101 protein-coding genes, 1 tRNA gene and 3 pseudogenes (1 of these 105 cut by a window edge) are annotated in these 113749 nt (G+C 65.2%); 63 read left to right on the top strand and 42 right to left on the bottom strand.

The genetic code is table 11. The annotated features are described in order from the left end of the window. Window positions 1-932: pseudogene (locus C8J36_RS24945) on the top strand (hypothetical protein); the annotation flags it as partial. A gap of 162 nt (window positions 933-1094) precedes the next feature. Here the strand turns inward: C8J36_RS24945 and C8J36_RS14665 are convergent. From C8J36_RS14665 to nhaA, 3 genes are all read right to left on the bottom strand, one after another. Continuing rightward, window positions 1095-2297 carry an RkpR, polysaccharide export protein gene (locus C8J36_RS14665; protein ID WP_165915055.1) on the bottom strand — a complete coding sequence of 401 codons (1203 nt, stop codon included), beginning with the start codon at window positions 2295-2297 and terminating at the stop codon, window positions 1095-1097. 110 nt (window positions 2298-2407) lie between these two features. After that, window positions 2408-3073: an ABC transporter ATP-binding protein gene (locus tag C8J36_RS14660; protein WP_132535907.1), complete on the bottom strand. Its 666-nt coding sequence runs from the start codon at window positions 3071-3073 to the stop codon at window positions 2408-2410. 226 nt (window positions 3074-3299) lie between these two features. Then, window positions 3300-4517: a Na+/H+ antiporter NhaA gene (gene nhaA, locus C8J36_RS14655; RefSeq protein ID WP_132535905.1), complete on the bottom strand. Its 1218-nt coding sequence runs from the start codon at window positions 4515-4517 to the stop codon at window positions 3300-3302. 379 nt (window positions 4518-4896) lie between these two features. Here nhaA and C8J36_RS14650 point away from each other — a divergent pair, with 379 nt between their 5' ends. The 8 genes from C8J36_RS14650 (at window position 4897) to C8J36_RS14615 (ending at window position 13551) form a co-directional block, all read left to right on the top strand. After that, window positions 4897-6048 (top strand): transporter substrate-binding protein, encoded by a 1152-nt coding sequence (locus tag C8J36_RS14650; protein ID WP_132535903.1) that lies wholly within the window; start codon window positions 4897-4899, stop codon window positions 6046-6048. Then, window positions 6045-6635, top strand: coding sequence for an ANTAR domain-containing protein (locus C8J36_RS14645; protein ID WP_132535901.1), 591 nt, complete (start codon window positions 6045-6047; stop codon window positions 6633-6635). Before C8J36_RS14650 ends, C8J36_RS14645 begins: the two co-directional genes overlap by 4 nt. 21 nt (window positions 6636-6656) lie before the next feature. Further along, complete coding sequence (locus tag C8J36_RS14640) at window positions 6657-7550, top strand: proline iminopeptidase-family hydrolase (RefSeq protein WP_132535899.1); 894 nt, start codon at window positions 6657-6659, stop codon at window positions 7548-7550. 64 nt (window positions 7551-7614) lie between these two features. Beyond that, window positions 7615-9312 carry an ABC transporter substrate-binding protein gene (locus C8J36_RS14635; protein WP_245506567.1) on the top strand — a complete coding sequence of 566 codons (1698 nt, stop codon included), beginning with the start codon at window positions 7615-7617 and terminating at the stop codon, window positions 9310-9312. Window positions 9313-9427: 115 nt separating this feature from the next. Then, window positions 9428-10504 carry an ABC transporter permease gene (locus tag C8J36_RS14630; RefSeq protein WP_132535897.1) on the top strand — a complete coding sequence of 359 codons (1077 nt, stop codon included), beginning with the start codon at window positions 9428-9430 and terminating at the stop codon, window positions 10502-10504. A gap of 11 nt (window positions 10505-10515) precedes the next feature. After that, entirely contained in the window at window positions 10516-11487 is a 972-nt protein-coding gene (locus C8J36_RS14625; RefSeq protein WP_062595540.1) for an ABC transporter permease, read from the top strand. A 4-nt stretch (window positions 11488-11491) separates the two neighbouring features. Continuing rightward, a complete protein-coding gene (locus tag C8J36_RS14620; RefSeq protein WP_132535895.1) occupies window positions 11492-12517 on the top strand; it encodes an ABC transporter ATP-binding protein in 1026 nt (341 codons plus the stop codon). Next, window positions 12517-13551 carry an oligopeptide/dipeptide ABC transporter ATP-binding protein gene (locus C8J36_RS14615; RefSeq protein ID WP_207897511.1) on the top strand — a complete coding sequence of 345 codons (1035 nt, stop codon included), beginning with the start codon at window positions 12517-12519 and terminating at the stop codon, window positions 13549-13551. The genes C8J36_RS14620 and C8J36_RS14615 overlap by 1 nt, the downstream gene beginning before the upstream one ends. A gap of 79 nt (window positions 13552-13630) precedes the next feature. Here C8J36_RS14615 and C8J36_RS14610 read toward each other — a convergent pair whose 3' ends face one another. The 3 genes from C8J36_RS14610 to C8J36_RS14600 form a co-directional block, all read right to left on the bottom strand. Continuing rightward, window positions 13631-14452 (bottom strand): bifunctional allantoicase/(S)-ureidoglycine aminohydrolase, encoded by an 822-nt coding sequence (locus C8J36_RS14610; RefSeq protein ID WP_132535891.1) that lies wholly within the window; start codon window positions 14450-14452, stop codon window positions 13631-13633. A 94-nt stretch (window positions 14453-14546) separates the two neighbouring features. Next, complete coding sequence (locus tag C8J36_RS14605) at window positions 14547-15512, bottom strand: HD-GYP domain-containing protein (protein WP_132535889.1); 966 nt, start codon at window positions 15510-15512, stop codon at window positions 14547-14549. A gap of 289 nt (window positions 15513-15801) precedes the next feature. Then, complete coding sequence (locus C8J36_RS14600; protein ID WP_132535887.1) at window positions 15802-16563, bottom strand: sulfate transporter family protein; 762 nt, start codon at window positions 16561-16563, stop codon at window positions 15802-15804. A gap of 198 nt (window positions 16564-16761) precedes the next feature. Between C8J36_RS14600 and C8J36_RS14595 the strand changes: the two genes are divergently transcribed. The 3 genes from C8J36_RS14595 to C8J36_RS14585 are packed head-to-tail and all read left to right on the top strand — an operon-like array spanning window position 16762 to window position 19744. Continuing rightward, complete coding sequence (locus C8J36_RS14595) at window positions 16762-18126, top strand: amidase (protein ID WP_132535885.1); 1365 nt, start codon at window positions 16762-16764, stop codon at window positions 18124-18126. Next, the gene (locus tag C8J36_RS14590) at window positions 18123-19034 is read left to right on the top strand and encodes an ROK family protein (RefSeq protein WP_132535883.1); all 912 of its coding nucleotides are present in this window, start codon (window positions 18123-18125) and stop codon (window positions 19032-19034) included. The genes C8J36_RS14595 and C8J36_RS14590 overlap by 4 nt, the downstream gene beginning before the upstream one ends. After that, a complete protein-coding gene (locus tag C8J36_RS14585; RefSeq protein WP_132535881.1) occupies window positions 19031-19744 on the top strand; it encodes a copper homeostasis protein CutC in 714 nt (237 codons plus the stop codon). Before C8J36_RS14590 ends, C8J36_RS14585 begins: the two co-directional genes overlap by 4 nt. Window positions 19745-19759: 15 nt before the next feature. Here the strand turns inward: C8J36_RS14585 and nagA are convergent, their stop codons facing one another. From nagA to C8J36_RS14565, 4 genes are read right to left on the bottom strand one after another with little or no spacing between them, the layout of a single operon-like run. Then, window positions 19760-20935, bottom strand: coding sequence for an N-acetylglucosamine-6-phosphate deacetylase (nagA, locus tag C8J36_RS14580; protein ID WP_132535879.1), 1176 nt, complete (start codon window positions 20933-20935; stop codon window positions 19760-19762). Further along, window positions 20932-21963 (bottom strand): SIS domain-containing protein, encoded by a 1032-nt coding sequence (locus C8J36_RS14575; protein ID WP_062595531.1) that lies wholly within the window; start codon window positions 21961-21963, stop codon window positions 20932-20934. The genes nagA and C8J36_RS14575 overlap by 4 nt, the downstream gene beginning before the upstream one ends. Before the next feature lie 41 nt (window positions 21964-22004). Then, complete coding sequence (locus C8J36_RS14570; RefSeq protein ID WP_062595530.1) at window positions 22005-22769, bottom strand: GntR family transcriptional regulator; 765 nt, start codon at window positions 22767-22769, stop codon at window positions 22005-22007. Further along, a complete protein-coding gene (locus C8J36_RS14565; RefSeq protein WP_132535877.1) occupies window positions 22766-23665 on the bottom strand; it encodes a BadF/BadG/BcrA/BcrD ATPase family protein in 900 nt (299 codons plus the stop codon). The genes C8J36_RS14570 and C8J36_RS14565 overlap by 4 nt, the downstream gene beginning before the upstream one ends. Before the next feature lie 201 nt (window positions 23666-23866). On the opposite strand from C8J36_RS14565, the gene C8J36_RS14560 reads away from it, so the two are divergent. Together C8J36_RS14560 and C8J36_RS14555 are read left to right on the top strand one after the other, a co-directional pair. Next, the gene (locus C8J36_RS14560) at window positions 23867-24772 is read left to right on the top strand and encodes an N-acetylmuramic acid 6-phosphate etherase (RefSeq protein ID WP_132535875.1); all 906 of its coding nucleotides are present in this window, start codon (window positions 23867-23869) and stop codon (window positions 24770-24772) included. 162 nt (window positions 24773-24934) lie between these two features. Further along, window positions 24935-25555 carry a LysE family translocator gene (locus C8J36_RS14555; protein WP_132535873.1) on the top strand — a complete coding sequence of 207 codons (621 nt, stop codon included), beginning with the start codon at window positions 24935-24937 and terminating at the stop codon, window positions 25553-25555. Window positions 25556-25616: 61 nt separating this feature from the next. Here C8J36_RS14555 and C8J36_RS14550 read toward each other — a convergent pair whose 3' ends face one another. The 7 genes from C8J36_RS14550 to C8J36_RS14520 form a co-directional block, all read right to left on the bottom strand. Continuing rightward, window positions 25617-27035: an FGGY family carbohydrate kinase gene (locus C8J36_RS14550; RefSeq protein ID WP_132535871.1), complete on the bottom strand. Its 1419-nt coding sequence runs from the start codon at window positions 27033-27035 to the stop codon at window positions 25617-25619. Further along, window positions 27032-27373: an L-rhamnose mutarotase gene (rhaM, locus tag C8J36_RS14545; RefSeq protein ID WP_132535869.1), complete on the bottom strand. Its 342-nt coding sequence runs from the start codon at window positions 27371-27373 to the stop codon at window positions 27032-27034. The genes C8J36_RS14550 and rhaM overlap by 4 nt, the downstream gene beginning before the upstream one ends. After that, entirely contained in the window at window positions 27373-28401 is a 1029-nt protein-coding gene (locus tag C8J36_RS14540) for an ABC transporter permease (RefSeq protein ID WP_132535867.1), read from the bottom strand. The genes rhaM and C8J36_RS14540 overlap by 1 nt, the downstream gene beginning before the upstream one ends. Then, window positions 28398-29411 (bottom strand): ABC transporter permease, encoded by a 1014-nt coding sequence (locus C8J36_RS14535; RefSeq protein WP_132535865.1) that lies wholly within the window; start codon window positions 29409-29411, stop codon window positions 28398-28400. The genes C8J36_RS14540 and C8J36_RS14535 overlap by 4 nt, the downstream gene beginning before the upstream one ends. Window positions 29412-29421: 10 nt before the next feature. After that, entirely contained in the window at window positions 29422-30951 is a 1530-nt protein-coding gene (locus C8J36_RS14530; RefSeq protein ID WP_245506566.1) for a sugar ABC transporter ATP-binding protein, read from the bottom strand. Between the two features lie 101 nt (window positions 30952-31052). Further along, a complete protein-coding gene (gene rhaS / locus C8J36_RS14525; protein WP_132535861.1) occupies window positions 31053-32048 on the bottom strand; it encodes a rhamnose ABC transporter substrate-binding protein in 996 nt (331 codons plus the stop codon). Window positions 32049-32084: 36 nt separating this feature from the next. Beyond that, window positions 32085-32897 carry a DeoR/GlpR family DNA-binding transcription regulator gene (locus tag C8J36_RS14520; RefSeq protein ID WP_062595520.1) on the bottom strand — a complete coding sequence of 271 codons (813 nt, stop codon included), beginning with the start codon at window positions 32895-32897 and terminating at the stop codon, window positions 32085-32087. Window positions 32898-33097: 200 nt separating this feature from the next. On the opposite strand from C8J36_RS14520, the gene C8J36_RS14515 reads away from it, so the two are divergent. Beyond that, window positions 33098-35197 (top strand): bifunctional rhamnulose-1-phosphate aldolase/short-chain dehydrogenase, encoded by a 2100-nt coding sequence (locus C8J36_RS14515; RefSeq protein WP_132535859.1) that lies wholly within the window; start codon window positions 33098-33100, stop codon window positions 35195-35197. A 33-nt stretch (window positions 35198-35230) separates the two neighbouring features. Next, on the top strand, window positions 35231-36523 hold the full coding sequence (rhaI, locus tag C8J36_RS14510) for an L-rhamnose catabolism isomerase (protein ID WP_132535857.1): 1293 nt from the start codon (window positions 35231-35233) through the stop codon (window positions 36521-36523). A 14-nt stretch (window positions 36524-36537) separates the two neighbouring features. Here rhaI and C8J36_RS24940 read toward each other — a convergent pair whose 3' ends face one another. Continuing rightward, on the bottom strand, window positions 36538-36696 hold the full coding sequence (locus tag C8J36_RS24940) for a hypothetical protein (RefSeq protein WP_165915054.1): 159 nt from the start codon (window positions 36694-36696) through the stop codon (window positions 36538-36540). Between the two features lie 195 nt (window positions 36697-36891). Between C8J36_RS24940 and C8J36_RS14505 the strand changes: the two genes are divergently transcribed. Further along, window positions 36892-37683: an EAL domain-containing protein gene (locus C8J36_RS14505; RefSeq protein WP_132535855.1), complete on the top strand. Its 792-nt coding sequence runs from the start codon at window positions 36892-36894 to the stop codon at window positions 37681-37683. Between the two features lie 19 nt (window positions 37684-37702). On the opposite strand, the gene C8J36_RS14500 is transcribed toward C8J36_RS14505, so the two are convergent. After that, window positions 37703-38386, bottom strand: a complete 684-nt coding sequence (locus C8J36_RS14500) for a Crp/Fnr family transcriptional regulator (RefSeq protein WP_132535853.1) — start codon at window positions 38384-38386, stop codon at window positions 37703-37705. A 171-nt stretch (window positions 38387-38557) separates the two neighbouring features. Continuing rightward, the gene (locus tag C8J36_RS14495; protein ID WP_132535851.1) at window positions 38558-38800 is read right to left on the bottom strand and encodes a hypothetical protein; all 243 of its coding nucleotides are present in this window, start codon (window positions 38798-38800) and stop codon (window positions 38558-38560) included. Between the two features lie 277 nt (window positions 38801-39077). Here C8J36_RS14495 and C8J36_RS14490 point away from each other — a divergent pair, with 277 nt between their 5' ends. After that, a complete protein-coding gene (locus tag C8J36_RS14490; protein ID WP_132535959.1) occupies window positions 39078-40013 on the top strand; it encodes a GGDEF domain-containing protein in 936 nt (311 codons plus the stop codon). A gap of 71 nt (window positions 40014-40084) precedes the next feature. On the opposite strand, the gene C8J36_RS14485 is transcribed toward C8J36_RS14490, so the two are convergent. Next, entirely contained in the window at window positions 40085-41089 is a 1005-nt protein-coding gene (locus tag C8J36_RS14485; RefSeq protein WP_132535849.1) for an inorganic phosphate transporter, read from the bottom strand. After that, on the bottom strand, window positions 41089-41733 hold the full coding sequence (locus tag C8J36_RS14480; protein ID WP_062595512.1) for a DUF47 domain-containing protein: 645 nt from the start codon (window positions 41731-41733) through the stop codon (window positions 41089-41091). The genes C8J36_RS14485 and C8J36_RS14480 overlap by 1 nt, the downstream gene beginning before the upstream one ends. Before the next feature lie 92 nt (window positions 41734-41825). Between C8J36_RS14480 and C8J36_RS14475 the strand changes: the two are divergent. After that, window positions 41826-42382 (top strand): annotated as a pseudogene (locus C8J36_RS14475) (NUDIX hydrolase). 73 nt (window positions 42383-42455) lie between these two features. Here C8J36_RS14475 and C8J36_RS14470 read toward each other — a convergent pair. Together C8J36_RS14470 and C8J36_RS14465 are read right to left on the bottom strand one after the other, a co-directional pair. Continuing rightward, on the bottom strand, window positions 42456-42686 hold the full coding sequence (locus C8J36_RS14470; RefSeq protein ID WP_062595510.1) for a hypothetical protein: 231 nt from the start codon (window positions 42684-42686) through the stop codon (window positions 42456-42458). Window positions 42687-42806: 120 nt separating this feature from the next. Further along, a tRNA-Ser gene (locus C8J36_RS14465) sits at window positions 42807-42896 on the bottom strand. A 367-nt stretch (window positions 42897-43263) separates the two neighbouring features. Between C8J36_RS14465 and C8J36_RS14460 the strand changes: the two genes are divergently transcribed. The 5 genes from C8J36_RS14460 (at window position 43264) to C8J36_RS14440 (ending at window position 49246) form a co-directional block, all read left to right on the top strand. Beyond that, entirely contained in the window at window positions 43264-43575 is a 312-nt protein-coding gene (locus C8J36_RS14460) for a hypothetical protein (protein ID WP_132535847.1), read from the top strand. A gap of 202 nt (window positions 43576-43777) precedes the next feature. Further along, complete coding sequence (gene msrA / locus C8J36_RS14455; RefSeq protein ID WP_132535845.1) at window positions 43778-44434, top strand: peptide-methionine (S)-S-oxide reductase MsrA; 657 nt, start codon at window positions 43778-43780, stop codon at window positions 44432-44434. 165 nt (window positions 44435-44599) lie between these two features. Then, window positions 44600-45499 (top strand): AraC family transcriptional regulator, encoded by a 900-nt coding sequence (locus C8J36_RS14450; RefSeq protein WP_132535843.1) that lies wholly within the window; start codon window positions 44600-44602, stop codon window positions 45497-45499. Window positions 45500-45759: 260 nt separating this feature from the next. Further along, complete coding sequence (locus C8J36_RS14445; protein ID WP_132535841.1) at window positions 45760-47973, top strand: TonB-dependent siderophore receptor; 2214 nt, start codon at window positions 45760-45762, stop codon at window positions 47971-47973. Window positions 47974-48253: 280 nt separating this feature from the next. Next, window positions 48254-49246, top strand: a complete 993-nt coding sequence (locus C8J36_RS14440; RefSeq protein ID WP_062595505.1) for a BMP family ABC transporter substrate-binding protein — start codon at window positions 48254-48256, stop codon at window positions 49244-49246. Window positions 49247-49315: 69 nt separating this feature from the next. On the opposite strand, the gene C8J36_RS14435 is transcribed toward C8J36_RS14440, so the two are convergent. Continuing rightward, window positions 49316-49525: a SlyX family protein gene (locus C8J36_RS14435; RefSeq protein WP_062595626.1), complete on the bottom strand. Its 210-nt coding sequence runs from the start codon at window positions 49523-49525 to the stop codon at window positions 49316-49318. Between the two features lie 232 nt (window positions 49526-49757). On the opposite strand from C8J36_RS14435, the gene C8J36_RS14430 reads away from it, so the two are divergent. The 6 genes from C8J36_RS14430 to deoA all read left to right on the top strand — a co-directional run bounded on the left by C8J36_RS14430 (window position 49758) and on the right by deoA (window position 55988). Beyond that, complete coding sequence (locus C8J36_RS14430; RefSeq protein WP_132535839.1) at window positions 49758-51305, top strand: ABC transporter ATP-binding protein; 1548 nt, start codon at window positions 49758-49760, stop codon at window positions 51303-51305. After that, a complete protein-coding gene (locus C8J36_RS14425; RefSeq protein WP_132535837.1) occupies window positions 51302-52435 on the top strand; it encodes an ABC transporter permease in 1134 nt (377 codons plus the stop codon). The genes C8J36_RS14430 and C8J36_RS14425 overlap by 4 nt, the downstream gene beginning before the upstream one ends. Window positions 52436-52438: 3 nt before the next feature. Next, window positions 52439-53410 carry an ABC transporter permease gene (locus tag C8J36_RS14420; RefSeq protein WP_062595502.1) on the top strand — a complete coding sequence of 324 codons (972 nt, stop codon included), beginning with the start codon at window positions 52439-52441 and terminating at the stop codon, window positions 53408-53410. Between the two features lie 4 nt (window positions 53411-53414). Beyond that, the gene (locus C8J36_RS14415; RefSeq protein WP_082477234.1) at window positions 53415-53807 is read left to right on the top strand and encodes a cytidine deaminase; all 393 of its coding nucleotides are present in this window, start codon (window positions 53415-53417) and stop codon (window positions 53805-53807) included. A gap of 86 nt (window positions 53808-53893) precedes the next feature. Continuing rightward, window positions 53894-54670 (top strand): deoxyribose-phosphate aldolase, encoded by a 777-nt coding sequence (gene deoC, locus C8J36_RS14410; protein WP_132535835.1) that lies wholly within the window; start codon window positions 53894-53896, stop codon window positions 54668-54670. 4 nt (window positions 54671-54674) lie between these two features. Continuing rightward, window positions 54675-55988 carry a thymidine phosphorylase gene (gene deoA, locus C8J36_RS14405; protein ID WP_132535957.1) on the top strand — a complete coding sequence of 438 codons (1314 nt, stop codon included), beginning with the start codon at window positions 54675-54677 and terminating at the stop codon, window positions 55986-55988. A 2-nt stretch (window positions 55989-55990) separates the two neighbouring features. On the opposite strand, the gene C8J36_RS14400 is transcribed toward deoA, so the two are convergent. The 7 genes from C8J36_RS14400 to C8J36_RS14370 form a co-directional block, all read right to left on the bottom strand. Next, window positions 55991-56524 (bottom strand): TIGR02281 family clan AA aspartic protease, encoded by a 534-nt coding sequence (locus C8J36_RS14400; protein ID WP_132535833.1) that lies wholly within the window; start codon window positions 56522-56524, stop codon window positions 55991-55993. Window positions 56525-56638: 114 nt separating this feature from the next. Next, on the bottom strand, window positions 56639-57268 hold the full coding sequence (upp, locus tag C8J36_RS14395; protein ID WP_062595497.1) for a uracil phosphoribosyltransferase: 630 nt from the start codon (window positions 57266-57268) through the stop codon (window positions 56639-56641). Window positions 57269-57391: 123 nt separating this feature from the next. Continuing rightward, complete coding sequence (locus C8J36_RS14390) at window positions 57392-58360, bottom strand: adenosine deaminase (protein ID WP_132535831.1); 969 nt, start codon at window positions 58358-58360, stop codon at window positions 57392-57394. Then, window positions 58357-59574 (bottom strand): phosphopentomutase, encoded by a 1218-nt coding sequence (locus tag C8J36_RS14385; protein ID WP_245506565.1) that lies wholly within the window; start codon window positions 59572-59574, stop codon window positions 58357-58359. Before C8J36_RS14385 ends, C8J36_RS14390 begins: the two co-directional genes overlap by 4 nt. Window positions 59575-59734: 160 nt before the next feature. Then, window positions 59735-60337, bottom strand: a complete 603-nt coding sequence (locus C8J36_RS14380) for a TadE/TadG family type IV pilus assembly protein (protein WP_132535827.1) — start codon at window positions 60335-60337, stop codon at window positions 59735-59737. A gap of 1 nt (window position 60338) precedes the next feature. Further along, entirely contained in the window at window positions 60339-60941 is a 603-nt protein-coding gene (locus tag C8J36_RS14375) for a TadE/TadG family type IV pilus assembly protein (RefSeq protein ID WP_132535825.1), read from the bottom strand. 120 nt (window positions 60942-61061) lie between these two features. Further along, window positions 61062-61499, bottom strand: a complete 438-nt coding sequence (locus C8J36_RS14370) for a pilus assembly protein N-terminal domain-containing protein (RefSeq protein ID WP_245506564.1) — start codon at window positions 61497-61499, stop codon at window positions 61062-61064. Window positions 61500-61746: 247 nt separating this feature from the next. Here C8J36_RS14370 and C8J36_RS14365 point away from each other — a divergent pair, with 247 nt between their 5' ends. The 9 genes from C8J36_RS14365 (at window position 61747) to C8J36_RS14325 (ending at window position 70668) form a co-directional block, all read left to right on the top strand. Next, window positions 61747-61923 carry a Flp family type IVb pilin gene (locus C8J36_RS14365; RefSeq protein ID WP_062595492.1) on the top strand — a complete coding sequence of 59 codons (177 nt, stop codon included), beginning with the start codon at window positions 61747-61749 and terminating at the stop codon, window positions 61921-61923. 139 nt (window positions 61924-62062) lie between these two features. After that, the gene (locus C8J36_RS14360; RefSeq protein WP_062595491.1) at window positions 62063-62575 is read left to right on the top strand and encodes a prepilin peptidase; all 513 of its coding nucleotides are present in this window, start codon (window positions 62063-62065) and stop codon (window positions 62573-62575) included. 142 nt (window positions 62576-62717) lie between these two features. Then, window positions 62718-63530: a Flp pilus assembly protein CpaB gene (cpaB, locus tag C8J36_RS14355; RefSeq protein ID WP_132535822.1), complete on the top strand. Its 813-nt coding sequence runs from the start codon at window positions 62718-62720 to the stop codon at window positions 63528-63530. Between the two features lie 71 nt (window positions 63531-63601). After that, entirely contained in the window at window positions 63602-65101 is a 1500-nt protein-coding gene (locus tag C8J36_RS14350) for a type II and III secretion system protein family protein (RefSeq protein WP_132535953.1), read from the top strand. A gap of 57 nt (window positions 65102-65158) precedes the next feature. Beyond that, window positions 65159-65845: a CpaD family pilus assembly protein gene (locus C8J36_RS14345; protein WP_245506563.1), complete on the top strand. Its 687-nt coding sequence runs from the start codon at window positions 65159-65161 to the stop codon at window positions 65843-65845. Between the two features lie 27 nt (window positions 65846-65872). Further along, on the top strand, window positions 65873-67162 hold the full coding sequence (locus C8J36_RS14340; protein WP_062595487.1) for a CpaE family protein: 1290 nt from the start codon (window positions 65873-65875) through the stop codon (window positions 67160-67162). 46 nt (window positions 67163-67208) lie between these two features. Further along, a complete protein-coding gene (locus C8J36_RS14335; protein ID WP_062595486.1) occupies window positions 67209-68669 on the top strand; it encodes a CpaF family protein in 1461 nt (486 codons plus the stop codon). Between the two features lie 4 nt (window positions 68670-68673). After that, window positions 68674-69684 (top strand): type II secretion system F family protein, encoded by a 1011-nt coding sequence (locus tag C8J36_RS14330; RefSeq protein WP_062595485.1) that lies wholly within the window; start codon window positions 68674-68676, stop codon window positions 69682-69684. 12 nt (window positions 69685-69696) lie between these two features. Then, a complete protein-coding gene (locus C8J36_RS14325) occupies window positions 69697-70668 on the top strand; it encodes a type II secretion system F family protein (protein ID WP_132535818.1) in 972 nt (323 codons plus the stop codon). Window positions 70669-70737: 69 nt separating this feature from the next. Here C8J36_RS14325 and C8J36_RS14320 read toward each other — a convergent pair whose 3' ends face one another. Continuing rightward, window positions 70738-71565 carry a tetratricopeptide repeat protein gene (locus C8J36_RS14320; RefSeq protein WP_062595624.1) on the bottom strand — a complete coding sequence of 276 codons (828 nt, stop codon included), beginning with the start codon at window positions 71563-71565 and terminating at the stop codon, window positions 70738-70740. Window positions 71566-71835: 270 nt separating this feature from the next. Between C8J36_RS14320 and C8J36_RS14315 the strand changes: the two genes are divergently transcribed. Further along, entirely contained in the window at window positions 71836-73284 is a 1449-nt protein-coding gene (locus tag C8J36_RS14315) for a leucyl aminopeptidase family protein (protein WP_132535816.1), read from the top strand. Window positions 73285-73354: 70 nt separating this feature from the next. Here C8J36_RS14315 and dnaA read toward each other — a convergent pair whose 3' ends face one another. From dnaA to mutM, 3 genes are all read right to left on the bottom strand, one after another. Next, the gene (dnaA, locus tag C8J36_RS14310; RefSeq protein ID WP_245506562.1) at window positions 73355-74806 is read right to left on the bottom strand and encodes a chromosomal replication initiator protein DnaA; all 1452 of its coding nucleotides are present in this window, start codon (window positions 74804-74806) and stop codon (window positions 73355-73357) included. A gap of 1097 nt (window positions 74807-75903) precedes the next feature. Next, window positions 75904-76170, bottom strand: a complete 267-nt coding sequence (gene rpsT / locus C8J36_RS14305; protein ID WP_062471541.1) for a 30S ribosomal protein S20 — start codon at window positions 76168-76170, stop codon at window positions 75904-75906. A 213-nt stretch (window positions 76171-76383) separates the two neighbouring features. Further along, complete coding sequence (gene mutM / locus C8J36_RS14300; protein ID WP_132535814.1) at window positions 76384-77280, bottom strand: bifunctional DNA-formamidopyrimidine glycosylase/DNA-(apurinic or apyrimidinic site) lyase; 897 nt, start codon at window positions 77278-77280, stop codon at window positions 76384-76386. A 229-nt stretch (window positions 77281-77509) separates the two neighbouring features. Between mutM and ubiE the strand changes: the two genes are divergently transcribed. The 8 genes from ubiE to coaBC all read left to right on the top strand — a co-directional run bounded on the left by ubiE (window position 77510) and on the right by coaBC (window position 88321). Next, entirely contained in the window at window positions 77510-78286 is a 777-nt protein-coding gene (gene ubiE / locus C8J36_RS14295) for a bifunctional demethylmenaquinone methyltransferase/2-methoxy-6-polyprenyl-1,4-benzoquinol methylase UbiE (RefSeq protein WP_132535949.1), read from the top strand. A gap of 55 nt (window positions 78287-78341) precedes the next feature. After that, window positions 78342-79916, top strand: coding sequence for a 2-polyprenylphenol 6-hydroxylase (gene ubiB / locus C8J36_RS14290; RefSeq protein ID WP_132535812.1), 1575 nt, complete (start codon window positions 78342-78344; stop codon window positions 79914-79916). A gap of 1 nt (window position 79917) precedes the next feature. Further along, window positions 79918-80277 carry a hypothetical protein gene (locus C8J36_RS14285; RefSeq protein WP_132535810.1) on the top strand — a complete coding sequence of 120 codons (360 nt, stop codon included), beginning with the start codon at window positions 79918-79920 and terminating at the stop codon, window positions 80275-80277. Window positions 80278-80406: 129 nt separating this feature from the next. Further along, on the top strand, window positions 80407-81705 hold the full coding sequence (locus C8J36_RS14280; protein ID WP_132535808.1) for an efflux RND transporter periplasmic adaptor subunit: 1299 nt from the start codon (window positions 80407-80409) through the stop codon (window positions 81703-81705). Window positions 81706-81717: 12 nt separating this feature from the next. Further along, complete coding sequence (locus C8J36_RS14275; protein ID WP_062595481.1) at window positions 81718-83664, top strand: MacB family efflux pump subunit; 1947 nt, start codon at window positions 81718-81720, stop codon at window positions 83662-83664. A gap of 102 nt (window positions 83665-83766) precedes the next feature. Next, window positions 83767-84327, top strand: a complete 561-nt coding sequence (locus C8J36_RS14270; RefSeq protein ID WP_132535806.1) for a biliverdin-producing heme oxygenase — start codon at window positions 83767-83769, stop codon at window positions 84325-84327. A gap of 40 nt (window positions 84328-84367) precedes the next feature. Beyond that, window positions 84368-86908 carry an HWE histidine kinase domain-containing protein gene (locus tag C8J36_RS14265; RefSeq protein WP_132535947.1) on the top strand — a complete coding sequence of 847 codons (2541 nt, stop codon included), beginning with the start codon at window positions 84368-84370 and terminating at the stop codon, window positions 86906-86908. Window positions 86909-87031: 123 nt separating this feature from the next. Beyond that, window positions 87032-88321 carry a bifunctional phosphopantothenoylcysteine decarboxylase/phosphopantothenate--cysteine ligase CoaBC gene (coaBC, locus tag C8J36_RS14260; protein ID WP_132535804.1) on the top strand — a complete coding sequence of 430 codons (1290 nt, stop codon included), beginning with the start codon at window positions 87032-87034 and terminating at the stop codon, window positions 88319-88321. On the opposite strand, the gene C8J36_RS14255 is transcribed toward coaBC, so the two are convergent. Continuing rightward, entirely contained in the window at window positions 88307-89119 is an 813-nt protein-coding gene (locus tag C8J36_RS14255; RefSeq protein WP_062595478.1) for a class II glutamine amidotransferase, read from the bottom strand. The genes coaBC and C8J36_RS14255 overlap by 15 nt on opposite strands. Before the next feature lie 217 nt (window positions 89120-89336). On the opposite strand from C8J36_RS14255, the gene C8J36_RS14250 reads away from it, so the two are divergent. The 11 genes from C8J36_RS14250 (at window position 89337) to otsA (ending at window position 102021) form a co-directional block, all read left to right on the top strand. Beyond that, window positions 89337-90269, top strand: coding sequence for a MurR/RpiR family transcriptional regulator (locus tag C8J36_RS14250; protein WP_245506561.1), 933 nt, complete (start codon window positions 89337-89339; stop codon window positions 90267-90269). 105 nt (window positions 90270-90374) lie between these two features. After that, on the top strand, window positions 90375-92303 hold the full coding sequence (iolC, locus tag C8J36_RS14245; RefSeq protein ID WP_245506574.1) for a 5-dehydro-2-deoxygluconokinase: 1929 nt from the start codon (window positions 90375-90377) through the stop codon (window positions 92301-92303). 87 nt (window positions 92304-92390) lie between these two features. After that, window positions 92391-94277, top strand: a complete 1887-nt coding sequence (gene iolD / locus C8J36_RS14240; protein ID WP_132535800.1) for a 3D-(3,5/4)-trihydroxycyclohexane-1,2-dione acylhydrolase (decyclizing) — start codon at window positions 92391-92393, stop codon at window positions 94275-94277. Between the two features lie 33 nt (window positions 94278-94310). After that, window positions 94311-95213 (top strand): myo-inosose-2 dehydratase, encoded by a 903-nt coding sequence (gene iolE, locus C8J36_RS14235; protein WP_062595476.1) that lies wholly within the window; start codon window positions 94311-94313, stop codon window positions 95211-95213. Between the two features lie 68 nt (window positions 95214-95281). Further along, on the top strand, window positions 95282-96082 hold the full coding sequence (gene iolB / locus C8J36_RS14230) for a 5-deoxy-glucuronate isomerase (RefSeq protein ID WP_132535798.1): 801 nt from the start codon (window positions 95282-95284) through the stop codon (window positions 96080-96082). A 623-nt stretch (window positions 96083-96705) separates the two neighbouring features. Then, the gene (locus tag C8J36_RS14225) at window positions 96706-97110 is read left to right on the top strand and encodes a GFA family protein (RefSeq protein ID WP_132535796.1); all 405 of its coding nucleotides are present in this window, start codon (window positions 96706-96708) and stop codon (window positions 97108-97110) included. Further along, entirely contained in the window at window positions 97107-97970 is an 864-nt protein-coding gene (locus C8J36_RS14220; RefSeq protein ID WP_132535794.1) for an AraC family transcriptional regulator, read from the top strand. The genes C8J36_RS14225 and C8J36_RS14220 overlap by 4 nt, the downstream gene beginning before the upstream one ends. 36 nt (window positions 97971-98006) lie before the next feature. Continuing rightward, window positions 98007-98621: a LysE family translocator gene (locus tag C8J36_RS14215; protein ID WP_132535792.1), complete on the top strand. Its 615-nt coding sequence runs from the start codon at window positions 98007-98009 to the stop codon at window positions 98619-98621. Between the two features lie 200 nt (window positions 98622-98821). After that, complete coding sequence (locus tag C8J36_RS14210; RefSeq protein WP_132535790.1) at window positions 98822-99559, top strand: HAD family hydrolase; 738 nt, start codon at window positions 98822-98824, stop codon at window positions 99557-99559. Between the two features lie 136 nt (window positions 99560-99695). After that, complete coding sequence (gene otsB, locus C8J36_RS14205) at window positions 99696-100529, top strand: trehalose-phosphatase (protein ID WP_132535788.1); 834 nt, start codon at window positions 99696-99698, stop codon at window positions 100527-100529. Between the two features lie 118 nt (window positions 100530-100647). Then, entirely contained in the window at window positions 100648-102021 is a 1374-nt protein-coding gene (gene otsA, locus C8J36_RS14200; protein ID WP_062595470.1) for an alpha,alpha-trehalose-phosphate synthase (UDP-forming), read from the top strand. Window positions 102022-102070: 49 nt separating this feature from the next. On the opposite strand, the gene C8J36_RS14195 is transcribed toward otsA, so the two are convergent. Beyond that, window positions 102071-103654 carry a peptide chain release factor 3 gene (locus C8J36_RS14195; protein WP_132535786.1) on the bottom strand — a complete coding sequence of 528 codons (1584 nt, stop codon included), beginning with the start codon at window positions 103652-103654 and terminating at the stop codon, window positions 102071-102073. Window positions 103655-103751: 97 nt separating this feature from the next. Here C8J36_RS14195 and dut point away from each other — a divergent pair, with 97 nt between their 5' ends. The 4 genes and pseudogenes from dut (at window position 103752) to C8J36_RS14175 (ending at window position 109736) form a co-directional block, all read left to right on the top strand. Next, window positions 103752-104216, top strand: a complete 465-nt coding sequence (gene dut / locus C8J36_RS14190) for a dUTP diphosphatase (protein WP_132535784.1) — start codon at window positions 103752-103754, stop codon at window positions 104214-104216. A 240-nt stretch (window positions 104217-104456) separates the two neighbouring features. Beyond that, a pseudogene (locus tag C8J36_RS14185) lies at window positions 104457-105638 on the top strand (efflux RND transporter periplasmic adaptor subunit); the annotation flags it as partial. 225 nt (window positions 105639-105863) lie between these two features. Beyond that, window positions 105864-109040 (top strand): efflux RND transporter permease subunit, encoded by a 3177-nt coding sequence (locus C8J36_RS14180; protein ID WP_132535780.1) that lies wholly within the window; start codon window positions 105864-105866, stop codon window positions 109038-109040. A gap of 69 nt (window positions 109041-109109) precedes the next feature. Then, a complete protein-coding gene (locus C8J36_RS14175; RefSeq protein WP_132535778.1) occupies window positions 109110-109736 on the top strand; it encodes a TetR family transcriptional regulator in 627 nt (208 codons plus the stop codon). A 28-nt stretch (window positions 109737-109764) separates the two neighbouring features. Here the strand turns inward: C8J36_RS14175 and C8J36_RS14170 are convergent, their stop codons facing one another. From C8J36_RS14170 to polA, 4 genes are all read right to left on the bottom strand, one after another. Continuing rightward, window positions 109765-110058: a type II toxin-antitoxin system RelE/ParE family toxin gene (locus C8J36_RS14170; RefSeq protein WP_132535776.1), complete on the bottom strand. Its 294-nt coding sequence runs from the start codon at window positions 110056-110058 to the stop codon at window positions 109765-109767. Further along, a complete protein-coding gene (locus C8J36_RS14165; protein WP_165915056.1) occupies window positions 110055-110303 on the bottom strand; it encodes a CopG family ribbon-helix-helix protein in 249 nt (82 codons plus the stop codon). The genes C8J36_RS14170 and C8J36_RS14165 overlap by 4 nt, the downstream gene beginning before the upstream one ends. Window positions 110304-110426: 123 nt before the next feature. Next, a complete protein-coding gene (locus tag C8J36_RS14160; protein ID WP_132535774.1) occupies window positions 110427-111410 on the bottom strand; it encodes a 2-oxoglutarate and iron-dependent oxygenase domain-containing protein in 984 nt (327 codons plus the stop codon). Window positions 111411-111437: 27 nt separating this feature from the next. Then, window positions 111438-113749: the 3' portion of a DNA polymerase I gene (polA, locus tag C8J36_RS14155; protein ID WP_132535772.1), read on the bottom strand. It continues 700 nt past the right edge of the window; 2312 of the gene's 3012 nt are visible here — the last part of the coding sequence; its start codon lies off the right edge, out of view; its stop codon occupies window positions 111438-111440.

Genomic DNA, 113749 nt, shown 5'->3' with positions numbered 1-113749 from the left:
GGAAGAGGCCGTGGGGGTGGTGGCGATATGGAGTTCATGGGCTTCCCACCCTGACGATCGTGCTGCTCCTCGTTCTCGAGCGGGAGGCGATCGATCTGGCTCTGATCGCGATCTTCGTCGGCTATGCCCTTGCCATTCTCCGTCTCATGCGGCCCGGCACGGATGCCTTGCGATTGGCGCCGTTCGAGGGCGCGGCGCCGGCCTATCGCGCCAGTCTGTTCTCAGCACTTTGCCTTCTTCTCTCGGCAGCCGTCGATCTGTTCGTCGTTCTGGATCTTGCCTGGGCGCAAGGTGCCTATGTCCGGCCGGTGATCGCAATCGCCAATCTCTGCCTGCTCGTGATCCTGGCGATCGCCGCCGCATCGACCGGCGCGCCGCCGGAACGGGTCCCGGTCATGCCGTCCGCTCCCGACGTTCCGGCGTTTGAAGCGCCGGCTTCCGAGGGGCCGGCCCCCGAGGCGGCAACGGCCGAAGAGGCCGGGACGATGGACGCCATCGAACGCCTGATGCAGACAAAGCGCGTCTATCGCGACGTCGATCTCAACCTCGACCGCCTGGCGCGCAAGGCCGGAATACCCGCCCGCCAGATCTCCGCCGCCATCAACCGGGCAACCGGAAAGAACGTCTCGCAAACGCCCGATCGCGACAACCGGTATCGCGCGATGATCGGGCGATTCTTCTGCCTGACAGCAGGCAGCACCAGAAACGGGGGCCAAGGATCGGGCGCTGGAGCGTTTCTGAGGCCATCTGACCGGCCCCAGGATCCACACTCGCCGAGGCAATGGGTCGCTTGCTGCGGTTCATCGTCACGGCGAGCCGGATGGGCGACATCACCCGGGCTCCAGCGCTTCTGCAAGCACAGAAAGGCGGAGGCGTTCCGGCGGCGAACGCTTACGATCGCAATGCAGTACGTCAAGCGATTGCCGACATGAGAGCCGAGGGGAAATCCCGTAACACCGCGCGCGAAAAATCAGGACTCCCCACGACGAAATCGCCCAATTCGATTGCAATCGCATCGGGAGATGCGTGGACCGAATGAACACGTCATCCGGTTCGCCCTCGCAAAGCCCTCGCTGCGACGATACCGGTCCGGCCTAGTTCCGATCCCGGATGTTGTAGAACACCATGACGCCAACGCCCCACATCATCAGTCCGATGGCGAAGACGAGCAGCGTGTTGAGCAGGCGGCTCGGATAGAGGGCGAGTTGCGGCAATGTCGGCTTGATCACGACGGCCATGTATCGATCGCGCGATGACGCTTCGATCTTTGCCTTTTCGAGACCTGCGAGAGCTGCCGTGTAGGCTTTCTCGGAAAAGCCGCGTTCGGTTTCGAGCTTCTCGTAGTGGTCGAGCCGGCCGGCAACATCCGTCGCGTCGTCCGCATACACGCGGCCCTTCTTGCCCGAATGCCCGTCGCCGAAGCGGTCACGCTCCTGCAGCAGCTGCTGCTCGATGCTGGCGATCTGAGAATTCAGAACTTTCACGCGTGGGGAGTCTTCCGACATCTGCGACCGTGCGACGCTGAGTTCGGTCTTGGCGACCGAAAGTTGCTGTTCGAGCGTCGCGACGATCTGCGCGGCCAGCTTGGCACCTTCCGTCGGATCGGCTTCCTGCATGACGTTTCGGAATTTCCGGACCTCGATTTGCGCATTTCCAAGACGGGTTTCCGTCTTCATAACCGCATTCTCGGCATCGCGCAGAACCTCGGATTTGGCGGCGTCGGAAACGCTGTTCACCAGGTTTTCGCTCTGGGTAACGATGAAGCGCGACAGCGCCTGAGACGACGACGGATCGAACGCCTTGACGCTGAGGTTCAAGACGCCGGAAGACTGGTCGAAATTGACGGAAACCATACGCTTCCAATACTGAATTTTTTCCTCGATCGTCAGGTCATGATCCAGACCATAGAAAAAATCGAGCCCGCGCGGGGCGAAGACCTTGTCCAGATCGAACGCCTCGTCGGCCGCCTGCACCATTTCGGGTCCCAGGATGTAGTCGAGGAGCATATAGGAATCGCTCACGGTGCTGCCGCCCGAAGCCTGGGTGAAGATACCCATCAGGTCCGCGGGCTGCGAGGACTCCAGACTGCGGACCGAGAACGCGGTCGTGCTGTGATACTGGTCGGCAGCGACGAACATCATGTAGGCGCCGGCGATGATCGTCGGGATGAGCACGGCGCAGAAGAATGTGGCGATGATCACCATATGGCGAAGTTTCAGCCGGGCATTGGGCCGGCTGAGAACGGTGTCGCCTTCCGGCGCTTCCGGCTCGACCTCGACCGCCGGTCGTTCGACCACCGGAGGCCTCATTTCGAGCAGACCCTTCAGCAGCATCAGGTGCCGTGGCTTGGCCTGCGCGGAAGAATTTGCCGCAGCGGTCGCGGAAGCATCGCTTGCCTTTGCCGTAATCACCGATAGGACCTCGCCATGTTTTCCTCGTGCACGCGAACCGCGTCAGCCAGATTTTCAAAATAGATCAGCTTGCCATCTTCCAGAACCACGCCGGAGTGGCAATAATCCTTCAGGGTCGAGGTGCTGTGAGACACCATGATGACATCCGAACCCTTTAAACGCTCTTTAAAGACCTGGTGCGACTTTCGCTTGAAATTGGTGTCGCCGACGGCAGTAACCTCATCGACGAGATAGTAATCGAATTTCACGCCCATGCTAATCCCGAAAGCCAGACGGGCTTTCATCCCGGATGAATATGTCTGCACGGGAGCTCTGAAGAACTCACCCAGTTCGGCAAAGTCCCGCACATATTCGACAAGGCTTTCCGTATCGACGCCGTAGATCCGGGCGACGAACCGGACATTCTGCTCGCCGCTCAGACTTCCCTGAAAGCTGCCGGCAAAGCCGAGTGGCCAGGACACCTTCGCGTCCCGCCGAACCGTCCCCTTATCGAGATGCAGGGTCCCGGCGATGATCTGCAGCAGGGTGGATTTACCCGCGCCGTTTCGCCCCAACAGCGCAAGACTCCTGCCGCGCGGGATCGTGAAACTGACATCGTTCAGGATTGTTTTGGTAACGCCCTTGGCTTTGGCGAATTTGGTTGCGCGTTCGAGCTGGATCATCGGCGTCCCGGAAACTGCCGCATCGACGCACTGCTGCAACGGTTCAGCGCGTGTGCAGCGCGCGCCGCCTCGTCTCTGTCCTGTGCGTTTTTGTCAATCAACGAGCGAGCCCTTCCGACACCGTCGCTTATGTCACCCGGCTTCAGAGTCGATATAGCGGTTAAATCTCGGCAAAATCAAGGTGCAGGCGTCCTTACCGGAAAGCCTGCACCGACGTTCGCCGCAATCAGGCGCTCTGGACGGCTGCCGTCGTTGCGCGTCGGTTGGTGACGCGCAGGATCGTGTAGCCGAGCAGGCCGGCGATCAGCGAGCCGATGAGGATGCCCACTTTGACACGATCCTGCATTTCGGGATCGGAAAAGGCGAGGAGACCGATGAAGAGGCTCATGGTGAAGCCGATGCCGCAGACCAGGGAAACGCCGAGGGTCTGACCCCAGCTCGCCTTGGCCGGCAGGTCCGCGAGGTTCATCTTCACCAGCAGGAAGACGGTTCCGAACACCCCGATGCACTTTCCGAGCACGAGACCCATGGCGACGCCGAGCGTGACGGGCTCGACCAGGGCGGGGAGGGTGATATGGGCAAAGGACACGCCGGCATTCGCAAAACCGAAGATCGGCACGATGATGAAGGCGACGGGCTTGTGGAGGGCATGCTCCAGCCGGTGCAGGGGCGAGGTGTCGGGCGTGGCTTCCGGCGTACCCGGCGTGCGGCGGATCGGGATCGTCAGCGCGAGAATGACGCCGGCAAGTGTCGCATGGACGCCGGAGGCGAACACGAGAACCCAGAGTGCCGCGCCCAGGACCAGATAGGGCAACAGACGCTGCACGCCGGCTCGGTTGAGGGCCACCAGTGCGCCGATGACCACGGCCGCCCCGCCGAGCGCCATCAGGTTCATGTCCGACGTGTAGAACAGGGCGATGATGACCACGGCGCCGAGATCGTCGATGATCGCGAGGGCAGCGAGAAAAATCTTCAGCGATGCCGGCACGCGCGGCCCCAGCAGCGAGAGGACACCGAGCGCAAAGGCGATATCGGTTGCGGACGGAACGGCCCAGCCATGCACCGCGACCGGATCCTGATAGTTGAAGGCGATGTAGATCAGTGCCGGGACCGCCATGCCGCCCGCAGCGGCGGCACCCGGAAGAATGCGCCGGCTCCAGGTGGAGAGCTGCCCGTCGAGAAGTTCGCGCTTGATCTCGAGGCCGACAACCAGAAAGAACGCTGCCATCAGCAGATCGTTGATCCAGTGCTGCAGGCTCAACGGGCCGACATAGATATGCAGCGCGCCGAAATAGGCTTCCGCGAAGGGCGAGTTCGCCGTGAGAATGGCGAGCAGCGCGACGCCCATCAACAGCAGGCCGCTCGATGTTTCATTGTCGAGAAACGCGCGGACGGTCGATTGGATGCGGCCTTTGGAGAGAGGGGAAGCGTGGTGTTTGGTCATGGCTTTGGCACCTCGAAAAAGGTTGGACACAATCTCCGTAGGTTTTCGGGAAGCCGAGGGCGCACGCAGCACACGCCCGCACCTCTTATACCGGCCGCCCCGGCGGAGAACCAGTCTTTTCGGGCTGCGTCAGGTTCGATGATCAAAAAACAAGCAGCGGTCGGGATTGACTGCAATCCGCCCTCGGCGTAACCTCAGGTCAACAGATGGCGGAAGACGCCGACGGCAATCGAGCCCCGAAGATCGCGTTGAGCGACTCGGGGCTTTTTTTGTTTGTCGACGTGACGTTACCCGTCATCATGGCTTGGAAGCCGACAAGGGGATGGACGGTCGTGAAGCACAGTGGCGGGCATGACGGACAGAGAAGGGCGCAGCATCGATGAGCCGCACCGCCATTCCCGTTTCCATCCTCTATTCGACCACCGGCCCCTATGCGGCTCTCGGCCGGGATGCGGTGGACGGGGCCATGGCGGCGATTGCCGAGGTCAATACCGATCCGGCGTCGCGCTTTTCGATCGTCGCCACGATCGACGATCCCTGCGGTCGCGCCGAAGACTATGCCATCCTTGCGGAAGCCGCGATCCGCGAGCGCAAATGTCGCCACATCATCGGCACGATCACCTCCTGGAGCCGCAAGGATGTTCTGCCCGTTGCCGAACGGCACGGCGCGCTTCTCTGGTATGCCTTTCCCTATGAAGGCTTCGAGGCAAGCGACAGCGCCATCTATCTCGGCGCCTGTCCGAACCAGCATCTGCTGCCCTTGTTCGATCATGTCCTGCCGCGCTTCGGGCGGCGCGCCTTCATCGTCGGCTCCAACTATATCTGGGGCTGGGAAATCAGCCGCATCGCCCGCGAGCGCATGGAAGCCTCCGGAGGGCAGGTCGTCTCGGACCGCTACGTGCCGCTCGGCTCGATCGAGGTCGATCACCTGATCACCGAGATCCGCCAGAAGAAGCCGGATTTCATCCTGAGCAATCTCGTCGGCCAGTCTGCCGCCGCCTTCATCGCCGCCTATGGCGACGATCGCGAGAATGCGACGGACGCGCCGCCGATCATCGCCTGCAACATGTCGGAAAGCGATCTCGAAGGCCTCGCACCCTCCGCCCGTCGTGGTCATCTGTCCACGTCGATCTATTTCGATCGGCTGGAAACGCCGGAAAACCGGGCGTTCAAAGCGCGCATGGCGGAGCGCCACGGTTCCGGCCGGCGCATCACCACGCCTTTCTTTTCGGCCTACATGGCGATGTCGATCCTGACGCGCGCCATCTCGGACGCCGGCACGGACGCGCCGGATGCGATCCGCAAGGTCGTCACGGCCCGAAGTTTCGACACGCCGGCCGGGCCGATCCGCATCGATCGGAAGACTCATCACGCCGCGCTGCGGCCGCACCTGGGCCTGTCCGATGAGACGGGCGGCTTCGCGCTGGTTGAGAGCGCCGAGGATGCCATCGTCGCCGACCCCTTTCTCGTGCGCGTCGGGATCAGGGCCGATCCGCCCGTCGTCCCCGCTGCCTTGAAGGTGGTCAAATGACGCGTCGCACCCGGCCGCCCCTCGCGCAATGGCATGCCGTGATCCTGCACCGGGAGCATCCTCTGGTGGATGCGCTGCGACGCCAGCTCGAACTTCTGCAGATCCGGGTGACGGTCTCCTGGCCGCATCTCGACGAGGCGCAGGCGTCCGCCGACGTCGTCTTCTTCGATGCCGACATGGGGCATGACGGGCAGTTTCCCTGGCCGCGGGGGTTTGCCCCCATGCCCATCATCGCGCTGATCGGCTCGGAAGCGCCAGGACGGATCGAATGGGCGCTGGACCAGGGCTCCAACGCCCATCTGCTGAAACCCATCGGCTCGACCGGTGCCTACAGCGCTCTGCTCATCGCGGCCCATGCCTATCAGCAGGTTCGCGCCCAGGCCGACGATATCCGCGTGCTGGAAGACCGGCTGCGCCAGCGACCGATCGTCGTGCGTGCCATTTTGCACCTGCTCCAGAACGAAGGCGGCGGCGAAGCGGCGGCCTGGAAGCGGCTGCGCTCCGTCGCCATGGATTGGGGCATGACCATCGAAGACGCGGCCGAGGCCATCTGCCGCAACGACAAACGCACCCGCAGCGGTGCCTGAAAAATAGAGGAGAGGGATAAAATGGAGATCATCGAAGGCTTTGCGCCCTATGGCGAGTATCATACCTGGTATCGGGTCACCGGCGACCTGTCCTCGCCGAAGCCGCCTCTCATCGTCGCGCATGGCGGCCCGGGCTGCACGCATGATTATGTCGATAGCTTCAAGGACATCGCCGCCACCGGCCGTGCCGTCATCCATTACGACCAGGTGGGCAACGGGCAGTCGACCCATCTTCCGGAAAAAGGCGGCGACTTCTGGACCGTTCCCTTCTTCAAGGCGGAGCTTCACAACCTCATCGACCATCTCGGCATCCGCCAGGCCTATTGCCTGCTCGGCCAGTCCTGGGGCGGCATGCTCGGCGCGGAATTCGCCGTCGACCGGCCGGAAGGCCTGAAGGCGCTGATCATCGCCAATTCGCCGGCCTCCATGCACACCTGGATTTCGGAGGCCAACCGCCTGCGCCGAGAGCTGCCGGAGGACGTGCAGGCGACGCTGCTGGAGCATGAGCAGGCGGAAACGACCGACAGTGCCGCGTACATGGCGGCGACCGACGTCTTCAATCAGCGCCATGTCTGCCGCGTCGTGCCGATGCCGCCGGAGGTCCAACGCACCTTCGATGCGATCGCGGCGGATCCAACCGTCTACCACACGATGAACGGCCCCAACGAATTCTACGTCATCGGCACCATGAAGGACTGGTCGATCGTCGGCCGGCTGTCCACCATCGCCGTCCCGACGCTCCTGATTTCCGGCCGCTTTGACGAGGCGACGGAAGCCTGCGTTCAGCCCTATGCCGACGAGATCCCCGACGTGCGCTGGACCATCTTCGAACAGTCCAGCCACATGCCGCATGTCGAGGAGCGGCAGGAAACGATGGCCGTCGTGGGCGCCTTTCTCGCGGAAAAGGCATCTTAAGACCCGGCAGGACCATCGACACGCAGGATAACGCCAAAGCCATAATAACAAGGGAACGACGATCATGACCATGCATCTGAAACAGCTTACCCGACACGCAGGCGCGATGCTCGCGACCTGCCTCCTCGCCCAGACGGCGCTGGGCGGTGTCGCCCTGGCGCAGGATCGCGCGGCCCTCATGAGCGAGCATCGCGGCGGGACGATCACGCTCGCCGCCGTCTCGGCTGCCGGCACGGTCGATCCGATGATCAACTACACGGCCCAGTTCTGGCAGGTCTTCCAGATGACCTATGACGGTCTGGTCAAGTTCAAGCAGGCGGGCGGCAGCGATGGCTTCGAGATCGTACCCTCGATCGCCGAGGAGGTGCCGAAGCCGACCAATGACGGCAAGACCTACGTCTTCAAGATCCGCAAGGGCATCAAGTTCTCGAACGGCAAGGAGGTTACGCCGTCCGATGTCGTCGCCTCGTTCCAGCGCATCTTCAAGATCAAGGGACCAACCACGGGCAGCTTCTACAACGGCATCGTCGGCGCCGACAAATGCATCGCGGATGCCGCATCCTGCACGCTCGAAGGCGGCGTGACCGGCGACGACGCGGCGGGCACGGTGACGATCAACCTCGTCGCGCCGGACGCCGAAATCTTCTCGAAGCTCGCCGTACCCCACGCCTCAATCGTGCCGGCCGATGCGCCGCTGACGGACGCCGGCACCACGCCGATCCCGGGCACCGGCGCCTATATGATCGCGAGCTACGATCCGAATTCGGAAATGGTGCTGAAGCGCAACCCGTCCTTCAAGGAATGGAGCGTCGATGCGCAGCCGGACGGCTATCCCGACGAGGTCGTCTACAAGTTCGGCCTGACCGAGGAAGCGGCGATCAACGCCATTATCAACGGCCAGATCGACTGGATGTTCGACACGCCGCCCTCCGACCGTCTGCCGGAAATCGGCGCGAAATATGCCAGCCAGGTGCATATCGATCCGCTGGCGGCCTTCTGGTACGCGCCGATGAACACCAACCTTGCGCCTTTCGACAATGTGAAGGTGCGCCAGGCGGTCAACTATGCACTGGATCGCGATGCGCTCGTCGGCCTCTTCGGCGGCGACGTGCTCGGGCAGCCGGTCTGCCAGATCCTGCCGCCGGACTTCCCCGGCCATGTCGACAGCTGTCTCTATACGAAGTCGCCCGGCGAAACCTGGTCCGAACCGGACATGGAGAAGGCGCAGGCGCTGGTGGACGAAAGCGGCACCAAGGGCCAGAAGGTCACCGTCATCGCCGAGGACAATGCGGTCGCCCGCGGCATCGGCACCTATATCGCCAGCGTCCTCACCGAGCTTGGCTACGACGCCTCGATGAAGGCGATCTCGCCCAATATCCAGTTCACCTATATCCAGAACACCAACAACAACGTCCAGATCAGCGTCAGCCAGTGGTACCAGGACTATCCTGCGGCCTCGAACTTCCTGAACGTGCTCCTGTCCTGCAGTTCGTTCAACAAGGGCTCCGACGCCTCCATCAACATTGCCGGCTACTGCAACAAGGAGCTGGACGCCAAGATGAAGCAGGCGATGACCACGGCGCTGACCGATCAGGATGCCGCCAATGCCATCTGGGCCGAGATCGACAAGGGCTTCATGGAGCAGGCGCCGCTCGCCCCGCTCCTCACGCCGAAAAGCGTCAACTTCACCTCTGCCCGCCTCGGGAACTACGTGTTCAACAAGCAGAACCGCTGGTTCATCTCCCAGTCGTGGGTGAAGTAACCCTCCGGTGATGTAACGACAATCCGGCGGCGCAGGCCCATGAAGGCTCGGCGCCGCCGAACGTTCCCGCCAAGACCGCGCGGCTCTCGACCGCCAGACGCCTGCAGGAAATGACATGAGCATTCCGTCCGACATCGCGTCCACAGAGGCCTTCGTTCCCGAAGTGCCGCCCCTTGGTCTGCCGTCCCTTGGTCTGGAGGAAGACACCGGCCGGCGGGCGGGTGCGGGCCCCTGGCGTCGGGCCTGGCTGCTGATGCGGCGCGACAAGCCGACGATCCTCGCCGCCATCGTGCTCGTCCTCATCGTCCTCTCCAGCCTGTCGGCCCCGCTCTATGCCGGCTATGTCGCCGCCAGCGACCCGTTCCGCTCCAACCTGTCGGCGCGCATCACGGTCGATGGCAAGCGGGTCAAGGTCATGCAGGCCTCGACGGAGGGGCTCGGTCTCGGCGTCACGCCGATCGGCCCGACCTATGGCGCGCAATATTTTCTCGGTGCGGATACGCAGGGACGCGACGTTGCCGCCCGCCTTCTCTATGGCGGGCGGAATTCGCTGCTGATCGCGACGTCCGCGACCGTCATCTGTCTCGTGCTGGCCGCGATCATCGGCATCACCGCCGGCTTCTTCGGCGGCGTCACCGACCAGATCCTCTCACGCATCCTCGACATCCTCTGGGCGTTTCCGGTCTATCTTCTCGCCATCTCGCTTTCCATCGTGCTCCTGTCGCACGGCATCGTCATCGGGCCGATCGAGATCACCGGCGACAGCCTCCTGCTGCCCATCGTCATCATCGGCATCATCTATGTGCCCTATGTCGCGCGGCCCGTGCGCGGCCGGGTGATGGCGCTGAAGCGGAGCGAGTTCGTGCTGGCGGCCACCGGCCTTGGCATTCCCGCCTGGCGCATCCTCGTCAACGACATCCTGCCCAACGTCTCCACCATGCTGATCGTCTTCGTACCGCTGATGATGGCGCTGAACATCATCACGGAATCCTCGCTCTCCTTCCTGTCGATCGGCGTGCAGGCACCGGATGCGAGCTGGGGTACGATCATCCAGGACGGGCAGACATTGCTCTACACCCGCCCCGCGGTGGCGCTTGCGCCGGGCATCGCCATCGCGCTGACCGTCCTGTCGCTGAACGTGCTCGGCGACAGCATCCGCGATGCGCTCGATCCGCGCACGAAACTGGTCTGAGGAGAACGCCGATGGTCTTTGCCGTTCTCCAGCGCCTCGGTCAGATGCTCTTCGTCATGGTCGGCATTTCCGCGCTCGTCTTCCTCATCTTCTTCGCCACGCCGGGATCCGATCCGGCAGCACGGCTGGCCGGACGCAATGCCTCGCCCGAGACGGTGGAGGCGATCCGCAAGGATTTCGGCTTCGACCGGCCGCTGCCCGTCCAGTACGTCATCATGATGAACCGGCTGTTCGTCACGCAGGACCTGACCTCTTTCGTCAACCGCGGCCTGCGCATCGTGCCGGCCGTCGCCCAGGCCGCGCCCGTCACCCTGTCGCTGGTGGCCGGTGCCGCCGTGCTCTGGGTCATCGGCGGCATTCTCGTCGGCGTGGTGGCGGCGCTCGCGCGCGATACGCTGCTCGATCGCGGGCTGATGGTGCTGGCCCTGATCGGCGTGTCGATGCCGGTCTACTGGCTGGGCGAGGTCATGAACCTCATCACCCAGAGCCGCTTTCACGACACGATCTTCTTCTCCTGGGTTCCCTCGCTCGGCTACAAGCCGCTGCTCACCGACCCCTGGGGCTGGTTCAAGACGCTGATCATCCCCTGGTTCACGCTGGCTGCTCTCTATATCGGCATCTACGGCCGGGTTCTGCGCGCCAATCTGGTGGAGGCCTATCAGGAGGACTTCATCCGCACCGCCCGCGCCAAGGGCCTCAGCCCTGCGCGCGTGATGGTCCGCCACGCGCTGCGCACCTCGCTCATCCCCTTCGTCACGATGTTCGGTCTCGATTTCGGCGTGCTCGTCGGCGGCTCGGCGCTGCTCACAGAGGTCGTGTTCGGGCTGAACGGCGTCGGACGGCTGACCTATCAGGCGCTGCTCAACCTCGACCTGCCCATGGTCCTCGGCACCGTCATGTATGCTTCGTTCTTCGTGGTGGTGGCCAACGCACTGGTCGATGTCGTCTACGTCCTCATCGATCCGCGCGTGCGGGAAAGCTGAAGCCATGACCTCTGCGGAAAAACCCATCCTCCTCGACGTCAACGGCCTCACGGTCTCCTTCGCCACCGACCGGGGAATGGTCAGGGCGGTCCGCGATGTCTCCTTCTCCGTACGCGAGGGCGAAATCCTTTCGATCGTCGGCGAATCCGGCTCCGGCAAGTCCGTGACGCTGCTCTCGCTGCTCGGCCTCCACGATCGCAAGACGACGCGCGTCGAGGGCATGGTCTCCTTCCGCGGCCGCGGAATCCTCGATCTCAGCCCCGGCGAGCTGCGCAGCATCCGCGGCCGGGAAATCGGCCTGATCTCGCAGGACCCCATGACGGCGCTCAATCCCGTCTACACGATCGGCTGGCAGATCGCCGAGCAGATCCGCGCCCATGAAAAGATCTCCGCCCGCGCCGCCAGAAAACGCGCCGTCGAGCTTCTGGGCGAGGTCGGTCTCTCCAATCCGCAGGAAGCGGTGGACCGCTATCCCCATCAGCTTTCCGGCGGCATGCGCCAGCGCGCCGTCATCGCCATGGCGCTTTCCTGCAATCCCGCCCTCCTCGTAGCGGACGAGCCGACCACGGCGCTCGATGTGACCGTACAGGCGCAGGTGCTCGATCTGCTGCTGCGTCTGCGCAAGGATTTCGGCTCCGCCATCATCCTGATCACGCATGACATGGGCGTCGTCTCCGAGGTCGCCGACCGCGTTGCCGTGATGTATGCGGGCCGTATCGTCGAGCGCGGCGAAACGGAAGCGATGTTCGCAAGCCCGCTCCATCCCTATAGCTGGGGCTTGATGGGCTCCATCCCGCCCCTGACCGGCCCGCGTCTCGCCCGGCTGAAATCCATTCCCGGCATGCCGCCGACACCCGACAGGATCGGCGAGGGGTGTGGTTTCGCGCCGCGTTGCGCCTTTGCGCGATCCGCCTGTCTGGAGCGGCCGCCGCTGCGCAAGATCGGCACGCAGGCCGCTCTGTGCATTCTGGAGGAGTCGGAGCGCGCCGCACTCCGCCGCACCGTCCTGTCTGCGGAGGAGTTCGCATGATGCCGTCCGACCGTTCGAACCCGGTATCCGCAGCGCCGGAAGCTTCCGGGCTTTCCCCTTCGTCCCCGGCTCCGCTGATGTCGGCCCGGTCGCTCGTCAAGACCTTCACCGTCGGGCGGACAATGAAGCCCGGCTCGGGGCGCACGCTGCACGCGGTCGACAATATCAGCCTCGATGTCTTTCCGGCGGAAACGCTCGGTCTCGTCGGCGAATCCGGCAGCGGAAAATCCACGCTCGGCCGCTGCCTGACGCGCCTTTACGATATCAATGGCGGCACGCTGAGCTTCGAGGGCACCGATATCACCAAGGCGGATGCACGCGCGCTGAAACCGGTGCGCCGCAAGGTCCAGATGATCTTCCAGGACCCGTCCGCCTCGCTCAACCCGCGCCGCCGGGTGCGCGACGTGCTGGCCGAAGTGCTGAAGGTTCACCGCATCCGCGAAGGTGCCGGCATCGAGGATCGCCTCGGCGAACTCATGGACCTCGTCGGCCTGCGCCGGGAATATCTCGATCGCTACCCGCACGAGTTCTCGGGCGGCCAGCGCCAGCGCATCGGCATCGCCCGTGCGCTGGCAGTGGAGCCGAAGCTGATCGTGGCCGACGAGCCTGTCTCCGCGCTCGACGTCTCGGTGCAGGCGCAGATCGTCAACCTCTTCAGCGATCTGCGTGAAAGGCTCGACCTCACCTACGTCTTCATCGCGCATGATCTCGCCGTCGTCCGGCAGGTCTCGAGCCGCGTGGCCGTCATGTATCTCGGCTCCATCGTCGAGACCGGGGAGACCGATGCGCTCTACGCGCGTCCGAGCCACCCCTACACACAGGCCCTGCTGTCGGCGATTCCGCAGCCGCACAATCGCGGCCGCCGCGACCGCATCCTGCTTTCCGGCGAAATTCCGAGCCCCCTAGACCCGCCGGCCGGCTGCAAGTTCTCGACCCGCTGTCCGCAGGCGCAGGACATCTGCCGCCAGGTTCGCCCAGCGCTTTCGGCGATCTCCGCCGAGCGCCAGGTCGCCTGCCACTTTCCCCTGGGGTAGCCCATGACATCGAGGCGATGGGCGTGAATGTCGTTCGCCAGGCAGACGGGCGCCCGGCAGATGGGGTGGCCGCTGGCCGCTACCAGAGCTTGGTGTGCCGGTTGACATCCTTGTACAGCAGGTAGCGGAAGCGCCCGGGGCCGCCGGCATAGCAGGCCTGCGGGCAGAAGGCGCGCAGCCACATATAATCGCCTGCCTCCACCTCCACCCAGTCCTCGTTCAGTCGGTAGACCGCCCGGCCCTCCAGCACGTAGAGCCCGTGTTCCATCACATGCGTTTCGAGGAAAGGAATGACCGCGCCCGGCTCGAAGGTGACGATGTTCAGATGCATGTCGTAGCGCACGTCGTTCGGATCGAGGAACCGTGTCGTCGCCCAGCGACCGTCGGTATCCGGCATGGCGCTGATCTCGCAGTCGTCTTCATGGGTAAAGACGGCAGGCGGCGCTTCGAGCCCGTCGACCACCTCGAAGGCCTTGCGCACCCAGTGGAATTTCGCCGGCACGTCGCCCGTGTTTTTCAGCGTCCAGGCCCGTCCGGCGGGCAGATAGGCAAAGGAGCCGGTCCGAAGGGCCTTCTCCTCGCCTTCGAAGGTGATGACCATATTCCCGTCCACCACGAAGATGGCGGCGGAGGCGCGCGCATCCGGCTCGGGTCTTTCGCTGCCCCCGCCCGGTGCGACCTCCATGATGTATTGCGAAAAGGTCTCGGAAAAGCCGGTCAGCGGGCGCGAGAGGATCCAGGCGCGTGTTCCCGTCCAGTGCGGCAGCACGCTTGTGACGATGTCGCGCATGACGCTGCCGGGAATGACCGCATAGGCCGTGGTAAACACCGCCTTGCTGGAGAGGAGTTCGCTCTGGCCCGGCAGGCCACCCATGTTGGAAAAGAGACGCGTATTCTTCATCGGCTTGAGGGTATCCGTCCTGATTGTGACAGGGACACCTTAAAGCGGTCGGATGGGGAATGTGAGGATTTTCTTCACCGGCCTCGGCCGGTTTTCAGGCCACGCCGCGGGTCAGTTCCGAGTCCAGGCTGAGGATGAACTTCCAGAGCAGCTGAAGATCGAAATGATCGCCATGCTGCAGCATCCAGGAGAGGGCCATGGCGGACGACCAAGGCTTCTTGTAGGGCCGAACCGAAGTCACGGCCTCGTAGACGTCGCAGATCGTGCTCATCCGGACATAGATCGAAAGATCGGCCGCGGGGATGCCGTCCGGATATCCCTTGCCGTTCATGCGCTCGTGATGATGGCGACAGATGTCGAGCACGACGCCCGGCAGGTTGCCCTGCCGCTTGAGGATATCGTGTCCGACGGCCGGGTGCTGCATGATGACATCGCGTTCCTCCGCAGTGAGGGCGGCGGTTTTGTTGAGAATCTCGGTGGGAATCGCCAGCTTGCCGATATCATGCACGAGGCCTGCAAAACCGAGCACCCGCACGAGCGGCTCCTCGAATTGCAGATGCCGCGCGAAATGCACGAGCAGCGCCGACACGGCGACGGAATGCACGAAGGTCACCTTGTCCTTCGATTTCAGGCGGGTGATGTCGAGCAGGATGGCCGGGCTGTCGCCGATCTGGGTCGAGATGTCGCCGACGATCTCGGACACGCTCTCGATATCGATCGGCTCGCCGCTTCGGCTCCGATCGAAGGCACCTTCGAGTCGCTTGACCGAGGCCTGAACGATCTTGGCGGTGGCCTTGCGCTCCTCCGCAAGCGACCGCTTTCGTGGGGAAGGGCTCGGCGAGGGCACACTGGCAAGGCCACGGCTGGAGCCATCGACATCGACACCCTTGGCAAGGTTGATGTAGATGCCGGTGATCCGGCTGTTCTTGATGAGATCGACATGGGTATCCGATGTCAGAAGGAAGCGGCGCTGGCCGATCGGGTTGTCCTGCCAGGATCCCTCGAGCGACTCGATGAACATGCCGATCCGAGCCTCGTGCCTCTCGATACGTTTCACCATGCCGCTTTTTCCTCACCGCCTCCCTGCACACGCGCCTCCACGACAGCGCATCAGCAAGGAAGCGAACGCTGTCTGTCCGCCCGCGTGTTTCGGGGACCAAACGATCTTATACGCTAAGATTTTTAAGACATTACTAAGTCGAGAATGGAACGCGACGTTCTATTCTGTTTTTTGTTGTCGTAAGACAAAACGAGCAAATAAAGACAGACGAGTTGGAAGACACCCCTTTGGGTTGATCTTCGGATGCCATCCATCCCTATAGATTGCACCATGTCCCAGCCGGGCTGGCTTAGAGAGACGTGCTTTGCAGAGGCGGGCGTACCGAGGGGCGGATGCGGGGATAGCCGAATTCGGGATCGCGCGCCGAGAGCGCCTTGTGCAGATGCACCATGAGCCCGGCCGCAAAGAGCGGGGTGAGCAGGTTGACGATCGGAACAGCGAGAAAGGCGGCGAGAAGCAGCCCCGCGAGGAAGATCGTCGTGCGGTGCTTGGAGCGGAAAGCGCGGGCTTCTTCGGGCGGTCGGAACCGCATCGCGGCAAACTCGAAGAATTCCCGCCCGAGCAGGTAGCCGTTGACGAGAAAGAAGGCGACGAGGTTGATGCCCGGCACCAGCAGCAGAAAGAGCGCGATCAGATTGCCGACGATCACGACGCTGAGAAATTTCAGAGTGCCGCGGATCGCCTCGCCGATCGGCAGGGACCGGCCGGCGGGCTCGTTCGGATAATCCCGGGTCTCGATCACCTCCGCGACGTCATCGAGGAATAGCCCGGCGATCAGCGCCGTGACCGGCGCGAGCAGCAGGGCCAGCACGAGCGCCAGCCCGATGCTGGCGAAGATGATGAGGATGAAGGTGAACCAGCCGGCCCATTCCGGCGTGCCCGGCAGCATCTCGGTGACGAGCGGGGCGACGAAATAGACGAAGCTTTCGCGAAGACCGAGCCAGAGCAGCACGAGTGCAAGGATCGTCAGGCCCAGCGTCTTCCAGAACGCGGCGCGCGTTTCCGGTGCGAAGAGATTGGCCAATGACAGTCGGGCGGCGTGAAAGATCATCCGGCGGCTCCAGGATCGACGCGCATGCTGCAGCGCAACAGGTGATGTAGAGCGCCTTGGCCGTCCTCGCAAGAAGCCTGTCGATACCATGCTCTTCCCGGCGCTCCCCCGCGCGCAGCCCCGCAGAAATCACCACGGCCGATTTTGGTTTTCGTGAGAATGCAGTAGGAGAGAGAAGCAACCTCGTCGGAGCACCCCATGAACGATATCCGGACGGATCTCTCCGTCGCCAGCCTTGCCGTGCTCCTCCAGAACGGTGCGCTCGACCCGGTCGCGCTGACGGAAGCGGTGCTCGACCGGATCGCCGCGGCCGACCCGGCGATCTTCACAGAGGTTCTCGGGCCACGTGCGTTGCGGGAGGCCGAGGCCGCGCGTCTGCGCTTGGGAGCCGGCCGTTCGCGCGGTCTTCTCGATGGCATCCCCGTCGCCTGGAAGGACCTGTTCGACACGGAAGGTGCCGTCACCCGGGCAGGCTCGGTCGTGCTCGACGACGGGCCGGCGACGAAGGACGCGGCCGTCGTCGCCGCACTCGCCGCTGCCGGCATGGTGGCCGTCGGGCGGACCAATATGAGCGAATTCGCCTTTTCCGGCCTCGGCATCAACCCGCATTACGGCACGCCCGCCAATGCGGCCTCCACCGACGTTCCGCGCATTCCCGGCGGCTCTTCCTCCGGCTCGGCCGTGGCCGTGGCATCCGGCCTCGTGCCGGTCGCGATCGGCACCGACACGGGTGGCTCCATCCGCATTCCCGCAGCCCTCAACGGCATCGTTGGCTATAAGGCAACGCGCGGCCGTTACGCCATGGACGGCGTCTTTCCCTTGGCCGCAAGCCTTGATTCGCTCGGGCCTCTCTGTCGGACGGTGCAGGATGCCGTCTGGGTCGATGCCGCCCTGCGCGGCGTGAGCGTGCCAGAGGCCGGCCGCGGCGAGGTGGATGGACTGACGCTCGTCGTGCCGCAGACCGTGATGTTCGATGGCGCGGAGCCCGGCGTCGTCGCGGCTTTCGAGGCAGCGCTCGCGCGTCTTGCCGCTGCCGGGGCCCGTATCGAGCATCGGGCGGTGCCGCTCTTTACCGAGGTCTTCGAGCTCTTTGCCCGTCATGGCGCTCTCGTGACCGCCGAAGCCTTCGCGCTTCATCGCGAGCGGCTCGCCGGGACGGATGCGGAAAGGATGGACCCACGCGTCGTGGTCCGCTCGCGCATGGGCGAGAAGACGGCCATGGCCGACTACATCGCCCTGACCGCCGCTCGCCGAAGGATGATCGCCGCCTTTTCCGGCATGCTCGGCCCGCGCGACCTGCTCGCCCACCCGACGCTGCCCCATGTCGCCCCGCCGATCGCGCCGCTCCTGGCAGACGACGCGCTGTTCGTGGAGACGAATTTCCGGACGCTGCGCAACACGCTGGTCGGCAACTTCCTCGATGGCTGCGGCATCTCCATCCCCTGCGGAACGGGCGAGGCCGGAATGCCGGCCGGTTTTCTCCTCTCGGCGCCGCAGGGCGAGGACCGCCGCCTTCTGTCGGCCGCGCTCGCGGCCGAACATATCATAAGGGGTGAGGCATGATCGTCTGTTTCGACATCGGCGGTTCCGCCATCAAGGGGGCCGTCGCCACCTCGCCGGCCGACATTCGTCCGCTGACGCGCCGGCCGACGCCGCTGCACGATTTCGATGCCTTCGTCGCCGCGCTGGAGGATGCCTTCGCCGAGGCCGGCATCCGGCCGGAGCGCATCGCCCTGTCGATTGCCGGCGTGGTCGATCCGGAGACGCAGGCCATCACGGTCGCGAATATTCCCTGCCTCGACCAGCGACCTCTGGCCCGCGATCTGGGCAATCGACTTCAGATGCCGGTCCTGATCGCCAATGATGCGGATTGCTTCGCGCTCGCCGAAGCCGGGCTCGGTGCCGGACGCGGACACCGCATCGTCTTCGGCGTCATTCTCGGCACGGGCGTCGGCGGGGGTCTTGTCGCCAATGGACGGCTGATCAACGGCCATGGCGGCTTTGCCGGCGAATGGGGCCATGGCCCGGCCGTCGCCGCCACGGCCGGAAACCCGCCGGTCGCCATTCCCGCCTTTGCCTGCGGCTGCGGTCAGAGCGGCTGCGTCGACACGATCGGTGCCGCGCGCGGCATGGAGCGGCTTCACCAGGTGCTCCACAAGGAGACGCTGCCGAGCCACGACATCACCGCGCGCTGGCAGGCCGGCGATCCGGACGCCGCCCGCACCATCGAGGTTCTGGTCGATCTTGTTTCCTCGCCTTTGGCGCTCGCGATCAACATCACCGGTGCGACCATCGTGCCCGTCGGCGGCGGCCTGTCGGGCGTCACATCGCTGATCGAGGCGATCGACCGGACCGTCCGCACCCGCATTCTGCGCAAGTTCGATCGTCCGCTGGTCGTGCCGGGAGAATGCCGGATCGAACCCGGCCTGATCGGTGCTGCCCTGCTCGCACTCACGGGAGATGACCGATGAGCCCCGTTCTGCTCGAAGTCTGCGTCGATGACGCCTCGGGTCTCGTGGCCGCGGTGGACGGTGGCGCCGACCGGATCGAGCTCTGCTCCGCTTTGGCGCTCGGCGGCCTGACGCCGTCGGCCGGTCTGATGCAGCTCGCCGGCCGCATGTCCGTGCCGGTCTATGCGATGATCCGTCCGCGTGCCGGCGATTTCGTCTTTGACGAGACCGAGATCGCCATGATGGAAGCGGAGATCGATGCCGCACGGCAGGCCGGTCTGGCCGGCGTGGTCCTTGGCGCAAGTCTTGGCGACCGCACCCTCGATGCCGCCGGGCTCGCCCGTCTCCTGCAGCGCGCGAATGGGTTGGGACGCACCCTCCACCGCGCCTTCGATCTCGTGCCGGATCAGGCGGCCGCGCTGGAGACGGCGATCGATCTCGGCTTCGAGCGCATTCTCACCTCGGGCGGCGAAACGACGGCCGCAAACGGCATCGCGGCCATTGCGGATCTTGTCCGCAGGGCAGATGGGCGCCTGTCGATCATGCCGGGCTCCGGCGTCACGCTCTCGACCGTCGGGCCTGTGCTCGCCACCGGCGTCCGCGAGGTTCACGCCTCCTGCTCGGTCTCGGTTCCCACAGCCGATCGCCGCCTCGTGGACCTCGGCTTTGCGCCTGAGGCCGCGCGGCGGACCGATGCCGCTGTCGTGCGGGCACTGAAGGCCGCGCTCTGACCGAAAATCGCTGCCTCAGGCCGAGAACACGGCATGGCCGCCGATATAGGTCGCGACCATATCGAGATCGTCCGTCAGCAGAACGAAGTCCGCATCGAGTCCCGGCAGAAGCCGGCCCTTGACGGCAGAAAGGCCGATCGCGTCGGCGGGATAGGCGGATGCCATCCGGATCGCCTCGCCGAGCGGCAGGTCGAGCGTCCGGTGCACGAAGCGGACGGAGGACAGCATGTCGATGTCGGCGCCGGCCAACGTCCCGTCGGCCAGCGTCAGCCGGCCCTCGCGGCGAAAGATCTCGCGCCCGTTGAGCAGAAATCCGGTCTGGTCCGAGCCGATGATCGACATGGCGTCGGTGACCAGAAAGATGCGGCCTGGCCCGACCTTTGCCCGCAACGCGATGCCCATCGACACCGGATCGACGTGAAACCCGTCGGCGATGATCCCGGCATGCAGCGTGCCCAGATCGAGCGCCGCGCCGACGCAGCCGGGCTCGCGATGTCCGAGCGGGCTCATGGCGTTGAAGAGATGGGTCACGGTGCGCGCGCCGGCCAGCGCATAGGTCGCCACCGTCTCGTAGTCGGCAGCCGTGTGGCCGAGACTGACGGTGATGCCGGCCTTGCTCATGGCCGCCACCTGTTCCAGCGTCGCATTCTCGGGCGCCACGGTGACCATGACGGCATCGAACAGCGAAGCGCAGGCGAGGATGACGTCGAGATCGTCGGCCTCCATCGGCCGGATCAGATCGGGGTCATGGACGCCCTTGCGCGCGACCGACAGATGCGGGCCTTCGAGGTGCAAGCCGATGAAACCGGGAACGCCTGCAGCCCGCGCCTCGCGCGCGGCCGATATCGCAAGGCTGCGCACATCCGGCGTATCGGTGATGAGCGTCGGCAGAAGAGCCGTCGTGCCGAAGCGCGCATGCGCGGCGCAGATCGTGCGGATCACATCGACGCTCGGCGCATCGTTGAGCAGCGCCCCGCCGCCGCCATTGACCTGCAGGTCGATGAAGCCGGGCACCAGGATCTGCCCCTTGGCGGAAACCGTTTCGATTCCCTGCGGCAGCGCCTCCAGCGCGACGATGCCGGTCACGACGCCGGCGCCGACGAGGAGCGCCTGTCCGGCATGCCAGTCCTGCCCGTCGAAGATCCGGGCACCGGTGACGGCGAAGGCCGTGTCGTCGCGCTGTGCGTTCATCGCGTTTCCGTCACTTTCTTCAGCGCTGCCGGCTGATCGGGGTTGAAGCCCTTGGCGCGCGACCATGCCTCCACGAAGCCGTAGAAGGGGAGGATGAGGCAGAGCGCGTCGGTCAGCGGATGTCCGGTCGCAACGAAGGGCAGGGGTGCTGCGCGGCCATGGGCGTCCGCGGTCAGGAAGGCCCGCGCGCCCTTGCCGGCGAGATCGTCGAGAATGCCGGTGACGGAGGCCTCGGCTGCGTCACGCGCGGCGAGACCCAGAACCGGAAAGCGTTTCTCCACGAGCGCCACCGGCCCGTGCAGCACCTCGGCTGCGGAATAGGCCTCGGCGTGCAGGCCGGACGTTTCCTTGAACTTCAGGGCGGCTTCGCTGGCGATGGCGAGCGCCGGTCCGCGGCCGAGCACATAGAGCGAATCCGACGTTCCGATCCCGTCGAACAGCGCGCTCCAGTCGAGCGTCACGGCGCGGGCAAGATGGGTGGGCAGCTCGCGCACCGCGCGGTCGAGGGCTGCATCCTTCGTCCAGGCCGCGAGCACGGCAAGACCGGCGATGATCGAGTTCACATACGATTTGGTCGCGGCGACGGCGATCTCCGGGCCGGCCATGATATGCACTGGATGGGTGCTCGCTTCGGCGATCGGCGAGGGCAGCGTGTTGGTGAGCGCAATGGTAACGGCGCCGGCCTTGGTTGCGGCCTCGGCCATGGCAACGATGTCCGGGCTCTTGCCGGATTGCGAAATGGCGATCGAGCCGGCGCCGGAAAGCGCCATCTTCGCGCCGTAGATCGAGGCGAGCGACGGCCCGAGCGAGGCGACGGGGCGCCCCGTGGTCAGCTCGATCGCATATTTCAGGAACAGGGCGGCATGGTCGGACGAACCGCGGGCAATGGTCACCAGGAAAGCCGGATCGTGCGCGGCGAGTGCCGCACCCGCGGCATCGAGCGCATTGCGGGACCCTTCGAGAAGACGGGCGGCAGCTTCCGGGATCTCGTTGATCTCGCGGCGCATATGGGTCTGGTCGGTCGTCATGTCGTGCATGTCCTTAAAGGCCGTCTTCGCGTGGAGCCGCTTCAGGTGTCGGAAAGGCTGAGTTCAGCCACGAAATCATAGGCATCGCCGCGATAGAGCGAACGGGTGAACTCCACCACGCGGCCGGACGCCAGATAGGAGATGCGCTCGATCGACAGGCTGGCCGACCCGCTGGCAACGCCCAGCATCGCGGCGTCCGGATCCTTCAGCCCGCAGGCCGAGATCCGCTGCACCGCGCGCACCGGGCGGGCGTGCGACGTGTCGAGTTCGGCATAGAGCGAGGTCGTGACCCGCATCGGATCGGGCAGAAATTCCGCCGAGATGCTGGCCCGCTCGATGGCAAGCGGCATGTCGTCGGCGATCCGCAGCCGCCCGAGCCGCGCGACGAGCGCGTCGGCCGGCAGGCCGAGCGTCATCATTTCGTCCGGCGAGGCGGCAAAAAGCCCCCGCTCGATCCATTGGGCCCGCGTGGTCAGTCCGCGCCGCGCCATGTCCTCGGTGAAGGAGGTGAGGCGCGAAAGGGATTGCTGCACGCGCGCCAGCGGCTTGACGACGAAGGTGCCGGAGCCGTGACGGCGCACGAGAAGCCCGTCGCGCACGAGATCGTCCACTGCTTTCCGCACGGTGACCCGGCTGATCTGGGCATATTCGGCAAGGTCGCGCTCCGGCGGCAGCGCGTCGCCATGGTTGAGCTTCCCCGACTGGATCGCCTCTTCGAGAGACTGGCGCAGCTTGAGGTACAGGGGCCCGGCCCCCGCACCCTGCAGGCCTTCGAGCGGCAGGAGATGCGCCAGGTGATCGCTCATTGCGCCGCCTCCACCTGTTTCGAAGACGTGTCCGCGGGCAAGCCCTGGACCGCCAGTGCCACGGCTCCCGTCAGCGCGTCTGCGCGCGGTTCGGCAAACGCGATGCCGGGCCGCTCGGCCAGCCAGGGCCTGTAGAGCGGCGCGAGCCCGCCGACGAGGCAGAGCGTTTCGACGCCGCGGGCGACGATGGCGTCGAGCGTCTGGTCGATCCGCTGCGCAGCCGCCCGCACGAGGTCGATCGCGACGGGATCGCCTGCGTCGGCGGCCGAAAAAATGCTCGGCGCGTAGCGGCCGTAATCGGCCGGATGCGCGGTATGGGCAAACGCGATGATGGCCGCCGTCGAGTGGCCGAACGCCGCAAGCACCGTCTCGGTCAGGGAAGAGGACGGGCGTATGCCGTCATGGGCGAGCAGCGCTTCCTGCAGAAGGCCTTGCCCCAGCCGCGCGCCGCTGCCAAGATCGCCCACCTTGAAGCCGTGACCGCCGAGCATGGAGATCCCGCCCTTTTGCCGAATGCTGTAGACGGTGCCCGTTCCGAGACTTGCCACCGCGCCATCCCGGTCGCCGAGCGCGCCCTGCAGCGCGATCAGGACGTCGGACACGATCTGCGCGCGCGCAAACGGGAGACGCACGGCGATGAACGACACGGCTTCGGCCACATTGTTGCCGGCGAGACCGAGGACGGCGTCCGCCGAGGCGATCGCCGACACGGGAAGCCCCGCCTCCTGGAAAGCCGCTTCCGTCGCCAGCCGGATATGGGCCAGCGCTGTTTCCTGATCGGTCAGGATATTGGCAGCACCGCTGATGCCGCGCCCGAGAAGACGGCCGTCCGCACCGGCCACCGCTGCCCGGCACCGCGTCCCGCCACCATCGATTCCGACACGATAAAGACCCATGGAAAACCTCCGGTCCGATAATACCAAAAAAGGACCATTTACCAAGACGAAAATCAACAAAATGTGGAAAGCCACTTTTATCGGGTAAATTCATCAGGCTAGCTGCTTAGAATTCCGCATTGCGCTTTCAATTGACGCGATGCTCTTGATTTCCGGCGGCCTATTGGTATTCATTTGGACTTGTGGTGCAGGGAGGGTCGCGTGGCGAACAGGACGGAAGAGGGCCATGCGCAAGCACCGGATCTCGACAAGCGGGAGCCAGTTGCGATCCTGAAGCTTCTGGCGGAAGGCCAGCAGGCTGCGGCGCGCGCGGTCGATGCGGCCATCGAGCCGCTGGCGCTGGCGGCGTCTCTCGCCACCGAGGCGCTGCGAAGCGGTGGCCGCCTCGTCTATGCCGGTGCCGGCAGTTCCGGGTTGATGGCCATGGTCGATGCGCTCGAACTGCCGGGCACATATGGTCTCGCACAGCCTTCGGTCGTCGTTCTCCTCGCCGGCGGCACGGCGAGCCTTGCCGATCTCGCGGGCGGCTATGAGGATGATCGCGACCTTGGCGTGCGCGACACCGAGCAGGCGGGCGTCGGTGCCGGGGATTGCATCCTCATCGTCTCCGCCAGCGGCGGGACACCCTATGCGCTCGGTTGCGCGCAGGCGGCGCGGGCGGGTGGCGCCACCATCGTGGCCATTGCCAACAATCCCGGCGCGCGGCTGTTCGAGATGGCCGATGTCGCCGTGCTGCTGGAAACGCCGCCCGAGGTGATATCCGGCTCGACGCGCATGGGCGCGGGCACCGCCCAGAAGATCGCGCTCAACATGATTTCCACCCTTGTCGGCATCGGGCTCGGCCATGTCTATGATGGCCATATGGTCAATCTTCGGCCCGACAATGCAAAGCTGCGCCAGCGCGCCGCCCGCATGGTGGCCGCTATCGCCTCCGTCGATCCGCTCGAGGCCGAGCGCCATCTCGAAGCGGCCGGCGGCTCCGTTAAGCTCGCCGTCCTCCTCGCCTCGGGCGTCCCGGATCGCGCCACCGCGCAGCAGCGTCTCGATCGGGCGGGCCAAAGCCTGCGGCGGGCGCTGGCTCTTGGCGACACGGAGGAAAGGCGTTAGAGTCTTAACGGCAAAGGGCGAAGCGTTTTTCTACAAAGACAACGGAAAACAGCGAAGACGAGCGCTTTCTGGTTCTGAACGAACCAAACAGATGCGTGTGCGCCGAAAAGACTCCGGAAATTCACCGGGCCATCAGCGGCCATCAGCGGAAAGGCTCTCTCCTTGACCCTCGCCAGTCTTCTTGCCTATGCCGCGGCCCTCTTCGTTGCGGCGGCCATTCCCGGTCCCGGCATGACGGCGATCGTCGCGCGGGCGCTCGGCTCCGGCTTTCGCGATACGTTCCTGATGGGCCTTGGCCTCGTGCTGGGAGATCTCGTCTATCTCACGGGCGTCGTCCTCGGTCTCGCTTATGTGGCGCAGACCTTCACCACGGCCTTCCTCGTCATCAAGATCCTCGGCGCACTCTATCTCGGCTTCATCGCCTGGAAACTCTGGACGTCGGGCCTGATGGCGCAGGATGTGGAGGAAAACCGGGTGCGCACGTCTCCGGGCCTCGCCTTCCTCTCGGGGCTTCTGGTGACGCTCGGCAATCCGAAGACGATGCTGTTCTATGTCGCGCTGGTACCGACGCTGATCGATCTCGGTGCCATCGGACCGCGCGACTACATCTTTCTCGTGCTGACCACCTTCGTGGTGCTGCTTTCGGTGCTCATTCCCTATATCGTGCTCGCGTCCCGGGCACGCCAGTTCCTGCGCCGGCCGAAGGCGCTGATGATCCTCAACCGGGGCGCGGCGAGCATGCTGGGCGCGACGGCCGCCTATATCGCGCTGCGCACCGCATGAACTCTCTGCTCAGGCCGAAGCCGAGCGCTTAGATGGAGCGCTGCGCAAACCCAGTGGTGATTTATCGGGCCGCGATCCGCGCGGACCAGAGTTTCCGGTAGGTCTCGATTTCGTCCCACGGACCAAGCGGCGTCACGGCCTCGGCGGATGCGGATGCGGATGCGACAGGCGCCGCCTTTCCCGCAAGCAGGGCAGCACCGAGGCTCGTTCCCGTCGAGCCCTCCAGCGCCAGCACCTGCCGGCCGGAAAAGGCGGAGAGTGTGCTGAGATAGAGGCCGTTCTTCGCAAACGGTCCTTCGACCAGGATCGGCCCGCCGGCATCGAGAAGCCGCAGGCTCTCCTGCGTCATCAGCGCGAGATAAAGGCAGATCGCCGCCTGGCGCTCGTCATCCGCTGCGCCCTCCGCCGAGACCCATTTCGCCGTCATCGCCGGGAAGGGGCCGCAGCCGGTCACCACCGATGGCAGAAGCATCATGCCGCGCGTCATCACCGCCAAGGGTAACGATGCATCGCCGGTTCCGGCCTGCAGGGTCTCCCGTCCGGCCGTCAGCATTTCGTATTCCCGCCCGCCCATGAACCGTGCCGATGGAACCGCGCGGCCGAAGGCATCGACATTGGCAAGCGTGTCGCGTGCGGGATCGAGTTGTCCGAGATCGCCGCCGACGCCGAAGGAGACGACCCATGTACCGGTGGAGACGACCGAGAAGGGCGCCTCGCGCACCATCAGATGCGGCAGCAGCGAGGCGTTGCTGTCGTGGATACCGCAATGGACCGGGACCTCGCGGTCCGCGTCGAGCCCGATGTCCATAGCAAGCTGTGGAAGAAGCGGCCCCAGCACGTCGAAGGCGGATCGTACCGGCGCCATGAGCCCGGAGAGGTCGAGCGTCTCGACCAAGCTCGAAAACTGCGAAAGAGCCGGGTTCCAGAGATCCGTATGGCATCCGAGCGACGTCACCTCCGTCGCAAAGCAACCGCTGAGCCGGCCGGACCAGTATTGCGCATAGGTGACGATGGTGCGGACCCGCGCGAATTCCGCGGGAAACGCGGTCCTCTGATAATGCAGCTGGGCGCCGAGGTTGAGCCCCATGGCCAGTCTCGGAGAAAAGGTTTCGATGAAGCCCGGGCGGAGGTCTTCATAGGCGGCCTGGATCTCCGGCGGATAATCATGCTCGTAGTCGAGCACGGGCATGGCCAGCGCGCCCTGCGCATCGAGAAGGGCGGCGGCTGCCCCATGGGTCGTGACCGAGATCGCATCGAACCCCGGCGTCTCCGCCACCGCCTTGAGCGATGCGAGGAGGAACGCCCAGAGCGCGTCCGTATCGTAATGGGGATAAGGCCCCGTCCCGATCACGCGGTTTGCCATCCGGTGGGATACGAGTTCGCGACCGCTGGACGTATCGTAGACGACGAGCTTGGCATTGGTCTTGCCGACGTCGAAGACGGCGACCCGGCCCGGCGCCCGATCGGTCCTGCGGGTCATGGCTGTTCCGGCAGATGAAAGACGGGGATCAGGTCGCGCGACACCGGCGCATTGTCGGGATGTGTCTGCATGATATCGGCCATATGCGCCCACCAGCGCTTCATCACCGGGTGCTCGGGCAGGGCGGCCATCTGGTGGTCGCGGGCGCGCGAGAGCACGCCGAACAGCGTCAGAGTCTCCGGGTCGAGAAAGATCGAATAGTCGCGAACCCCGGCCTGCGCGAGCAGCGCGCTCAGTTCAGGCCAGATCGCGTCGTGGCGGCGGCGATATTCCGCCTCCTGGCCCGCATGCAGCTTCATGACGAAGGCGTGGCGTTCGAGGGGGCTGTCGGGCGTCATCAGGACCTCGCCTTGATGCGGCGCGCCAGGATCGGCAGCGCGATGGTGATGATGAGGAGCAGGCCGATAAAGATCGACATGACGATGCCCGGCACGTTGAGCAGCCCGAGCCCGAAGGTGACAAGGCCCATGACGAAGGCGGCGATGACGACGCCGCCGATCGTGCCGGAGCCGCCGAGAATGGAGACGCCGCCGAGCACCACCATGGTCACGACCTCCAGCTCCCATCCCTGCGCGATCGACGGCCGGGTGGAACCGAGGCGGGAGGTGAGGCAGACGGCGGCGATGCCGCTCATCAGGCCGGTGAGCAGAAACAGGATGAACTTGATCCGCTCGACGGGAATGCCGGAAAAGCGCGCGGCAAACTCGTTGTTGCCGATCACCTTGACCTGCCGCCCGAAATTCGTCGCATGCAGGAGCACGGCGAAGATGCCGGCCAGCACGAGGAACAGCACGAACTCGAACGAAAACACCCAGACGACATAGCCCTGCCCGAAGAAGGCGAAGTCGGCGGGGTAGCCGCCATAGGCCTTGTCGCCGAGCACGATATAGGAGAGGCCGCGAAACAGGCTCATCGTGCCGATGGTGACGACGATGGAGGGCAGCTTCATGCCGGAAACGAGCACGCCGTTGACGGTGCCGCAGGCAAGGCCGACACAGACGCCGATGGCGACCAGCCCTGCCGCGCCGACGCCCGCTTGGGCTGCCGCGCCCATGGCGGTCGAGGCGAGCGCGATGATGGCGGCGACCGAAAGGTCGATCTCGCCGGCGATCACCAGCAGCGCCATGGCAAAGGCGATCATTGCCTTTTCGGTGAAGTTGAAGGTGGCGTCCGAGAGGTTCCAGGCATCGAGAAAATAGGGTGAGGCCAGCGAATTGAACACAAAGATCGCGACCGCCACGCCGAGAAGCAGCACTTCCCAGCTGGCCAGCAGCCGGCGGAGCGGCGTGCCCAGCCGGTCGGGAATGGCGCGGCGTGCGGGCTGCGACGGTTCGGGCTGGGGAGATGTCGAGGGGATCGCGCTCATGCCAGGGCCGCCTTGTTGATCGTGTCGGGGCCGCCGTCTTCCGCTGCCCGGTTGCGCAGGATGATCCGCCCGCGGTTGCGCTCGCGCCGGGCGTTGAACACGACGGCGAGAATGATGACCGAGCCGGAGATCGCCATCTGGGTGAAGGGAGAGATGCCGATGACCGGAAGCGCGTTCTTGATGACGCCGAGGAACAGGGCGCCGAGCACGGTGCCGATGACGCTGCCGACGCCGCCCGCGATCGAGATTCCGCCGATGACGCAGGCCGCGACGCTGTCGAGCTCGAAGCCGATGGCGATGTCGACATAGGCGACCGCATAGCGCGACACCCAGAGATAGCCGCTGAGACCGGCAAGCGCGCCCGACAGCGTGAAGGCGAGAAAGCGCGTGTAGCCCACATCGATCCCGGCATAGACCGCAGCCACGGGATTGCCGCCCGCCGCATAGGCCGAGCGGCCGAAGGGCGTGTAGCGCGCCATCAGATAGACCAGCACGACGACGAGCACCGCGACCCAGGAGAGGACCGGAAGCCCGGCGACCGCCAGCCGGGGCACGTTGAGAAACTCCGGCGTCATCTGGTGCGCATTCACCCAGGCGCCGCCCGAGAGAACGAAGGCCATGCCGCGATAGATCGTGAGCGTGCCCAGCGTCACCACGATCGGCGGCATTTCGAGCCGCCAGACGAGAAAGCCGTTGATGGCGCCGAGGGCGGCCCCGATGCCGATGGCCAGCAGGATCAGAAGAACGAGCGGCAGGCCGGGCACCGCCGCATTCAGCATCGCCACCGCCATGCCGCTGAAGGCAAGGTTGGCGGCAACCGAAAGGTCGATCGACTTCGTCAGGATGACCGTCATCTGCGCCAGCGCCAGGATGATCAGGATGGCGGTATCGTTGAAGATGACGGCGAGGTTGCGGGGGTTCCCGAAGCCGGGGGCGCGCGTGGAAAAGGCGATCACCATCAGGGCGATGATGAGGAAGAGCAAAGTTTCGCGTTTCTTCAGAAGGGTCATGGGTTCGTCCTCACGCGTTGCCGGTGGCGGCGCGCACCAGAATTTCCGGCGTCAGCCCGGCACGCGCATGGATGCCGGCCGACAGGCCTTCCTTCATCACCATCACCCGGTCCGACATGCCGAGGATCTCCGGCAGTTCCGACGAGATCATCACGATCGACAGGCCTTCGGCCGCAAGCTCGCTGATGAAGGCGTGAACGGCGGCCTTGGAGCCGATGTCGATGCCCTTGGTCGGCTCGTCGAGAATGATCACTTTCGGCTGCGTCGCGAGCCATTTGCCGATGACCACCTTCTGCTGGTTGCCGCCCGAAAGCGTACCGACCGGCACGGAAAGAGCGGCGGCGCGCAGGTCCAGCCGCTCCGCATATTTGCGGGCGAGCGCGAACTCGTCGGCCAGCCGCAGGAAGCCGGCGCGCGACGTGCGGCCGAGCGAGGGCAGCGTCATGTTCTGGAAGATCGGCATGGGCAGCGCCAGCCCGTGGCGGCCGCGCTCCTCCGGCACATAGACGATGCCGGCCCGGATCGCGTCGCGCGGCGAGCGGATCGTCACCGGCCGGCCCTCGATCTGCACCGTGCCGCTGGCCGGCGCCGTGATGCCGAACAGCGACTGGCAGAGTTCCGAGCGCCCGGCGCCGATGAGCCCGTAGATGCCGAGGATCTCGCCGCGGTGAAGCGTGAAGGAGATATCGTGGAACTCGGTCGGATGGCAGTAGCCAGAGACCTCGAGCACCGGCGCGCCGGGTGCCACCGCGATCTTCGGAAAGGCGTCGGCCACGGTGCGGCCGACCATCAGGCGGACGATGTCGTCCTGCGGCGTCGCTGCCAGCGCGCCATGTCCCACCGCCTTGCCGTCGCGGAAGACCACGTAGTTCTCGGCAATCTCATAGACCTCGTCGAACTTGTGGCTGATGAAGAGGATGGCTTTGCCCTGGCGTTTCAGGTCGCGCACGATCCGGAAGAGATCGTCGATCTCCTTGCGGGAGAGTGCTGCCGTCGGCTCGTCCATGATGACGATGCGCGCCTCGATCGACAGCGCGCGCGAGATTGCGACCAGATGGCGCTGCGCGATCGACAGGTCCTTCAGCCGGATCGTCGGCTCGATCGTGCTTTCGAGCGAGCGCAGGAGATCGCGGGCCCGCGCGTTCATGCGCGTCCAGTCGATGGTTCCGAACCGCGTGCGCGGCGCATGGCCGAGAAAGATGTTTTCGGCCACCGTCAGCTCGTCGAAGAGCACGGTTTCCTGGTGGATGGCGGTCACGCCGGCGTCGATGGCGGCCTGCGCGTCGGAAAAGGTGACGGGCGCGCCGTCGATCCGGATCTCGCCCTCGCTCGGGCGGTAGATGCCGGTCAGGATCTTCACCAGCGTCGATTTGCCGGCGCCGTTCTCGCCGATGAGAGCGGTCACCGTTCCCGGATAAAGCGCGATATCGACGCCGTCGAGCGCCTTGACGCCCGGAAAGATCTGCGAAATGCCGCGCATTTCCAGAATGGCGGGCACGGCCAAGCGATCCTCGGCGACGGGGTGTTGAAGGGCCATCATGTCCATGTCCGGTCGGAAAGAGAGGACCGGCGGCACCCTTGGGCGCCGCCGGATTGTCTGGTCACGTCATCCTGGCATCCTTGCGGGCCAGAAGGCCTCGCTCAGAATACCTTGGAGAACTGGTCGATGTTTCCGGCATTGTAGACGAAGGGGTCGGCCATGGCGGCTTCGCCGTTCTCGCCGACCTTGATCTTGCCCATGCGGCCTGCTTCGATTTCCGAGCCCGGCGCACCGTCCGTGTCGCCCTTGACGAGGTGATAGGCGATCTGGGCGGCGGAGTAGCCGAGATCGATCGGGTTCCAGATCGCGAACTCCTTCGTCGCGCCGGACTTGATGGCGCCGGCCATTTCGGAGGGAAGGCCGAGACCGGTCACATAGACCTGGCCGATCTTGCCCGCATCCTTGACGGCTTGCGAGGCCGCGAGAACGCCGACCGTGGTCGGGGCGACGATGACCTTGACGTTCGGATTGGAGGTCATCAGGCCTTGCGCTTCGCGGTAGCTCTTGTCCGAAAGGTCGTCGCCATAGACGGTGGTGACGAGGTTGAGGCCGGGGAAGTCCTTCAGCTGCTTCTTCATTTCCTCGATCCAGATGTTCTGGTTCGTGGATGTTGTCGTGGCCGAGAGGATGGCGAAGTCGCCCTTGCCGCCGTCCAGATGGTCCTTGGCGAGCTGCAGGCACATCTTGCCGATCAGCGCGTTGGAGGACGGGTTGAGCTGCAGGATGCGGCCTTCGGGTGCGACGCCCGAATCCCAGGAAATGACCTTGATGCCGCGCTGTGCGGCCTTCTTCAGCGCCGGGACGACGGCGTCGGGGTCGTTTGCGGAAATGGCGATGGCGTTGACGCCCTGGGCGATCAGCGCATTGATCACCTCGATCTGGCCTTCTGCCGTGGTGCTGGTCGGGCCGGTATAGATGATCTCGACATCGCCGAGTTCCTTGGCCGCTTCCTGCGCGCCCTTGTTGGCGGCCTCGAAGAAGCCGTTGCCGAGCGATTTCACGACGAGGCCGATCTTGACCTCGGCGGCATGTGCGGCAGAGCCGAATGCGGCCATGGCGAACACCACCCCGATGGCAAGCTTTCGTGCGAGTTTCATGCTGTCTTCCTCCCAGTTGACGATAAGCCCGGCCGCTCATGCGACCGATGCGGTATGATCCTTCGTATCCGACGCTGTCACGGGAACCGTGACGAGCTTCACCCCCGCGGCCTCCACCATGCGCACGGCCTCCTCAGACACGGCGCTGTCGGTAATGATGGTGGAAACGTTTTCGAGCGGGCAGAGAATGAGGCTGGAGCGTCGCGCGAACTTGCCCGAGTCGATCATTACGACCAGCTCGTCGGCCTGTCGCATCAGTCGCTGCTCGCTCTGGATCACCAGAGCGTCGGACTCCATGATGCCGAGTGCGCTGGCCCCTTGCGCGCCCACGAACATGCGGCGCGCCGAGAAATTCCGGATGGCATCGTTTTCGAACGGCGACAGGATCAGGCTCTGGTCGCGATAGATCGTGCCGCCCGGCACCGTCACCGTGCATTTGGAATGCTTGACGAGATGTTCGGCGATCGCAAACGAGTTGGTCATGACCTGCAGCCGGCGGGCCGCCATGAAATGCACCATCTGGAAGGTCGTCGTGCCCCCGTTGATGATCACGGCGTCGCCCTCTTCGCAGAGATCGACGGCCATGCGGGCGATTGCGCGCTTTTTATCGGAATTGATCGATTCGGAAACCCTGAAGGGTCGTGCTGCGAGATTGCCGATCTGCGGCGGATGCACGGCTTCCGCACCGCCGCGAACCCGGCGCAGCTTTCCCTGCACATGCAGCGAGGCGATGTCGCGACGGATCGTCGCCTCCGACGCGTCCGTCAATTCCGCAATATCCTGCACCGTCACCACAGGTTTTTCCTGGACGGCGCTCAAGATGATGCGATGGCGTTCGCGTTCGTGCATGGATGTCTCCTCGACAGCGAGTTATGCGAATTCCGCAGAGGCTGTCAATCAATAACGATCAGAATTTTCTATATTGCGCTGCACAATGAACATTTATGATCGAATATGATTGACATGACAGCGTCTCCTGCGCGATATCGTCGGCAACACGGGGCCGACCTGCGTCCAACGCAGGGGTTCCGATCACATGGGAGGATGACATGTCGGAACAGAGCCACCGTCTCGAAAGCCGTTGGGATGACGCCGTTGCCAAGGATCTCGATGAGCCGGGCAAGCTTCTCTATCGCTCGAACCTTTTGGGCGCCGACAAGCGCGTCACCAATTACGGCGGCGGCAACACGTCGGCCAAGGTGACCGAAGCCGATCCGCTGACGGGGGAGCCGGTGCGCGTCCTCTGGGTCAAGGGTTCGGGCGGCGATGTCGGCACGATCAAGCTCGACGGCTTCGCGACGCTCTATCTCGACAAGCTGGAAGCGCTGAAAAGCCTTTATACCGGCATTGCCGATGAAGACCGCATGGTCGGCTTCCTGCCGCACTGCACCTTTGCGCTCAACCCGCGCGCGGCCTCCATCGATACGCCGCTGCACGGCTTCGTGCCCTTCGCCCATGTCGATCATATGCACCCCGACGCGATCATCGCCATCGCGGCGTCGAAAAACTCGCGCGACCTGACGAAGGACGTCTTCGGCGACGAAATCGGCTGGCTTCCCTGGCGTCGTCCGGGCTTCCAACTCGGGCTCGATCTCGCGGCCTTCGTTGCCGAAAACCCGAATGCCAAGGGCGTCGTGCTCGAAAGCCACGGCCTCTTCACCTGGGCCGACGACGCGAAAGCCTGCTACGAGCTGACGCTCGACATTATTAACCGCGCGATCGACTGGTTCGCAACCAAGACCGAAGGCAAGACCGTCTTCGGCGGCGCGGTCGCGACCAGCCTCGATGAGACCCGCCGCCGTGCCATTGCTGCGCGGCTTATGCCGGAGATCCGCGGTCGCATCGGCCGGGAGGAAAGGAAGCTCGGTCATTTCGACGATCAGACGGCCGTGCTGGAATTCGTCAATTCGGCCGATCTCAAGCGTCTCGGCGCGCTCGGCACCTCCTGCCCGGATCATTTCCTGCGCACCAAGATCCGCCCGCTGATTCTCGATTTCGATGCGAAAGCCGAAGGTGGTATCGATGCGGTGGTTGCCCATCTCGATGCGGCGCTCGAGGCCTATCGGGCCGATTACGCCCGCTATTACGAGACCTGCCGCCACGACAATTCGCCGGCCATGCGCGATCCGAACCCGGTGATCTTCCTCATTCCCGGCGTCGGCATGCTGTCCTTTGCCCGCGACAAGGCAACGGCCCGGATCGCGGCCGAATTCTACGTCAATGCCATCAATGTCATGCGCGGCGCCTCCACCGTGTCGGACTATCAGGGCCTGCCGGAACAGGAAGCCTTCGACATCGAATACTGGCTGCTCGAGGAGGCCAAGCTCCAGCGCATGCCGAAGCCGAAAAGCCTGGCCGGCCGCGTCGCCTTCGTCACCGGCGGTGCCGGCGGCATCGGTCGCGCCACGGCCACCCGCCTGATCGCGGAAGGCGCCTGCGTCGTGCTCGCCGATATCGACCAGACCGCGCTCGACGGCGCGCAGGCCGATTTCGCCAAGCGCTACGGTGCCGACGCCGTGCGCAGCGTCAAGCTCGACGTCACCGACGAACATCAGGTGGCCGAAGCGTTCACGCGGGGTCTCGTGGAGTTCGGCGGCATCGATATCCTCGTCTCCAATGCCGGCATCGCGTCCTCCGCCCCGGTCGAAGAGACCGATCTCGCCATGTGGAACCGCAATATCGACATTCTCGCGACCGGTTACTTCCTCGTCTCGCGCGAGGCCTTCCGCCTGTTCCGTCGCCAGAAGCTCGGCGGCAACGTCGTCTTCGTCGCCTCCAAGAACGGTCTCGCCTCCTCGCCGAATGCTTCGGCCTATTGCACGGCGAAGGCCGCCGAGATCCATCTCGCGCGGTGCCTCGCGCTCGAAGGGGCCGAAGGCGGCATTCGCGTCAACACGGTCAATCCGGATGCGGTGCTGCGCGGTTCCAAGATCTGGGACGGCGAGTGGCGCGAGCAGCGCGCGGCCTCGTCCAAGATCGAGGTCAGCGATCTCGAGGAGCATTATCGCAAGCGCTCCATGCTGAAGGTCAACATCCTGCCCGAGGACGTCGCCGAAGCTATCTACTTCCTCGCCTCCGACCTGTCGGCCAAATCGACCGGCAACATCATTAATGTCGATGGCGGCAACGCGCAGAGCTTTCCGCGCTAGAGCGTGTCAGGACCAAGGGAGGAGGAGACCATCATGACCGATCACCGTATCGCGCCCGACCTGATCGCCGGGCATAACGAAAGCCGTGCCGCGGCGCAGGCTGCGGATTATCAGGCGCTCGGCGAGCATCTGTCGCGCCGGGGCATCGACATCGAGGCCGTGACGCAGAAGGTGTCGGCCTTTCATGTCGCCGTCCCCTCCTGGGGCGTGGGCACCGGCGGCACGCGCTTTGCCCGGTTTCCGGGCATCGGCGAGCCACGCGGCATCTTCGACAAGCTGGCCGATTGCGCCGTCATCAACGAATTGACGCGCGCGACCCCCGGCGTTTCCCTGCATATCCCCTGGGACAAGGCCGATCCGTCCGACCTGCTCGCGGCAGCGAAGGGCTACGGACTGCATTTCGATGCCATGAACTCCAACACCTTCTCCGACGCGGAAGGCCAGGCGCTGTCCTACAAGTTCGGCTCGCTCAGCCATGCCGATGCGGGAACGCGGTCGCAGGCGGTCGAGCACAATCTCGAATGCATCGAGATCGGCCGCGCCATCGGCTCGAAGGCGTTGACGGTCTGGGTCGGCGATGGCTCGAACTTCCCCGGCCAGAGCCATTTCACCCGCAGCTTCGAGCGATACCTCGCCTCGATGGGCGATATCTATGCGGCTCTGCCGGACGACTGGCGCCTGTTCTCCGAACACAAGATGTACGAGCCGGCCTTCTATTCGACGGTCGTGCAGGACTGGGGCACGAGCTACCTCATCGCCTCCACGCTCGGCCCGAAGGCCCAGTGCCTGGTCGATCTCGGGCATCACGCGCCGAACGTCAATATCGAGATGATCGTTGCCCGGCTCACCCAGTTCGGCAAGCTCGGTGGCTTCCATTTCAACGATTCGAAATATGGCGACGACGATCTGGACGCAGGCTCGGTCGATCCCTATCGCCTCTTTCTGGTGTTCAACGAACTCGTGGACGCCGAGCATCATGGCATCCGCGACTTCAACCCGGCGCACATGATCGACCAGTCGCACAATGTCACCGATCCGATCGAGAGCCTGATCTCCAGTGCCAACGAGATCCGCCGCGCCTATGCGCAGGCCCTCCTCGTCGACCGCGCGGCCCTGGACGGATATCAGGACGAAAACGACGCCTTGATGGCGTCGGACACGCTGAAGCGCGCGTTTCGCACGGATGTGGAGGCGATCCTCGCCGAAGCGCGCCGTCGTCAAGGCGGGGCAATCGACCCGATCGCCGCCTACCGCAAGAGCGGCTATCGCCAGAGGATCGGCGCTGAACGGCCGGCGGCGCGCGCCGGAGGTGGCGGTATCGTCTGAACAGCGAAAGCCGGTCAGGGCGTCTGTTGGCTGGTCCCCGCCGGAGACGGATCGCGCACCTCGCCGGGGCTCGACACGAACAGGTAGACGCCGGCGAGCACGGCGCCGGCGAGGAGGAGCGTGATGACGAAGGTCATCATCCTTCTGAAAGCCGGTGCCCGATGGTCTGCCATTGCGTTTTCCTTTATCGATTCTGAAGCGTCAACACGCCAGAGGCGGATGCTGTTCCCGCACATCCGTCGATTCCGTGCCGACCCTTGGTCTGCAACCGTACGGAGAGCGTGATCGGCACACTCAAGACGCGCACCTTAAGACGGCGTTCACATCGATAGCGTTTTATCGGGCCCAACGAGAGTTGGGAAAGATCAATGCCATCAACCTGCCAGGGATGTCGCGACGGCGCGGATTTCCACATACCGTTTTCCATGGCGTTCCAGCCGATCGTCGATGTCGCGACGAAGACAACGTTCGCCCACGAAGCGCTGGTCCGCGGTCTCGCCGGTGAGGGCGCCTTCACCGTTCTCTCCGCCGTCGATACCCAGAACCGATATGCCTTCGACCAGCAGTGCCGGGTCAAGGCGATCGAGCTCGCCTCCCGGCTTTACGGCACGCAGAGCGATGTCGGCCTGTCGATCAACTTTCTGCCCAATGCCGTCTACGAGCCGCGCGCCTGCATTCGCCTGACGCTGGCGGCCGCTGCGCGAACGAAATTCTCGCCGAAGAACATCATTTTCGAATTCACCGAAAGCGAGATCCTGGACACGGGGCATATCCTCAACATCCTGAACACCTATCGCGAGATGGGCTTTCGCACGGCGATCGACGATTTCGGCGCGGGACATGCGGGTCTGGCGCTGCTGGCGAAATTTCAGCCCGATATCGCCAAGCTCGACATGGACCTGATCCGCAATATCGACACCGACGCGGTCCGCCGGACCATCGTTCGCCACACCGTGGCCATGCTGCACGATCTGGGCGTCACCCCGCTTTGCGAGGGCATCGAGACGGCAGGCGAGGCGCGCGCGCTCGAAGATCTCGGCGTGCGGCTGATGCAGGGCTATTTCTTCGCGCGTCCAAGCTTCGAGGCGCTCGCCCAGCCCGCGCCGGGATCGATGGCGCTCGGGCAGCCGGCATTCGCGCCCATGGCGACCGCGCACTGAGGCATGGACGGGCGCTTCGTCATCCGATGACGCGCTTGTATTCGGCCTCCGCAAAGCCGTAGGAGCCGCCCGCGAGCCGTTCCAGACCCTGGCGGTCGCGCACGGTCACGGTGCCGCGGCTGGAGCGGATCAGATTGTCCCCCTCCAGGATATGCAGCGCCGTGGTTACACTCGGGCGGCGCACGCCGAGCATCAGCGCCAGAAAATCATGTGTGAGCGACAGGTCGTCGTCGCCGGCGCGGTCATGGGCCATGAGAATCCAGCGCGCCAGCCGCGCGTTGATCGTGTAGCGGGCATCCGCCAGCGCCGTGGAAGCAACCTGCATCATGAAGATATGCACGAACTTCATCAGCATGCTGCGGATCGAGGGATGATCCCTGAGCACGCGGTCGAGCCCCTCCGCGCTGATGCGCAGCGCCGGCCCGCCGATCTGCATGAAGGCCTGGTGGGGTGCCTCGCCGATGCCGAGCAGAAGCGGCAGGCCCGAAAGCCCCTCCCGCCCGACGCAGCCGATTTCCACCCGCTGTCCGCTGGAATCCCGGATTACCTCGGAGGAGAGGCCACCGAGAAAGAAGTAGGCATACGAGATCTTTTCGAAAGGCTGATAGAGGACTTGCCCCTGCGCCAGATCGATCTCTTCGAGTTGGCCGAGCATGATGTCGAGATCGGGCGGAGACAGGGAAGCGAGAAGGCCGTTCTTCATGGAGATGGTCGGGTCTCTGAAAAAATGAAAGATGTCAGCGCGTTATGCGAGATCGGCATTGTCCAAGAGTGCCTGCCGGTTTGCAAAGGCATGCGGCAATTGGTCAAGTACCGTACGGAAGCTGCGCGCTTGGCGGGAACAATCCGTTTTGCCGGCCGAGGTTCCCTTGGGCTACGGCAAAATATCGTCCATGGCCTCGTCATAGGTAACGGAGGCGACGACGTCCCCGGCCTCGTCCCGGATCTGGATCGATGTCAGTTCGAGCTTGCGTTCGATCTTCAGGTGTTCCGCCGCGATCTCCCGGATCGCACGCTCCGCTTCGCGCCGCGCATCCGCGAGCGAGGCGACGTCCGCACCGTCGAGATCGTCCAGCACGGCGTTCCGCTCGACGATCTGAAAGTAATATCTTGGCATGCGCACACGGGCTCCCCGATCTGCTTCGGCCGCTCGCCGATCCTCCGCAACCGGGCATGCTGTGGATAGTTCCAGCGGCAAGCAAGGTTGCTTAAGGCCAGCCTGTCGGCGTCGCGAAAACCCGGGCCTGCAGGCACACCCTGTTCTGCGCACCGTGATGTGAACGACAATCTCCGTTCGGATTGCACATTCGTGCTTGATCCTTTGTTCATGCGCGCGCTGTAATCAGAGGGTTACCCCTCGGTGAGGAACGGAAGCCTTGGTCGATAATGAAGCAATGCTGCATCTGGCGCATCTCATGGATGGCACCGACGTCATGGTCGCGGTCTATGATCAGGACGATCGGCTGCGCTTTGCCAATGCCGCCTTTCGGGCCGCCTGGCATATAGCGGACGAGGAGCACCCGCTCTGGCCCGATCTGATGCGACGGAATTTTGCGGCGCGCCGCGGCACCGTCATCGCGGCGGAGGATTTCGAGGCCTGGCTGCGCTCGGTGACGGGGCGACGCGGCAAGACCGGCTTCCGCGCCTTCGAGACCGATCTTCACGACGGTCGCTGGCTCTGGATGACGGAGACCATGCATGCCGACGGGTGGATGCTCTGCGTCGCATCCGACATCACGTCGCTCAGGCCGGACGAGCGCGAGTTGCGCCAGGCCCGTGACATGGCGATCAAGGCGTCGGAAACCGATGACCTGACCGGCATCGCCAGCCGGCGCTTCGTGATGTCGAAGCTCGATGCGCTCGTGAAGACGACGTCGGCCGCGCCTCCGGCGCCCACCGGACAGATCGCGTCGGTCGGCTGTATCGCCGTCCTCGATATCGACAATTTCAAATATATCAACGATCGATTCGGCCACAGCATCGGCGACGCCGTGCTGAAGAATTTTGCCGAGACGATCCAGCGGCTCGTGCGCAAGACGGACGTGCTCGGCCGCGTCGGAGGTGAGGAATTCGTGCTGGTTCTGCCGAACACGACGACCTGGGAAGCGGAGGCCATCCTGTCCCGCATGTTGACGGAGGTGCGCCAGTCCCGCCCGGTGCGCGAACAGGCGAGTTTTCGCTACACCTTCTCGGCCGGACTTGCCGGCGCACGGGCAGGCGACGATCCGGCCGACCTCTACAGGCGTGCCGATCTGGCGCTTTATGCCGCCAAGATGCGGGGCCGCGACCAGATCGGCATCGATGCTGAGGGGCCCCGGGCGACGGGGTAGCTCGTTGACCGACGTTTCCTGCCGCGCGGCCGATCGTCCAGGCTTTCAGGCCAGGCTTTTAGGCCAGGCTTTCAGGAAAGCAGAACGCCCAGCCCGTAGAACGCCGCCGAGATGAGCGCTGCCGCCGGCATGGTGACGACCCAGGCGATGACGATGTTGCCCGCCAGGCCCCAGCGGACGGCCGAGACGCGCCGCGCGGCGCCGACACCGATGATCGCGCCGGTGATGGTGTGGGTGGTGGAGACGGGAATGCCGAGCCAGGTTGCGCCGAACAGCGTCAGCGCGCCGCCCGTTTCCGCGCAGAAACCCTGCATCGGGTTCAGCCGCGTGATTTTCGAGCCCATGGTATGGACGATGCGCCAGCCGCCGAGCAGCGTGCCGAGCGCCATGGCCGACTGGCAGGTGATGACCACCCAGAACGGCACGTAGAAGCTCGATCCGAGATAGCCCTGGCTGAACAGCAGCACGGCGATGATGCCCATCGTCTTCTGCGCATCGTTGCCGCCATGGCCGAGCGAATAGAGCGAGGCGGAGATGAACTGCATGATGCGAAACGTGCGATCGACGGCAAAGGGCGTCTGGCGCACGAAAACCCAGGACACGGCGAGAACCAGCACCAGGGCGAGAAAGAACCCGATGGCCGGCGACAGGAAGATGGCGCCCACCGTCTTGCCGAGACCGCTCCAGACGATCGACGAGAAGCCGACCTTGCTCAACCCGGCGCCGACCAGCCCGCCGACCAGCGCATGCGAGGAGCTGGAGGGAATGCCGAAAATCCAGGTGACGATGTTCCAGACGATGGCGCCCATCAGCGCGGCGAAGATGATGAGCGGCGAGACGATGCCGGGATCGATGATGCCGGTGCCGAGCGTTTCCGCAACATGCAGGCCGAAGAACAGGAAGGCGATGAAATTGAAGAACGCGGCCCAGAGGACGGCATATTGCGGCCGCAGCACGCGCGTCGATACGATGGTGGCGATCGAGTTGGCCGCATCGTGAAGCCCGTTGAGGAAATCGAAGAACAGGGCGATCGCGATGAGGCCGACCAGCAGCGGAAAAGCCAGCGAAGCGTCCATCAGACGTTCTCGATCACGATGCCGCTGATTTCATTGGCAACGTCCTCGAACCGGTCGACCACCTTCTCCAGCTCGCCATAGATCTCGGCGCCGATCATGTAGGCCATCGCATTGCCCGAAGCGCCATGACGGCGGAACAGATCCTTGAGCCCCTGTTCGTGCAGTTCGTCGGAGCGGCCCTCGACCCGGGTGACATCCTCGGCGATGACGCTCAGACGCTGCGCATTGGCGCCGACCTTGTCGAGCAGCGGAATGGCCTGGGCGATCAGGTTTGCCGCCTTGACGATCTCGCCGCCCATCTCCCGCATCACGGGATCGAATTCCGTCTGCTCGAACAGGCGGATGGTTTTCACCGTCTTGTGCATCATGTCGATGGCGTCGTCCATCGACTGGATCAGATCCTGGATGTCGCTGCGATCGAACGGCGTGATGAAGCTGCGGCGCACGGCAAGCAGCACGTCGCGCGTGATCGCATCCGCCTTGTCCTCCAGCGCGACGATGCGCGCGCAGTTCTCGTCCAGCGCGATGCCGTTGAGCAGGTCGCCGAGCGCGCCGGCCGCCTCCACCACCAGCCGCGAATGTTCGGCGAACAGATCGAAGAACCTGTCTTCGCGGGGCATCAGCTTTCGGAATATGCTCATCATGTCGGTCGGGCCTGCAGCATTATGTCAGTGTCACAAAACTGTCATAAATGGTATCTGCACCCTCAGGCAACGCAGAGCGTCGATTTGACGGCATGAAACTTCCAAAAAAGGTTACGAAGAAGCAGACGAACCAGGCCGGTCATCTGCTGCAGCAGCTGGCCACCATGCCGGCGAAGCTGTTTCAGGGCAGCTTTCGCCAGCAATATGGCGCCGTCTGCTTTCGCTATGTCGGAAGTGGCGACGGGATCGAGATCCTCGTGATCACGACGCGGGAGAGCCGGCGCTGGGCCATTCCCAAGGGCTGGCCGATGAAGAAGAAGAAGCCGTATCGCGCGGCGGCGATCGAGGCCCGGCAGGAAGCCGGCGTCCGCGGCCGCACGCGCAAGAAGCCGATCGGCCGCTACACCTATCTGAAATGGCTCATGACGGCGACGTCGCGCCCTGCATCGTCGATCTCTTTCAGATCGAGGTGAAAAGCATCAGCGACGACTTCAAGGAGCGCGGCGAACGCGTGCTTGCCTGGGTCTCTCCCGACGAAGCCGCCCGGCGCGTGCGCGAGATCGAGCTGAAGTCGATCCTCGTGGAGTTCAAGCCGCAGGGAGCGCGCGAGACAGCGCCCGCACGTCCGGGCAGAAGCAAGAATCCCTGAGACGCGTATGCCGCCTGCGTGACGGTAGAGAGCGGACAAGGCGTCTGCGTCGCCCGCTCCTGTTCGAGGTCCGTCAGGACGAAAAGCTCACCCGGACCCCACGCTGCCGGAAATATGCCTGCATCATCTTGCGACCGGAGCGATTGTTCTGTGCGAGCTTGGCGGAGTCGAACACAGCTTCCGTCGCGCCCTCCCGCGCAAGCGCTGCCTTGAGGCTCGCAATATGCACGTCAATATCGGCATTGTCCGACTGGAGCGACGCATAAATCTTCTCGGTTACCTCGGCTACGGTCTGTTCGCTCACACTCTCTGTCCCTTGCTTCACGAAAACGGTCCGATATCACGATTTCCGAAATCGCCATACCGCAGACTGCCGATCCACAGGCATTGCGCCGCGGAGATGAACGAAGAGGAGAAAAAAGACTGGCGGACAGGGCGGGATTCGAACCCGCGGTACGCTCTCACGCACACACACTTTCCAGGCGTGCGCCTTAAACCACTCGGCCACCTGTCCGTGATATCCGTCATCGCTGGTTTAGACGATGAGCGTGTTGCGCGGATGGCGAGAGATCGCGACCGGGTGCAACGGTTCACTGAAAACCCTGTAACGGGAAAATCCTGCGAACGGCGCGATATATACCGATGATCTCACCGCGATCAACCGAAATCTGACAGATTTTTCCGATGGGGCCCGAGCACTTCTCACGCTGCGGGAAGGCGGCCCGAGGCCGGTTGCTCCGGCTTGCCATTGCGCTTGCGCGGCGGCAACCTATCTTTAACGGGAAATGCGCTGCCAGACGGAAGAGACGCCGCGCGGGCATTCCGGCGGACGAGGTCGATTCGGCCGGGACGGGCGGCAGGCAGGATAGCGGAAACGGGTGATGGCAATTCTCTTCAGGCTGCTGAGCGGTCTCGCCTTGATCGCCGCGATCGTTGCGGGAACCGTGGATGCGATCCGCTCGGTCGCGGAGACGGCCGTGGTCGTGACGCCGCTCGGGATCGCGGTGGCATCCGTCAGCGCGTCCTGGCTGGAGGCGGTGGAGGCACTGGAGCGGCCGGGCGGCGATTTCGCCATGCTGCAGCCGGTCATCCGCTGGTGTCTGCAGCAGCCGGCCTTTGCGAGCTTCCTGAGTCTGGCGCTGCTGTTCTGGATGGCCGGGTATCGCAGGACGCGCAAGCCCAGACTGGCCTGAAGTGGCTGGCCTGAACGGGCCAACCTGACCTGGCTGGCCTAACGCGGCTTGCGAAAGACGGTCTCGCGCAGGTCCGGATGCCGGCAGGCGACAAGCGGCCGATCGACGCGCGTGCCCGAAACGGACGCGCCTGCCCGACACGTCTGAGACCTGACATGATTTAAACCTTCGAACGATCATCTTGAAAGGGAGACGAATCTCAATGTTTCTGACCGAGCTTTTCAGCAAGAAGACCACCATGCCCGAGCCGCAGAATGCGCTGCCCGGACGCGAGACACCCTTGCCCACCTCCACGCACCACGCCGTCAACGGGCAGCCGCTCCAGGGCCCCTATCCCGAAGGCATGAAGACCGTTCTGCTCGGCATGGGCTGCTTCTGGGGCGCCGAGCGCCTGATGTGGCAGCTGCCGGGCGTCCATGTCACCGCCGTCGGCTATGCCGGCGGCTTCACCAAGAACCCGACCTATCAGGAAACGACGACGGGGCTGACGGGCCACACCGAGGTGGTTCTCGTCGTCTACGACCCCAAGCTCGTCGCCTTCGGCGAAATCCTGAAGGTGTTCTTCGAAGAACATGACCCGACACAGGGCATGCGCCAGGGCAACGATGTCGGCACCACCTACCGGTCCGCCATCTATGTCGGGGACGAGGCGCAGCTCGCCGAGGCGAAGACCGCGCGCGACGCCTATCAGGCGCAGTTGAAGAAAGCGGGCCACCGGGAGGCGATCACCACCGAGATCGCGATGGCCGGCACCTTCTATTTTGCCGAGCCCGAGCATCAGCAATATCTGGCCAAGAACCCCAACGGCTATTGCGGCCTGCGGGGAACCGGCGTGAGCTGCCCGGTGCCTGCCCTCTGATGTCCGGGATGTGATCCGTCCATGAAGAAGCCGCCCGCGCGCGCCGTCGCGGGCGGTAGCATCGGGTTCGCCGTCACTGTCGTCCGGCATTGCGTCCGTGGACGCTTCCGCCTATAAACATGACAATCTCTTTCATGTTTAACTTCGGATGCCGCGACAGCGCTGATGACCTTCCAGCCCAGGATGAACAACAGGATTTCCGGTTTCGACCAGATCGGAACCTGGAACCGGCGCGTCTTCAATGGCGCCGTCGCCGACCTCTGGGACGTGCAGTGCGCCCGGCTGGCCGGCGGTTCCTATGTTGCCGACGCGCCGCGCCTTTTCGCGGTGCTCGAAACCACCGGCGACCCCACCCGCAGCCTTGCCATGGCATCGATCGGCGCGGGCACCGCACGAAGAGGGGAAAGCGACCGGCCGGGTTCGCCCTGCCGCCGCCTCTCCTACATTCCCGCCGGCATGGAACTCCAAGCCGAGCTTGAGGGCATCCGGGCGATCCGGCACCTCGATCTTCATTTCGACATTTCCGCGCTCGGCCAGCGCATGGGCAGCCAACTCGATCCTTTCATGATCGAGCAACCCCGGCTGATGTTCGCCGATCCGCGGCTTCTGGCCCTTGCCGATCTGCTTGCGGCCGAATGCGCCGATCCCGATCCGCTGCACGATCTCTATGGCGACGGGCTGGCGCTCGGACTGTTCATCGCACTGATGCGCGTTCCGCCATCCGGGCGACGGCTGCGCGGGGCGCTCGCGCCCTGGCAGCTTCGCCGGGCGACAGACTTCATCGAGACCCATTGCCTGCGCGGCATCCGGCTGGAGGAGCTCGCCGACCTCACCGGCCTGTCCCAGTCGCATTTCAGCCAGGCGTTCAAGGCCTCGACCGGCATGCCGCCGCACCAGTGGCAGATGAAGGCGCGGATCGAGCGGGCCAAGACCCTGCTCGTGGCCCGCACCGCGAGCCTCAGCGAGGTCGCGGCCATCACCGGCTTTGCCGATCAGGCGCATTTCACCCGCGCCTTCCGCAAGATGTCGGGTACGACGCCCGGCCGGTGGCTGCGCGGCCGTTAGAGCGTCGGACACAGCGATAGAAACAGGATTGAGAGCCTGTGTCAGGGCAGGTCGCGCCCGCGTGGCGGATTTACCGCAGTTCCCGTCCCGTTTCCGCTCCGCACGACATCGCCTCGGAATCGTTCAAAATCCGCAAAACGGATCAATCCGGCGGCGGGTATTTGCGCTATCCGAAACATGAGAGATTGCCTCATCTTCATGAGGCGATCGTTTTAGGGGAACAGGGGCGTTCCCAAGGTCGGCGAGACGAGGGGACAGAGATGACGGGGACGATCGATACGCTTCAAAAGCAGCGCCGGCACTTGAGGGCGCGCCTGCTGGCCGGAACCGCAGCCTGGGCCTTGATGCTCGGCGCCGCGGCGGCGTCGGCGCAGGAGCAGCCGGCCGGCACGGCGCAGGGGTCAGGCCAGCAGCCGACGCAGCTCGATGCCATCGTCGTTCGCGGCGGGCAGGCAACCACCCAATCGGCAACCGGCCCCGTCGATGGTTATGTCGCCCGCGACACGACGGCGGGATCGAAGTCTGCGGCGCCGCTCAAGGCCGTTCCGCAGTCCGTCTCCGTCATCGGCCGCCAGGAGTTCGACGATCGCGGGGTCGTGACCAAGATCGACGAAGCCCTGCGTTACACGCCCGGCGTCACCACCGAACCCTTTGGCTCCGATCCCGATACGGACTGGTTCTACATCCGCGGCTTCGATGCCACGCAGACCGGCGTCTTCCTGGATGGCCTCAATCTGTTTTCCTATGGCTTCGGCGGTTTCCAGACGGATGCCTACATGCTGGAGCGCGTCGATGTCTTGAAGGGCCCGGCATCCGTTCTCTATGGCGGCGCAAACCCCGGCGGCATCGTCGATCTCATCCGCAAGCGGCCGCAGGACGAGGCGCTGACCGAGGTCGAGATCGGCATCAACAATTTCGGCAATGCCTTCTTCGGCTTCGACGTCAACCGGAAGGCCAACGACGCCGTGACCTATCGCGTCACCGGCAAGGTGGCCGGCGGCGACAATTATTCGGATTATTCCGAGGATCTGCGCGGTTTCCTGATGCCGCAGATCACCTATGCCCCGGATGACGCGACATCGCTGACGGTCTATGCCGTCGCGTCGTCGCTCGATCAGACCCATGTCGGCAACGGCTTCCTGCCCTATGCCGGAACCGTCGTGGATGGCCCGTTCGGCGGCAAAATCGATCGCGATTTCTTCTTCGGCGAGCCGGATCGCGATTCCGGGCGCTACGACCAGCAGATGATCGGCTACGCGTTCGCCCACGAGTTCGACAACGGCTGGAAGCTGTCGCAGAACCTGCGCTTTGCCCATCTCGACAAGGTCGAGGAGCTTGTCTACCCCTATGCCTATAATCCGGTGACCAACGATCTCACCCGGCTCGGCTTCAGGCACGACACCAGCGTCGACAGCTTCAATGTCGATACGCGGCTGGAAACCACCGTCTCGACGGGGCCGCTCGATCATGCGCTGATGATCGGCGTCGATTACAAGAACGTCAAGATCGATCAGGCGCAGGCCTCCGCCTTTCCGGCCTCGGATCTCGATCCGCTCGATCCGGTCTATGGCGAGCCGCTCCCGGCCTATTTCACCTATCTCGACGGCGTGACGCGGCTGGAGCAGGCGGGCCTCTACGCGCAGGATCAGATCCGCTTTGGCGGTGGCTGGCTCCTGACGCTCAACGGTCGCTACGACTATGTCGATATCGAGAACCGCTCGCGGCTGGCGACAGGATCCTATTCCACCCGTGACGGTGCGCTTAGCGGACGGGCAGGCCTCGCCTATGCGTTCGACAATGGTCTGACGCCCTATGTTTCCGTTGCGACCTTCTTCAATCCGCAGATCGGCACGCTCGCCGGCAGCGGCGGTGCGCTCGAACCGGAGGACGGTTATCAGGTCGAGGGCGGGGTCAAGTACGAGCCGACCTTCTTCGACGGCTCGCTCACCGCGTCGGTCTACCAGATCGTCAAGCAGAACGTGACGACGACCTATGCCGGCCCACCCTCCTTCCAGCGGCAGCTCGGCGAAGTCACGTCCACCGGCTTCGAGCTCGAGGGCAAGGCCAATCTGAGCCAGAACTGGCGGATGCTCGCCAGCTACACCTACAACGATCTGGAAATCACCGAGGACGGCGACGCGTCGCTCATCGGCAACCGGCCGTTCCTCGTGCCCGAGCAGCAGGCGTCGCTCTGGATCGAGTATCTGGTCACCGAAAGCGCGCTCGAAGGCATCAGCATCGGTGGCGGCCTGCGGTATCAGGGCCAGTCCTTCGCGAACATGACGAATACGCTGAAGGTCCCCGATGCCGTGGTGGCCGACGCCGCCATTCGCTACGAGAAGAATGGCTGGCGCGCCGCGCTCAATGTCGCCAACCTGTTCGACAAGGACTATGTGAAGAGCTGCCAGGGCGAGTTTACCTGCGGCTATGGCGAGCAGCGCACGATCACGCTGAAGCTCAGCAAATCGTTCTGAGATCCTGCCTCACCAAAGATCGAAGGCCGTCGCTGAGGATCACGTGACGGCCTTTTCGCGATTCCGACCGACTGCCCCATCCGGGACCGTCATCGATTTCTATGCTCTGTCTATTTTTTACCAGTTGAAAAATTTCGGGTGTATTTTCTAAAAGCCCGTGCAAGGATACACCTCAACCAAGCCCGCCCTCAAGCGCGGCCGGTTCCGCAGACATGCTTCCGATATAAGAGAAGCGTGCGGGAGGACCCAGAAAACACATGGTAACAAACAGGGCTGCACAATGAAGAAAACCCTCCTCGGTCTCCTTGCTTTCTCGATGATGTCGGCCACGGCGCTGGCTGCCGACATCAAGCCGGCGGTCATCTACGACCTCGGCGGCAAGTTCGATAAGTCCTTCAACGAATCCGCCTTCAACGGCGCCGAGAAGTTCAAGGCCGAAACCGGCATTGCCTATCGCGAATTCGAAATCGCCAACGACGCGCAGCGCGAACAGGCGCTCCGCCGCTTCGCCGGCGACGGCAACAACCCGATCGTCATGGCCGGCTTCTCCTGGGCGGCGGCGCTCGAAAAGGTGGCTGCCGAATATCCCGACACCAAGTTCGCCATCATCGACATGGTCGTGGACAAGCCGAACGTGAAGTCGGTCGTCTTCAAGGAGCAGGAAGGGTCCTACCTCGTCGGCGTTCTCGCCGGCCTCGCCTCCAAGTCGAAGACCGTCTCCTTCATCGGCGGCATGGATATCCCCCTGATCCACAAGTTCGCCTGTGGCTATATCGGCGGTGCCAAGTCCACCGGCGCCGACGTCAAGGTTCTCGAAGCCTATACCGGCACGACGCCGGAAGCCTGGAACGACCCGGTCAAGGGCGGTGAAATCGCCAAGTCGCAGTTCGACCAGGGCTCGGACGTCGTCTACCACGCCGCCGGCGGCACCGGTGTCGGCGTGCTCCAGGCGGCGGCCGATGCCGGCAAGCTCGGCATCGGCGTCGACTCGAACCAGAACGGCATGCAGCCCGGCAAGGTCCTGACCTCCATGCTGAAGCGTGTCGACGTGGCCGTCTATGACAGCTTCACGAGCGCCAAGAACGACGCGTTCAAGCCTGGCATCTCCAATCTCGGCCTGAAGGAAGACGGCGTCGGTTATGCCGTCGACGACAACAACAAGGCGCTGATCACCCCGGAGATGCAGACGGCCGTTGATAAGGCCAAGGCCGATATCATCGCGGGCACGATCCAGGTTCACGACTACATGACGGATGAAGCCTGCGCCTATTGAGATCTGTCACGATGCGGGAAGCGCGCTGTCGGCCCTTGGCCGGCGGTGCCTTTCCCGTGGCGCGGCATCTCAGTAATGCGGTGGTCGGGTGATGGCGGGGGCCTCCAGCGAGGTCTCTTCCAGCGTCAGGAACCGCTCGGTCAGGCGGTCGAGTTTCGTGCGGACCTGTTCCATGATCTTCCATTGATCGGCAAGCTGCTGCGACAGGTCCTCGATCGTGCGGGCCTGATGCGCGATCGTTTCCTCGATGGTCGTCATCCGTGTCTCTTCGCTCGTCATGATCGTCATCCTCTCTTTGTCACTGGCGGATTGTCTGCCGTCGTTATAGAGGGTCCGCCCGGCGGAACGTCAAACGCGAAACGGTCGATCCGCCGATTTAGCGCTTTCGATCGTCACGATCGATGTTAGCCTCGACCACCCGCTTTCCTCAAGCGGACGGTCGGACAATCAAGCAAGCACCCGGCGGCATGGCCTGCCGACAACGGGTGCCGGGAACGGGGATGCGGCTGCCATGAGCGATATCGCGATTGAGCTTCGGGGCATCGACAAGAGCTTCGGCCCTGTCCACGCCAACAAACATATCGATCTCGTCGTCCGCAAGGGCACGATCCACGGGATCATCGGCGAAAACGGCGCCGGCAAATCGACCCTGATGTCGATCCTCTACGGCTTCTACCAGGCCGATCACGGCGAGATCCTCGTCGATGGCAAGGTGCTGACGATCAAGGACCCGAACGCGGCGATCGCCAGCGGCATCGGCATGGTGCACCAGCATTTCATGCTGGTCGAAAACTTCACCGTGCTCGAAAACGTCATGCTCGGTGCCGAGGACAGCCAGGTGCTGAACGCCTCGATCTCCAAGGCCCGCATCGAGCTGAAGCGCCTGGAGAAGGAATACGCGCTGGAGGTCAATCCCGATGCCGTCATCGAGGAACTTCCCGTCGGCCTGCAGCAGCGCGTGGAAATCCTCAAGGCCCTCTATCGCAAGGCCGACATCCTGATCCTCGACGAACCGACCGGCGTTCTGACGCCGCCGGAAGCCGATCACCTGTTCCGCATCCTCGAACAGCTGAAGAACCAGGGCAAGACGATCATCCTGATCACCCACAAGCTGCGCGAGATCATGGCCGTCACCGATGCGGTCTCCGTCATGCGGCGCGGCGAAATGGTCGCGACGCGCGAGACGGACAAGACCTCCGTCGAGGAGCTTGCCGAGCTGATGGTCGGGCGGCGCGTCCTGCTGCGGGTCGAAAAGGGCGAGGCGCGTCCCGGCGACGTCAAGCTTTCGGTGCGCAACCTCACGGTTCGCGACGGTCGCGGCGTCACCATGGTCGATAACGTGTCCTTCGATCTGCGCGCCGGTGAGATCGTCGGCATCGCCGGCGTCGCGGGCAATGGCCAGTCCGAGCTGCTCGAAGCCATTGCCGGCATCCGCCGCGCCACCGGCGGCACGGTCGAGCTCAACGGCTCCACTGTCGATGTCACCGGTCTTGCGGACCCGGCGGAGCTGCGCACCCGCGGCCTCGCCCATGTGCCGGAAGACCGCCATCACGTCGGGCTGGTGCTCAAGTTCGAGGAAAGCGAAAACGCCATCCTCGGCTACCATCGCGATCCCGCCTACAAGAAGGGCGCCCTGCTCGATATCGCCGCCATGCGCGCGGATGCCGAGGACAAGATCGCCCAATATGACATTCGCCCGCCGAACCCCCGCCTGAAAACGGCCAACTTCTCGGGCGGCAACCAGCAGAAGATCGTGCTGGCCCGCGAGATGGAGCGCAATCCGGACGTGCTGATCATCGGCCAGCCCACCCGCGGCGTCGATGTCGGCGCCATCGAGTTCATTCACAAGCGGATCATCGAGATGCGCGATCAGGGCAAGGCGGTTCTTCTCGTCTCGGTGGAGCTGGACGAGATCCGCGCTCTGTCGGACCGTATCCTCGTCATGTTCGCCGGACGCGTGGTCGGCGAGCGGACGTCGGATGCCGGGGAAGGCGATCTCGGCCTGTTGATGGCCGGCGTCGAAAACCGCGCCAAAACGGGCATGGAGGCCGCGAAGTGAGCAATCCTTACGCCAAATTGCCCGGCTGGGCCGAATACGGGCTCATCCCGCTCATCAATCTCGTCGTCGCCTTTCTCGTCGCCGGCCTCGTCGTGCTGCTCGTCGGCGAGAACCCGCTGGAGGCCGCCTATCACCTGATCAACGGCGCTTTCGGACGCGGCGAATATATCGGCTTCACGCTTTACTACGCCACGACCTTCATCTTCACGGGCCTGGCCGTCGCGGTCGCCTCCCATGCCGGCCTCTTCAACATCGGTGGCGAAGGCCAGGCCTATGTCGGCGGCATCGGCGTGGCGCTCGTCTGCCTCTGGCTCGATCGCCTCATGCCTTGGTATGTCGTCTTCCCGCTGGCAATCCTCGGCTCCGCCGCCTTCGGGGCCATGTGGGCCTTCCTGCCCGGCTGGCTGCAGGCCAAGCGCGGCAGCCACATCGTCATCACCACGATCATGTTCAATTTCATCGCCTCGAGCCTGATGGTCTACCTCCTGACCCGGGTCCTGAAGCCGCTCGGCTCCATGGCGCCGCAGACGCGCACCTTCGAGGCCGGCGGGCAGTTGCCGAAGCTTGACTGGCTGCTCGGCATTTTCGGTCTCGACATCGGCAACGCGCCGTTCAACATCTCCTTCCTCCTGGCGTTGCTGGCCGCTTTCGGCTGCTGGCTGCTGATCTGGCGCACGCGGCTCGGCTACGAGATGCGCGTGATGGGCCACAGCCCGTCGGCCGCCCGCTATGCCGGCATCAAGGATGCGCGCATCACGGTCATCGCCATGATGATTTCGGGCGGGCTCTGCGGCATGATGGCGCTGAACCCGATCATGGGCGAGCAGTTCCGTATGCAGCTCGATTTCGTGCAGGGCGCCGGCTTCGTCGGCATCGCGGTCGCACTCATGGGCCGCTCGCACCCGGCCGGCATCATTCCCGCCGCCATCCTCTTCGGCATGCTCTACCAGGGCGGTGCCGAGATCGCCTTCGAAATGCCGACCATTTCGCGCGACATGATCGTCATCATCCAGGGCCTCGTCATCCTCTTTGCCGGCGCGCTCGAAAACATGTTCCGCCCGGCCATCGGCCGCATCTTCGCCACCGTCGCCAGCAGCAGATCGGCCGCCGCCGCCACCAAGGGAGCCTGATCCATGGATGTCTTTCACATGCTGGTGACGGTGCTCGAATCGACCATCCGCGTCTCCGTGCCCTTGATCTTCGCAGCCCTGGGCGGGCTCTTTACCGAGCGTGCCGGGGTCTTCGACATCGGGCTCGAGGGCAAGATGCTGGGTGCCGCCTTTGCCGCCGGGGCCGTTGCCGCCGTCACCGGCTCGGTCTGGGCCGGGCTGTTTGCCGCCATCCTCATCTCGGTCCTGCTGTCGCTGGTGCACGGCTATGCCTCGATCACCCAGCGCGGCAGCCAGATCGTCTCGGGCGTCGCCATCAACTTCATCGTCTTCGGCTCCACCATCATTCTCGGCGAAGCCTGGTTCCGCCAGGGCGGACGCACGCCCGCTTTGGCGGGCGATGCGCGCTTCAGCACCATCACCTTCCCCTTCGCCGACGAGATCCGCCCGGTTCCGGTCATCGGGCCGATCTATGCGGATCTGATTTCGGGCCACTTCTTCCTCACCTATCTCGCCTTCGCCATGGTGCCGATCACCTGGTGGATCCTCTATCGCACCCGGTTCGGCCTGCGCCTGCGCGCCGTCGGCGAAAATCCGGGCGCGGTGGATACGGCCGGCATCTCGGTCGTCTGGATGCGCTATCGCGCCGTCATCTGCTGCGGCATTCTCGCCGGCCTCGGCGGCGCCTACCTGTCGCTTGCCATGACCGCCGGCTTCGTCAAGGGCATGACGGCGGGCAAGGGCTATATCGCGCTCGCCGCGCTGATCTTTGCCAAGTGGAAGCCGCTCAACGTCATGCTCGCCTGCCTGCTCTTCGGCTTCCTCGATGCGCTGGCCATCCGCCTGCAGGGCAATCCGCTGCCGCTGATCGGGCAGATCCCGGTGCAGCTCATGCAGGCGCTGCCCTATATTCTCACCGTCATCCTTCTCGCCGGTTTCATCGGCAAGGCCGTGCCGCCCAAGGCCGGCGGGGTGCCCTATGTCAAGGAGCGCTGATCCCATGGCGACCGATCTTTTCGAAGCCGCACGCAAGGCCATGGCGCTGGCGCACGCGCCCTATTCCAAATTTCCGGTGGGGGCGGCCATCCGCGCCGAGGACGGCACGATCTATGCCGGCGCCAACATCGAGAACCTCTCCTTTCCCGAGGGCTGGTGTGCCGAAACCACGGCGATCAGCCACATGATCATGGGCGGCGCCAGAAAGATCCTGGAAGTCGCCGTCATCGCCGAGAAGCTGCCGCTCTGCCCGCCCTGCGGCGGCTGCCGACAGCGCCTGTCGGAATTTGCCGAAGCCGGCACGCCGATCTATCTCTGCGACGAGACCGGGGTGAAGAAGACGGTCGTCCTCTCCGACCTGCTGCCGCACTCCTTCGCCACCGATACGATCGGCTGATCTGGGTCTCCGGCTGCGATTGGCTTTGCCAAACCCCGGCAAAACCTCTACCGCATCAGGACCGAACCCGCCCAAGGGAGGCACCTATGACACTGGAAGCCAGCAACCGGCAGCTCGCCTCTCTTGCGCTGTCCCTGCTCGATCTCACCGATCTCAACGACGACTGCACGCCGGAGGCGATCGAGGCGCTGTGCGCCAAGGCCCGCACGCCGCACGGTCCCGTGGCCGCGATCTGCATCTGGCCGCGCTTCGTGCGCCAGGCACGCGAGATCCTCGGGCCTTCGAGCCCGGTGCACATCGCGACCGTCGTCAATTTTCCCTCGGGCGAGCTGAAAATCGAGGAGGTCGTTGCCGAAACCACCGGCGCGATTGCCGACGGTGCCGACGAGATCGACCTCGTCATTCCCTATCGCGCCCTGATGGCCGGCGACGAGCAGGCGGTGCGCGATATGATCCGCGCCGTTCGCACGGCCTGCGGAGAGACGGTCCTCTTGAAGACCATTCTGGAGACCGGCGAATTGAAGGAGCGCGGGCTGATCCGCAACGCCTCTCACCTCGCCATCCAGGAAGGGGCCGATTTCATCAAGACCTCCACCGGCAAGGTCGCCGTCAATGCGACGCTGGAGGCGGCCGACATCATGCTGACCGCCATTCGCGAAAGCGGACGCCATGTCGGCTTCAAGCCGGCCGGCGGTGTGAAGACCGTGGCGGACGCCCGGCTCTATCTGACGCTCGCCGCCACCATTCACGGCCCGGACTGGCTGATGCCCTCGACCTTCCGCTTCGGCGCGTCGGGTCTGCTGGCCGATATCCTCTCGGTCATCGAGGGGCGCGAGTCCCTTGCCGCACCCGCGGCGTATTGAGGCGATGATCCCGCAGGAGATCATCCGCCGCAAACGCGATCGCCTCGCCCTCGATCCCGGCGACATCGCGGCCTTCGTGGCCGGGATCGCCGATGGCGCCATTGCCGACGCCCAGGTGGCAGCCTTCGCCATGGCGACATGGTTCTCCGGCATGACCAGCGCCGAAACGGTGGCGCTCACGCTTGCCATGCGCGACAGCGGCACGGTGCTCGACTATCGCGCGCTCGGGCGGCCCATCGCCGACAAGCACTCGACGGGCGGCGTCGGCGACAATGTCTCGCTCATGCTCGCGCCGATCCTTGCAGCCTGCGGCCTCGTCGTGCCCATGATTTCCGGCCGCGGCCTCGGCCATACCGGCGGCACGCTCGACAAGCTCGAATCCATTCCAGGCTATGATATCGCGCCCTCGCCGGAGACCCTGCGCCATGTCGTGGAAACCGTCGGCTGCGCCATCATCGGGCAGACAGCCGATCTCGCGCCGGCCGATCGCCGGCTCTACGCCATCCGCGACATCACCGCGACCGTGGATTCGGTGCCGCTGATCACCGCGTCCATCCTGTCGAAGAAGCTGGCCGCCGGCCTCGGCTCCCTCGTGCTCGACGTCAAGGTCGGCAGCGGCGCGTTCATGGCCTCGCAGGGCGAAGCCGAGATCCTCGCGCGCGCGCTGGTCGATGTCGCCAATGGCGCCGGCCTGCGCACGACGGCCTTGATCACCGACATGAGCGAGCCGCTGGCGGATGCTGTCGGAAATTCGCTCGAAATCCTCAATTGCCTCGCCTTCCTGCGTGGCGAAAAGCAGGGCTCGCGGCTGGAGCAGGTGGTGATGGCGCTCGCCTCCGAAATGTTGCTCGTTGCCGGCGTCACGTCGGGTCCGGTCGAAAGCCAGGATGCGGCGCGGCGGGCGCTCGAGAGCGGCGCGGCGCTCGACACCTTCGGCCGCATGGTTTCGGCACTGGGTGGACCTGCGGATTTCGTGGAGCGCCCGGAAGCCTATCTGGTGAGCGCCCCTATTGCCCGGCCCGTTGTCGCCGAACGCGCCGGTGTTCTCGCGACCTGCGACGCACGCGCGATCGGAATGGCCGTGATTGCGCTCGGGGGTGGGCGCACCCGCGCCGACCAGTCGATCGACCACAGCGTCGGCTTTTCCGACATCCGTCCGCTCGGAACCCGTGTGGATGCGGGGCAGATCGTGGCGAACGTCCATGCCGCCGACGACGCTGCCGCAGACGAGGCGACGGCCGCTTTCATAGCCGCCTATACGATCGAAGACGGCGCTTTCGCCCCGCGTCCGATCATCCTGTCGCGCCTGACCGCCTGACGTCAGCGCCTGAGACGCAAGGCACCATCTTCCACGGCAAAGGACGAGAGGCGATTGAGGAAGCTCATGCCGACCAGGGTTCCCGAAAGGGCCGCATCCGGCAGCACCATCGCCTGCACATCGTCCACGGCGATGCTGCCGATCTTGACGCGCTTCAGCGTTACAGAAGCCGCCTTCGCCAGGCCGTTCGCGGTGGTGACTGAGATGGAATAGTCGAGCGTCGAGAGCGAAAGGCCGATCCGCCGTGCGGTGGTCTCGTTGAGCGCGACGACGGTCGCACCCGTATCGATCAGGCCGTGCACGCTCCGGCCGTTCAGTTCGAGGGTGGCATCGAAATGCCCGCCCGGTCCGGCCGGAAGCACGACTTCGCGCGCGCCGGAAGCGGCCGGGATCGCGGCGCGATCGGCTGACATGCGTGCGCTCGACGCGGAGGGTTCCGCCGTCGCCGTCCGGTCGAGATAGCGGCCGGTGACCATTGGCAGGGTATAGGCGCAAAGACCGGCAAGGCCGGCCATCATCAGCGCGCGGCTCAGCATGCCCGCAACTCCCGAACGAAAGGACGATGGTCCCTGTCTACCGCGCGGGATGTTTAAGAACCGGCAAAGACGGCGCTGTCCGCACCGTCTCTCAAGGTTGAGAGTTAACGGATCTTACTTCGTTCCGTACATCCGGTCGCCCGCGTCGCCGAGGCCGGGCATGATATAGCCCTTCTCGTTGAGATGGCTGTCGATCGCGGCAGTGAAGATCGGCACGTCGGGATGGACGGCGTGAAAATTGGCGATGCCTTCGGGGGCGGCGAGAAGGCACAGGAACCGCAGGTTCACGGCGCCGCGCTCCTTTAGCTTGTCGATCGCGGCGATCGAGGAATTGCCGGTCGCAAGCATCGGATCGACGACGATCACCAGCCGCTCCGCCATGTTCTCCGGCGCCTTGAAATAATACTCGACGGCTTCCAGCGTCTCATGGTCGCGATAGACGCCGACATGCGAGACGCGGGCGGAGGGCACCAGTTCCAGCATGCCTTCGAGAAGGCCGTTGCCGGCCCGCAGGATCGAGGCGAACACCAGCTTCTTGCCTTCGAGCACCGGCGCTTCGATCTGCTGCATCGGCGTTTCGATGGTCTCCATCGTCAGTTCCAGATCGCGCGTCACCTCGTAGCAGAGGAGGGTGGAGATCTCGCGCAGCAGCCGCCGAAAACCCGCGGTCGAGGTTTCCTTCTTGCGCATGATCGTCAGCTTGTGCTGGACGAGCGGATGGTCGATGACGGTAACGCTGGTCATGCTGGAAGCCTTTTGCCGCGACGGATGGGTGCCCTCCTTTTTCCACGGAAAGACCCGCCGCCGCAAGTCCGCCGCGCCGCCGTCCCCAACCGATCGGGCGTCGATCGGGCGTCCGGCGGAAGCTCAGAGCTTTGAAAGCAGCGTGGCGCGCGTGTCCTCGTCGACGAAAGCCGCTTCGATGGCGGTGCGGGTCATGGCATCGATCTCGTCGTCGCCAAACCCCATGACCTGCGAGGCGATTTCGTATTCCTGGGCGAGCGACGTATGGAAGAAGGGCGGGTCGTCCGCATTCAGCGTGACACGGCAGCCGGCATCGCGCAGCGCCCGCAACGGGTGGGCATGGAAGCCGGGAAAGACGCCGAGCGCGATGTTGGATCCCGGGCAGGTTTCCAGCACCACGCCTTCCGCTGCGATCCGCCGGACGAGATCGGCATCCTCGATCGCGCGCACGCCATGGCTGATGCGCGACGGTCCGACGATGTCGAGCGCATCGCGCACGCTTTCCGCCCCGGCCATCTCGCCGGCGTGGATGGTGAGGCCGAGCCCCGCATCGCGGGCGATGTCGTAGGCGCGCGCGAAATCCGCGACCCGGTACATCCGTTCCTCGCCCGCCAGATTGAAGCCGGTAACGAGCGGATGATCCCGCCGGGCGGCGTAGCGCGCGGTCCGCTCGGCCGGCTCTGCGCCCAGATGCCGGATGATGGTGATGATCATCCGGCCCTCAATGCCGGTCTTCGCCTTGGCCGCCTCGATGCCCGCCGCAAGCCCGCGGAGATAGGCATCCGCGCCGATGCCGATCGTGTTGCCGTGGTCGGGCGACACGATGATCTCGCTGTAGATCGTGCCGGCCGCACTAAGCTCGGTCAGATAGGTTTCCGCCAGCAGGGCGTAGTCTTCCTCCGTGCGAAACAGCGAGGCGACACGATCATAGCAGACGATGAAGGCGCTGAAATCGCTCCAGACATAGGACCCGTCCTCGATCAGGCCGGAGACGTCGACGCCGTATTTTCGCGCCTGCGCCAAGGCAAGCGCCGGCGGTGCCGCCCCTTCGATATGGCAGTGCAGTTCGGCTTTCTTCAGGTGCAGCGTCACAGGAAACTCCTTCCATGGTGGCCGGGCGCGATGCCGAGGTGCCTGGCCACCGTCTCGCCGATCCCGGCAAAGCCCGGGATAATGCCGATCGAGCGGCTCGCGACGCCGGGACCGAAGAGCAGCACGGGCACGCGCTCGCGCGTATGGTCGGTGCCGCGCCAGGTCGGGTCGCAGCCATGGTCGCCGGTAAGGATGACGATATCCCCCGGCTGCAGCACCGCATCGAGGTCGGGCAGTCGGCGGTCGAAGGCCTCAAGGGCCGCCGCATAGCCCGCAACATCGCGGCGATGTCCGTAGAGCATGTCGAAATCGACGAAATTCGTGAACACGAGGTCGCCGTCTTCGGCCTCGGTGATCGCCCTCAGGCTGGCGTCGAACAGCGCCTCGTTGCCGTTCGCCTTGATCGTGCGGCCGATGCCCTGATGCGCGAAGATGTCGGCGATCTTGCCGACCGCGTGCACCGTGCGTCCGGCCGCCGTCAGCCGGTCGAGCAGCGTCGGCTCCGGCGGCAGCACGGAATAGTCGCGCCGGTTTCCGGTGCGCACGAAGTCCTGCGCGCTCCGGCCGATAAAAGGCCGTGCGATCACCCGCCCGATATTGGCATCGTCCAACAGCCGGCGAACCGTCTGGCAGAAGGCCAGCAGGCGTTCCAGGCCAAAGCTCTCCTCATGCGCGGCGATCTGGAAGACGGAGTCCGAGGAGGTGTAGCAGATGGGCTTTCCCGTCCGCAGGTGCTCTTCGCCCAGCCGCGCGACGATGTCGGTTCCCGAGGCATGGCAATTGCCGAGAATGCCGGGCACATCGCCCGCCGCGCAGATCTTTGCGACCAGCTCTTCCGGAAAGGCGTCGCCCTCGCTCGGGAAATAGCCCCAGTCGAACCGCACCGGCGTTCCCGCGATCTCCCAATGGCCCGAGGGCGTGTCCTTCCCGCGCGAGACCTCTTCGGCCGCGCCATGAACGCCATCGACGGTTTCTGGAAGGGTGACGCCGGCCGGCAGGCTGCCGCTCGAAAGCCGTGCTGCATGGTAAAGCCCGCGTGCCGCCAGGTTGGGAAGGGTGAGCGGGCCGCTGCGCAGCCCTTGTCGGTCGGCGGCCCCGGCGGCGCAGAATTCGGCGATGTGTCCGAGCGTATCGGCACCCGCATCGCCGAAGGCGGCCGCATCCGGCGCGCCGCCGATGCCGAGAGAATCCAGAACGAAGAGAAAAGCCCGCACGCCCCGCAGTCTCCTGAACGATTGGCCGCTTGAGGTCGGCGCCATGGGATCGGCACCTGAACCGGGCCGACATTGGCGGCAAGAGATACGCTTCGCCTTACCCTTTTGCAAACCGGCCGATGGCGAGGCGGCGCGGCGAGGGGCGGTGGAGCGGACGGGACTACCTGCAGAGCGAGCAGCTGATCCCGAGGCCGACACGCTGGCGGTAATAATAGCTCTCCGACAGGTTCAGAATCTGGACGGAATTTGCCTTGACGCCGGGTGGCGTCAACAGCACCAGCTCGTAGGGCACGGAGAATTCCGCGCGCACGACGAAGGTGTTGAGCACGGTGAGGTCCGTGGGAACGGCAACGATGGCGTTGACCGCATAGGGCGTTCCCCCCTTTTCGTCGCGCGACCAGGCGACCGTGCCGACGCCCGGCGCCGTCACGCGGATGCCGGAGACCTTGAGCGCATATTTGCCGACCGGAAACGGTGCCATGATGCTGAGCGCGACATTCTTCATGCCGTCGAGTTCGCTCGGCGTGACCTCCGTCTTCTGGCTGAGAATATCGGCGACGGTGCCGGTCGCCTGGGACACCTTCTGCGACATGTTGAAACCGACCGACAGCTCGAACGCGCCGAGATAGATCATCAGGAGGATCGGCGCGATCAGCGCGAACTCGATGCCGCTCGTCCCTCGGCGATCGCGGGCAAGCCGCCGGAGCCGTGAGAGAAGGCATGGAGTGATGCTGCGGCCTTGGCTGCGGTCTGCGCCGTCCATATCAATACTTCTCGTTCATGAAGGCGGCGGTCGTCGCCATCAGATAGTCGTTCGGCATGGACGTGCCGGCCGCGCGCAGATTGGTGACATAGGGCCGGACGAGATCGGTCACGACGGTCCAGCGGTAATAGGCACGGATCAGGTTGATCGATCCGGGGCCGCCGGGCGCGTAGGTGAAGCCGGTCGTGTCGAGATCGGTGCCCTTGCGCGGAATGGCGGTCGGGATGTCGCCGAAGCTTGCATAGCTGCGCACGTCGATCAGAAGCTTCGACGGTGTTCCGGGCTCGGTCGCCGAGCAGCTCAGCATGGCCGTCAGCTCGCTGCAGAAGGCACTGCGAAACTGGGTCTGGCTCATATTGACGGGCAACAGGCCGGTGCGGATCTTGCGGGCCATGGTCTGCGTCGCATTGGCAAGGATCTGCTCGCCGGTAAAGGCGACGAAGGTCTCGATCGAGGCGAAGATGACCATCATGAAGGGGATGACGAGAATGGCGAACTCGATGGCAGCCGCGCCTTTGCGATCGCGCGCAAAGCGACCGGCAAGCGTCCGGCGTGCCGGTGCCGTCCTCAAATCCGCGTCGTCGTCCCGTTTGGTAAGCGTCATTGTACCCGCCATGTTCTGCGTGAATGGCAGCTTACCGGGAAAGCGTTTCGACTTCGTAACGTCGAGACGACATATTGGTCTAAAGAGGGCGCGAAAAGGCCCGCATGGGGCAGGGAGCGTTTACTTTTTCGTCTGCTCTTCGCAGCTCGGCGTGCAGGTGAGAATGGCCCGCGCGGTGGAGCGATAGACGCGCAGCGTGTTGCCTTCGTCCGTCGAGACGAGGATGCGCTGATCGACGATCGGGTTGTCGTTCTGGTCGAGAATGACGATGTTGGTCGTTCCCACGGACTTCCCGGTCAAGACGATGGTCTGGGCGTCGGCAACGGTCGCATCGGCGATCTCGGCACTGCCGATGATCACGCGGCTGACGCTGCGATCGAGTTTGAGAACCCTTGCGTGGTTGAGATAGACGTTCATCAGCGCCGCATCCTGCGCCATCGCCGCCCCCGTGCAGAGCAAGCCCGCAAGGCAGGTCGCAACCCCCAGAATCCCGCTGCGGCGAGCCTGGTCGAGGCCCTGTTTGGACGAGAGAAGGCGGAGGGGCGAGATGAAAGCCATGGCGGTGCAGGATCCGGTGATGCCGATGCGCCACCATCCTCGCTTTTGGTGAATGAAGCCTTAAAGGCCCGCGACACGCGTACCTTGGCGGGCGACAGGCGGCGGAGAATTTTCCCGCCATTTACCGCGTGGTAACGATTTTCTTTAAGTCGCTCGAAATATGCGTTGTGTAAGTTGTTTGTAACCGGCCGGCAGAGACATGTCGGAGGGAGTGCTGAACACGGAACAGTGAAGTAGGAGAAATGACATGACTGCAATTTTCGCACGTTTCCTCAAGGATGAGTCCGGCGCGACCGCAATCGAATACGGCCTGATCGCATCGCTGATCGCCCTGGCAATCGTTGCCGGCGCAACGACGCTCGGGACCCAGATCAACACGGCCTTCGGCAACATTGCCACGAAGCTCGGCAACTCGACCAAGTAAGTCTGCTTTGCAGAACGAACGATGGCTGCCCGAACGGGCGGCCATTTTTCGTTTGCGCGCTTGGATGCAGTCTCGTGCGGTCGACTTTGCAATTCCTTAAGCTGAAGCCTGTAGAGGTGAGGCTCGTTTGGAGCAAGACATGGTTCAGGCTGCGATTTTCGTCATTTTTCCGTTGTGCCTGGCCTTTGCCGCCTGCTCCGACTTTCTCTCCATGACGATTCCCAACCGGGTCTCCGCCATTTTGCTCGGCGCCTTCGTCGTGATCGCGCCTCTGGCCGGTCTCGATATGACGGCGATCGGTCTGCATCTTGCCGCAGGGTTGAGCGTTTTCATCGTCTGCTTCGCGCTCTTCGCCCTGAACGTCATGGGCGGCGGCGATGCCAAGCTTCTGACCGCGAGCGCCGTCTGGTTCGGCTGGAATGCGAGCCTTCTGACCTTCCTGGTGGCCGTGTCCTTTCTGGGCGGCGTCCTGGTGTTCGCCATTCTGCTGCTGCGCAGCCGGGAAAACTTCATCCTCGCCTACCGCATTCCGGTCCCCGAACAGCTGTTCCACGGCTCCAAGGTGCCCTATGGCGTCGCCATCGGCTGCGGCGCCTTCCTGACCTTCCCGGACTCGCCCCTGATGCAACTGGCGCTGGCGCAACTTCGCTGAACTGTCGGAAACCGAACATCACTCTTCTCTCAGCGTCGATCTTAACGCCTTGTTAAGTATAAATGGTTTGGTTTCGTTAACCTTACTTATACCTTTACGCCGTAGCCTTTCCCAATGATCAGGGGAAGGGTTCGGTAATTCCATGAAACCGGCGCGCATTTTCATTTTGGCAGTTGCGGTCGTTTCGGCCGGCCTTGCCGGCCTGCTGGCGATGAGCATCACCGGCCCGACCGTCATCGAGCAGTCGGAGCCCGTCGTCGAGCGCGAGCCCACCGTCAACGTCCTCGTCATGGCCAAGAGCCTTCCGGTCGGCTCGCGTCTCAGTGCCGATGCGATCCGCTGGATGGCCTGGCCGAAGGACGGCATCGTCGATGGCTTCATCACCGACGAAGCCCGCCCCGATGCCGTGACCCAGCTGCAGGGCTCCGTCGTGCGCCTGCCGCTTCTCAATGGCGAGCCGGTTCGCGCCGAAAAGATCGCCGATGCCTCCGGCCGTATCCTCTCCTCCATTCTGCCGGCCGGAAAGCGCGCCGTTGCGACCGAAATCACCGTGGCCACGGGCGCCGGCGGTTTCATCCTGCCGAACGACCGCGTCGATGTGATCATGGTCCGCAAGGGTGAAGGTAAGGCATTCAATACGGAAACCGTGCTGAGCAACGTCCGCATCCTCGCCGTCGATCAGCAGATCGAGGAAAAGGACGACGGCTCCAAGACCGTCATCGGCACGACGGCAACCCTCGAGCTGACGCCCGACCAGTCCAAGGTCCTCGCCGTCGCCCAGCAGATGGCCGATCGCCTGTCGCTCGCTCTGCGCTCGGTCGCCGATGCGCAGGAGCCCGACACCATCGGTGCTGATTACCTGCTCTCCGGCGGCAGCCGCCCGGCCGTCCAGCTGATCAAATCCGGCTCCATCGTCTCCTCAGACGGCGAGATCAAGACGGGAGCGATGCAATGATGGCCAGCCGAGGAAAGACCCCCATGACCTTCGGGAAGACGCTGCGCGCACCGCTTTCCGGCGCGCTCGCCATGGCCCTGGCCCTCACCGCCGCGCCGGTCATGCCGGGCTTTGCCGGCGTCGCTCTGGCGGCAGACAGCGCGCTGGTGCGCATCGTCGATAGCGGTCCCGGCGTCAAGAAGACCATCAAGCTCGGCCTCAACAAGGCCGTCGTCATCGACCTGCCGACGGATGCGCATGATATTCTCGTCGCCGACCCGTCGCTTGCCGATGCGGTGACGCGCACCTCCCGCCGCATCTATCTCTTCGGCAAGTCCGTCGGGCAGACCAACATCTTCATCTTCGGGGCCAATGGCGAGGAAATCGTCAGCCTCGATCTGGAAATCGAGCGCGACGTCTCGACGCTCGAATCCAATCTCCGGCGCTACCTGCCGGACTCCGACATCAACGTCGAGATCGTCTCGGACAATATCGTGCTCACCGGCTCGGTCCGCACGCCGCTCGATTCGACGCGCGTGGTGGAACTGGCGCAGGCCTTCCTCCAGGGCGGCGAGGCGACGACCCGCAACATCACCGCGCAGGGCACCAATGGCGATGCCGACATCTATGCGGAAGACCGCCAGAAATCCAAGATCGTCAACCTCCTGACGATCGACGGCGAAGACCAGGTCATGTTGAAGGTCACGGTCGCCGAAGTCTCGCGCCAGATCCTAAAGCAGCTCGGCTTCTCCGGTGCCGTGAGGGGCAAGAACGCCGAGATCTCGTTCCAGAATCCCGCCAATCTGGGCAATGCCATCAATCCCGCCTCGTCCCTCATCACGGGCAGCATCGCCAATGGTGCCGTCGGGCTCGCCAGCTACATCAATGCGATGGAGCAGGCCGGTGTCATGCGGACGCTGGCAGAGCCGAGTCTGACGGCCATTTCGGGAAAGAGCGCCAAGTTCTTCGTCGGTGGCGACTATCGCATCCCGGCCGGTCAGGAAGTCACCGAAGAGGAAGACAAGACGACCGGGGTGGTGAAGCCTATCCTGGAACGCAAGGTCGAAACGGTCGAATACGGCGTCGAGCTGAACTTCAAGCCGGTGGTCCTCGGCCCCGGACGGATCGCGCTCGACATCGAGACCAACGTGTCGGAGCCGACCTTCGAGGGCAGCGTCGTCAGCGGCACCTATCCCCGCATCCCCGGCCAGAACTACATGTCGATCCGTAAGCGCGAGGCATCGACCAGCGTCGAGCTTCCCTCCGGCGGCTCCATCGTCATCGGCGGCCTCGTGCAGGACAATATCCGCCAGGCGATTTCCGGCGTCCCCGGATTTGCCAAGATCCCGATCTTCGGCACGCTGTTCCGCTCGCGCGATTTCCAGCGCAACGAAACGGAACTGGTCATCATCGCCACGCCCTATCTCGTGCGTCCCGTCGCCCGCAACCAGATCTCGCGGCCCGACGACAATTTCAATCCGTCTGCGGATCTTCCCGGCTTCTTCCTCGGCGAAGTCAATCGCCTCTACGGCAATCGGGGTGCGCAGCCGGTCGGTCAGTATCACGGCAATGTCGGCTTCATTTACAAATAGGCGGGGACGGACATGACTTCATCCAGTGCACTCCCCAGTTTCGAAAGGCGTTCGGCCATGCCGTCCCCCATCCGCATTGCCCGTATCGCTCTTCTCAGCCTCGGCATCGCGGCAAGCCTTGCGGCCTGTGCCAAGCGCGACGACCTGTCGACGGGCGCCATTCCCGATGACTATCGCACCCGGCATCCGATCGTCGTCGGCGAAAGCGAACGGTCGATCGACATCCCCATCGCCTCCGGCGACCGCCGGCTGCCGGTCGGCACGCGCCAGGTCATCAAGGGCTTTGCCCAGACCTATCGCGGCTCGGCCAATGGCGTCGTCCAGATCATGCTGCCCAGCGGCTCCCGCAACGGCGCCGCGGTCGAGGCCGTGCGCCGCGACATTCGCGCGCTCCTGGTCCAGATGGGCGTTCCGGCGAACCGGCTTCTGGAAACCCGTTACGATGCGGCCGCCAGCGGCGATGCAGCACCCGTGCGCCTCAGCTTCACGGCGATCACCGCCTCCACGGAGCCCTGCGGCGCCTGGCCGGAGGACCTCGTCAAGAACACGACGCAGAACCGCAACTGGAGCAACTTCGGCTGCGCCAGCCAGGCGAACCTTGCCGCCCAGCTTGCCAATCCCATGGATCTTCTCGGCCCCCAGGCGCAATCGCCCATCGATGCGGCCCGGCGCGGTCAGGTCATCAGCGACTATCGGGGCCTGTCGGCGACCCCGAACACCACGATTTCCATCACGACCAACTGACGCAGCGAACGCGTCGCGGGGCACCACATGAGCGCCATAGATTACAAGATCGAGAGCCTGAGCGGCGGCGCGGCGGCCCCGGCCGACATCGTCCTGCCGCAGGATATCGAGCACCTGCGTCCGCTGCCCCGCATCTCCATCCACGCCTTCTGCGAAACAGAGGCCGTGCAGCGCAGCCTCGAGCGCTGCGGGCAGGACCGGCGCATGGCAAAGGTCGGCTTCCGCATCAACAGCGGCAATATGGCCGCGGCTGCCAACATGTTCTCGACCATGCCGACGCCCAACCTCATCATCCTCGAAACGGCCTCCGAACCGGGCGCCCTGATGCAGGAACTCGCGCCGCTCGCGCAGGTCTGCGATCCCAGCACCAAGGTCATCCTGATCGGCCGCTACAACGATATCGGCCTCTACCGGGAGCTGATCCGCAACGGCATTTCCGAATATCTCGTGGCGCCCGTCGCCATGGCGGATCTGATGGGCGCGATCTCCTCGATCTTCGTCGATCCCGAGGCCGAGCCTCTGGGCCGCAGCATCGCCTTCATCGGGGCAAAGGGCGGCGTCGGCTCCTCGACGCTCGCGCACAATTGCGCCTGGGGCATCTCCCACCTCTTCTCCACCGAGACCGTCCTTGCCGATCTCGATCTGCCCTATGGCACCGCCAACATCAATTTCGACCAGGACCCGCCGCAGGGCGTGGCCGAGGCGGTGTTCTCGCCGGAACGCCTCGACGAGGTCTTCCTCGACCGGCTGCTCACCAAATGCTCCGAGCATCTCTCTCTGCTCGCGGCCCCGTCCATGCTCGACCGCGCCTATGATTTCGACGGCAATGCCTTCCAGGCGCTGGCGGAAATCCTGCAGCGCAACGCGCCGGTGTCGGTCCTCGACGTGCCGCACACCTGGAACGCCTGGACGCGCAACGTCGTCGGCGAGGCGGACGAGCTGGTCATCACCGCCGTTCCCGATCTCGCCAATCTGCGCAACGCCAAGAACCTGTTCGACAGCATCCGCAAGCTGCGCCCGAACGACAAGGCGCCGCATCTGGTGCTCAATCAGGTCGGCATGCCCAAGCGGCCGGAAATCCCGGTCAGCGATTTCTGCGAATCGCTCGAAGTCGAGGCGGCGGCGATCATTCCGTTCGATGCGGTGCTGTTCGGTTCTGCGGCCAACAGCGGACGCATGATTGCGGAGACCGACAAGAAGGCGCCAACGGCCGAGATCTTCTCCCAGCTCGCGCATCTCCTGACGGGCCGGGTCACCGCCAAGAAACCGAAGAAGGCCGGCCTCGGCATGGTGCTCGGCCTTCTCGGGCGCGGCTGAGGACCCTGAGGGAATGCGACGATGAGACGGAACCAGGTGAACAGCCATGTTTGGTAAGCGCGGAAACGACAGCACCGGCCGGATACAGAGCCCGCCGCCCGCCCTGGCGTCGGCGGCCACGGCCGTTCTGGAGCGACCGGCAGCCCCGGTCCTGCCGGAGAGCGCCCGGGATGCGGCGGCCCTCGTTCGCCAGCCGTCGCCCCCCGCTCCCCGCAAGCGCGCGCCGCGTACCGACGATTATTACGACACCAAGGCGCAGGTCTTCTCGGCGCTGATCGACACGATCGACCTGTCGCAGCTGGCCAAGCTCGACGGCGAGAGCGCGCGCGAGGAAATCCGCGATATCGTCAACGATATCATCACGATCAAGAACTTCGCGATGTCGATTTCCGAGCAGGAGGAACTGCTCGAGGATATCTGCAACGACGTGCTCGGCTACGGGCCGCTCGAGCCGCTGCTCGCCCGCGACGATATCGCCGACATCATGGTCAACGGTGCCGGGCAGACCTTCATCGAAGTCAACGGCAAGACCATCGAGAGCGACGTCCGCTTCCGCGACAATGCCCAGCTTTTGTCGATCTGCCAGCGCATCGTCTCCCAGGTCGGCCGCCGCGTCGATGAAAGCTCGCCGATCTGCGACGCGCGTCTTCCGGACGGCTCGCGTGTCAACGTCATCGCCCCACCGCTGGCCATCGATGGCGCCGCGCTCACCATCCGCAAGTTCAAGAAGGACAAGCTGAAGCTCGACCAGCTCGTGCGGTTCGGCGCGATCACGCCGGAAGGCGCCGTTCTGCTGCAGATCATCGGACGCGTCCGCTGCAATGTCGTCATCTCCGGCGGCACGGGTTCCGGCAAGACGACGCTGCTCAATTGCCTCACCGGCTATATCGATGCCGACGAGCGCGTCATCACCTGCGAGGACACCGCCGAACTCCAGTTGCAGCAGCCGCATGTGGTGCGCCTGGAAACGCGCCCGCCCAATATCGAGGGCGAGGGCGAAATCACCATGCGCGACCTCATCAAGAACTGCCTCCGCATGCGGCCCGAACGCATCATCGTCGGCGAAGTCCGTGGCGCCGAGGTGTTCGACCTGCTCCAAGCCATGAACACCGGCCATGACGGCTCCATGGGCACGATCCACGCCAACACGCCGCGCGAATGCCTTGCCCGTATGGAATCGATGATCGCCATGGGCGGCTATACGCTGCCCGCCCGCACCGTGCGCGAGATCATCGCCGGGTCGATCGACGTGATCATCCAGGCGGCCCGACTGCGCGACGGGTCGCGACGCATCACCCACATCACCGAGGTGGTCGGCATGGAAGGCGACGTGATCATCACCCAGGACCTGATGCGCTACGAGATCGAGGGCGAGGACGCCGTCGGCAAGATCGTCGGACGCCACAAGGGCTCGGGCATCGGCCGGCCGCATTTCTGGGATCGCGCCCGCTATTTCAACGAGGACAAGCGTCTCGCCGCCACGCTCGACACTCTGAACAAGGAGTAGCGGGATGTTCGGTCTCGACCCGCAGATCATCGCCATCGCTGCTCTCGTTGCCGTGTCCGCGGCGGGCCTTGCCTATGGCTTCCTGTTCTCGCGCATCCAGGACGAGAAGAAGGCGGATGTCCGCTTTCGCAAGATCAAGGCGGCGGAGACGGACCGGGTCAATATCAAGGCCGCCCGCGATCGCATGAACGAGCTGTCCAAGCGCCGCAAGTCTGTGCAGGATTCGCTGAAGGATCTCCAGAAGAAGCAGAAGGAAAAGTCCGAGCGGGCCAAGCCGCCGATCAAGGTGCGCCTGACACAGGCCGGGCTTTCCCTTTCGATCACCCGGTTCTACGTCTTCAGCGGCATCTTTGGCTTCGTCGCCTTCGTGACCGCGCTCGTCGTCGGCGGCTCCCTGCTGATTGCCGCCGGCGTCGCCATCTTCGCCTCGCTCGGCCTGCCGCGCTGGGTCGTCGGCTATCTGGTGAACCGGCGCTGCAAGAAGTTCATCGAGGAGTTTCCGAACTCCCTCGAGGTCATGGTGCGGTCCATCAAGTCCGGCCTGCCGCTCAGCGACGCCATCCGCCTGATCTCCAGCGACGGACAGGAGCCGGTCAAGACGGAATTCCGCCGCGTCATCGAGGCGCAGGGCGTCGGCATGACCGTACCGGAGGCCTGCGCCCGCATGATCAACACGGTGCCGCTGCAGGAGGTCAATTTCTTCTCGGTGGTCATCACCATCCAGTCCCAGGCCGGCGGCAACCTGTCGGAGGCCCTGACCAACCTGGCCAAGGTGCTGCGCGAACGGCGCAAGATGAAGGCGAAGGTCCAGGCGCTGTCGATGGAAGCCAAGGCGTCTGCCTGCATCATCGGCGCGCTGCCTTTCATCGTCACGCTGCTCGTCTACCTCAGTTCGCCCGCCTACATCATGGTGCTGTTCACCGATCCGCGCGGCCATCTGATCATGGGGCTTTCCGGAATCTGGATGAGCATGGGCGTCCTCGTCATGCGGCAGATGATCAACTTCGATATGTAGGGATTTCGCGTCATGCTGGGCTTCATCACGCCGACGGCCATCGTCGCGGTCCTCGTCTCCATCGCCGTCATGGCGACGATCTATACGCTGGCAGCGCCCTTTCTCGAAGGCGACAATCTGCAGAAGCGCATGAAATCCGTCGCCTCCGAGCGGGAGCAGATCCGCGCCCGCGAACGCGCGCGGCTGAACAACGAAACCACCACCGGACGCGCCTCGCTGCGGGCCAAGAACAACACGTCCGTGCTGCAGGTGGTCGAGCGGTTGAACCTGCGCAAGGCGCTGGTGGACGACAAGACCGTCAACCGTCTGAAGATGGCCGGCTACCGGTCGCAGAACGCGCTCAACATCTTCCTGTTCGCCCGCTTCGTCCTGCCCTTCATCCTCCTCGCCGTCGCCGCGGTCTATGTCTTCGGCCTCGGTGCCTTTGCCGATCGCCCGCCCGCCATGCGTCTCCTCGGCGTCATCGTCGCGGCCTATGTCGGCTTCTACCTGCCCAATATCTTCATCAGCAATGCGGTCAGCAAACGCCAGTCCTCCATTCGCCGCGCCTGGCCGGATGCGCTGGATCTGCTGCTGATCTGTGTGGAATCCGGCATCTCCATGGAGCTCGGCATGCGCCGTGTGGCCGATGAGATCGCCGGACAGTCGCCGGCGCTGGCGGAGGAAATGGTGCTGACGACGGCCGAGCTCTCCTTCCTGCCCGATCGCCGCGTCGCGCTCGAAAATCTCGGGCTTCGGACCGGTCTTGAGGACGTGAAGGCGGTGACGCAGGCCCTTATCCAGGCAGATCGCTACGGAACGCCCATCGCGCAGGCGCTGCGCGTGCTCGCCCAGGAGAGCCGCGACCAGCGCATGAACCAGGCCGAAAAGAAAGCCTCCGCCTTGCCGCCGAAGCTGACGGTGCCGATGATCCTGTTCTTCCTGCCGGTGCTCATCGCCGTCATCCTCGGCCCGGCCGGCATCCAGGTCGCAGACCGCATGTGAGGCACAAGACGCAAAAGCGCCCGCAATCCGGACAGGATGCGGGCGCTTTTTGCGTTGAAGGCGGGAGGTTCAGTTCGTGCCCGTCTCGGTCGCCTTTGCGGGCTTGCCGTCCTTGGCAAGCTTCTGCCAGGCGTTCTGCTGCGACAGGATCGAGCGGAGATAGGCGACGTTCGCCTCGGCCTGCTGGGGGGAGAGTTCCTGGCGGGCGATGGCCTCGGCTTCCGGGAAGCGGCCCTGCAGGCCGATGGCAAGCGCGAGGTTCTGGCGCACGCCGCTGTCGGCACCCGGCTGTTCCGACGCCTTGCGCAGATAGGTCTCCGCCGTCTTCAGATCCTTCGACAGGAGGTAGGACATGCCGAGATTGGAGAGCACGGACGGCTCGTTCGGCTGGATGTCGAGCGCCTCGCGGTAGCGCTGGCGGGCTTCCGGCGACCGGCCGAGCTGGTCGAGAATGGCGCCTTCCGCCGATTTCAGCTTCCAGTCCGGACGGTCGGGCGTCTGCGCGCGGCCGACGGTGGCGAGCGCCGGTTCGAGCTGGCCGGCGGCGGCCTGCGACTTGCCATAGGCGGCGAGCACTTCGCGGTCGGCGGGATACTGGATCGCCACCTGCTGCATGACGGCGAGCGCCTGATCGTTGCGCCCGGTCGAGCGCAGCACATTGGCATAGTTGAGGCCGATCGTCCGGTCCTTCGGGTTCTTCTGATAGGCCTTGCCGAGGCTCTGAGCGGCGGCGTCCAGCTGTCCCGCATTCATCGACGCGCTGTTGACCGCCGTGAGGCCGGCGGAGGCCCCGGTCGAAATCGAGCCGGTGGTCAGCTCCTTGCGCGGGGCGGCGCAGCCGGCCAGAAGGCCGGCAATCAGGATGGCGGAGAGGGACAGGTGGGCGGATGCGCGCATCGCGCGGCGTGAACGCGGCGGGCGAAGCCGAGGCTGTTCGAGACGAAGGTGGTCAAATGGTGCCGCCATGGCAAAGCTCCCGGAGAAAATGGGGAAGCACCGGCACGCATCAACTTTCACGGCGCAATCGTGTCATCATCAATAATCTGTTAACCCTAACAGAGTGTTAATTGCGTCGCCGAACCCATCTCCGGCACCCATGTCCGCCACCCCTCTTCGCAGGAGGGGCGTCGCGACAAGCGGCCGCAGCCTCGTTTTCAGGAGTTTTTCATGCCCCCCTTCAGCCTCGACCAACGCCCGTCGCCCTTCACGTCCGGGGAAGGGGCTGTAGCCCCGGGCACGTCGCTGCCTGCCGACGCGCGGCCTGTCAACGCGCTGCCTGTCTACGCGCTGACGCCGGAAGCGCTTGCAAGCGAGGCGCTCGATCCCTTCCTGCGCAGCTGGGCGCGGCAGGCGGGCTTCAACGCCGAAAGCGGCGCGCTGCTTCTGGTGCCCGGAAAGCCGGATGGCGCGGGCGATGCGGGCGGGCTTGGCGGCGCCCTCTTCGGGCTCGGCAGTGCGCCGCTCGATGCGCCCTTCGCCACGGGCAGGCTCGCCCGCGCATTGCCGCCCGGCCACTGGCGCATCGTCTCCGACAGCCTGCCCGCCGATCAGGCCGCGCTCAGCTTTGCGCTCGGCGCTTACAGCTTCGACCGCTACAAGCCGAAGAAGGCCGAGCGTCCGCTGCTCGAACTGTCCGACGGCGTCGATCGGCCGGCGCTCGAGCGCACATTCGCCGGCATCGCGCTTGCGCGCGACCTCATCAACACGCCCACCAACGATCTCGGGCCGGACGCGCTGGAAGAGGCGTTCCAGGCGCTCGGCAGGCATTATGGCGCGACAGTCACCACCATCCTCGGCGAGGACCTGCTGGCGCAGAATTTCCCCCTGATCCACGCGGTCGGCCGCGCCGCCGAACAGGCGCCGCGCCTGTTGGACATGCGCTGGGGCACGGGTGCAAAGAAGATCACCCTCGTCGGCAAGGGTGTCTGCTTCGATACAGGCGGGCTCGACATCAAGCCTGCCGCCTCCATGCTGCTGATGAAGAAGGACATGGGCGGCGCGGCCAACGTCATGGGTCTGGCACTGATGATCATGGAGGCCGGGCTCGACGTCTCGCTGAGGGTGCTGGTGCCGGTGGTCGAAAACGCCATAGCCGGCAATGCCTTCCGCCCGAGCGACGTCTATCGCTCCCGCAAGGGCCTGACGGTCCAGATCGACAATACGGACGCCGAAGGGCGGCTCATCCTGGCCGATGCGCTCGCCTATGCCGGCGAGAGCGAGACGGACCTGCTGGTCGACATGGCCACGCTGACGGGCGCCGCCCGGGTGGCACTCGGGCCCGACCTGCCGCCCTTCTTCACCGACGACGAGGCACTGGCTGCGGATCTGTCGCAGGCGAGCCTTGCCACCCACGATCCGCTGTGGCGGCTGCCGCTCTTCAAGGGATATGAGAAGGATGTGACGGCCCGCATCGCCGACCTCACCAATGCGCCCTCGGGCGGCATGGCCGGGGCGATCACCGCAGCTCTGTTCCTCAAGCGCTTCGTGGCCGACACGCGCGGCTGGGTCCATCTCGACGTCTACGGCTGGAATCCGAGCGAGCGTCCGCACGCGCTGATCGGCGGCGAGGCGCAAGGCATCCGCGCCCTCTACGAGGTCATCGCGCGGGGTCTCTGAGCAACCGTCAGCGGAAACGAGAAAAGGCGCCGGATCGCTCCGACGCCGTCGATGTCTCTTGAAAAGCGGCCTATTCGTTGATCAGGCGCTTCAGAAGCTCGATCTCGTGGCACAGTTTCGTGTCGCCGGAGATCAGGTCCTCGATCTTGCGCACGGCGTGCAGCACGGTCGTGTGATCGCGTCCGCCGAACCGGCGGCCGATTTCCGGGAAAGAGCGGGGCGTCAGCGTCTTGGCCAGATACATGGCGATCTGGCGCGGCTTGACGATGACGCGGGTGCGGCGGTTGGAGACGAGCTCCTGTCGCGACACGTTGTAATGCTTGGCGACGACGCGCTGGATATCCTCGATCCGCACGCGGCGCGGCTCGCCGGCATTGACGAGATGGCCGAGAAGTTCATCGACCCGCTCGATCGAAAGCTGCGGCTCGAACGACATGCGGAACAGGAGCTGGTTGAACGCGCCTTCCAGTTCGCGGCCGCTGGCGGTGATGCTGCGGGCGACGTGGCTCAGAATATCGGCGGGAATGTCGAGCGAGGGATCCTCCTCGCGCGCCACGTCGAGGCGACGCTTCAGGATCTCCAGCCGCATCTCGTAGTCGGGGCCGTCCATCTCGATGGCGACGCCGCCCTGCAGGCGCGAGCGGACGCGCGGATCGAGCGATTCCAGCTCCCAAGGCGCCCGGTCGGCGGCCACGACCACCTGCTTGGCGCTGTCGAGCAGCATGTTGAGCAGATGGCAGAACTCGTGCTGGATCGACTTGCCCTGCAGGAACTGCATGTCGTCGATGACGAGCAGGTCGATATTGCGCAGCGTTTCCTTCAGCGACAGGGCGTCATTGTCGCGAATGGCGGTGGCGAAGCGCCACATGAAATATTCAGCCGTGAGATAGACGACGCGCGAGGCGCGCGGGCTCTGGATCGCGGCAATGGCGATCGCCTGCAGGAGGTGTGTCTTGCCGAGGCCGACGGAGGAATGGATGAAGAGCGGATTGAACCGCACGGCGCCCGCACCCGCTTCCGCGATCGTCTTGGCCGCCGCCAGGGCGACGCGGTTGGACGAGCCCTCGACGAAGCTTGCAAAGCTGTAGCGCGGATCGAGCGGCGAGCCGAACAGGGGCGTGGCGACGGGAAGCTTGGCGGCCGCCGGCAGGGCGGCGCTGGCCTGCTGGCCGATGCTCTGCACGCCGGTCTTGCGCGCCGATGTCGTGGTCGGGGCGGAGGGCGCGGTGTCGCCGGCGACCATGTCGGCCTCGCTCGGCGCACGGGTGCCACGCATCGCGCTGCGCACCACGATCTCGACCTTCAGGATCTCGGCATCTTCCTGCTGGAACAGCGTCGTGATCTGGTCGAGATAGCGGTTGTTGATCCAGGATTTGAGGAAAGTGGTGGGCACGGAAAGGCGCACGACGCTCTTCGACATGGAGTGCAGCTTCAGCCGGCCGAACCAGCTTGCAAAGACGTCAGGACCGACCTGAGCCTTGAGGAGAGCGCTGACCCGATCGAAAAGTGCGCTCTGGGTCATGATGGCCTGCTCTCCTGTCGTCGTCTGTTCAGTCTGCCCGCTCTTGATCGGCCGAGCATGTTCGCCAGCAGCGAATGTGCGCCCCGAGGTCACCGAATTTCCAAGCATGTGCCGCCTTCCAATGTCTGTCCCGTACCGGCTTTGATCGCCGGCAGTCTCGTGTCGGGTGCGCCGCTTGCAGGCGGCATCACCATGAACCTGTTTCAAACGGCCGGGACCCTCGTGCCCCGCTCGTTTCCGATCCCCCGCCAAACCCCTCCGGCATCGGCCGCAATCGGCCTCGCCATCCGGGTCCCCGCTTGGCCGGGAGACCGTTTGAGCCCGTCGGGTGTCGTTGCCGCCACCTCAACATCGCTCTCGTCTCGACTGCCGCAAATTGTCGCGAACCGCATGGGTCCGGGGCAGTCTGCAGCAGGCCCGTCCTCCGGCGCATCCGCCGGGCGTGATCTCCCACCACTGCTTTCGCAGCACTGATTTCACTCTCGATCGACGGCCTGTCATTGCCGGCGACGCTCGTTATGCCTTCAACCTTAAGATGCAGTTTCCCGTCTCCGAGCGGCAAGCCGTTCAGGGTGGGACGTCTCTTAAGCTGATGGAAAATTGTGATGTCCACCTCAGTAGAAGAAGCGTGGAGGCTGCAAAGCCCTTGTCAGGGCTCGTTGCCGACAACGACAATCCGCTGTCCCACATCTCTTGCTGAAATCATTTAGGCAGGATCATGATCCAAGATCAATCGCCATATTTACGGCCGGCGGGGCCTTGGCCGTTGACTCTCAACCGGCGTTTTGCAATCGCCCAAGCCCGCCATTTGAGAATCGCAGTCGAATCAAAGGCTTTGTTTTTGGGCCTTTCGGAGCTGCCCCGAAATGCAAGAAAAATAAAAAATCGCTTGACTCGGATTCACTCCGAAGGCGCCGGCTTATATGAGGCGAACGTGTCACAAACTTCAGCAAGCCGTTGTTAATATGGAGATTATTTGGTCACATGCCTGACATGATCTCGTCATGGGCAGCGATCGCGGGCAAAAGCCGGCGTACGAATCGAAAGGGCCCGGTCGATGACCGGGCCACTCTCGCATGAGGCAGATAGGATAAGGCTTAGGCCGACAATGCGTTAACGCGGCTGGCCAGGCGCGAGACCTTGCGCGATGCCGTGTTGGCATGCACGACGCCCTTGCTGGCAGCACGCATCAGCTCGGGCTGTGCGACGCGCAGAGCTTCCTGTGCAACAGCCTGGTCGCCGGATGCGATGGCTTCTTCGACCTTGCGGAGGAAGTTGCGAACGCGCGAGCGGCGCGACTTGTTGATCTCGGTGCGACGGGCGATCTTGCGGGTCGCTTTTTTCGCCGAAGTTGTATTGGCCATGGGTTTCTCTCTTCAGATTCTGACAAGCACCTCCGCCTCGCCGTGTCGGGTCACTGCGACCTGTCATCCAAGCTCTTCGGAGGCAATAGCGAGAAACCTGCAACGTGGCTTCCCAAACTGTGGGCGCCGTATAGACGCAAACGCCGATTTCGTCAACGCGCTATTTCAGTCGGCCACGGCGGCGGATGCGAAGGGGCTGCCGCCAGGCGGGCGCTAGACCTGGCACGAAGCGCAGTGGAATGTCGAGCGCCCCGCCTGCGTGATCCGGGCGATGGTGCCGCCGCAGCCCGGCCGCGCGCAGGGCTTGCCTTCCCGGTCGTAGACGGCAAAGGTGTGCTGGAAATAGCCGAGCGATCCGTCCGTCTGGATGTGATCGCGCAAGGACGAGCCGCCGGCGGCGATGGCGTCGGCGATGACGGCGCGGATGGCCTCCGTCAGCACGACGAGCGATGCGCGCGGCCGCCCTTTCGTGTCCACCAGCGTTCCCGACGCTTTCAGCGGCGACAGTCGCGCCCGCCACAGCGCCTCGCACACATAGATATTGCCGAGCCCGGCAATCACCCTCTGGTCGAGCAGCGTCGATTTCAGCGGCTGCGCCTTGCCGGAAAAGCGGCTGGCGAGATAGGCGGCATCGAGCCGGTTGCCGGTCGGCTCCTCGCCGAGCTGGCGGAAGAAGGCGTGTGTCGCCAGCGTCTGGCGCGGCCCGATGTCCATGAAGCCGAACCGGCGCGGATCGTTGTAGACCACCTGGACGGGCCCGCGATCCGACAGAAGATGAAGAGCGACATGGTCGTGCCGCGCGTCCTTGCCCCGCGCATAATGAAAGTCGCCCGGCATGTCGGCCTCCGCAGACGCCGCTTCGATCACCCGGAACGAGCCGGACATGCCGAGATGGGCGATGACGACGTCGTCATTGTCGAGTTCGATCAGCAGATATTTCGCCCGGCGCGACAGAGCCAGGATCCGCCGGTTTTCCAGACGCTGCGCGAAATCGGGCGGAAACGGAAAGCGCAGATCCGGGCGTCGCACCTCGGCACGGGTGATCAGCGCACCCTCCATCACGGGCGCAAGGCCCCGGCGGACCGTTTCGACCTCGGGCAGTTCGGGCATCGTCAGTCCTTTTTGCAGCACCTTTCCGGCAGACGAGCCGGTCCGGGGCGGTGTCCTGTCCCAAGAGATAGCGTTGCCGGAGCGAAATCGCTATGGTCCGGCAAGTTCGACAGGGCCGGATCTCTGCTCTGGCAGGATGGACGCAAACGTCCTATGTGCCGTTGCACGGAGAGGGACTGTTTTCAATTCCGGCTGAGAATACGCGGTTTGACAGGAATAGGGGATGGGTATGACGGACGAACGGATTTCCGCCGAAGGCGGCATGGAAACGTCCTATGGCTTCCGCCGCGTCGACGAGGGCGAGAAGCAGGGCCTCGTCAACGACGTCTTCCACAAGGTCGCCAAGCGCTACGACGTCATGAACGACGTGATGTCGATGGGCCTGCACCGGGCCTGGAAGGATGCGATGGTGGCCGCCCTCCATCCGCGCCGCAGCGCCGACTACAATGTGCTGGACGTGGCCGGCGGCACGGGCGACATCGCCTTTCGCATCGTCGAGGCCTCCGGCCGTCAGGCGCAGGCGACGGTCCTCGACATCAACGGTTCGATGCTCGGCGTCGGGGCCGAGCGCGCCCGCAAGAAGGGCCTGACCGCCAATCTCGAATTCGTCGAGGCCAATGCGGAAAGCCTGCCTTTCGAGGACGGTCGCTTCGATGCCTATACGATCGCATTCGGCATCCGCAACGTGCCGCGCATCGATGTCGCGCTGTCGGAGGCCTATCGCGTGCTGAAGCGCGGCGGCCGGCTGCTCGTGCTCGAATTCTCCGATGTCGAAATGCCGCTTCTCGACAAGGTCTATGATGCCTGGTCGTTCAACGCCATTCCGCGCTTCGGCAAGATGATCACCGGCGAGGCCGAGCCCTACCAGTATCTGGTCGAATCCATCCGGAAGTTTCCCGACCAGAAGAATTTCGCCCGCATGATCGAGACGGCCGGCTTCTCGCGCGTCACCTACACCAATTATACCGGCGGCATCGCGGCGCTGCATTCCGGATGGAAGATCTGAAGCACATGATCAGCCTCCTGTTCCCGCCGCGTCTCCAGGGGAGCGCCCGGCACCGATGAGCACGCCCGCCACCTATCTCCGTATCGTCAGGATCGGCTGGGTCCTCGTCCGCGAGGGGGTCGTCACGGCCATACCGCCGGAAAACCTGCCGCCGTTTGCCCGCTTCGCCCAGAAGCTCGCGGGCCTCGTCGAGCGGCGTCGCGCCCAGTTCGAGGAGCGCAGCGACCGGCTGGCGCGGGCGATCGGCCGGCTCGGGCCGTCCTATGTGAAGATCGGCCAGTTCCTCGCCACACGCCCGGATGTGGTGGGCGCGGAATTCGCCGCCGATCTCGCCTTCCTGCAGGATCGTATGTCGACCTTCCCGGTCACCGAGGCCTATGCCGCCGTCGAGGGCTCGCTCGGCCGGCCGGTCGCGGATCTCTACAGCCGCATCGAGGATCCCATCGCTGCCGCCTCCATCGCCCAGGTCCATCCCGGCTGGGTGATGCGCGACGAACGGGAGGAGAAGGTCGCGATCAAGGTGATCCGGCCCGGCATCCGCCAGCGCTTCGCCCATGATCTCGAGGCCATGTATCTCGTCGCCCGCCTGCAGGAGCGCTTCCTGCCCCACACCCGGCGCCTGCGCCCGGTGGAGGTGACGAAGACGCTGGAGCAGACGACCAAGGTCGAGATGGACCTGCGGCTCGAAGCCGCGGCCCTCTCCGAGATCGCCGAGAATACCGTCCATGACGAAGGCTTTCGCGTGCCCCGCGTCGATTGGGAGCGCACCGGCCGCGATGTCGTCACCATGGAATGGATCGACGGCACCCGCATGGCCGATGTCGAGGCGTTGCGCGCCGCCGGCCACGATCTCAACCAGCTGGCGGAAACGCTGATCCAGTCCTTCCTGCGCCACACGCTGCGCGACGGCTTCTTCCATGCCGACATGCACCAGGGAAATTTGCTGGTCGACGACAAGGGCATGATCGTCGCCGTCGATTTCGGCATCGTCGGGCGGCTCGGCAAGAAGGAACGCCGGTTCCTTGCCGAAATCCTCTTCGGCTTTATCACCCGCGACTATCGTCGCGTGGCCGATGTGCATTTCGAAGCCGGCTACGTTCCCTCCCATCATGACGTCGCAAGCTTCGCCCAGGCCATCCGCGCCATCGGCGAGCCGATCCACGGCCAGCCGGCCGAGACCATCTCCATGGCAAAGCTGCTCACCCTCCTGTTCGAGGTCACCGAGCTGTTCGACATGGAAACGCGCCCTGAACTGGTGATGCTGCAGAAGACGATGGTCGTGGTCGAGGGCGTGTCGCGCTCGCTCAATCCGCGCTTCAACATGTGGAAGGCGTCCGAGCCCGTGGTCGGCGCCTGGATTCGTGACAATCTCGGGCCGAAACGCGTGGTGACCGACCTGAAAGACGGCCTGCACGCCGCGCTGCGGCTGGCGGAAGCCGCCCCCGAGATCGTCGCCAAGACCGAACGCTTCTCGCGCGACCTGACCGAGATGGCCGAGCACGGGCTGAAGTTCGACGTGGCAACGGCGGAAGCCATCGGCCGCGCCGAAGCCCGCCACACCCGCTCCGGCCGCGTCGCCCTCTGGGTGATTGCGGTCGCTCTCGTCGTGATTGCGATTGCCGTGACGTGACATGACGATCTGGCGCACAGCGACGATTGCGGGTTGTCTTCTGGTCGCTGCGGCGTGCACCGTCGTTCCGCCTTTCCGTTTCGAGGCCGAGAGCGCACGGCTGAAGCGCGAGGCCGCGCAGTCTTTCCCCATTGGATCGGAGGCGGCACGTTTTGAGGCGTGGTTCGTTGAGAAAGCCGGGTCGGGCCTTTCCCTCGCGCCGCAAAAAGACCGCTCCGTTTCCGCAGAGCCGCTGTGCGAACAGCGCTTGGCTGTCCTTCGCAGACAGGAAGGTTGCATGAACGAGCTTTCCGCGAACTATTGCGTCGATCCGAGAGGCAATCTGACCGCGCTTGTCTGGAAAGAAGGCGGCTATTGCTAAGGCTCGACAATGGGTGTGCACCGGGCCTGTTCGACGTCAACATGACAGAGATGTAATCCGGCGCGACTTCAATTCACCGCAGTCAGCGCCTAATTGAAGGGGAAGAACCCTTTCAAAGGACCGGCCTGAATGGCGGAAGCCTATCCCAAGATCGTCGAGCCCCAGCGTCATCCCCAACCTGACGAGTCCCGGCCTGACGAGCCCCAGCCGGATGCGCAGCCGCCTCGGGCGGCGCCGCTGCAAAAGGCAAAGCCGCGTCGTCGCAAGGGCCGGACGATCCTGCTCCTGGGCCTTCTCGCGATCCTCGGCGTCGGCGGCTGGTATGGCTGGAAGACTTATCAAGCGGAGGGCGTCACGCAGGCCGTGGTCACCGAAGAGGTCACCCGCGGCGATATCGAAAACAGCGTCACGGCCTCCGGCCTCCTCAGCCCCATCCGCGATGTGGATGTCGGCGCGCAGGTGTCGGGCCAGTTGAAGAGCCTCAAGGTCGATGTCGGCGACATGGTCACGCAGGGCCAGCTGATCGCCGAGATCGACAGCGCCTCCATCCAGACCCAGATCGAGATCGCCGAGGCCGAGCTTGCCAATCTCGATGCCCAGATGATCGACAAGAAGGCGCAGGCGGTGCTCGGCGCCGCCAATCTCACCCGCCAGCGCAGCCTGGTTGCCGGCAACAGTGCGGCCCAGTCCGCGCTTGATGAAGCCGTCGCGGCGCTTGCCACCGCCGAGGCCAATGTCGCCGCCCTCGACGCGCAGATCCGCAAGCAGCAGGCGACCCTGAAGGATGCCCGCATCAGCCTCGGCTACACCAAGATCTTCGCGCCGCTCGCCGGCACCATCGTCGATGTCGTCGCCAAGGAAGGCCAGACGCTGAACGCCAACCAGTCGGCCCCCACCATCGTCACGGTGGCGGATCTCGACACGATGACCGTCGAGGCCGAGGTGTCGGAGGCCGACATCGGCAAGCTGTCGATCGGCATGGAGGCCTATTTCACGCTGCTCGGCCAGCCGGGCAAGCGCTATGCGGGCACGCTCCGGCAGATCAAGCCGACGCCCTCGACCGAAAACAACGTCGTCCTCTATTACGCCCTGTTCGACGTGCCCAATCCCGATCGCCGCCTGATGATGAACATGACGGCGCAGGTCTTCTTCGTGCAGTCGCAGGCCACCGGCGTTCTCACCGTTCCGGTCGCCGCGCTCCGCATGCGCGAGGGCGGCAAGCGGGCCGAGGTCGCGGTCGTTGCCGCAGATGGCCGGCAGGAGGTGCGCACGGTCGAGCCCGGCATCCGCAATCGCGTCCGGGTCGAGATCCTGAGCGGTCTGTCGGAAGGCGACAAGGTCGTGGTCGGCAACGGCACGGAAGGCCGTGCCACCAATGCCCAGCGCGCCGCAACCCGGACACGCGGCGGACCGCCGCCGATGTTCTAGGGGCGCACGCGCATGACGCCCCTGATCTCCCTCAAGAATATCCGCAAGACCTTCATGACCGGCGATGTGCCGGTGGATGCCCTGCGCGGCGTCTCGCTCGACATCGAGCCCGGCGAATTCGTCGCCATCGTCGGCCAGTCCGGCTCCGGCAAGTCGACCCTGATGAACATTCTTGGCTGTCTCGACCAGCCGACGGGCGGCGCCTACCATCTGGACGGCGAGGATGTCGCAGGGTTTGATGCCGACCAGCTGGCCGAGCGTCGCCGGCAGATGTTCGGCTTCGTGTTCCAGAGCTACAATCTCGTGGCGACCTCCACCGCCCGCGAGAATGTCGAGATCCCCGCCATCTATGCCGGCGTGTCGGCGAAACGGCGCGAGGCCCGCTCGCGGGAGCTTCTGGAGGCGCTGCGGCTCGGCGATCGCATGGACCACCTGCCGAGCCAGCTTTCGGGCGGCCAGCAGCAGCGCGTCTCCATCGCCCGCGCCCTCATGAACGGCGGCCAGATCATTCTGGCGGACGAGCCGACCGGCGCGCTCGACAGCCAGAGCGGCAAGGACGTCATGGCGACGCTGCGGCGCATGAACGAGGACGGCCACACCGTCATCATCATCACCCATGCCCCGGATCTCGCCGAATCGGCCGATCGCGTCATCGAGATCCGCGACGGACTGATCGTCGCCGACCGCCTGCCGCGTCGCATCACGCGGCCCGTTCGCCCCGCCCCGCGCGTCTTCGGAACCGAGGCCGGCAATGCCGCCTTGTTCTCGGACGTGGCGGAAGCCGTGCGCATGTCGTTCCGGGCGCTCCGGGCCAATTTCTTCCGCACGGTGCTGACGCTGCTCGGCATCGTCATCGGCGTCAGCTCCGTCGTCGCCATGCTGGCGATCGGCACCGGCGCGCAGAACCAGGTGCTGAGCCGCATCGCCGCCATGGGGTCCGATCTTCTCGTCGTCCGGCCGAGCATGGCGAATTTCCGCGGCGGCGAGGGCGGTAGCATCGTCTCGCTCGTGCCGGCCGATGCGGATGCGATCCTCGAACTGCCCAACATCTCCTTCGCCGTGCCGGAAATGTCGAGTTCGCTCACCGTGCGCGCCGGCAATCTCGACACGCAGACGACGGTCAACGGCACGGTGCCGCAGTTTCCCGAGGCAAAGACCTGGGGTCTCGCCGAAGGTGCCTTCATCGCGCCGGCGGACATGAAGAGCTACGCGACCGTCGCCGTGCTCGGCAAGACGGTCGCCGAGACGCTGTTTCCGGACGGCGCCGATCCGCTCGGCCAGTACATCCTCATCAAGAACATTCCCTTCCAGGTCATCGGCGTCATGGAACCCAAGGGCGCGACCGCCGGCGGCAACGATCAGGACGACACGGTTCTCGTGCCGCTCTCGACCGGCAATCTGCGTCTCTTCGGCGCCCGCAACGTCCGCTCCATCACGGTTCAGGTGAAGGACGACAGCGCCATCAACATCACGCAGGACCAGATCCAGGCATTGCTCGACGAGCGTCACCAGCGACAGGACACCCAGATCGCCAATCTCGCCGCCATCCGCGAGGCCTTCACCGAGACGTCCAACATCCTGAAAGTGTTCCTCGGTTCGATTGCCGCGATCTCGCTTCTGGTGGGCGGCATCGGGGTCATGAACATCATGCTGGTCAGCGTCACCGAGCGGACGCGCGAGATCGGCATCCGCATGGCGACCGGCGCCCGCGGTCGCGACATCCTCACGCAGTTCATCGTCGAGGCGCTCGTGGTGTCCGCCCTTGGCGGCATCATCGGCGTCGGTCTCGGCCTGTCGATCGGGGCGGTCGCCCAGGCCTTCGGCGTGCCCGTCACCTTCTCCGCCGGGCCGGTGCTGCTCGCCTTCGCCAGCGCCTTCGTCACCGGTCTTGTTTTTGGCTATCTCCCGGCGCATAACGCGTCGCGCCTCCAGCCGGCCGTCGCCCTCTCGGCGCCATGAGGCCGGCTCTTGAAAAAATAATGGGTAAGCGATGGAACCAAATCGCGAGCCGATACTTACTTCCTGTCTGACCTCTTTTTGTTGAATCTCCGGAACACCTTTATGCCTGATCGGTCGCGCCGAGCCTTTCTCCGCGAAAGTACTGCCGACGCCCATGCAGCGCTCGACGACATGATCGGTGCTTTCGACAGCCTGTCGTCCTACAAGACCTATCTGCGCGGCATGAGCGCCTTCCGCCTTCCCGTGGAAACGATGCTGGCGGACCGGTCCTGGCCGGAGGACCTCGATCTCTGGTCGAAACAGGCCTTCGGGGCGCTCATTCGCGCCGATCTCGCCGATCTCGACATTGCCGCCGACGAGGCGGTTCCCGTGCCGCCGATCGGTGCCGCGCGGGAAGACATGCTCGGCATGCTCTATGTTCTCGAGGGCTCGGCGCTCGGTGCCCGGCTGCTCTATCGCCGCGCCCAGGCGCTCGGCCTGCGGGCCGATTTCGGCGCGCGCCATCTTGCTGCCCAGGCCGAAAAGAGCGACCGCTGGCCGCGCTTCCTGCATCTCCTCGAATCCATCGATGCCATCGAGATCGATCGCGTCGCAAACGCGTCTCGGGCCACGTTCACGGTCGCGGAAACAGCCTTCCGGAGGGCGTCCCATGCCGCTGAATGACCTTGCGCCCCTCCCGAACGCCGCGACGTCAAACCGCATGATGAAACCGAACGAAACGGTCGATCTCACCAATTGTGAGCGCGAGCCGATCCATATTCCGGGCAGCATCCAGCCGCATGGCTGCCTGCTGGCCTGCGATGCCCGCGCCGGCATGGTGCTGCGTCATTCCGCCAATGCGCCCGACCTCCTCGGGCTTGGCGGCGAGATCAACGGGCAGGTGCTGGAAGCGCTGATCGGATACGAGGCGACGCATACGCTGCGCAATGCGGTGGCGGCGCTGCGCGACGGCGGCCGTCCGGCGCTGCTCTCGGGCCTGGAGCTGGCCAATGGCCGCTACGACGTCGCCATCCATCTCAACAAGGCGACCGTCATCATCGAGTTCGAGCCGGCGACCGACGGACAGCCGCTGCAGCTGGCACGCACGCTCATCGGCCGCATTACCGATATCGACGACGTCGACCAGCTTCTGCGTCAGTCGGCCCGCCTCATCCGCGGCATGCTCGGCTACGACCGCGTGATGATCTATGCCTTCGAGCAGGACGGCGCCGGCAAGGTGGTGACCGAAGCCAAGCGCGGCGATCTCGAAAGCTTTCTCGGGCAGTATTTTCCGGCGAGCGACATTCCCCAGCAGGCCCGCGCGCTCTATCTTCAAAATACCATCCGCATCATCGGCGACGCGAGCGGCACCCGCATCCCGCTCGTGCCCGACATCGACGTATCCGGCGAGCCGCTCGACCTGTCGCTCGCCCATCTGCGCAGCGTCTCGCCGATCCATTGCGAGTACCTGCGCAACATGGGCGTCGCCGCGTCCATGTCGATCTCCATCATCGTCGACGGCCAGCTCTGGGGCCTCATCGCCTGCCACCACTACCAGCCGCGGATCCTGCCGATGGCGCAGCGCGTGGCGGCCGAAATGTTCGGCGAGTTCTTCTCGCTGCATCTGCATGCGCTGAAGCAGCGGCAGAAGCTCGACACGGCCAACCACGCCCGGGCCTCGCTCGACCGCTTCCTGCGCCTGGCCTCGCACCATGCCGACATGGGCGAGCTGCTGCGCGATCATCTCTCCCATTTCACCGCGCTGATGGCCTGCGACGGCATCGGGCTCTGGATGAACGGCACCTGGACCGCCTTCGGCTCGACGCCGCCGGTGAGCGCCGTGCCGGCGATCCTCCGGCTGATGGGTTCGGTCGTCGAAGGCCAGGTCTGGGCGACGCATGCGATGGCGCAGCGCCTGCCGGAGGCCGAAGCGTTTCGCGAGCAGGCGGCCGGCGTGCTGGCCGTGCCGCTGACCCAGCTGCACCGCGACTATCTGTTCTTCTTCCGCAAGGAATTCGTCCAGACGCTGAACTGGGCCGGCGATCCCAACAAGTCTTATGAGAGCGGCCCCTTCGGCGAGCGCCTGACCCCGCGCAAGAGCTTTGCGATCTGGAAGGAAACGGTGCAGCTTCAGGCCCAGCCCTGGACCGAGGCCGACCGCGAGATCGCCGAGGTCACCCGCGCGGCCCTGGTCGAAATCGGCCTGCGCCACAGCGAGCTGATGGCCGAGGAGCGCAGCCGCGCCGATGTGCGCCAGCGCATGCTGAACGAGGAGCTGAACCACCGGGTCAAGAACATCCTCGCCCTCATCAAGTCGCTCGTCAGCCAGCCGGTCGGCGACGGGCGCAGCCTGACCGAATATGTGAGCTCGCTCAAGGGCCGCATCCAGGCGCTGTCGTTTGCCCACGACCAGGTCGTCCGGGGAGACGGTGGCGGCATGCTGGCGGATCTGCTCGATGCCGAGCTCGGCCCCTATCGCAACACCGCCAATGTGCTCAGCCTCTCCGGCCCGCCGGTCCTGCTCAATTCGCGCGCCTTCTCGGTCATGGCGCTGGTGCTGCACGAACTCTCGACCAATGCCGCCAAATACGGCGCGCTCTCCCGGCCGGGCGGCGCCCTGTCGGTCATCTGGCGCCTGACGCAGGCCGGCGATTGCGAGATCGCCTGGCGCGAAAGCGGCGGCCCGGCCGTGCTGCCGCCGACGCGCACCGGCTTCGGCAGCGCGCTGATCGACCGCAGCGTTCCCTACGATCTCGACGGGCGCAGCGCGGTCACCTATGCGCCGGGCGGCGTCGAGGCCGATTTCGTGCTGCCGGCCAAGCACGTCACGCTGTCGGATCGCGGCGCCGAGCGCAGCCTTGCGGCGGGAAGCGACGCGCCGGCGGCCGGCGCCGATCTCGATCCCGATCTGCGCGTGCTGCTGGTCGAAGACCAGATGCTGATCGCCATGGATGTCGAGAGCATGCTCGCCGATCACGGTATCCAGACGGTCCTCACCGCGGCCTCGGCCGACGAGGCGCTGGCGAAGCTCGCGACCTTCAAGCCGGATGTGGCGATCCTCGACGTCAATCTCGGCACCGGCACCTCCATCGAGGTCGCGACCGAACTGACGCGCCGCGACATCCCCTTCCTGTTTGCCACCGGCTACGGCAACATGTCGCCCATCCCGAGCGGCTTTGCGAGCGTCCCCGTGGTGCGCAAACCCTATGAGCGCGACGCGCTGGTGCGCACCATGAGCACGCTGCTCGAACCCTCCGACGCGTGAGCATGGCACGCGCGATCCCGGGGGGAACGCGCCGCCCGAAATCGAAATCGATTTCGATATCGATTTAGATTCCGGGCCCGATGCGGTAGGCTCCGGCATCGATCATGCCCTCCCGGTGGTTTCATGTCTGTATCCCCATCTTCCACCATCCCGTCTTCCACCATCCCGTCGCCGACCCAGAGCCTCTCGGGCAAGCGCATCCTCCTCGTCATCTCCGGCGGCATCGCCGCCTATAAAAGCCTCGACCTGATCCGCCGGCTGCGCGAACGCGGCGCGAGCGTCCGTCCGGTCATGACGGCGGGGGCGCAGGCCTTCGTCACGCCGCTTGCCGTCGGCGCGCTTGCGGCCGACAAGGTCTTCACCGAGCTTTTCTCGCGCGAGGACGAGCAGGATGTCGGCCATATCCGCCTGGCGCGGGAGTGCGATCTGGTGCTCGTCGCACCCGCCACCGCCAACATCCTGGCGAAAATGGCCCACGGGCTGACCGACGATCTCGCCTCCACCATTCTGCTGGCGACCGATCGGCCGGTTCTGCTGGCGCCCGCCATGAACCCGAAAATGTGGTCGCACCCCGCCACAAGGCGCAATCGCGAGACGCTCGCCGGCGACGGCATCGGCTTCGTCGGTCCCGGCCTCGGCGAGATGGCGGAAAGCGGCGAGCGCGGCGAAGGCCGCATGGCCGAACCGCTCGACATCGTCGCCGCCGTGGAGGCGCGCCTTTGCCTTTTTCCGGGGCTCGGCCGCAAAGCCGGCCCGCTGTCCGGGCGCAGCGCCATCGTCACCTCCGGCCCGACGCATGAGCCGATCGATCCGGTGCGCTACATCGCCAACCGCTCCTCCGGCCGGCAGGGCCATGCCATCGCGGCGGCGCTCGCCCGGCTCGGGGCGAAGGTCACGCTGGTCTCCGGTCCGGTGACGATCCCCGACCCGGAGGGCGTCACGACCCTTCATGTGCAGACGGCGGTGGAGATGCGGGATGCGGTGCTCGCCGCCTTGCCGGCCGATGTCGCCGTGATGGTCGCGGCCGTCGCCGACTGGCGGGTCGCCGATGTCGCGGGCGGCAAGATCAAGAAAGCACCGGGCGAGGCGCCGCCGCCGCTGCAGCTGACGGAAAATCCGGACATCCTGAAGACCGTCGGCCATCATGCGCAGCGCCCCCGCGTCGTCGTCGGCTTTGCGGCGGAGACGGACGACACGGTGCCGAACGGCCGCGCCAAGCTGGCGCGCAAGGGGGCGGATGTCATCGTCGCCAACGATGTGTCGGCAACGAGCGGCGTTGCCGGCGGCGTCATGGGGGGCACGCGCAACCGCGTCACCGTCATCGGCCGCGACGGCGAGGAAAGCTGGCCGGAGCTCGACAAGGACGCGGTCGCCGAGCGGCTCGCGGCCCTGATCGCCTCACGGCTGGTGTGAGGCCCGCTTCTCCTCGATCTCCCGATCGAGCTTGAAGATGCGCATGTCGAAGCCGTTCTCGCCGAGGACGACCGCCGTGCCGTCGGGAATTTCCACCCAGGCATCGTCATCGTCGTTGAGCGGTTCGGAGACGAGGCAGTATCCGCCCTGCGGACCCATCGGCGCTGCATAGAGCGTCGGAGCGAACCGGTCGGAGGCGTAGCGCACGGCATAGAGATCGACGCCGTCGGAAAAAGCGGCGGTGAACCGCACGAGAACCTTGTGCTTCATATGCGTCGCCAGCCGCTCCACGAAGGACAGCGTCTCGGCGATGGCGCCCAGCGGATCGCGCTCGAGGCCGAACTGCAGGGCCATGAGAAACAGAAGCTCGCTGTCGGTGGTGCCGGTGCGTGCCGTGTAGAGCGCATCGTCCAGCATCGCCTCCATCGGCCGGCGCAGGTGCTCGAAGCCGCCGATCTGGCCATTGTGCATGAACGACCAGCGGCCGTGGACGAAGGGGTGGCAATTGTCGCGCCGTGTGCCGCCGCCGGTCGCGGCGCGCACATGGGCGAGAAACAGCGGCGAGCGGATCTGGCGGGCAATGCTCTTCAGATTGCAATCGGACCAGGCCGGCAGGATATCGCGGTAGCGGCCCGGCTCGGGATGGTCGCCATACCAGGCGATGCCGAAACCGTCGCCGTTGGTGGAGGTCTTCGCCCGCGTTGCGCAATGCGACTGCTCGATCAGGGAATGCGCCGGCGAGGACACGAGGTCTTCCAGATAAAGCGGCTCCCCGCGATAGGCTGCCCATCGGCACATCTTGCTGAAACTCCCTGTCTGTCCGGACGGACATGCGAATCGTTCGCCGAGACCGCATCATCCTATGCCCGGGCCATTGTCCGGCGAAAGATGGTAAAAATGCGTTAACGATCGTCTGTGCCCTTTCGGCGACAGTCGCGTTCTGGAACGAACGTTCTATCATTCTCGTTTCCGAGACGTTACGCTGGGAAAGCCATGAAGCAGGGATGACAGAACGATGCCGGACGCCGCGATGCAGGGCCGCCAGGAAACGCCGGAGAGCGCCAGCGCACGGCCTGTGGACGGCGCGGGCGGTGCGGCTGCGGCCGCTGCCGTGCCGCAGGATTTCGACGCGTTGAAGACGGTCATTCTGGCGCGCAAGGCGCAACTGCCCAAGCGCCTGCGGCAAGTCGCGGCCTATGCGCTCGACCAGCCGGACGAGATCGCCTTCGGCACGGCGGCGAGCATCGCGGCGGCGGCCGACGTGCAGCCGTCCACCCTTGTGCGCTTTGCCCAGCATTTCGGCTTCGAGGGGTTTTCGAGCCTGCAGCAGATTTTTCGCGCCCGTCTGCGGGAGCGCAATCCGGGCTATGAGGACCGGCTGCGGGCGCTTGGCGACAACGGCCACAGCCATCGCGAAAGCGGCGCGATCTTCAACGGCTTCGTGGCCGCGGCCCACCGGTCGCTCGACAATATCGCCGGCTCGGTCGATCCCGCCGCCTTCGAACAGGCGGTCGATATCCTGGCCAAGGCCGACACCATCTTCCTCATCGCCAAGCGCCGGTCCTATCCGATCTCCGGCTACATGGCCTATGCCTTCGGAAAACTGAAGATCCGCTACCAGATGGTGGGCACGGCCGCCGGCATCGACGACGATATCCTGGCGCTTGCCGGACGCCGGGATGCGGCCTTCGCGGTCAGTTTCTCGCCCTATACGTCCGAAAGCATCCACCAGGCCCGCCTTCTGGCAAACCGCAAGGTGCCGGTGGTCTCGCTCACCGACAGCGCCTTCTCGCCGCTGGTGGAATCCTCGAAGATCTGGTTCGAGATCGTGGAAGCCGACCATGCCGGCTTTCGCTCGCTCTCGGCCAGCATGGCCTTTGCCATGGCCTTGACCGTCGCCGTGGCCGAAAAGCGGCAGCGCGGATCGTCCGTTTCGCATATGGAATGAAAATTCCATATTGACTGTTAGACGGAACCAATGTTTCATGAAGATCCATTCGAACATCAAAAAGACGACAGGCCGCACGTCGGGAGGACAGGAACGTTGACCGGGATCAGCCAGAGGGATGCGGCACGGCCGCTCGATATCATCACCATCGGTCGCGCCTCGGTCGATCTCTATGGTCAGCAGATCGGCACGCGGCTGGAAGACGTGGCAAGCTTTGCCAAGTCCGTCGGCGGCTGTCCGACGAACATCGCGGTGGGCACCGCCCGGCTCGGCCTGAAATCGGCGCTGCTGACGCGCGTCGGCAAAGAGCAGATGGGCCGCTTCATCGTGGAGCAGCTGGCCCGCGAAGGCGTGGAAACCCGGGGCATCGTCACCGATCCCGAGCGACTGACCGCGCTCGCGATCCTCGCCGTCGAGAACGACCATTCCTTTCCGCTGCTGTTCTATCGCGACAATTGCGCCGACAACGCGCTGTGCGAGGACGATATCGACGCGGCCTTCATCCGCTCGTCCCGCGCGATCCTCGTCTCCGGCACGCATTTTTCCCGCCCGAACACGGATGCCGCGCAGCGCAAGGCGATCCGCATCGCCAAGGAGAACGGCGTCCGGATCGCCTTCGACATCGACTACCGCCCGAACCTCTGGGGCCTTGCGGGGCACGATGCCGGCGACAACCGCTACATCGCCTCCGCGCAGGTCTCCGCGCATCTGAAGACGGTGCTGGCCGATTGCGACCTGATCGTCGGCACGGAGGAAGAGGTGCTGATCGCGTCCGGCGAAAGCGACCTTCTCGCCGCCCTGAAGACCATCCGCGCCCATTCCGAGGCGACCATCGTCCTCAAGCGCGGCCCGATGGGCTGCATCGTCTATGACGGCGCGATCTCCGACGATCTGGAAGACGGCATCATCGGCAAGGGCTTTCCGATCGAGGTCTACAATGTGCTGGGTGCGGGCGACGCCTTCATGTCCGGCTTCCTGCGCGGCTGGCTGGCCGGCGAGCCGCATGCGACGTCGGCCACCTGGGCCAATGCCTGCGGCGCCTTCGCCGTGTCGCGTCTGCTGTGCGCGCCGGAAATCCCGACCTGGACGGAGCTGCAGTTCTTCCTGGAAAACGGCAGCCCGGAGCGGGCGCTGCGCAAGGACGCCGACATCAACCACGTGCACTGGGCGACGACCCGCCGCCGCGCGATCCCGAGCCTCATGGCGCTCGCCATCGACCATCGCAGCCAGCTCGAAGACATGGCCGCCGGCGACGCGGACAAGCTCGCCCGCATTCCCGCCTTCAAGGTGCTCGCGGTCAAGGCGGCGGCCCGCATTGCCGACGGCCGGCCGGGCTTCGGCATGCTGATCGACGACAAATATGGCCGGGACGCGCTCTATGCCGCCGGCGCGCTGAAGGATTTCTGGGTGGCGAAGCCGATCGAGCTGCCCGGCTCGCGGCCGCTGCAGTTCGAATTCAGCCAGGATCTCGGCAGCCGCCTGATCGACTGGCCTGTCGACCACTGCATCAAGGTGCTGAGCTTCTACCATCCGGACGATCCGGCCGACATGAAGGCGACGCAGATCGCCAAGCTGCGCAGCGCCTTCGAGGCGGCCCGCAAGGTCGGCCGCGACATCCTGATCGAGATCATCGCCGGCAAGCACGGCACGCTGGACGACACGACCATTTCACGGGCGCTGAACGAGCTTTACGACGCCGGCCTCAAGCCCGACTGGTGGAAGCTGGAGCCGCAGGCGAGCCGCAGCGCCTGGAGCGCCATCGACGACGTCATCGAGACGCGCGATCCGCTCTGCCGCGGCGTGGTGCTGCTCGGTCTCGAAGCCTCCTACGAGGCGCTGAAGGACGGTTTTGCCGCCGCCCGCACCTCGCGACAGGTTCGCGGTTTTGCCGTGGGGCGGACGATCTTCGTCGATGCGGCGCGCCGCTGGCTGGCCGGCGAGATCGACGATGCCGCCGCGATCGATGACATGGCGCAGCGCTTCCGGCAGCTGGTCGACCTCTGGGTCGGGCTGGGACACGACAAGGCGGCCTGAACCGGCCATAATGTTGACGACAACCGCCGGAACGGCGGCAAGGACAGGCAGGGGACAAGCCCTGCGGCGTGAGGAGACCTTGAGATCATGAACCAGCAAGCCCCCATCGCATCGGACGACGCCGGGAAAGCCGGAACCGTGCGGCTGACCATGGCGCAGGCCGTGGCGCGCTTTCTGACGCGGCAGATGACGGTGATCGACGGCGAGACCGTGCCGATCTTCGGCGGCGTCTTCGCGATCTTCGGCCATGGCAACGTGGCCGGCATGGGCGAGGCGCTGCACGGCATCAAGGACACGCTGCCGACCTACCGCGCCCAGAACGAGCAGGGCATGGCCAATGCCGCCATCGCCTTCGCCAAGGCGAGTTTTCGCCGCCGCTTCATGGTCTGCACCACCTCGATCGGCCCCGGCGCGCTCAACATGGTGACCTCGGCGGCGCTCGCCCATGTCAACCGGCTGCCGATCCTGCTCTTGCCCGGCGACGTCTTCGCCAATCGCCGGCCGGACCCGGTGCTGCAGCAGATCGAGGATTTTGGCGACGGCAGCATGACCGTCAACGACTGCTTCCGCCCGGTCTCGCGCTATTTCGACCGCATCACCCGGCCCGAGCAGATCATCCCGGCGCTGCGCCGCGCCATGCAGGTGCTGACAGACCCGGCCGATTGCGGCCCGGTGACGCTGGCGCTCTGCCAGGACGTGCAGGCCGAGGCCTATGACTATCCCGAGAGCTTCTTTGCCGAGAAGGTCTGGCTGCCGCGCAGAGCCCGGCCCGATACCGAGGAGCGCCTGGCCGCGTCCACGGCGATCGCCAAGGCGACGAAGCCGGTGATCATCGCCGGCGGCGGCGTGCTCTACAGCGAGGCAAGCGCAGCACTCGCCGCCTTTGCCGAAAAGCACGGCATTCCCGTGGTCGAGACGCAGGCTGGCAAGTCGTCTTTGCCGGACAACCACCCGCTCAACATGGGCTCCGTCGGCGTGACCGGCACATCGGCGGCCAATACGCTGGCCGAAGAAGCCGACCTGGTGCTGGCGGTCGGCACGCGGCTGCAGGATTTCACCACCGGCTCCTGGGCGCTGTTCAAGAATGACGACCTGACGATCGTCGGTCTCAACGTGCAGTCCTTCGACGCTGCCAAACATGGCTCCCTGCCCCTCGTCTGCGACGCCGCGATCGGCCTTGCCGAACTCTCGGCCGATCTCGGAGCCTACCATGCCGGCAGCGGCTGGGGAGACAAGGCCGCGCGCCTCAAGACCGAATGGCAGGCGGCGGCCGAGGCGGCGCTGGCCGCCAGCAACGTCGCGCTTCCCTCCGACGCGCAGGTGATCGGCGCGGTGATGCGGGCTCGACAGGGCGACACGACGCTGGTCTGCGCGGCGGGCGGTCTTCCGGGCGAGCTGCATAAGCTGTGGCGGGCGGAAAAGCCCGGCAGCTACCACATGGAATACGGTTTCTCGACCATGGGCTACGAGATCGCCGGGGGCCTGGGCGTCAAGCTCGCCAAACCGGCCAGCGACGTCATCGTGATGGTCGGCGACGGCAGCTACATGATGCTGAACGCCGAGATCGCCTCCTCCATCATGCTCGGCGCGAAGATCACCATCGTGCTTCTCGACAATGCGGGCTATGGCTGCATCAACCGGCTGCAGATGGCGACCGGCGGCGCGAACTTCAACAATCTCCTGCGCGACACCCATCATGTCGAGCTGCCGGCGATCGACTTTGCCGGACATGCCGCCGCCATGGGGGCTGTGACGCGCAAGGTCGCTTCGCTGGCGGACCTCGAAACGGCGCTGGCCGAGACGGCGGGGGAGACCCGCACGACCGTGATCGTCATCGACACCGACCCGCTGGTCACCACCGATGCCGGCGGCCACTGGTGGGACGTGGCGGTGCCCGAGGTTTCCGAGCGCGATGCCGTCGGCAAGGCGCGCCGGGCCTATGAGCGGGCGCTCGCCGCCCAGCGCGTCGGCTGAACCCTTCCTTTTCATCCACCACAGAGAAGCACCATGATCCGCTACGGAACCAACCCGATCGCCTGGAGCAACGACGACGATCAGACGATCGGCGCCCATCTCTCGCTCGAAGACTGCCTGTCCGACTGCCAGAAGATCGGCTTCGACGGCATCGAGAAGGGCCACAAGATGCCGACCGACCCGCAGGCGCTGAAGGCGAAGCTCGCCGAATACGGCCTCGTCTTCGTCTCCGGCTGGCATTCGACCAACCTTCTGACCCATGACGTCGAGGCCGAAAAGCGCGCGATCCAGCCGCATCTCGATCTCCTGAAGGCCAATGGCTGCAAGGTCTGCATCGTCTGCGAGACGTCGAACGCCATCCACGGCGACGACGCGACCTCGCTGGTGGCCGACAAGCCGGTGCTGCCCGACGGGCAATGGGCCAAGTTCGGCGCCGATATCGAGGCGATCGCGCGCTATTGCGCCGACCAGGGCATCGATCTCGTCTACCACCACCACATGGGCACGATCGTCCAGACCGGCCCGGAGATCGACCGGCTGATGGAAACGACGGGACCGGCGACCAAGCTGCTGCTCGACACCGGCCACGCCTGGTTCGGCGGCTCGGACCCGGCGGAGCTGGCCCGAAAATACATGGACCGCGTCCGCCATATCCACGCCAAGAACGTGCGCCGCGAGGTCCGCAGGGATGTCGAGGCCAACGGCCTCTCCTTCCTCGAGGGCGTGCGCCGCGGCGTCTTCACCGTGCCGGGCGACGATGAGGGCGGCGTCGACTTCCTGCCCGTGCTGACGATCGCCGCCGAGCACGGCTATGACGGCTGGCTGGTGATCGAGGCGGAACAGGACAGCGCCATCCGCATTCCCTTCGAATACCAGTCCCTCGGCCTGAAATCGCTGAAGGCCTTTGCGAAAGAGGCGGGGCTGGATCGCGGCTGATCCGACCCCGAGGGGCTGAGCCGGTCTTCCCCGTCATCACGATCCTCCTGCAAGCATAGGACATCACCATGCCGAACCTCCTCGTCAAGCCGCAGGGCACACGCGGTCTCGTCCACGACATCACCCCGGAGAACGCCGGCTGGACCTATGTCGGCTTTCAGCTGCACCGGCTCGGCGCCGGGGACTCCACCTCCGGCGAGACGGGCGAACGCGAGGTCTGCCTCGTCCTCGTCTCCGGCAAGGCCCGCGTCACGGTGGACGGCGCGGATTTCGGCGAGATCGGCGAGCGCATGACGCCGTTCGAGGGCGCGCCCTTCTCGGTCTATGTGCCGCGCCACGCCGCTTACACGGTGACGGCGACGACGGATCTGGAACTCGGCGTCTGCTCGGCGCCGGGCGGCGCGGGCTTCAAGGCGCAGGTCATCCGGCCCGACCGCCACCCCCAGATGACGCGCGGCAAGGGCACCAACACCCGCTACGTCACCAACATCATGCCGGAAGACGATAACGCGGCGCAGTCGCTGCTGGTGGTCGAGGTCATCACGCCGGGCGGGCATACCTCGTCCTATCCGCCGCACAAGCACGACGAGGACAACCTGCCGGCCGAAAGCTTCCTCGAGGAAACCTATTACCACCGGCTCAACCCCTCGCAGGGTTTCGCCATGCAGCGCGTCTACACCGACGACCGCGCGCTGGACGAGACCATGGCGGTGGAGAACGGCGATGTCGTGCTGGTGCCGAAGGGCTACCATCCGGTGGCCGCGATCCACGGCTACGACCTCTACTACCTCAACGTCATGGCCGGGCCGTCGCGGGCCTGGAAGTTCAACAATGCCAAGGAACACGCCTGGCTCTTCACCGGCGTGTAAAAGCGGGGGGGGCGTGTGAAAGCGAGGGTCGTATGAAAGCGTCCCCGCGCGCGAAAACGCCGGAGGCTTGACGGATGGTTTATCGGACGGGGCACCGAAAGCTGCCGCGAAGGATAAGTTTGATATGACACCTTCCGGTGCCCCGTTCAGCCGTTTTAGCCCGCAACTGCAGTCTCTCTGCCCCTCGATCCCCTGGAGCCGTCCATGCTCCGAAGAGCGTGGTTGCGGCCCGAGGTCGTCCGAAGGCTGTGTGCCCCACAGGCACGTCCGGACGATACCGCCCGATGGCATGCATCGGGTTGCCGCCCGGAGGGAGACCATTTTCTGCGGGCCCCGAGCGGCTGGGCTTGCGTCCATCCCCTGCCTCAAGGAGCCGATCCCGCCTCGCCGGAACGCCTTCCGGTGTATCCGCGACGGAACGGGGCGATGATGGCACGGCCCGATCCGGGCGGGGAGATATGACGGCGATTTTTCCCGCAAGCACTTGAAAGGACAGGCGCGGACCGGCGATATTTTCCCCGCCTGGATATCTTGAGGCCGGATGCCCCGGTTCCGTGGGATCATTTTCCGCTGGAACCCGTTGGGTTTTGCGCGATGATGTCCCGCAAACGGGAGGAACCGAGATGAAGATCGATGGCGCGTGCCACTGCGGCGGGATCGCCTTTACGGCGGAGATCGATCCCGATGCCGTCTCCGTCTGCCACTGCACCGACTGCCAGCAATTGACCGGCACCGCCTACCGGGTCAGCGTTTCGCTGCCGCGCGACCGGTTTCAGGTCGTGACAGGCGCGCCGAAGACCTATGTGAAGACCGCCGACAACGGACATCGGCGGCGGCAGATGTTCTGTCCCGATTGCGGCTCCCCGGTCTTCACGACCGGCGAGGGCGCGGGGGCGGAGGAGATCGCCATCCGCTGGGGCACGATCCGCCAGCGGCGCGATCTCGCCCCGACCCGCCAGATCTGGTGCGCCTCCGCCGCGCCCTGGCTGGAAACGGTGGCGGCCCTGCCGGGAAAGCCGGGCGATTGAGGCCCTTCACCGTCCAGGCAACCGTGATCGAGGGCATCGTCGCGGTCCGTGCGGAGACCGATGCGAGCTTCGGGCGGCACACGCATGACGACTTCGGCATCGGCCTGATCGAGGCGGGCGCGCAGGTGTCGGCCAGCGGACGCGGGCGCGTCGAGGCCGGGCCGGGCGATGTCATCACGGTCAATCCGGGCGAGGTCCATGACGGCCACGCGATCGGCGGCGCGCCGCGCCGCTGGCGCATGCTCTATCTCGACCCCGGCCTGATCGGTCGTGCCGCAAGCGATATCCGCGAAGAGCCGGGCGCGCGTTTCGAATTCACCGATCCGGTCATCGCCGATCCGCAGATCGCCGCGCGGTTCGCGGCGCTCGCGAGCGTGTTGTCCGGCGAGCGGGCAGGCGAGCGGAGGGGCGAGCGGACAGGCGAGACGGGCTCGGTCATGGCCGCCGAAAGCGGGCTGCTCTGCCTCGTCGCTTGCCTCCTTGGCGGTCCCGGGGCACGGGAGAGGCCGGTCGGCAGCGCGGCGATGGCCCGCCAGCGGATCGACGACGACCCGGCGGCGGCCCTCACGCTCGAACGGCTGGCGCGGGAGGCGGGCCTGTCCCGGTTCCAGTTCCTGCGGGCCTTCGCGCGCGAGACGGGGCTGACGCCGCATGCCTATATCGTCCAGAAGCGCCTCGGCCTTGCCCGGCGGGTGATCCTGCGCGGCACGCCGCTCGGCGAGGCCGCAGCCGCCGCCGGCTTTGCCGACCAGAGCCATATGACCCGGCTTTTCGTGCGCAGTTTCGGCTTTACGCCGGGCTGCCTTGCCGCGGGGGCACCCGCTGCAATTTCCTTCAAGACCGCACCCTTGCCTTTCTGATCGACTGGCGTCCTCTCCAACAGGAAACGGGACGCCATGTCGCTCGATTATCTTCTGACCTCGCTCGTGGTCATCCTCCTGCCGGGAACCGGCGTGCTCTACACGCTGGCGGTCGGCGTCCATGCCGGGGCCCGCGCCAGCCTGTTTGCAGCACTCGGATGCACGCTCGGCATCGTGCCGCATATCGCGGTCGGCATTCTCGGCCTGTCGGCGCTGCTGCATGCCAGCGCGCTGGTGTTCTCGATCGTCCGGTTCGCGGGCGTCGCCTATCTTCTCTACATGGCCGTGATGGTGCTGCGGGGCGGGGGCGGGCTGGAGATCGACGCGCAGGCGCGGGCCGCGCTGCGGCCCATCAGGATCGTCGGGACCGCCATTCTTCTCAACCTGCTCAATCCGAAACTGACGCTGTTCTTCCTGTCCTTCCTGCCGCAGTTCATCCGGCCGGACACCGTCTCGCCGACCCGCGACCTGATGGGGCTCGCCGCGATCTTCATGGGCCTGACCTTCCTCGTCTTCGCGCTCTACGGCCTGTTTGCCAGCGCCGCGCGATCGGCGATCCTGACGCGCCCTGCCATCATGCTCTGGCTGCGCCGCAGCTTTGCCGCGGCCTTTGCGGCGATGGGGCTGCGGCTGGCCTTCGAAAGCCGGTGAGAGGGCGGAGATCGCGGGAACGAAAAGGGCCGCCGTGTCATTCCGTCGGAAATCGATTTCGGTTTCGCACAATATGCAGTAAGTCCGGGGGACCTTCCGAAGCGGCCCCGCCTTGCCGGGTATGATCGGCCGCGTTTTCCGATACCGAACGGCCCGAAACCGAAAGGCCCTGCGCCAGAAGGCGCGAAACCGAAAAAGGAATGCCCCTCTTGTCTTCTCCCGTGTCCGCTTCGTCTTCGTCCGCTTCTCCCGCGTCCGAGCCGCTCTCGTCGCATCCGACCCTCGGCAAGCCCTTTTCCGCCTTCCTGTTCGACATGGACGGCACGCTGCTGAACTCGATCGCGGCGGCCGAGCGCGTCTGGAGCAAGTGGGCGCTCGCGCATGGGCTGGATCTGAAGACCTTCCTGCCCTTCATGCATGGCAAGCGCGGCATCGATACGATCACGCAGCTGAACCTGCCGGGCGTCGATCCGGCCAAGGAAGCCGCCTATATCACCCAGGCCGAGATCGCCGATGTCGAGGGCGTGAAGCCGATCCCCGGTGCGCTCGAATTCCTGAAGATGCTGCCCGCCGATCGCTGGGCGATCGTCACCTCCTCGCCGCTGCCGCTGGCCAAAGCCCGGCTCGCCAAGGCCGGAATCACCGCGCCGAAATTTCTCGTGACGGCCGAAGACGTGACGCAGGGCAAGCCGGCGCCGGATTGCTACCGCCTGGGCGCCGAGCGCGTCGGGTTCGATGCGGCCGACTGCCTCGTGTTCGAGGACGTGCCCGCCGGCGTGATGGCGGGCGAAGCGGCCGGTGCCGATGTCGCGGTGATCACCACGACCCATGCGCATCCGATGGAGACGACGCATATCACGCTTGCGGGCTATGAGGGATTTGCGGTCGAAATCGCGCCGGACGGACGCCTCATGCTGGTCGAAAAAACCGCCGGCTGAGCCGGGCAGAGATGTCCGAGGGGTGCGGCCGCGCGTTGCCCCCGATCGGCGACAGGGTTGTCACCGCGAGGCGACAGGGTTGTCACCGGGAGGTGACAGGGTTGTCACCGGGAGGTGGCGACCTAACTAGACCCTCATGCCAAACGATAGCCAAACCCTGTTCACACCGGATCCGGGCGTCTCGACCCCGCAGGACGCGCCGCTTCTGGGCGTCTTGACCGATGTGATTGCCCGCATCGCCGCGGAGCCCGACGACTGGGCCCTGTTCCTCGATATCGACGGCACGCTGGTCGATCTCGCGGAGACGCCGGACGCGATCGTCGTTCCCCCGGACCTGACCGCGACCCTCATGTCCCTGTCCCATCGGCTGGGCGGTGCGCTCGCGCTGGTGACCGGGCGGGCGCTGCATTATGCCGATGTGCTGTTCGATCCCGCGACCTTCCCCATTGCCGGCCTGCATGGTGCCGAACTGCGCGACCAGTCGGGCGCGATCACGCGGCCGGAGATCACGCCGGCCTTCGTGACGCTGAAGAACGAACTGGCCCGCACCGTCAAGGACTGGGACGGCGTGCTGTTCGAGGACAAGGGCGCGGCCGTCGCGCTGCACTACCGGCTGGCGCCGGAGCGCTGTGCCGATGTTGAGCATGTCATGCGGCGCGCCTCGGTCGCCATCGGCGAAGGGTGGGGCCTGCAATTCGGCAAGATGGTGGTGGAACTCCGCCCCTCCACGGCGAGCAAGGGCGGTGCGGTCATGACCTTCCTGTCGCAGCCGCCCTTCGAGGGGCGCAAGCCCCTGGCGATCGGCGACGACGTGACCGACGAGGCCATGTTCAAGGTGGCGAACGCGGCCGGCGGCCTGTCGCTGCGGGTCGGAGAGCCGGGCTTCGAGACGCAGGCCCAGGCCACCATCGGCTCGGCGCAGGCGGTGCGCGACGCCCTGACGGCGCTGGCCCGCGCGGGCAAGGCATGAGCGGCGACAGGCCCGCCTGTATTGTGGCCTGCCCTGTGGCCGATCGGGGGGCCAATCTGGGGGCCAATCGCGCCATCCGCCGCGCAGGCGACTGCGGGACATTCGAAAGGAAACCATCTTGAGCCGTCTGATCGTCGTGTCGAACCGGGTGCCGGTGCCGGAAAAAGCGGGCGATGCCCCGGCGGGCGGTCTTGCCGTCGCGCTGCAGGCCGCGCTCGAGGAGCATGGCGGCATCTGGATGGGCTGGTCCGGAAAATCGAGCGGGACGAAGGAGCCGGAAGCGCTCGATCTCAAGGATCGCGGCAAGATCACCTATGCGCTGACCGATCTCACCGACAAGGATGTCGAGGAATATTACTTCGGCTTTGCCAACCGCGTGCTCTGGCCGATCTGCCATTACCGGCTGGATCTCGCCGAATACGGCCGCAAGGAAATGGCCGGTTACTTCCGCGTCAACCGCTTCTTCGCCCATCGGCTGGCGCCGATGTTGCAGCCGGACGACGTCATCTGGATCCACGACTATCACCTGATCCCGCTTGCCGCCGAACTGCGCCAGATGGGCATCCGGAACCGGATCGGCTTCTTCCTCCATATCCCCTGGCCGCCGGCCGACGTGCTGTTTGCCATGCCGGTGCATGAGGAGATCATGCGCGGGCTGTCGCATTACGACCTGATCGGCTTCCAGACGGATCACGATCTCGAAAATTTCGCCGGAGGCTTGCGCCGCGAGGGCATTGGCAATGAGATCGCGCCCGGCCGTTACAGCGCGCATGGCCGCATCTTCAAGGGCGGCACCTATGGCATCGGCATCGAGACCAGGGCGTTTGCGAGCTTTGCCCGGAAAAGTGCGTCGCATGCGATGGTGAAGAAGGCCGCCGCCAGCATCGAGGGTCGCGACCTGATCATCGGCGTCGACCGGCTCGACTATTCCAAGGGCATCACCCAGCGCATCGATGCCTTCGAGCGCTTCATCGAGGGCAATCCCGGCCAGCAGGGCAAGGTGACCTATCTGCAGGTGACGCCGAAATCGCGCTCCGAAGTGCCGGAATACGAGGCGATGCAGCGCACGGTGGCCGAGCAGGCCGGCCGCGTCAACGGCGCGCTCGGCACGGTCGACTGGGTGCCGATCCGCTATATCAACCGCTCGATCTCGCGGCCGATTCTCGCCGGTCTCTACCGGATGGCGAAGGTGGGGCTCGTCACGCCGCTGCGCGACGGCATGAACCTCGTCGCCAAGGAATATGTGGCGGCGCAGGACCCGGACGATCCGGGCGTGCTGGTGCTGTCGCGCTTTGCGGGGGCGGCCCGCGAACTGGACAGCGCGCTGCTCGTCAACCCCTATGATATCGAGGGCACGGCCAATGCCATCGCGCGGGCGCTCTCCATGCCGCTGCCCGAGCGGCAGGAGCGCTGGGGCAAGATGATGGACTATCTCAACGAGCACGACGTGGTGCGCTGGTGCGACGATTTCCTCAAGGACCTGGTCGCCTGATCATGTTCGCCTGATCATGAAGGCCTGATCGGAGACGCCCGATCGAAGATCACGCCGCCTTGGCGACGTGATACTCCTTGATGGCGACCATCTTGATCGCCTTCCAGCGCTCCGCCTCGTAATTCAGCGAAAAACCGTCCTGGGCGAGGAAGACCGGGTCGCCGTCGAGATCGCGGGCGATATCGCCGCGGCGGGCGGTGATGAAGCGGTCGAGTTCGCCCGGCGTGTCGGAGGACACCCAGCGGCAGATCGAGAAGCGGGCCATTTCGAACGAGACCGGCAGGCCGTATTCGCCCTGCAGCCGCTCCTTCAACACGTCGAGCTGCAGCGCGCCGACGACGCCGACGATGGCGGGGGAGCCGTCCTCGGGCGAAAACAGCTGCACGACGCCTTCCTCGGCCATCTGCTGCAGCGCTTCCTTGAGCTTCTTCGCCTTCATGGCATCCTCCAGCCGCACGCGGCGCAGGATCTCGGGCGAGAAATTGGGCACGCCCTGGAAGACGAGGTTCTCGCCCTCGGTCAGCGTGTCGCCGATGCGCAGCGTGCCGTGATTGGGAATGCCGACCACGTCGCCGGCGTAAGCCGTGTCGGCGAGCTGGCGCTGCGAGGCGAAGAAGAACTGCGGCGCGGTGAGGCCGAGCTGCTTGCCGGTGCGGGCAAGCCGCGCCTTCATGCCACGCTCGAGCTTGCCCGAGCAGATGCGGGCGAACGCGATGCGGTCGCGGTGGTTGGGGTCCATATTGGCCTGGATCTTGAAGACGAAGGCCGTCATCTTGTCCTCGTTCGCATGCACCGTGCGGATATCGGCGACCTGGTCGCGCGGCGGCGGCGCCATGGCGCCCAAGGCATCGATGAGGTCGCGCACGCCATAATTGCGCAGTGCCGAGCCGAAGAACACCGGCGTCATGTGCCCTTCGAGGAAGGCCTGGCGGTCGAACGGGCGGCAGGCCTCGATGGCCAGCTCCGTCTCCTCGATGAAGGCGGCGCGCTCGTTTTCCGGCAGCCGGTCGGCCACCGCCTGCGGGCCGTTGACCTTCAACGCCTCGACCTGCGTGTCCGCGCCGCGCACCGAGTTCTCCGCCAGATAATAGGAGCCGCAGAAGGTCTTCGACCGGCCGATCGGCCAGGTGATCGGCGCCGTGTCGAGCGCCAGCTTCTCCTCGACCTCGTCGAGGATCTCGAACGGATCGCGGCTTTCCCGGTCCATCTTGTTGATGAAGGTAATGATCGGGATGTCGCGCATGCGGCAGACCTCGAACAGCTTCAGCGTCCGCGGCTCGATGCCCTTGGCGGCGTCGATCACCATCACCGCGGCATCCACCGCCGTCAGCGTGCGATAGGTGTCGTCGGCGAAATCCTCGTGGCCGGGCGTGTCGAGGATGTTGAAGACGTTGCCGTCATATTCGAAGGTCATGACGGAGGTGACGACCGAGATGCCGCGCTCGCGCTCGATCTTCATCCAGTCCGACCGGGTCTGGATGCGGTCCTTCTTCGCCTTGACCTCGCCGGCCAGCTGGATCGCGCCGCCGAACAGCAGCAGCTTTTCGGTCAGCGTCGTCTTGCCCGCGTCGGGGTGCGCGATGATCGCAAAGGTTCGGCGGCGGGAGACCGCATCGGCAAGCGTTTCAGCCATGGGGAGTGTCCTGTTTTCGACGCTTATCTAGCGATATGGCGGCCGATATGCAATTGACGGCCGTGATCCCCTCGAAAGCTTCGTGAAGGCGCCGCCCATGCCGGACATCTCCCCTCCCGTTCTCGCCCTGATCCGCCTGCCGCACGGGGAGGGCCTGGCGCTGCCGGCCTACGAGACGAAAGGCGCGGCCGGCATGGACCTGCGCGCCGCGGTGGCGGCGGACGCGGCGCTGGTCATCTCGCCCGGCGCGCGCGCGCTGGTGCCGACCGGCTTCGTGTTCGAGATCCCCGACGGCTTCGAGGGGCAGGTGCGGCCGCGCTCGGGGCTGGCCTTCAAGAACGGTGTCACCTGTCTCAACACGCCGGGCACGATCGACAGCGACTATCGCGGCGAGGTGAAGGTGCTCCTGATCAATCACGGCACCGAGCCCTTCACCGTGACGCGCGACATGCGCATCGCCCAGATGGTGATCGCGCCGGTGACGCAGGCTCTCGTCAGGGAGGAGACGGCAGCGTCGCAGACGGCGCGTGGCGCGGGTGGTTTCGGATCGACCGGGCTCTAATTCACAGTTTCGCTTTTCAAGGCTTCACGGAATTGTGCGCCGCATCATCTTGACGGCGTCTTTGCCGATACATACAATCGTGTTTGTATAAAGCGACCTGCCTTTCGAGCGGTCCCGGCTGAACCCTTTTGCCGGATCCGCTTCTGAGAGGTCGCTGTCTGATTTTGTATCCTCCGGCCGACGCCCATGATTTCCTTCGAGATATCCTGCGCGCGCCGGTCTTTTTCGTGGGACCTTTTCATGCGGACCAATCGTCTGACGCTCGCCGCCCTCGTCATCAGCGCGGCTTTCTTGAGTGCCTGCCAGCAGGAGGAGCAGAAGGCGGAGGGGCAGCCGCAGCGGCCGCCCTCCGAGGTCGCGGTGGTCACCACGAAGACCGAGGAACTGCCGATCACCAACGAGCTTCCGGGCCGGATCGCCGCGACCCGCACGGCGGAAGTTCGCCCGCGCGTCTCCGGCATCGTGGTCGAGCGCGTGTTCGAGCAGGGCACCACGGTGCAGCAGGGCGACGTGCTCTATCGCATCGACCCCAAACCCTTCCAGGTGCAGGTGGACAGCGCCGAGGCGACGCTCGCCCGGGCGCGCGCCGCCCAGCAGCAGGCCCGCAACACGGCCGAGCGCCAGGAGCAGCTGCGCCGCTCCAATGTCGCGACCCAGCAGAATTTCGACGACGCGGTCGCGCTGCTCGCGCAGGCCGATGCCGATGTGGCGATCGCCGACGCCGGCGTCGCCTCCGCTCGGCTGAACCTGCAATACACCAACGTGACCGCGCCGATCACCGGCCGCATCGGCCGCGCGCTGATCACCGAGGGCGCGCTCGTCACCCAGAACGGCACGGAAAACCTCGCGACGATCCAGCAGCTCGATCCGGTCTATGCCGACTTCACCCAGACCGCGACCGACGTCATCCGCCTGCGCAAGGCGCTGCAGGACGGCCAGCTGATGACGGATGCCAACGAGGCAGCCGCCCAGCTGGTGCTGGACGACGGCACGGCCTACCCCGAAAAGGGCCGTCTGCTCTTCTCGGAAGCCGCCGTCGATGAAACCACCGGCCAGATCACGCTTCGCGGCGAATTCGCCAATCCGAACGGCGACCTCCTGCCGGGCATGTACGTCCGCGGCCTGATCCAGCAGGGCATCGAGCGCAACGCCATCGCCGTGCCGCAGCAGGCCATCCAGCGCGACACCGCCGGCAAGGCGCTCGTCTATGTCGTGGACGGCGAGAGCAAGGTGGAGATCCGTCCGGTCACGACGAGCCGCGTGGTCGGCGACCGCTGGGTCATCTCCAACGGCCTCAAGGCCGACGAGAAGGTCATCGTCGAGGGCTTCCAGAAGGTCGGCCCCGGCGCCCCCGTGAAGGCCGTCGACTGGAACCCGGCACCGCCGAAGCCGGACGGCGAGGCGGCCCCTGCGCAAGCCACGAAGCCGGAAGGCGCCCCCGCCGGCACGACGCCGGCCAGCGGCGACCAGACCGGCGCGCCGGCCTCCGCCGACAAGCCCGCCGTGCCCGAAGGCGGCGGCGCGACCCCTGCCGCCAATGCCGGTAAAGACGCTGGCAAAGATGCTGGCAAAGACGCCGGAAAAGATGCTGGCAACGGTGCTGCAAACGGCGGCACACAGCCCGCACAAGCGAATTAAGGACGGTCCATGCCCAGTTTCTTTATCGACCGGCCCATCTTCGCCTGGGTCGTCGCCCTCTTCATCATGATCGCCGGGATCATCGCGATCCCTTTCCTGCCGATCGCGCAGTATCCGAGCGTTGCGCCGCCGCAGATCAGCATCTCCGCCACCTATCCCGGTGCGTCGTCCACCGAGACGTATCAGGGCGTGACGCAGCTGATCGAGAACGAGCTGAACGGCATCGAAGGGCTCCAGTATTTCGAGTCCACCTCGAACGCCGCCGGCTCCGTCTCCATCAACGTCACCTTCGCGCCGGGCACCGATCCGGGCGATGCCGCCGTGGACGTGCAGAACCGCGTGCGCCGCGTCGAGCCGCGCCTTCCCGATGCGGTGACGCAGCAGGGCATCCAGGTCGACGAAGCCGGTTCCGGCTTCCTCCTGATCATCTCGCTCACCTCCACCGATGGCTCGATGGACGCGATCGGCCTCGGGGATTATCTCAGCCGCAACGTGCTGAATGAAATCCAGCGCATCGAGGGCGTCGGCCAGGCGCAGCTGTTCTCCTCCGAACGCTCCATGCGCGTCTGGATCGACCCCGACAAGATGGTCGGCCTGAACCTGACGGCCGGCGACGTGACCAGCGCCATCCAGGCGCAGAACGCCCAGATCGCGGCCGGCTCCATCGGCGCCCAGCCGAACCCGATCACCCAGCAGGTTTCCGCCCCGGTTCTCGTCAAGGGCCAGCTGTCCTCGCCGGAAGAGTTCGGCGCGATCGTGCTGCGCGCCAATCCCGACGGGTCGGCCGTGCGCCTGCGCGACGTCGCGCGCATCGAGGTCGGCGGCCAGAGCTACGACACCTCGACCCGCCTCAACGGCAAGCCTTCGGCCGCCATCGCCGTGCAGCTGACCCCGACCGGCAACGCGCTCAACACCGCGACGCTGATCGAGGAGCGGATGGAAGAGCTGAAAGGCTATTTCCCGGCCGGCGTCGAATATTCCATTCCCTACAACACCGCGCCCTTCGTCGAGGTCTCGATCGAGAAGGTCATTCACACGCTGCTCGAGGCGATGGCGCTCGTCTTCCTCGTGATGTTCCTGTTCCTGCAGAACATCCGCTACACGCTGATCCCGACGATCGTCGTGCCGGTCGCGCTGCTCGGCACCTGCGCCGTCATGTATGTCGCGGGCTTCTCCATCAACGTGCTGACCATGTTCGCCATGGTGCTGGCGATCGGCATTCTCGTCGACGACGCCATCATCGTGGTCGAGAACGTCGAGCGCATCATGACGGAAGAGGGGCTGACCCCCAAGGAAGCCACCCGCAAGGCGATGGGCCAGATCACCGGCGCCGTCATCGGCATCACGCTGGTGCTCTCGGCCGTGTTCATTCCCATGGCCTTCTTCCCGGGCTCGGTCGGCGTCATCTACCAGCAGTTCTCGCTGACCATGGTGACCTCGATCCTGTTCTCGGCGTTTCTGGCGCTGTCGCTCACCCCGGCGCTCGCCGGCAGCTTCCTGAAGCAGATCCCCAAGGGCCAGCACCAGCAGAAGCGCGGCTTCTTCGGCATGTTCAACCGCGGCTTCGACAAGACCTCGCACGGCTATAGCGGCTGGGTCGCCTGGATGATCAAGCGGACGGGGCGCTTCATCCTCGTCTACCTCGTCATCGTCGCCGCCATGGGCTATCTGTTCACGCGTCTTCCCTCGGCCTTCCTGCCGAACGAGGACCAGGGCTACATCATCGTCTCCATGCAGCTTCCCTCGGAAGCCACCGCCAACCGGACGACCGAGGTCATCCAGCAGGTGGAAGGCTTCTTCGGCAAGGAAGGGGCCGTCGAGCGCATCATCGCCGTCAACGGCTTCTCCTTCTCGGGCTCCGGCCAGAACGCCGCGCTCGCCTTCATCACGCTCAAGGACTGGGCGGATCGCGGACCGGACGATGCCGCCTCCGCGATCGCCATGCGCGCGTCCATTGCCTTCAGCCAGATCCGCGACGCGATCGCCTTCGCGCTGTCGCCGCCGCCGATCCAGGGGCTCGGCACCAGCAACGGCTTCGAGTTCCGGCTTCAGGACCGTGCGGGCCAGGGCGACACGGCGCTGGCCGCCGCCCGCGACCAGCTGCTCGGCCTTGCCGCGCAGAGCCCGATTCTCGCCGGCGTCCGCGTCGACGGCCTGCCGGACGTCGCCCAGCTGAACCTGATCGTCGACCGCGAAAAGGCCAATACCTTCGGCGTCGCCTTCGCCGACATCAACGCCACGATCTCGACCAATCTCGGCTCGACCTATGTCAACGACTTCCCGAATTCGGGACGTCTGCAGCGCGTGACCGTGCAGGCTGATGTGGCCAAGCGCACCAAGCCCTCCGACCTGTTGACGCTCAACGTGCGCAACACCAATGGCGGCATGGTGCCCCTGTCGGCCTTCTCGTCCATCGAGTGGCAGATGGGTCCGGCGCAGACCGTCGGTTACAACGGCTACCCGTCCATCCGCATTTCGGGCCAGGCGACGCCGGGCCATTCCTCGGGCGAGGCGATTGCGGAGATGCAGCGGCTGATGGGCGAACTGCCCTCGGGCTTTGCCTATGAATGGTCCGGCCAGTCGCGCGAGGAAATCCAGTCGGGCTCGCAGGCACCGCTTCTGATCGGCCTGTCCTGCCTGCTGATCTTCCTGTGCCTCGCCGCGCTCTATGAAAGCTGGTCGATCCCGATCTCGGTCATGCTGGTGGTTCCCCTGGGCGTCATCGGCGCCGTCATCGCCGTGCTGCTGCGCGACATGTCCAACGACGTCTACTTCAAGGTGGGCCTGATCACGATCATGGGCCTCTCGGCCAAGAACGCGATTCTGATCATCGAGTTCGCCAAGGAGCAGATGGAGGCCGGCAAGTCGCTGATGGACGCGACGATCGAGGCGGCGCATCTGCGCTTCCGGCCGATCCTCATGACCTCGCTCGCCTTCACGCTCGGCGTCGTGCCGCTCGCGATCGCCAGCGGTGCTTCGGCGGCCAGCCAGAACGCCATCGGCACCGGCGTGCTCGGCGGCATGATCTCGGCGACGATTCTCGCGGTCTTCTTCGTGCCAGTGTTCTTCGTCTTCGTGATGAAGATTTTCCAGCGCGGAAAGGGCAAGAGCGGCGAGGGCAAGAGCGTCGAGGGCCCGCAGGCACCCGCATCCGGCCACGCCGCTGGACCCACACCGGCCGAGTGATCGCGGCCCCGGCTCGTCTCGCGACGGGCCGGGACCCCGGTCGGCTCCTCGGGGAGGCGGGAGAAACCCATGCGTCGGACGAAGGCGAAAGCAGAGGAAACGCGCAGCCGCATTCTGGCGGCGGCGGAGCACGTCTTCTTCGAGAAGGGCGTTTCCAACGCGACACTCGAGGATGTCGCCTCGGCCGCCGGCGTCACCCGCGGCGCCATCTACTGGCATTTCCAGAACAAGGCCGACATCTTCCTCGAACTCTACAAGGCGGTGCCGCTGCCCGACGAGGCGCTGCTGCGCGACGAGATCGAAAATATCGGCATCGACATCCTCGCCCATATCGAGCAGGTGGCCGGCGAGTGGCTGGACGCGATGGCCTCCGACGAGCAGCGCCAGCGCATCCTGACCATCCTCCTGCGCTGCGACTATACGAGCGACCTCGCCCCGGTTCTCGGACGCCAGCAGGAAGTTGACGACGAGCACACGCGGTTCCTCGAAGACGCCTTCGGCAAGGCGGCCTCCCGCGGCGCGCTCAGCCGCGCCTGGACCCCCTCCAGCGCCGCCCGCGCACTGCGCTGGATGATCAAGGGCCTCTGCAGCGAATGGCTCCTCTTCGGCCGCCGCTTCGACCTCGCCGAAGAAGGCCGCCAGGGCCTCTCCCGCCTGTTCGGCTGCTTTCGCCGGGGGGATGTGCAGGCAGTTTGAGCGAGTTTAGAAACACGGGACGGTTTTCCTACAGGGATCGCGGCCAATCCTGTGAGGCATGCAGCACGGTCAGGATGTGGATTTCATTCTGCACGACGCGATACGCCAGAATGTAGGCGATATCCGGAAGGACCAGCTCCCGCGTTGTTTTGATGCGGCCCATGCGCCCCATGGCAGGCTGCTCCGCCAGGGCGTCTGCCGCAGAGAGGATCCGGGAGACCACGCGGGCGGCGGCAAGCGGATCGTCTCTCTGGATATAGGCGCCGATCTCGTCCAGTCGCCGCAATGCCCGCAGCGTCCAACGCAGAAGTTTTCGGCTCATGACGAGCGGGCAGAGGGGACATATTTCGCGACAATCTTCGCCACGTCATCGGTGCTTGCGAACTCTCCTCGGTCGGCCTCCGCCAATCCGGTTTCGATGTCGGCAAGCTGCCATTCCTCGCGGGCGATGAAGTCCTCGATCGCCTGTGCGGCCATGTAGGAGCGAGACCGATCAAGTTTTTCGGCCAACTGGTCGAGCCTCGCCGCCGTTTCATCCGGCAGCCGCACCGTGAATGCCGTCATGATCCGTCGCTCCTGTGGTTCACAATGATTATTCGTGAACCACTCCGGTTCGTCAAGATTGTGCGGATCTGCCCCGGCGATGCCTTGCCCGATGGTGTCCGCCTTGCGCAAGACCGATCGCCGGCCTCAGGCCGACGTTGCCTTGAATTTTCCCATCAGATACGGCCCGGATCGGACCGGGGCGTAACGCGGGGTCTCGCCGGGGCGGAGGGTTGCGTCGAGTACGGTGATGTCGGCGTCCCAGTTCGGCTGGTGGAAGAAGGCGAGGGACTGGCGGCGGTCGAGGCCGCCGTCTTCGGGCGGCGGATTGACGACGCGGTGCAGGGTGGAGACCCAGCGGTCGTTGGTCCAGCGCGCCATGAGGTCGCCGATATTGATGACGAAGGCGCCCGGCGTCGGGGGAACGCCGGTCCAGCTGCCATCGGGCGAGAGGATCTCCAGCCCGCGCGATCCGGCCTGCGGCAGCAGGATCGTCAGGCTTCCGTAATCCGTGTGGGCGCCGGCGCGAAGCTGGCCGGGCTTCGGCGCGACATGCTGCTGCGGATAGTTGAGGGCGCGCAGCGCGCTGATCGGCGTGGTGATGAAGCCGTCGAAGTGGGTGTCCGGCAGATCGAGCGCGACGGCGAAGAGCCGCATGATCCGGGCCGCAAGGTCCTCCATGGCGCCGTAATAGGCCGTCCACGCCGCCTGGAAGCCCTGTGGGGCGTCCGGCCAGAGGGTGTCCGCATAGCAGAAAGCGAGCGCCTCGGGGTCGGTGATCGACGGCGGCCGGGCGAGAGGTCCGCCGTTGAAACTTTCCTTCAGGTCCGGCGGACTGTGGATGTCGCGGGATTTCGCGAGCGCTTCCAGCTCCGGCCCGAGATAGCCGTAAGGGTAGCCTTTGTAGGGCGCCCGCACGGCCTGTTTTGTCGCCGCAGGAAGGTCGAAGAAGGCGCGGGCCTTGTCCCAGACATCGTCGATGACGTCTTGAGAGACGCCGTGTCCGCAGATCGCGAGGAAGCCGGTTTCGCGGCAGATCGCATCCACCTCGCGTCCGAGCCGCTGTTTTTCCTCTGCTTCCGCTTGCTCGAAGCGGCTGAGGTCGAAGACGGGGAAGGCGGGCAGGGACATGGCGGCTCCTGTGGGATCATGCACGGTTCAATGCGCCTCGTCCCAGTTGTGCGCGGCGCGGGCGTCGACTTTCAGCGGTACGCGCATGTCCAGCGCCGGCAGGGCGGCGTTTTCCATGGTGGTGACGATGAGGGGGATGGCCTTGTCGATCTCGGCGTCCTCCACCTCGAAGATCAGTTCGTCGTGGACCTGCAGCAGCATGCGGCAGCGCTCGCTCAGTTTCGCGGCCTCCAGGGCCGGTTCCATCTGCACCATGGCGCGGCGGATGACGTCGGCGGCCGAGCCCTGGATCGGGGCGTTGATCGCGGCGCGCTCGTTGAAGGCGCGCACCGAGGGGTTGGACGAGCGGATGTCGGGATAGTGCGCCCGGCGGCCGAAAATGGTCTCGACATAACCGTTTTCGCGCGCGAACGCCTTGGTCGCATCCATATAGTCGCGGATGCCGGGAAACCGTTCGAAATAGCGCTTGATGTAGTCGCCGGCCTCGGAGCGCTCGATGGAGAGCTGGTTGGCAAGGCCGAAGGCGGAGATGCCGTAGATGATGCCGAAATTGATGGCCTTGGCCCGGCGGCGGATCTCGCTCGACATGCCCTCGACCGGCACGCCGAACATTTCGGACGCCGTCATCGCGTGGATGTCGATGCCGTCGGCAAAGGCCTGGCGCAGCTGCGGGATATCGGCGACATGGGCGAGCACCCGAAGCTCGATCTGGCTGTAGTCGGCCGAGATCAGCTTGTGGCCGGGCGTCGAGATGAAGGCCGTGCGGATCTTGCGGCCTTCGGTCGTGCGGATCGGGATGTTCTGCAGGTTGGGTTCCGACGAGGACAGCCGGCCCGTGGTGGTGGCGGCCAGCGCATAGGAGGTGTGGACGCGCCGCGTCTGCGGGTGCACGAAGCCGGGCAGGGCATCGGTATAGGTGGATTTGAGCTTGGTCAGCTGGCGCCAGTCGACGATGCGGCGCGGCAGGTCGTGGCCGGAGAGCGCGAGCTCTTCGAGCACCTGGGCCGACGTCGACCATTGCCCGGTCTTGGTCTTCGACGCGCCGGGCAGGCCCATCTTGCCGAAGAGGATGTCGCCGAGCTGCTTGGGCGAGCCGATGTTGAAGCTTTCGCCGGCGAGCGCGTGGATCTCGGCCTCCAGCCGGGCCGCGCCCTGGGCGAGTTCGCCGGAGAGCCGCGACAGGATCTGCCGGTCGATGGAGATGCCGCGTTCCTCCATGCGGGCGAGCACCGGCACCAGCGGCCGCTCCAGCCGCTCGTAGACGCGCAGGAGCTTCTTGGCGGCAAGCCGGGGTTTCAGCACGTGCCAGAGCCGCAGTGTCACGTCGGCATCCTCGGCGGCATAGGCCGTGGCGCGGTCGATATCGACATAGTCGAAAGTCACCATCGACTTGCCGCTGCCGGCCACGTCCTTGAAAGGGATCGGCTGGTGGCCGAGCCAGCGGTCCGACAGCGCATCCATGCCATGCGTGTTGGCGCCGGCATCCGACACGTAGGACATCAGCATCGTATCGTCGAAACGGGCGATCTCGACGCCGTGCCGCTTCATGACGAGATAGTCGTATTTGAGGTTCTGGGCGACCACGAGCACGGCGGGGTCTTCGAGCAGCGTCTTCAGGAGATCGATCGCCTGTCCGCTCGCAATCTGGTTTTCCACCAGACCGCCGCCCAGGAGATCGCCGACGCCGCTCTTGTGCAGCAGCGGCACATAGGCCGCGCGGATGGCGGTGCCCGAGGGATCGCGCGTGTTGTCGGCGATGGCGAGCGAGAAGCCGACGAGATCGGCCTGCATCGCGTCGAGCGAATTGGTTTCCGTATCGAAGCCGACGAGGCCGGCCTCGCGGGCGGCGGCGATCCAGCGCTCCAGCGTCGCGATGTCGCGGATCGTCACATAGGCCGAGCGGTCGATGGGCGCGGTGGCGAAGGTCTCGGCCCGGGACAGGGCGAGCGCCTGCGGCGTCGCGCCGGTCTCCACGGGAAGGACGGGCGCCTGGCTCAGAATCTTGGCCGCTTCCTGCGCGGTTTCGGGCGTGCCTTGCGCGGCCGGTGCCGCGGCCTGTGCGGCCGCCTCGCCCGGATCGAGATCCGGCCCGTGCGCCTGCGGCCCGCCCTCGACCGGGATCTGCGCGGCGGTCACCGCTTCGGCATCCGTCTCGGTCGCGGCCGCCACGCGGCGGGTGAGCGAGGTGAATTCCATGGCCTTGAGGAAGGCGACGAGCTTCGGCCCGTCCTGCGGATGCAGGTCGAGCGCGTCGAGCGGCGTCTCCACCGGCACGTCGGTCTTCAGCGTCACGAGTTCGCGCGACAGGCGGGCGAGATCGGCATGGGCGAGGATGTTCT

Origin of the sequence: Rhizobium sp. PP-F2F-G48 (assembly GCF_004342335.1) — a bacterium.
Lineage (GTDB): Bacteria > Pseudomonadota > Alphaproteobacteria > Rhizobiales > Rhizobiaceae > Ferranicluibacter.
The sequence above is the reverse complement of the archived record's forward strand: the minus strand, read 5'-3'. Positions and strand labels throughout refer to the sequence as shown.

Bases quoted from the DNA above. Each gene is read 5' to 3' on its own strand.
- C8J36_RS14660 (WP_132535907.1), bottom strand. From the start codon at position 3,073: ATGATCCAGCTCGAACGCGCAACCAAATTCGCCAAAGCCAAGGGCGTT.
- nhaA (WP_132535905.1), bottom strand. From the start codon at position 4,517: ATGACCAAACACCACGCTTCCCCTCTCTCCAAAGGCCGCATCCAATCG.
- C8J36_RS14650 (WP_132535903.1), top strand. From the start codon at position 4,897: ATGAGCCGCACCGCCATTCCCGTTTCCATCCTCTATTCGACCACCGGC.
- C8J36_RS14645 (WP_132535901.1), top strand. From the start codon at position 6,045: ATGACGCGTCGCACCCGGCCGCCCCTCGCGCAATGGCATGCCGTGATC.
- C8J36_RS14640 (WP_132535899.1), top strand. From the start codon at position 6,657: ATGGAGATCATCGAAGGCTTTGCGCCCTATGGCGAGTATCATACCTGG.
- C8J36_RS14635 (WP_245506567.1), top strand. From the start codon at position 7,615: ATGACCATGCATCTGAAACAGCTTACCCGACACGCAGGCGCGATGCTC.
- C8J36_RS14630 (WP_132535897.1), top strand. From the start codon at position 9,428: ATGAGCATTCCGTCCGACATCGCGTCCACAGAGGCCTTCGTTCCCGAA.
- C8J36_RS14625 (WP_062595540.1), top strand. From the start codon at position 10,516: ATGGTCTTTGCCGTTCTCCAGCGCCTCGGTCAGATGCTCTTCGTCATG.
- C8J36_RS14620 (WP_132535895.1), top strand. From the start codon at position 11,492: ATGACCTCTGCGGAAAAACCCATCCTCCTCGACGTCAACGGCCTCACG.
- C8J36_RS14615 (WP_207897511.1), top strand. From the start codon at position 12,517: ATGCCGTCCGACCGTTCGAACCCGGTATCCGCAGCGCCGGAAGCTTCC.
- C8J36_RS14610 (WP_132535891.1), bottom strand. From the start codon at position 14,452: ATGAAGAATACGCGTCTCTTTTCCAACATGGGTGGCCTGCCGGGCCAG.
- C8J36_RS14605 (WP_132535889.1), bottom strand. From the start codon at position 15,512: ATGGTGAAACGTATCGAGAGGCACGAGGCTCGGATCGGCATGTTCATC.
- C8J36_RS14600 (WP_132535887.1), bottom strand. From the start codon at position 16,563: ATGATCTTTCACGCCGCCCGACTGTCATTGGCCAATCTCTTCGCACCG.
- C8J36_RS14595 (WP_132535885.1), top strand. From the start codon at position 16,762: ATGAACGATATCCGGACGGATCTCTCCGTCGCCAGCCTTGCCGTGCTC.
- C8J36_RS14590 (WP_132535883.1), top strand. From the start codon at position 18,123: ATGATCGTCTGTTTCGACATCGGCGGTTCCGCCATCAAGGGGGCCGTC.
- C8J36_RS14585 (WP_132535881.1), top strand. From the start codon at position 19,031: ATGAGCCCCGTTCTGCTCGAAGTCTGCGTCGATGACGCCTCGGGTCTC.
- nagA (WP_132535879.1), bottom strand. From the start codon at position 20,935: ATGAACGCACAGCGCGACGACACGGCCTTCGCCGTCACCGGTGCCCGG.
- C8J36_RS14575 (WP_062595531.1), bottom strand. From the start codon at position 21,963: ATGACGACCGACCAGACCCATATGCGCCGCGAGATCAACGAGATCCCG.
- C8J36_RS14570 (WP_062595530.1), bottom strand. From the start codon at position 22,769: ATGAGCGATCACCTGGCGCATCTCCTGCCGCTCGAAGGCCTGCAGGGT.
- C8J36_RS14565 (WP_132535877.1), bottom strand. From the start codon at position 23,665: ATGGGTCTTTATCGTGTCGGAATCGATGGTGGCGGGACGCGGTGCCGG.
- C8J36_RS14550 (WP_132535871.1), bottom strand. From the start codon at position 27,035: ATGACCCGCAGGACCGATCGGGCGCCGGGCCGGGTCGCCGTCTTCGAC.
- rhaM (WP_132535869.1), bottom strand. From the start codon at position 27,373: ATGACGCCCGACAGCCCCCTCGAACGCCACGCCTTCGTCATGAAGCTG.
- C8J36_RS14540 (WP_132535867.1), bottom strand. From the start codon at position 28,401: ATGAGCGCGATCCCCTCGACATCTCCCCAGCCCGAACCGTCGCAGCCC.
- C8J36_RS14535 (WP_132535865.1), bottom strand. From the start codon at position 29,411: ATGACCCTTCTGAAGAAACGCGAAACTTTGCTCTTCCTCATCATCGCC.
- C8J36_RS14530 (WP_245506566.1), bottom strand. From the start codon at position 30,951: ATGATGGCCCTTCAACACCCCGTCGCCGAGGATCGCTTGGCCGTGCCC.
- rhaS (WP_132535861.1), bottom strand. From the start codon at position 32,048: ATGAAACTCGCACGAAAGCTTGCCATCGGGGTGGTGTTCGCCATGGCC.
- C8J36_RS14520 (WP_062595520.1), bottom strand. From the start codon at position 32,897: ATGCACGAACGCGAACGCCATCGCATCATCTTGAGCGCCGTCCAGGAA.
- C8J36_RS14515 (WP_132535859.1), top strand. From the start codon at position 33,098: ATGTCGGAACAGAGCCACCGTCTCGAAAGCCGTTGGGATGACGCCGTT.
- rhaI (WP_132535857.1), top strand. From the start codon at position 35,231: ATGACCGATCACCGTATCGCGCCCGACCTGATCGCCGGGCATAACGAA.
- C8J36_RS24940 (WP_165915054.1), bottom strand. From the start codon at position 36,696: ATGGCAGACCATCGGGCACCGGCTTTCAGAAGGATGATGACCTTCGTC.
- C8J36_RS14505 (WP_132535855.1), top strand. From the start codon at position 36,892: ATGCCATCAACCTGCCAGGGATGTCGCGACGGCGCGGATTTCCACATA.
- C8J36_RS14500 (WP_132535853.1), bottom strand. From the start codon at position 38,386: ATGAAGAACGGCCTTCTCGCTTCCCTGTCTCCGCCCGATCTCGACATC.
- C8J36_RS14495 (WP_132535851.1), bottom strand. From the start codon at position 38,800: ATGCCAAGATATTACTTTCAGATCGTCGAGCGGAACGCCGTGCTGGAC.
- C8J36_RS14490 (WP_132535959.1), top strand. From the start codon at position 39,078: ATGCTGCATCTGGCGCATCTCATGGATGGCACCGACGTCATGGTCGCG.
- C8J36_RS14485 (WP_132535849.1), bottom strand. From the start codon at position 41,089: ATGGACGCTTCGCTGGCTTTTCCGCTGCTGGTCGGCCTCATCGCGATC.
- C8J36_RS14480 (WP_062595512.1), bottom strand. From the start codon at position 41,733: ATGATGAGCATATTCCGAAAGCTGATGCCCCGCGAAGACAGGTTCTTC.
- C8J36_RS14460 (WP_132535847.1), top strand. From the start codon at position 43,264: ATGGCAATTCTCTTCAGGCTGCTGAGCGGTCTCGCCTTGATCGCCGCG.
- msrA (WP_132535845.1), top strand. From the start codon at position 43,778: ATGTTTCTGACCGAGCTTTTCAGCAAGAAGACCACCATGCCCGAGCCG.
- C8J36_RS14450 (WP_132535843.1), top strand. From the start codon at position 44,600: ATGACCTTCCAGCCCAGGATGAACAACAGGATTTCCGGTTTCGACCAG.
- C8J36_RS14445 (WP_132535841.1), top strand. From the start codon at position 45,760: ATGACGGGGACGATCGATACGCTTCAAAAGCAGCGCCGGCACTTGAGG.
- C8J36_RS14440 (WP_062595505.1), top strand. From the start codon at position 48,254: ATGAAGAAAACCCTCCTCGGTCTCCTTGCTTTCTCGATGATGTCGGCC.
- C8J36_RS14435 (WP_062595626.1), bottom strand. From the start codon at position 49,525: ATGACGAGCGAAGAGACACGGATGACGACCATCGAGGAAACGATCGCG.
- C8J36_RS14430 (WP_132535839.1), top strand. From the start codon at position 49,758: ATGAGCGATATCGCGATTGAGCTTCGGGGCATCGACAAGAGCTTCGGC.
- C8J36_RS14420 (WP_062595502.1), top strand. From the start codon at position 52,439: ATGGATGTCTTTCACATGCTGGTGACGGTGCTCGAATCGACCATCCGC.
- C8J36_RS14415 (WP_082477234.1), top strand. From the start codon at position 53,415: ATGGCGACCGATCTTTTCGAAGCCGCACGCAAGGCCATGGCGCTGGCG.
- deoC (WP_132535835.1), top strand. From the start codon at position 53,894: ATGACACTGGAAGCCAGCAACCGGCAGCTCGCCTCTCTTGCGCTGTCC.
- deoA (WP_132535957.1), top strand. From the start codon at position 54,675: ATGATCCCGCAGGAGATCATCCGCCGCAAACGCGATCGCCTCGCCCTC.
- C8J36_RS14400 (WP_132535833.1), bottom strand. From the start codon at position 56,524: ATGCTGAGCCGCGCGCTGATGATGGCCGGCCTTGCCGGTCTTTGCGCC.
- upp (WP_062595497.1), bottom strand. From the start codon at position 57,268: ATGACCAGCGTTACCGTCATCGACCATCCGCTCGTCCAGCACAAGCTG.
- C8J36_RS14380 (WP_132535827.1), bottom strand. From the start codon at position 60,337: ATGGACGGCGCAGACCGCAGCCAAGGCCGCAGCATCACTCCATGCCTT.
- C8J36_RS14375 (WP_132535825.1), bottom strand. From the start codon at position 60,941: ATGACGCTTACCAAACGGGACGACGACGCGGATTTGAGGACGGCACCG.
- C8J36_RS14370 (WP_245506564.1), bottom strand. From the start codon at position 61,499: ATGGCTTTCATCTCGCCCCTCCGCCTTCTCTCGTCCAAACAGGGCCTC.
- C8J36_RS14365 (WP_062595492.1), top strand. From the start codon at position 61,747: ATGACTGCAATTTTCGCACGTTTCCTCAAGGATGAGTCCGGCGCGACC.
- C8J36_RS14360 (WP_062595491.1), top strand. From the start codon at position 62,063: ATGGTTCAGGCTGCGATTTTCGTCATTTTTCCGTTGTGCCTGGCCTTT.
- cpaB (WP_132535822.1), top strand. From the start codon at position 62,718: ATGAAACCGGCGCGCATTTTCATTTTGGCAGTTGCGGTCGTTTCGGCC.
- C8J36_RS14350 (WP_132535953.1), top strand. From the start codon at position 63,602: ATGGCCCTGGCCCTCACCGCCGCGCCGGTCATGCCGGGCTTTGCCGGC.
- C8J36_RS14345 (WP_245506563.1), top strand. From the start codon at position 65,159: ATGCCGTCCCCCATCCGCATTGCCCGTATCGCTCTTCTCAGCCTCGGC.
- C8J36_RS14340 (WP_062595487.1), top strand. From the start codon at position 65,873: ATGAGCGCCATAGATTACAAGATCGAGAGCCTGAGCGGCGGCGCGGCG.
- C8J36_RS14335 (WP_062595486.1), top strand. From the start codon at position 67,209: ATGTTTGGTAAGCGCGGAAACGACAGCACCGGCCGGATACAGAGCCCG.
- C8J36_RS14330 (WP_062595485.1), top strand. From the start codon at position 68,674: ATGTTCGGTCTCGACCCGCAGATCATCGCCATCGCTGCTCTCGTTGCC.
- C8J36_RS14325 (WP_132535818.1), top strand. From the start codon at position 69,697: ATGCTGGGCTTCATCACGCCGACGGCCATCGTCGCGGTCCTCGTCTCC.
- C8J36_RS14320 (WP_062595624.1), bottom strand. From the start codon at position 71,565: ATGCGCGCATCCGCCCACCTGTCCCTCTCCGCCATCCTGATTGCCGGC.
- C8J36_RS14315 (WP_132535816.1), top strand. From the start codon at position 71,836: ATGCCCCCCTTCAGCCTCGACCAACGCCCGTCGCCCTTCACGTCCGGG.
- dnaA (WP_245506562.1), bottom strand. From the start codon at position 74,806: ATGACCCAGAGCGCACTTTTCGATCGGGTCAGCGCTCTCCTCAAGGCT.
- rpsT (WP_062471541.1), bottom strand. From the start codon at position 76,170: ATGGCCAATACAACTTCGGCGAAAAAAGCGACCCGCAAGATCGCCCGT.
- mutM (WP_132535814.1), bottom strand. From the start codon at position 77,280: ATGCCCGAACTGCCCGAGGTCGAAACGGTCCGCCGGGGCCTTGCGCCC.
- ubiE (WP_132535949.1), top strand. From the start codon at position 77,510: ATGACGGACGAACGGATTTCCGCCGAAGGCGGCATGGAAACGTCCTAT.
- ubiB (WP_132535812.1), top strand. From the start codon at position 78,342: ATGAGCACGCCCGCCACCTATCTCCGTATCGTCAGGATCGGCTGGGTC.
- C8J36_RS14285 (WP_132535810.1), top strand. From the start codon at position 79,918: ATGACGATCTGGCGCACAGCGACGATTGCGGGTTGTCTTCTGGTCGCT.
- C8J36_RS14280 (WP_132535808.1), top strand. From the start codon at position 80,407: ATGGCGGAAGCCTATCCCAAGATCGTCGAGCCCCAGCGTCATCCCCAA.
- C8J36_RS14275 (WP_062595481.1), top strand. From the start codon at position 81,718: ATGACGCCCCTGATCTCCCTCAAGAATATCCGCAAGACCTTCATGACC.
- C8J36_RS14270 (WP_132535806.1), top strand. From the start codon at position 83,767: ATGCCTGATCGGTCGCGCCGAGCCTTTCTCCGCGAAAGTACTGCCGAC.
- C8J36_RS14265 (WP_132535947.1), top strand. From the start codon at position 84,368: ATGAAACCGAACGAAACGGTCGATCTCACCAATTGTGAGCGCGAGCCG.
- coaBC (WP_132535804.1), top strand. From the start codon at position 87,032: ATGTCTGTATCCCCATCTTCCACCATCCCGTCTTCCACCATCCCGTCG.
- C8J36_RS14255 (WP_062595478.1), bottom strand. From the start codon at position 89,119: ATGTGCCGATGGGCAGCCTATCGCGGGGAGCCGCTTTATCTGGAAGAC.
- C8J36_RS14250 (WP_245506561.1), top strand. From the start codon at position 89,337: ATGCCGGACGCCGCGATGCAGGGCCGCCAGGAAACGCCGGAGAGCGCC.
- iolD (WP_132535800.1), top strand. From the start codon at position 92,391: ATGAACCAGCAAGCCCCCATCGCATCGGACGACGCCGGGAAAGCCGGA.
- iolE (WP_062595476.1), top strand. From the start codon at position 94,311: ATGATCCGCTACGGAACCAACCCGATCGCCTGGAGCAACGACGACGAT.
- iolB (WP_132535798.1), top strand. From the start codon at position 95,282: ATGCCGAACCTCCTCGTCAAGCCGCAGGGCACACGCGGTCTCGTCCAC.
- C8J36_RS14225 (WP_132535796.1), top strand. From the start codon at position 96,706: ATGAAGATCGATGGCGCGTGCCACTGCGGCGGGATCGCCTTTACGGCG.
- C8J36_RS14215 (WP_132535792.1), top strand. From the start codon at position 98,007: ATGTCGCTCGATTATCTTCTGACCTCGCTCGTGGTCATCCTCCTGCCG.
- C8J36_RS14210 (WP_132535790.1), top strand. From the start codon at position 98,822: ATGCCCCTCTTGTCTTCTCCCGTGTCCGCTTCGTCTTCGTCCGCTTCT.
- otsB (WP_132535788.1), top strand. From the start codon at position 99,696: ATGCCAAACGATAGCCAAACCCTGTTCACACCGGATCCGGGCGTCTCG.
- C8J36_RS14195 (WP_132535786.1), bottom strand. From the start codon at position 103,654: ATGGCTGAAACGCTTGCCGATGCGGTCTCCCGCCGCCGAACCTTTGCG.
- dut (WP_132535784.1), top strand. From the start codon at position 103,752: ATGCCGGACATCTCCCCTCCCGTTCTCGCCCTGATCCGCCTGCCGCAC.
- C8J36_RS14180 (WP_132535780.1), top strand. From the start codon at position 105,864: ATGCCCAGTTTCTTTATCGACCGGCCCATCTTCGCCTGGGTCGTCGCC.
- C8J36_RS14175 (WP_132535778.1), top strand. From the start codon at position 109,110: ATGCGTCGGACGAAGGCGAAAGCAGAGGAAACGCGCAGCCGCATTCTG.
- C8J36_RS14170 (WP_132535776.1), bottom strand. From the start codon at position 110,058: ATGAGCCGAAAACTTCTGCGTTGGACGCTGCGGGCATTGCGGCGACTG.
- C8J36_RS14160 (WP_132535774.1), bottom strand. From the start codon at position 111,410: ATGTCCCTGCCCGCCTTCCCCGTCTTCGACCTCAGCCGCTTCGAGCAA.